The organism is Pseudomonas sp. AC247 (assembly GCF_979258015.1).
In genome coordinates this window covers 4,556,849-4,671,633 of the sequence record NZ_OZ409829.1, presented here as the reverse complement: position 1 = coordinate 4,671,633, position 114,785 = coordinate 4,556,849, and the positions used below count along the sequence as shown (strand labels likewise).

Sequence of the window (114,785 nt, the reverse complement as noted above, 5' to 3'; positions counted from 1 at the left end):
CGGCGGTGACCGTGAACGGTTGGAGTTTTGGTCTGGTCGACTGGTTCGCCGTGCTGATGCTCAGCGCATTGACCCTGGTGTTGCTGCTGCCTTATCGCCCGCGTCTGGCGTTGGCGCTGGCCGGGCTGAGTCTGTTGGCCAGCCCGGTGGCGGCATGGGCGCAGTGCTGACGTGCTGATCGGTGTCCCTCCGGAATCGCGCGACGACGAACCGCGCGGCGCACGTGCGCATTTTCTCCAGGTGTTCCTGTCCCAGCGTTCGCAAATGGAGGCGCTGGTGAACCGGCGTGTCGGCTGCCGGGCGACAGCGGCGGATCTGGTGCAGGATCTGTTTCTGCGTTTCTGGCGGCGGCCGTTGGTGCAGGTTGAAGAACTCAGCACCTATCTTTTGCGCTGCGCCGGCAACATCGCCATCGACCATTTGCGCAGCGAAGGCACGCGTACGCGGGTCAACGAAGGCTGGCAACCGGATGAGCCGGACTGCCACGGCAGCGAACCGCAAGCCGCGCTTGAAGCGGGCAATGATCTGCGCCATGTCGAAGCCGCGTTGCGCGCGTTGCCCGAGCGCACTCGGCAGATCTTCTTGCTCAATCGCATCCACGGTCGCAAGTACGCAGACATCGCCAAGGCCATGGGCCTGTCCCAAAGTGCCGTGGAAAAACATATGATGCGCGCCCTCGAGGCCTGCAAGGCCAGCCTGCGCGAACCCGCGCCACGCACGCCAGGGAAAGCACCGTGAAGCCAACCGATTACGTCACCCCGACACCGGCTCAGGAGCAGGCTGCATTCGCTTGGCTGAGCCTGTTGCATGATCGGCCAAGCGCGGGCGATCAACTCACCTTCAGCCAATGGCTGCGCGCCGATCCGGCGCACGCCGAGGCGTACGCGCAGGCGCAAGTGGTCTGGGAGTTGAGCGAAGGCCCGGCGCGAACGTTGGCCGATGAAGACGCTTTGGCGCTTCAGGGTTTTCTCGATGCGATGGATCGGCCGCGTCGTCCGCAGCTGTTGCGGTGGTCGGGCGCGCTGGCGATGGCCGCGTGTCTGTTGTTGATGATCAGCCTCGGCACCGGGTGGCAGCCGCAGCGCTGGATCGATGATCTGGGGGCGGATTACGTTTCCGCACCGGGTGAAATTCGCACGGTGACGTTGGCCGATCAATCGCAAGTCACCCTCGATGCTGACAGTGCGATTGCCGTGGATTTCAGCCGTGGCGAGCGCCATGTGCAGTTGCGCCGTGGCGGCGGTTTTTTCAGCGTGACGCACACCGGCGATCCGTTTGTGGTGGCGGCTGATCAAGGTGAAGCGCGGGTGCTCGGGACGCAATTCGAAGTGCGTCTGCAGCCGCATGGCGCGCAGGTCACGGTATTGTCAGGACGCGTTGGCGTGAAGGCGGATCATCTGGGCGAACAGCAGATTCTCACAGCGGGGCAGCAAGTTGCTTATGCCGACGGTACAGCGCGAAAAGTCCATGCGGTGGACAGCGAGGCGCAACTGGCCTGGCGTCAGGGCTGGCTGACTTACTACAAGTCGACGCTAGCGGAGGTGGTGGCGGATTTGCGCCGGTATTACCCGGGGCGGATTGTGCTGCTCAATGATGAGCTGGCGGCGCGCAAGGTCAGTGGCAGTTTTCCGAGCAAGGATCCGCAGGCTGTTCTGAATTCTCTGCAAGGGGTGTTGGGGTTTGAGCAGCATCAGGTGTTGGGGCATTTGATTATTTTGCGTTGAGGCGACGTCAAAAGATCGCAGCCTGCGGCAGCTCCTACATTGAAATGCGATCCCCTGTAGGAGCTGCCGAAGGCTGCGATCTTTTGATCTCGAATAAATATTTTCAAATAGTGATGAGGTAAACCCGAACGCCATCCGTGTAGTGACTGAAACTGCGAGTCATTCGCATCCGTTGCGGTTCTACACAGGTCATTGAGCAATGAAGTCCAGGGCAAAATCGGGTTCGGTCAAACAGTGGTTAAGCGTGTCGGCATTGAGTTTTTCGGCTTTGGCGTTGTTGCCGATGAGCATCGCCCTGGCCGCTGAAACCGTCAGCAGCCCGACGCAGAAGCAGTTCAATTTCGCCTTGGCCGCCAAACCGCTGCCGCAAGCCCTCAGCGACTTCAGCCGCGTCACCGGGCAAAGCGTGGTCTATACCGATGAAGCGCCGTACGGTCTCACCGCGCCGGCGGTCAGCGGCCAGATGAGTGCGGAACAGGCGCTGCAGAAGTTGCTCACAGGTTCCGGTCTGAACTTTCGCCGCACCGACAGCCACACCCTGGCGCTGGAACCCAAACCGACCGAAGGCGCACTGAACCTCGGCGCCACCACCATCACCTCGCTGCGCGACGAATCGACCAGCTACCAACCGCCGCCAACCAGCTCGGTAATGCGCTCGTCGGCCTCGCTGCAGGAAGTCCCGCAGACCGTCAACGTCATCCCGGCGCAGGTCATCCGCGATCAGGCACCGCGCAATCTCGACGACGCACTGGCCAACGTCAGCGGCATCACTCAGGGCAACACCTTGGGCAGCACGCAGGACTCGGTGATGACCCGCGGTTTCGGCGACAACCGTAACGGCTCGATCATGCGCGACGGCATGCCCATCGTGCAGGGCCGTGGCATGAACGCCACGGTGGATCGCGTCGAAGTGCTCAAGGGCCCGGCCTCGTTGCTCTACGGGATTCAAGACCCCGGCGGCGTGGTCAACATGGTCAGCAAGAAGCCGGAACTGACGCCGTACAACGCGCTGACCCTGCGCGGCTCGACCTACGGCGACGGCAAGAATGGCAGCGGCGGCACCTTCGACAGCACCGGTGCGCTGGGCGATTCCGGGCTGGCCTATCGCATGGTGCTCGATCACGAAGACGAAGATTACTGGCGCAATTTCGGCACCCACCGCGAAACTCTGATTGCTCCGTCGCTGGCCTGGTTCGGTGAAAGCACCAAGCTGTTGTTCGCCTACGAGCATCGCGAATTTCTCACGCCGTTCGACCGTGGCACCTTGATCGATCCGCGCACCAATCATCCGCTGGACATCTCGCGCAACGAGCGTCTCGACGAGCCGTTCAACAACATGGAAGGGCGGTCTGATCTCTATCATTTCGAAGCCGACCACGAACTCAACGACGACTGGAAAGCCCATTTCGGCTACAGCTGGAACCGCGAGACCTACGACGCCAGTCAGGTGCGCGTAACCGCCATCGACACCAAAAAAGGCACGCTGACCCGCAGCATGGACGGCACGCAAAACGCGATCAGCACTGACCGTTTCACCACCGCCAGTCTCGAGGGCAAAGTCAATGTGCTGGGCATGCAGCATGACCTGGTGTTCGGCGTCGATGACGAGTACCGCAAGATCTACCGCGCTGACCTGATTCGCCAGAAAAGCCTGAGCACCTTCAGCTACGTCAATCCGGTGTATGGCCGTGAAGTCGAAGGCACCACGGTCAGTGCCGCCGACAGCGCGCAGACCGATGAACTGCGCAGCGATTCGGTGTTCATGCAGGACTCGATTCACCTCACCGATCAATGGATTCTGGTCGCCGGCGGGCGCTTCCAGGAGTACGACCAGTACGCCGGCAAAGGCGTGCCGTTCAAGGCCAACACCGACAGCAACGGGCAGAAGTGGGTGCCGCGCGCCGGCCTGGTGTATCGCTACACCGACGCCTTGTCGTTCTACGGCAGCTACACCGAATCGTTCAAACCCAACTCGACCATCGCCCCGCTGAGCGGCAGCAGCACCGTGCTCGACGGCAGCATCGCGCCGGAAGAAGCCAAGTCGTGGGAGCTGGGTGCGCGTCTGGATATGCCGGGCCGCATCACCGGTAACATCGCCTTGTTCGACATCAAGAAACGCAACGTGCTGGTGGCCAACGCCGAGGGCCCGACGACGATTTACAGTGCGGCCGGCGAGGTGCGCTCGCGCGGTCTGGAACTGGACTTGACCGGGCAACTGAGCGAGCACTGGAGCATGATCGGCAGCTACGCCTACACCGACGCCGAAGTTACCGAGGACCCGGACTACAAAGGCAAACGCCTGCAAAACGTGGCGAAGAACACCGGCTCGTTGTCGGCGGTGTATGACTTCGGCAGCGTGATCGGCGGCGATCAATTGCGCGTCGGCGCCGGGGCGCGGTATGTCGGTGAGCGGGCGGGTAACGCGGTGAATGATTTCGATCTGCCGAGCTACACCGTGGCTGATGCGTTTGCTACCTACGACACCAAGATTGAAGGGCAGAAGATCAAGTTTCAGCTCAACGTGAAGAACCTGTTTGATCGCACTTACTACACCTCGGCGGCGAGCCGGTTCTTTGTGTCGATGGGCGATTCGCGGCAGATCTCGCTGTCCAGCACCCTGGAGTTCTGATTCGCAACCGCGTCATCGTTCATCGCTGGCAAGCCAGCTCCCACAGGTTATTGGTCGAACACAAACTTTGTGAACGACTGAAGAATTTGTGGGAGCTGGCTTGCCAGCGATGAGGCCCTGACAGGCAACAAGAATTCCGCTCTACCGCAAAAACGCCTGCCGATACTCGCCTGGCGTCCCACCCAACACCTGCTTGAAGCGGTTGGTGAAATGGCTCGCACTGGCAAACCCACAGGCCAGCGCAATCTCTCCCAACGGTAGCGAAGTGTTGCGCAACAATTCCCGCGCCCGACTCAAACGTCGCGCCAGCAGGTACTGGTGCGGCGGCAGGCCGAAGCTCACGCGGAACATCCGCGCAAAGTGGTATTCCGACAAGGCACACAATCCCGCCAATTGCCCGAGGCTGATCGGCTCGGCCAGCTGACTGTCGATGAACTCCACCAACTGCCGGCGTTGATGCGCGGCCAGCCCACCCTTCAGACGCAGACCCTGACGCGCGCCGACCTGGCTGAGCAAGGTGTGGCTGATCAGTTCATGCGCCAGGCTGCTGGTCAGCAAGCGTTCGGCGGGCTCTTCCCAGTTAAGGGTCAGCAAATGCCGAAAGCGCTGCGCCTGCTGCGGGTCTTCGAGAAAGGTCTGTTCGCGCAACTGCATTTCCCGTGGCTCGCGATCAAGCAAGGTGACGCAACCAAGGGCAAATTGTTCAGGGCTGAAATACAGGTGCGCCAGACGGATATCGCCATTGATGACCCAACCGGACTGGTGATCAGCCGGCAGGATGCACAGTTTGTCCGGCCCGCCCTTGTTGCCTGGCTGGCCGCGACGAAACGTGCCCGTACCGCCATCGATGTAGCACGAGAGGGTGTGATGGCTCGGCGCTTCGTATTCCTGGGCGTCGTGGTGGTTGGTCCACAAGGCTGCAGACAAGCCGTCACCGAGCTCGGCGCTGTGCACCAGGCGTGCATTCGGCGAACGGTTAAGCGCTTGAAAGACTTGCAGGGTATCGATGGCGGCCATGATCGGTTCTCTTCAACGCCTTGCATCCTACTCCGTAGACGCCGCGCTGCCAGCCTGCCGCCAGACAAAAGCGCAAGAATCTGCAAGCGCGCCGACGCTGGGTGCATCACGCTCAATCCCTATCCAACGCAAAACCTGTAGCGAGGGAGATTGCTCCCGCCTGAGTGCGCAGCGCTCACAACAATGTGCAGGCAGCCAGATTCTTGGGGCCGCTTCGCAGCCCGGCGCGAGCAAGCTCGCTCGCCACAGAAAAGCGTTCGGCGTTATCTCCAGGAGCTTGCACCATGAATCTGTCGTTGTATTTGCTGACCGTGCTGATCTGGGGCACCACCTGGATTGCCTTGAAATGGCAACTGGGCGTGGTCGCCATTCCGGTGTCGATTGTCTATCGCTTTGGTCTCGCCGCGCTGGTGCTGTTCGTCTTGCTGTTGCTCAGCCGTCGCCTGCAGCCGATGAACCGGCGCGGGCATCTGATTTGCGTGGCGCAGGGGTTGTGCCTGTTTTGTGTGAACTTCATGTGCTTTTTGACCGCCAGCCAATGGATCCCCAGCGGTCTGGTCGCGGTGGTGTTTTCAACCGCAACGCTGTGGAACGCGTTGAATGCACGGGTGTTCTTTGGCCAGCGCATTGCGCGCAATGTGCTGATGGGCGGTGCGCTGGGGCTGTTTGGCCTGGGCATGCTGTTCTGGCCTGAGTTGGCCGGGCATCAGGCCAGTCCACAAACCCTTCTGGGGCTGGGTTTGGCACTGTGTGGCACCTTGTGTTTCTCGGCGGGCAACATGCTTTCGAGCCTGCAACAGAAGGCCGGGCTCAAACCACTGACCACCAATGCCTGGGGCATGGCGTACGGCGCGGCGATGTTGTCGGTGTGGTGTCTGGTCAAAGGCATCCCGTTCGACATGGACTGGTCACCGCGTTACGTCGGTGCGCTGCTGTATCTGGTGATTCCGGGTTCGGTCATCGGCTTCACTGCTTATCTGACGCTGGTCGGGCGTATGGGCCCGGAGCGGGCGGCTTACTGCACAGTGTTGTTCCCGGTGGTGGCGCTGAACGTCTCGGCGTTTGCCGAAGGTTATCAATGGACAGCGCCGGCGCTGGTGGGACTGGTGTTAGTGATGCTGGGTAATGTACTGGTGTTTCGTAAGCCGAAAAGAGTGGTGGTGCCAGTTCAGGGAAAGTTGGCTTGAAATAAACGAGTGCTGAACTTCAGTGCTCGACTTTTAAACTGATGTAAATCATCACCGGGAACATGAAATCGACAATATGCCGTGCCCAGTCTTTGGCATTCCATGATTGCGAAGTGTCCATGTCAAACCACTCCACTCCCACGGTTTGCAAGCAGACGTAATAAATGAAGATTGCCGCAAGTATGCCCATGACCGAGAACTTTTTTGCCTCGTGGAATACCTCGGCGGGTGCGTTGATATGGCGCAGCAACTGGTAAGTGCCAATCAGGCAAAGCACGGTGTAGGTGACTTCCAGGGTAATGATGAACCAGTAGATCCGGTGATGAATCATCGGCGTCTCAATGGCTCGATACTTGATGCTTTCACTGGCCGTGGTGGTGTCCATGCTCAGGATGTGAGCCACGTAGGTGTAGTTTGCATTGTAGTCGGTGAAGTTGTGGATGATCACCAGCAGGCCAAAGAAACTGATGTAAGCCATCAGTATCACTTTGCTGTAGCGGATAAGTTTGTCGGTGTTCAAGATGTTCACAGCTTTAGCTCTCCATAGCGCTTGTCGATCATTCGGCAGCCGGGCAGAGCTTATAATGCTGTTGTTTGATTTTGTCTCTTGTTCGATTTCAAGTTATGTATAGCGATAACGAACGGGCAAGTACGATGTCGCACTTGCCCGTGCTCTTTTATCCGCGCCAGACTTGCGGGTTCACCAAGTCTTGCGGGCGCTCACCGAGCAGGGCGCTGCGCAGGTTGGCGAGGGCGCGGTTGGCCATGGCTTCGCGGGTTTCGTTGGTTGCGGAGCCGATGTGCGGCAGGGTCACGGCGTTTTTCAGTTGGAACAGTGGCGATTCGGCCAGCGGTTCTTTTTCGTAGACGTCCAGACCGGCGCCGCGAATGCGGTTGTTTTGCAGGGCTTCGATCAGGGCGGGTTCGTCGACGACCGGGCCGCGGGAGATGTTGACGAGGATTGCACTTGGTTTCATCAGGGCCAGTTCGCGGTGGCTGATGAGGTGGCGGGTTTTGTCGCTGAGTGGCACCACCAGGCAGACGAAATCGGCTTCGGCGAGCAGTTGGTCGAGGCTGCGAAATTGGGCGCCGAGTTGTTGCTCGAGTTCGGTCTTGCGGCTGTTGCCGCTGTAGATGATCGGCATGTTGAAGCCGAGGTGGCCACGGCGGGCGATGGCGGCGCCGATGTTGCCCATGCCGACGATGCCGAGGGTTTTGCCGTGAACGTCAGAGCCGAACAGCGGGGCGCCGACGCTGGCTTGCCATTGGCCGGCCTTGGTCCAGGCGTCGAGTTCGGCGACGCGGCGGGCGCTGCTCATGATCAGGGCGAAGGCGAGGTCCGCAGTGCTTTCGGTGAGGACGTCGGGGGTGTTGGTGAGCATGATGCCGCGTTGGTTGAAGTAGTCGAGGTCGTAGTTGTCGTAGCCGACGGAGACGCTGGAGACGACTTCGAGTTTGCTCGCGGTTTCGAGTTGGGCCTGGCCGAGTTTGCGGCCGACGCCGATGAGGCCGTGGGCGTGGGGCAGGGCTTCGTTGAATTGGGCGTTGATGTCGCCGGTTTTTGGGTTGGGGACGATGACGTCGAACTCTTGTTGCAGGCGTTCGATCATTGGCGGGGTGATGCGGCTGAAGGCCAGGACAGTCTTTTTCATTGCTGAGGGCTCGACGGGCTTGATTGCAAGCAAGCTAACATTTTCTCGCTTTGATTGTCTCGGGGGGCTTGGCGGCCTTTGGGCCGACCATGTTCTTGGGGGTTTGGGTGTATATCCGTTTTTTTTGTGATGGCGGATTGAGGTTTCGCCCTTACGGCGAGTCACCTTTTCCAAACGCCGAAAAGGTAACCGAAAAGGCTTTGCTCCTGCGTTCGGCCCGCTCGCTGGGGCTCGGGGTTCCTTCGCTGCGGGATTGATCCGGGGCGCAGCGCCTACGGTTTGCTTCGCTGCACCTCCTCTCGCTGTGTTTGGCTGCGCCAAACGGTCGCTGCGCTCCCACCCCCGGATCAATCCCTCCACTCAGCCTTCCGACGTCGCTCGTGGATCAAGATCAAAAGCTTTGTCGAGCTTGCGCTCATCCTGTGTAGGAGCTGCCGCAGGCTGCGATCCTTTGATCTTGCTTGTGCTTTTGTAAGAGCAGAGCCTGCTCGCGATAGCGGCCTGACAGCAGACCCATTTCTTTCAGACTGCACACAATCCAACTGTAGGAGTGAGCCTGCTCGCGATGACGTCCTGCCGGCCTACCAATATCTTTCAATTGTACTCAACCCCTGTGGGAGCCTGGCTTGCCAGCGATGGGGGCCTGACAGCCGACCATCTTTCAGTTGAATGCATTCAATCCAACTGTGGGAGCGAGCCTGCTCGCGAAGGCGGTATAACAGCCGATCATTTTCTGTGAGGTTGCAAGAGGCCTGAGTCGGTTTTCCAATTTTTTATCGCAACTCGAACTTAAAAACTGTCATTTATATCAGGTGTTAATTGCCCGAAGAGAAGGAAAACTTCTGTTAATGGTAGGGCCACTTAAATTTCCTGGAAGGGTTAAAACATGGAGCATGACGAGTTTTTTACAAAGGATCATCCCCGGTCGGCGGTACAAGGTACCGGAAATGCGCTAATAGGTGACTTTGCACCGTTTTCCGGGAAGGTCGTAAAATTCATAGTAGGTAGGGTCAATAAACTGGTGGTGCTGAGTGCAAAACAGGAACTTAGTCCGACTAAGTGGCTGGATCTTAGTCTCTACTTCAGCTTGGATATTGACAATGGAAGGCATCCATTTGTAAAAGGTGGAAAGGTTTCTCACATGATCTATTCAATCAATGAAAAAGTAGGCGCTGGGCATACCTTTAAGCCTTATTCAGCACTCTATGATACTGGATACGTTGACGTGAACTTTGATATTGCCAAGGGGACGTTTGACGGTGGTTTTGAACTATTGTTCGAAGGCAGTACGTCAACTACACGCAAAGATCATGGCGGGTTCAGAGGTGTTTCAGGCTTGGAATACGAGACTAACCCTGGTGTTGATCAATTGTAGGATTGAGCCTGCTCGCGATAGCGGAGTGTCAGACACCGTAAATGTTGAATGTGCTGCCGTCTTCGCGAGCAGGCTCGCTCCCACAGGGGAATCAGTTGTGGGCTGGGGTTTGGGATATTTTGTGGTTATCCAGCGCCCGATTCACGGCCAGTTCGGCGCGCGGGTTTGAGGTAGAGGTAGAGGTCGAGGGCGCGTTCGGCGGCGCCGTGGAATTTTTGAGTAGTGACGAGCATGCGCGGGGAGGGGTAGTAGTTCGGCTTATAACTGGAGAGCTGTTCGATTGCATACTTTAATTGCGAATTGGTCTCTGAAGCTGTCAGTTCTGACAGGTGTGCAGGAGATTTAATTTTGGCATTTTTAATTCGTATTTTGCGATAGCTGATTTTTGATGAAGAGGCTTCTTATGAAAAACGAATTTATTTTATTTTCAAAACAACAAAAGGCCGTTAGCGGTACAGCTAATGTACTGGTTGATAGCCTTGCACCATTCAATGGAGTGGTTGAAAACTTCATAACAGATGGTAGGCGTGTGCAGGTCAATGCGAGTCAGCAATTTGACACCAGGCGATCTGGAAAGCTGCAATTTTCATGTGACGCTAATATCCGTAATGGGGTGCATGAATATAATAAGGATTCGGGACTATCAATTATGTATCTTCTGATCGAAAGTTCAGGGGGGTGGACAAAAATCAGAGTCTATTCAGGTGTTTATGGTAGTGGCGCTGTGGAGGTGGCTTTCGACAAAGATAAAGGTACGTTGGCGGTTGGTTTTAACTTGGAGTTTAGTAATTCTCCATCGTTGAAGGCTATTGGCGCATTCAGGGATGTTTCAGGTCTTGAGCATGTGGAAAATGAAAAGTCTCTATTTGTATGACGTTTTTTTAATTAATCGCTGTCCAGTGGGATTCGTGCTGCTTCTATGGATTTGCAGTGCGAGGCTGGCTGTGTCACTTGCACATTATCCAGGGCGAGGTTAAGCGCCAGTTAGACGGTGGCGGCCTTTGGGCCGACCATGTTCTTGGGGTTTGGGTGTATATCCGTTTTTTTTGTGATGGCGGATTGAGGTTTCGCCCTTACGGCGAGTCACCTTTTCCAAACGCCGAAAAGGTAACCGAAAAGGCTTTGCTCCTGCGTTCGGCCCGCTCGCTGGGGCTCGGGGTTCCTTCGCTGCGGGATTGATCCGGGCGCAGCGCCTCCGGTTTGCTTCGCTGCACCTCCTCTCGCTGTGTTTGGCTGCGCCAAACGGTCGCTGCGCTCCCACCCCCGGATCAATCCCTCCACTCAGCCTTCCGACGTCGCTCGTGGATCAAGATCAAAAGCAGGCGAGCTGACACTCGGCCTATTGAGTGGTCAAGAGCTTGGTGTGCTTGGCTTTGGATTTGTGGTGTTCTTGCCCCTCACCCCAGCCCTCTCCCGAGGGAGAGGGGGCCGGTTTTTGGGCTTTTCAGAATGTGAGTTCGGCTCGGTATTGCACGTCGGCGTGTCTATCCCAAACACCTCGGTCAGTCCCCTCTCCCTCCGGGAGAGGGTTGGGGTGAGGGGCTATTGATTCAGGCTTTGAAGCTCAAGTTCGGCTCGGTATTTCAAGTCGGCGTCATTCGTCCAAACACCTCGGTCAGTCCCCTCTCCCTCCGGGAGAGGGTTAGGGTGAGGGGCTTTTCAGTTGTGTGTTGGGGTTTGGGCTATTTCGTGGTTATCCAGCGCCCGGTTCACGGCCAGTTCGGCGAGCATGATGATTTGCTGGATCGCCAGAATCGTTCTTCGCTGCGGGAGTTCGATGTAGGCGGCGATGTCGCTGGTCATGAGGCTGGCTTGGGCCAGGGATTCGCAGGCGTGGACCAGCAGGCTTTCGTTGTCCTGATTGGGGGCGACCTGGAACATGGTGCTGGGTTTGTGGAAGCGCAGGGTGAGTGCGTTGGGTTTCAGGTAGTGGTCGAGGGCGCGTTCGGCGGCTTCGTGGAATCTTTTTGAGCCGGGGAATTCGTAGGGGGTGGTGTCGTCGAGCTCGGGGGGATTCGGTGTTGGTTTGATCATGGTGAAGCTCCATTCGGGAAGTGGAGTTCGCCAAGCACTGCGACCAAGCAATAGGGTGGCGAACCGTACGCGGGTTGGTCGACCAGGGAATGGAAACCCGGCAGAGCCGAAGCTCTCCCACGCACGGCTCGCCATTAAGCAAGCTTGAAAAGTGCGCCATTCTAAACCCGAGCGACCAAGCCCGGTCGCTGATTCGTCAGCGACACCCAAATCCTATCCACCTCACTTCCGACGGACAACCGACGCGACCTGTCGGAAACATCCGCGAAATCCTCAATCTGTAGGAGCTGCCGTAGGCTGCGATCTTTTGATTTTTAAACGGCAAGATCAATAGATCGCAGCCTGCGGCAGCTCCTACAGGGGCGTGGGGTGTTTAAACGTCAGTTGGCGACTCGGGCGCCGGCGAGGGTGCCGCTGAGTTCGTAGGCGGCCAGTTCGGCTTGGTGCGCGGCGAGGATTTCTGGCAACGACCCGCGCAGGTATTCGACCCACGTTTTGATCTTCGCATCCAGATATTGCCGCGACGGGTAGATCGCATACAGGTTCAATTCCTGCGAGCGGTAGTTCGGCATCACCCGCACCAGCGTGCCGTTGCGCAAGCCTTCAATCGCCGCATACACCGGCAGCACACCCAGGCCCATGCCGCTGATGATCGCGGTTTTCATCGCGTCGGCGGAGTTCACCAGAAACGGTGAGCTGTTGATGGTGACCACTTCCTGGCCTTCCGGGCCGTCGAACGCCCATTTTTCCAAAGGGATCACCGGGCTCACCAGACGCAGGCAGGCGTGATTGAGCAGGTCGCTGGGTTTTTGCGCGGCACCGTTGGCTTTCACGTAGGCCGGGGAGGCGCAGACGATGCTGTAGGTGATGCCCAGTCGCTGCGAAACAAAACCGGAATCGGGCAGTTCGCTGGCGAGCACGATCGATACGTCGTAGCCCTCATCGAGCAAGTCCGGCACGCGGTTGGCCAGGGTCAGGTCGAAGGTCACGTCCGGGTGGGTTTTGCGGTAGCGGGCGATCGCGTCGATGACGAAGTGCTGGCCGATGCCGGTCATGGTGTGCACTTTCAACTGCCCGGCCGGGCGCGCGTGGGCGTCGCTGGCTTCGGCTTCGGCCTCTTCGACGTAGGCGAGGATCTGTTCGCAGCGCAGCAGGTAGCGCTTGCCCGCTTCGGTCAGGGCGATGCGTCGGGTGGTGCGGTTGAGCAAGCGGGTTTGCAGGTGGGCTTCCAGGTTGGAGACCGCGCGCGAGACGTTGGCGGTGGTGGTGTCGAGTTGCACGGCGGCGGCGGTGAAGCTGCCGGCTTCGGCGACGCAACTGAAGGCGCGCATGTTTTGCAAAGTGTCCATGGGGTGCTCTCAAGGGAGATGGCAAATTGTGACACGAAGTTTCAGGGGCGAGACCCCCGACCAAGGGATTATCTCGTTAACCGTAACAAAGATTCACAGAAATCCCAGCTTATCGCCATTGAGGGCGCCCCCTAGAATTGCGCCGATCCCTGTAGGAGCTGCCGCAGGCTGCGATCTTTTGATTTTGTTTTAAGGGAATCAAGATCAAAAGATCGCAGCCTTCGGCAGCTCCTACATGTCCCCTCTTCTCAGGAATTCGCAGCTGTGCCGCGTCGCATCAACAGAGCGCTTTTGCCGCTCAGTGTTCTGGCTTTTACCCTGGGTCTCAGCGGCTGCATCTCAACTGACGGAATTGCCCCGCAGGGCAAGGCGTTGGAGGCCAATTCACTGGCCACCGACGACGCCATCGCCCACGCTGCCCGTGACGCCAACTGGCCCACCGCGCAATGGTGGCAAGCCTACGGCGACCCGCAACTCAATCGCTGGATCGACCTCGCCGTGCAAGGCAGCCCGAGCATGGCCATGGCCGCTGCGCGAGTGCGCCAGGCGAAAACCATGGCCGGTGTCGCCGAGGCGGCCGAGTCGTTGCAGATCAATGGCGAGTCGACGCTCAAACGCCACAACTGGCCGACCGATCAGTTCTACGGCCCCGGCGATCTGGCCAACACCACGACCTGGGATAACAACGCCGCGCTGGGTTTCAACTATGCCCTCGACCTCTGGGGCCGCGAAAGCAACAGCAGCGAGCGCGCGGTGGATCTGGCGCACATGAGCGCGGCCGAAGCGCGACTGGCGCAGCTGGAATTGCAGAACAACATCGTCCGCGCCTACATCGAACTGTCGCTGCATTACGCCCAGCGCGACATCGTCGCGGCGACGCTCAAGCAGCAGCAACAGATTCTCGATCTGGCGCAGAAGCGTTTGAACGGCGGGATCGGCACGCATTTCGAAGTCAGTCAGGCCGAAACACCGTTGCCGGAAACCCATCGGCAAATTGATGCGCTGGATGAAGAGATCGCCCTCAGTCGTAATCAACTTGCCGCGCTGGCGGGTAAAGGGCCGGGGGAGGGCGCGCAGTTGCAGCGTCCGACCTTGTCCCTAGGCGCCGCACTGAAATTGCCGTCGGCATTGCCCGCCGAATTGCTCGGTCAGCGGCCGGATGTGGTCGCCAGTCGCTGGCAAGTGGCGGCGCAGGCGCGCGGGATCGAGGTGGCGCATGCCGGGTTTTATCCCAACGTCGATTTGGTCGGCAGCCTCGGTTACATGGCCACGGGTGGCGGCGCGCTGGAGTTTTTGACCGGCAAGAAACTCAACTACAACGTCGGCCCGGCGATCTCGCTGCCGATCTTTGACGGTGGGCGTTTGCGTGCCGAACTCGGTGAAGCGTCGGCCGGTTACGACATCGCCGTGGCGCATTACAACCAGACGTTGGTGAATGCGTTGAAGAACATTTCCGACCAGTTGATCCGCCGCGAATCGATGGACAAGCAGCAAGGCTTTGCCGCCGAGTCGGTGGCGACCGCGCAGAAGACTTACGACATCGCGATGATTGCTTATCAGCGTGGGCTTACCGATTACCTCAACGTGCTCAATGCGCAGACGTTGCTGTTCAAGCAGCAGCAAGTGCAGCAGCAGGTGCAGGCGGCGCGTCTGAGTGCGCATGCCGAATTGGTGACTGCGTTGGGTGGTGGTCTTGGCGCCGGCAACGACGTACCGACGGCCGAGAAAACTCAGGCCCCGAAAACCCCGGCACTGCTGCGGTGACCCCAAAATATCTGCTGGAAATTTCCTCCTTTGGAGTTGACCCCAAACCCTGTGGCGAGGGGATTTATCCCCGTTCGGCGGCGCAGCCGCCGCAAAGCCAGTGCACGCGGTGTGACTGTGGGAATCGGGTCGTAGGTTTTGGGGCCGCTTCGCAGCCCAACGGGGATAAATCCCCTCGCCACAGGGGTTGTGTACGCCGTAGCAAATTCTTCAATTCTCGATCATTGAGCAGAATTTAATGACTCCCTTGCCCGCACCGTTGCGCTGGCTCTACTCCCTGGAATGGCGCCGTGGATTTTTCGACTGGGCGCGCAGCGATGGCGTGACCTGGGTCTACATCTTCAAGGTGTTGCTCGCCGCATTCCTGACGCTGTGGCTGGCCATGCGCCTGGAACTGCCGCAACCGCGCACCGCAATGATCACCGTGTTCATCGTCATGCAGCCGCAGAGCGGCCAGGTGTTTGCCAAGAGTTTCTATCGCTTCCTCGGCACTCTCGCGGGGTCGGCAATGATGGTCACGCTGATCGCCTTGTTCGCGCAAAACACTGAACTGTTTCTCGGCTCATTGGCGATCTGGGTCGGTATCTGCTCGGCCGGCGCCGCGCGTTGCCGTAACTTCCGCGCCTACGGTTTTGTCCTTGCCGGTTACACCGCCGCGATGGTCGGTTTGCCCGCGCTGGCCCACCCGGACGGCGCATTCATGGCCGCCGTATGGCGAGTGCTGGAAATCTCGCTGGGCATCCTTTGCGCGACCGTGATCAGCGCCGCGATCCTGCCGCAAACCGCCAGCGCCGCCATGCGCAACGCCTTGTATCAGCGCTTCGGCGTGTTCGCATTGTTTGTCACCGATGGCCTGCGCGGGCGTAGCAAAGCCGAGTCTTTCGAAGCGAGCAACGTGCGCTTTATCGCCGAAGCGGTGGGTCTCGAAGGCTTGCGCAGCGTGACGGTATTCGAAGACCCGCACATGCGTCGGCGCAACGGTCGCCTGAGCCGTTTGAACAGCGAATTCATGGGCATCACCACACGCTTCAACGCCTTGCATCAATTGCTCGAACGCCTGCGCGTCAATGGCGAAGAACACGTGGTCGCGGCGATCAGACCGGGCCTGCAGGATCTCGCCGAAGTGCTCGACGGCTTCAGCGGCCGCGCCCTCACCAGTCCCGATGCCGCTCGTTTGGCAACTGCGCTGGCGACCTACAAAGAAGGGTTGCCGGTACGTGTGCGAACCCTGCGCGGGGTCTTTCAGGACACAGATCCGAGCGAAGCCGAACAACTGGATTTCCACACCGCGTACGAGCTGCTTTATCGCTTCGTCGACGACCTGCACAGTTATGCACAGACCCACGCTTCCTTGGCCGATCACCGCCACGAACGCGAGCGCTGGGACGAGCCGTTCACCCCGCAAACCAACTGGTGGGCGGCAGCGGCTTCGGGCATTCGCGCCTCGTTCATTCTGGTGGTGCTCGGCAGCTACTGGGTCGCCACCGCGTGGCCAAGCGGCGCGACGATGACCCTGATCGCCGCCGCCACCGTGGGCCTTTCAGCTGCCACACCTAACCCGAAACGCATGGCGTTCCAGATGGCCTGCGGCACCTTCCTCGGTGCCCTGATCGGCTTCGTCGAGATGTTTTTCATCTTCCCGTGGATCGACGGTTTTCCATTGCTGTGCGTGATGCTCGCGCCAGTGATCGTGCTCGGCTCGTTCCTCACGTCGCGCCCGCAATACGCCGGTGTCGGCCTTGGTTTGCTGATCTTCTTCAGCACCGGTTCGGTGCCGGACAACCTGACGATCTACAACCCCTACACCTTCATCAACGACTACATCGCCATGGTCATGGGCATGCTGGTCTGTGCCGCTGCCGGGGCGATTATTCTGCCGCCGAACAGTCGCTGGCTGTGGAAACGTCTGGAGCAGGATCTGCGCGGACAAGTGGTTTACGCAATCAGCGGCAAACTCAAAGGTCTGGCCTCGAGCTTCGAGAGTCGTACCCGCGATTTGCTGCATCAGGCCTACGGTCTCGCCGCTGGTGAGCCGAAGGTGCAAAAGAATCTGCTGCGCTGGATGTTCGTGGTGCTCGAAGTCGGCCACGCGATCATCGAGTTACGCAAGGAACAGGCGATTTTGCCGGTGCACCCGGCCTATGCCGAATCGCAGCCGTGGCGGCAGGCGATCCGCGTGATGGGCCGCGCGCTGGTGCGACTGTTTCTGCAACCGAACACCAGCAATCTTGAACGCGCACTGGTCGCGGTCGACCATGCAATCAGCCGTGTCGCAGCCACCGATGAGCCGTTCGCGCCGCATTTCGACACCTCCGCGTTACGCCGGGTGAAGAGCTATCTGCACTTCATCCGCACCTCGCTGCTCGACCCGCAATCACCGCTCGCTGCCTACGCCATCGCCAAGCCCGAAGGACTTGCCCATGCCTCGTGAAATCGCCTTCCACGGCGTGTACATGCCGACCATGACCCTGATGTTTTTCATCGCTGCGGCATTGGCCTGGGCGGTGGATCGGTTCCTGTCCGGGTTCGACCTGTACCGTTTTTTCTGGCACCCGGCGCTGCTGCGTCTGAGTCTGTTTACCTGTCTGTTCGGCGCCATGGCGCTGACTGTCTACCGTTGAGAACGTCCCGATGAAAAAGTTTTTCAGCCTGCTCGCGACCCTGCTGGTGCTGGCCCTGGCGCTGTGGATCGGCCGCACGTTGTGGGAGCACTACATGAACACGCCGTGGACCCGCGACGGCCGCGTGCGTGCCGACATCATCAACGTCGCCGCCGACGTCACCGGCGAAGTGATCGACGTGCCGGTGCGTGACAACCAACTGGTGAAGAAGGGCGATTTGCTCATGCAGATCGACCCCGAGCATTACCGCATCGCGGTCAAACAAGCACAATCGCTGGTCGCTTCGCGCAAGTCGACGTGGGAGATGCGCAAGGTCAACGCCCACCGCCGCGCCGACCTCGACAACCTGGTGATCTCCAAGGAAAACCGCGACGACGCCAGCAACATCGCTGACGCTGCACTCGCCGATTACCAACACGCGCAGGCGCAACTGGAAGCTGCCGAACTCAACCTCAAACGCACCGAAGTGCGCGCGGCGGTCGACGGTTACGTGACCAACCTCAACGTGCATCGCGGTGACTACGCGCGCATCGGCGAAGCGAAAATGGCCGTGGTCGACATGAACTCGTTCTGGGTTTACGGCTTCTTCGAAGAGACCAAACTGCCCCACGTGAAAGTCGGCGACAAGGCCGATATGCAGTTGATGAGCGGCGAAGTACTCAAGGGTCACGTGGAAAGTATTTCACGCGGCATCTACGACCGCGACAACCCGGAAAGCCGTGAGTTGATCGCCGATGTGAACCCGACGTTCAACTGGGTACGCCTGGCCCAGCGCGTGCCAGTGCGGATTCATATTGATGAAGTGCCGGAGGGCGTGCTCTTGGCGGCGGGGATCACGTGTACGGTGGTGGTAAGTCAGGGAGTGGAGTAATCCTCTGAGTTCCCCCACCTTTAATAGGCGGGGGGGCAACGGTGCGACGGGTTCAGATGAGGAAACATTTCATGACGCCGATGCCCTCAGGATTAACCCCGGTGATGTTGGCGCTGACAATGATTCGCCCGTCCTGACGGGAGACCAGTTGAACCGGCGCGCTTTTTATTGTGAAGTCCGCAGGGGTGTAGCCGGTGCTGTTGAAGGTGGTGTCCAGGCTCCCGTCCACATTGAAGCGGGCAAGCAATGGCCACCAAAAAGCAGCAGCAACCACAATTTTGTTATCGGGTTGTACCAGTGCACAGCTCCAATGATTTTCACGCTCGGCATCGAACTGGGTCAGCAGCGGTTTGCCCTGGTTGAACATGAGATGGGGGCTGCCATTGGGCGTCAGCGCAACCAGCAGGCCCAACTGGTGAGGAGCACCTCGGGTAAAGGCTTCGCCCGCAGCGATCAAGCTATGGTCGGCTCTTTCGATTACGGTATTGAACACTGAGCCATGATCGGGCAGATCCACGAAGTGAAAACCTGACGAATCGGCAAAATCCCTGTCAACCTCACCGTTGTGCTTTAGCCGTACCAGCGTCGCGACGTTGTGCGCAGGCTGGGCACGGACATGGCCAGCAATGACCACATTGCCACCCTGAGAAAGGCAGCCATTGATGGCCGTCGCGGCATGGGGATCAGGTATTTTCAGTTCCCAGCGACCATTGCCATTGAACCCCGTGTCAGGTTCTCCATTTGATAGAAGACGAAAAACCACGCCCGTTGTCAGCTGCAACTCATTGTGGCGCAGTAAGTAGTTGGCGGTGACCAACAGCTTGCCATCTGGCTGAATCTGCAAGGTACAGGAGTTTGTCAGCAGTTCCTCGTACACGGGCGTTGCGATGACAACGCTGCCGTTGTTGCCAAAGGAGGGGTTGGGTTGACCGTGCTTATCGACGCACGTAATCGCCAGATCAGCCCAGCCTGAAGGGCCTTCCGTCCAGCCCTGCATGTAGATAAGTCCAGGTTCGCTTTGCTGCACCACCAACTTGCCGCCGGAACACGCCGCCCCGGAATTGAAGCTTCCCAATAAAATGCCATTGTTGGCGAACGTCCGATCGAGAGTGCCGTCGCTGTCGGTGCGTCCAATGACATATTTGTACTGTTCTTCGTGATGCACGTAGGCACTGAAGATCGTCTTGCCTTGTAGATCACTACTGAGTCCCATGAACAGGGCTAGCACTTGGAATGCTGGATCGTCATCCAGTAATTTACTCAGGTAGGCAATGCTGTCTTCGTCGCCGAATGCTGGATCTGGCGTGCCGGGTGACCGGTTCGCCTTGGGATGTGAAAGCGTCATCAGTTGTCCGCCGTTGTCGATTGATGTGGTGTTTTGAACGTGGGGTACAAGGCATTCACGACACCATTCATTCGATACTGCGCAGGAAACTGTGGGTGCTTGTTCTGAAAGACTACGGCTGATGTTTTCGATACGTCTACTGTCAGAAGTAACAGGTAGCGACCGACGGCTTCAGCCCTGGCAGAGCGTCTCCTGCAAGTGTCGCCAGATCACTCGCCCGGATGGGTGTTTTTCAAAAACCACCGTCGAGCGCCGATCTGTATACGACCCGCTTGCATCGGTTTGCTGCTCTCGGTAACTCACCGTCGCCCCGCGTTCGTGCAGCGCAATCGCGCGCAGTTCACTGAGCTCAATCCTGAACCCGGGTTTCTTACCTCCAGCCATCCGAAACAGAGCGCTCAACGCCTCGAAATTCAGCATCCGGCCCAGCGGCGAAATCATGGAGAACTCAGGCGAAAACCGCGCTAGCAGTCGCTCCAGTTCAGCGTCGTCTCCCTCCACGGCAAACCATCGTTCGATGGCCTCATGTGCCTGAATCACTTCTTCAAAGTATTCGCTGTAGTCGGTCATATGGATTTTTCCTTCAGGGGATTAGGCGCCAGCAGGGCGAGCACGGTGGTTGAGTCGAAGCGCAGCACGCTGACCATCGGCAGCAACGTGAGCAGCGCGGCGGCCAGGAAGCAGTAGCGAAAACCCTCACCACCCAAAGCCCCCAACAAGGAGCTGAGCAACGCCGCGCCGAGGCAAAAACCAAGCTGACGATTGATATTCCACAGCGCACTGGAGTGGCCCATTTTTTCTGGCACGATGCCGACGAATGCCAAGGTCTGCGCAGTGACGCTGCACAGGCTGCCGCCCAGGCCCATCAGGGCGTAGGCGATGATCAGCGGCGTGCTGGCGGGTTGTTCGATGCGCATCAGCAAGACGATACCGAGGCATTGCAAAAGCATGCCGGCACTCAGCAACGGCTTGGGGCCGAGGCGGTTGAAGACGCGTTTGCCGAGCATGATCGCCACGCCCGAACCCACTGCCCATGGCAGCATCAACGCCCCGATTTGCGCCGCACCTAAGCCAAGGTTGTGCAGGTACAACACGGCGATCATGTGGGTGCCGGTGAAGACACCGGGCACGCACAGGTAGATCAGCATCGCCAGGCGCAAAGACGGATTCTTGATCAGTTGCAGATCGAGAATGGCGTTGGGTTTACGCCAGCCGTCACGCAGATAAATGCACAGGGTCAGGACGCTGAGCACGAAGACAAAGAGACCGAGGATGCGGGTGTCTGTTTCGCTCAGCATGCTGACGGCGATCAACAACAAACTCAGCGCAGTCGTCGCCAATAGCAAGCCGCGCGCATCCAGCGTCGGGCGTTCACTCGAAGGCTGATCGGCTTTCAGCCAGAACAGACCCAGGCCAAACGCGAGCAGCGTCACCGGTAAATTCAGGTAGAAAATCCACCGCCACGACAACGCCTGGACGATCAATCCACCCGCCGCTGGCGATAATGCAGGCACCATCAGCGCCACCAGCAACACCACACCGGTGAAATGCGCGCGCTGCGTCGGCGGAAACTCTCGATAGGCCAGCGCTTGACCCACTGGCAGCAACAGCCCACCCCCAATCCCTTGCAACAGCCGCCAGCCGATCAGGCTCTCGATCGATCCCGCCTGCGCCACCAGCGCCGAGCCAATCGCGAATAACAGCAGCGAGGCAAGAATCAGCCGTCGTTCACCAACCCGCGCCGCCAGCCACACGCTCAGGGGAATGATCAGCGTCAGGCCCAGCATGTAGGCGTTGGTGATCCACGCCAGTTCGGTCACCGAGGCGTGCAGTTGTTGGGCGATGTCGGGGTAGGCAATGCTGGCGACAAACATGTTCAGCAAGTCGAGGGCGAACCCCAACAAATACACCAGCGCGACTTTTGAGCGATAAGCCATGGCAGCTTCCCTGTGATGAGGCGTGCAGGGTAGGGCGCTTCAGGCCATAGGAAAACGCTGGTTTGCCTGCTAGTTTGTCAAAATTATTTTGACAAGGAGTGCCGTGAACATGGTCAGTCTCGACCGTTTCGACACATTCAAAGCGGTGGTTGAGGCCGGTTCGTTGACCGCTGCCGCCGACACTTTGGGCCAGACGCGGGCGGTGGTGAGCTTCAACCTCAAGCGGCTGGAGGAAGAATTGGGCGTTACCTTGCTCACCCGTAATACCCGGCAACTGGCGCTGACCGACGCCGGCGAGCGTTTTTATCGACGCTGTCTGCGTACGTTGGACGAAGCACGATTGGCGATCGAGGAAGCCCGTTCGGAGCATTCACAGCTCAAGGGTACGTTGCGCATCACCACCACGGTGGAGTTTGCATTGGCCCAGGTGGTGCCGGCGCTGGAGGTGTTTCGTCAGCAGCAACCGCAGTTGAATATTCACCTGTCGACGTCCTCGACCCATGCCGATCTGATCTCCGAACGGTTCGACATGGCGATTCGTCTGGGGCGCATGCACGACTCCAATTTGCGTGCGGTGCAGTTGTCGACATTCGAGGTATTCGCGGTGGCCGCGCCGAGTCTGGTTGAGCGTTTTGCACCGGTTGCCACGCTGGCCGTATTGGAATCAATGCCGACATTGGGCCATGGGCGGGTGCCGGAAATGACCGTGGCCGATCCCTTTGGCACCGAGCATTTTTACCAGCCAAAACCGGGCACCACGGCCATCGTCGCGGACAACTCGGCGACGTTGCGGGCGTTTGCGTTAACCGGGCAAGGCGTGGCGATTTTGCCGCAATGGTTGATTCAGGATGATCTGGACGCCGGACGCTTGCAGCGCTTGTTGGCGGATTACCGGTTTGCTCAGCAAGGGGTGTATGCGTTGTATCCGGACACACGGCATTTGCCGCTGAAGGTGCGCGCGTTCATTGATTTCATGAAGGGCTGGGGGTGAAGGTTTGTGGTGAGGGGCTGGCCTCTTCGCGGGCAAGCCTTGCTCCTACAGGGTTCGGTGTTATTCGAGGTATCAGGGAATAACGCAAAACCTGTAGGAGCAAGGCTTGCCCGCGAAGGCAGCACATGGCCTGTGGGGCCACGCACGCTTTACTTGTAGTACTTGTTCACGACCACCAGCGCTTGCTCGATGGTTTCATTGACCGATAACTCGTCATCTTCCATGAGGGCGACGATGCGCTTGTCATTGGCGATATTGGCGTCCGGTTTTTTCAGCTGAGCGGCGCGATTCACCACGATGTAACTCAGTACATGGCCACGGCTTTTGGTGAACGGCAGGTCAATGGCTTTGTACATGGACTGTTTCACGTAGTCATAACGCTCAGTCGACGACAAGCCTTTGAAGGTGTCCGGGTAGTCTTTATAGATCTCGGCGGAGTAGCGGCCGACGTCTTCTTCACGGGCTTCGGCAAACATGGCTTTCTTGCTCGTAACCTGAGTGCCTAGCTCGTTGAACAGCTTGTCGCCCTCGGCGATTTGCGCAGCGCTCATCTTGGCTTTCAGCGCATCGGTCGCGGTGGTGTCATCAGCCTTGGCGAGGATTTTCGTCCAGGCATAAGCGGCGGCCAGGTTGCCTTGGGCTTCGTACTGGCTGATCAGTTCCTTTTGCGCTTCAGGGTAGCCGTGCAGCGATGAACGCTCCAGCCAACGGCTGGCCAGTGCAGGATCCGCCTTCACGCCATCGCCGCCGTATTGGTAGACCTGGTACAGACCGTATTCAGCGCACCAGTCGTTCTGTGTTGCCGAGTAGGCCATGTAGTTGAAGGCGTCGGTGCTGCGTTGCTCCGCGGATTTGCTTTCGTCCTGGCCGGCAATGATCGACAGATAGCAGAAAGCGCGAGGGTGTTTCGGCGCGGCCAGTTCCAGGCAGCTTTTGGCCGAATCCCATTCCTGATCTTCGTACAGTTGAAAACCAAGACCAAAGAGGATGTCGCTGTCCATTTGTGCATTGCAGTGTTCATTGCTGGTTGGCGTCGGCAGCACACTTTGCAAGGTCAGCTTGGGCAGCGTGTCGTTGAGCGATGACTGTTTCGGCGAGGACTGGTCGGACGTAGCGCTGCAACCTGCCAGCAAAGCAACCAATGCCAGTGGCAGCACGTTGAAAACTTTCAATGGATATTCCCTGATCTGCGATTGAGTAAAAGTCGCATGGAACGGGCAAGGGAGGGCAGGAGGGTCAAGCAATCCGTGCTTCAGTGTTACGCCAGCGATTCCATGCTGCATGAGCCGGGCACAAACGCCGCGAAGGTCTCAAGTGCGCGCATTTTACTGAATGCGCCTGGCTGCACAACCGTCATGGCGCGGATCGGGTTGTTGGCACAGGGCAGGATCGTTATATTGCCGGCCCTTTCCAGCCTGCAAGGAGCAAGCGGATGAAGTACATCGCGGGATTTATCTTCGCATTGATGGCGCTGCTCAGTACCGTCGGCGCTGTTTATCAGGGCTACGATTTTTTTGATCTGAGAATCAGGGGCCTCAAGGCTCCGGCGCAAGTCTTGAGCACCTCAAGCTCAAGGATGACGAATGTCGGCAGCGGCCATAGTTACACCACTACCCGAACGGTTGCCTTTGTCACGGCGGACGGCACACCGGTCATTCATGAATTCAGAGATGAGTTCTCCGGTGCCAAAGCGGGAGACACGGTAAGTGTGTTCTATAACCCTGCCAACCCCCGCGAAATCATCGCTGGTACGTTCTTTGGACTTGGATTGTTTCTGTCATTGATCATCTTTGCACTGTTGAGTGTTTTGGGGATCAAGTTCGCCTGGGAGGATTGAGGGTTTTCCCAGGCTCAGATCTGACGATTCAAGCCGAAGCGCTTCATCAGTGTCTTCTCCAGCAACCCCTTGGGCAGCAACGCCGCGAGCAGCGGCAACGCCCGGCTGCCGTTGCCGATGCGAATCAGTCGAGGCGGTTGGTTTTGCTGTACGGCTTTCAACAATACCGCGGCAAACTCGCTGGCCGGCGTCGGATTGTCCTGCGAGGCCTTGGCCCGTGCGCGGATGCCCTCACGCAGGGGAAACCACGGCGATTGCTCGTTGATCAATTGTTCAGCTTCGTGCCCGGCATTTTTGGCGAAGCTTGACTGAATGGCACCCGGTTGCACCTCCATCAGCCGAACGCCGAACGGTGCCAACTCCATGCGCAGGGCGTCGCTCAAGGCATGCACCGCCGCTTTCGAGGCGCAATACGCACCGGCAAACGGAGTGACCAGAATGCCCGAGACACTGCCGATGTTCACCACCAGACCTTTGGCCCGGCGCAGCACCGGGAACAGCGCACGCGTCACGCCGACAATCGAAAACACATTGGTTTCGAACTGCCGCTGTATGGCCGGCACACCGCCGTCGAGCAACGGCCCCATGGCTCCATAACCGGCGTTGTTGATCAGCACATCGAGGCCGCCGTGTTGCTGATTGATTTGCTCGGCGAGCTGTTGCAGAGCGGCTTGGTCATTGACGTCCAGCTGCACCGCAGTGAAACCGGCAGCGCTGAGCGCAGCCACGTCCTCGGTCTTGCGCGCACTGGCCCAGACTTCGAAACCGGCGGCTTTGAACGCATCGGCGAGGGCGCGACCGATGCCGCTGGAACAACCGGTAATCAACGCGACGGGCATGGCGCATTCCTTATGCAAAATTATGGGGAAGGAGATCAGTCGGAAAAACTGCCCTGCAAGCGCTCGGCGCGGAATTCCAGGGTTTGCGGACGATAACCGGGTCGCAGCGGCGGCAGTGGCAAACAGTCTTCCCAGCTGCCGCCGGCCTGCAGTTCGCCGGGGCCGCGATAGCGTGGTGCGGTGTATTGGTTGTCGGCGAGGTTGACGCTGTCACCGGGGGCATAGGCTGCAATGCGCCAGCGCAGTTCGGTCAGCGGCACGCTATTGCCGTTGTTCATCTTCAACTGCAACGGGCGATCCGCCGGACATTGCTCGGGCGCGTAGGCGATGCGCAGCTCAAGGCGCGCCAGTTGCTTGATCTCGCGGTTGTCCAGCCACACCACCCACATCGCTACCAGACCGAGGCCGATAGCGGCTGCCACTGACACCGGCAAGGCTTTGGCCGGATAGCGCAGCAACAGGATCAGCCAGGTGATGACCAGCAAGATGCCGATGAACATGTGTACAACCTCTAGGAGAGAGAGGGTCATCCTACCTAAGCGTAGGTGAGGTTGGCGATGGGAAGGACAAAGTCAAAAGATCGCAGCCTGCGGCAGCTCCTACAGTTGGAACGCGTTTGCCCTGTAGGAGCTGCCGCAGGCTGCGATCTTTCGCTTCTAAAAAAAAGCCCCCGCCCAACCCGCTGCGGATAGGGAACGCAACGGGCTGGACGAGGGCTTCTTGTTTTGCCGATCAGTTACTGCGCGATGGTTTTCACCGACACGCCACGCTCGATCGGGGTGGAGCGGCCGTAGATATCTTCGAAGCGTTCGATATCGTCTTCACCCAGGTACGAGCCCGACTGAACTTCGATGATTTCCAGCGGGATCTTGCCCGGGTTGCGCAGGCGGTGCACCGAGGCGATCGGGATGTAGGTCGACTGGTTTTCGCAGAGCAGGAACACGTTTTCATCGCAGGTCACTTCAGCGGTGCCGCTGACCACGATCCAGTGTTCGGCGCGGTGGTGGTGCATCTGCAGCGACAGGCACGCGCCCGGTTTTACCGAGATGTGCTTGACCTGGAAACGCCCGCCCATGTCCACCGAGTCGTACGAACCCCACGGACGATAAACCTCGCAGTGGTTCTGGGTTTCGCTGCGGCCCTGCTCGTTGAGCGTGTTGACCATTTGCTTGACGCCCTGAACCTTGTCTTTGTGGGCAATCATCATGGCGTCTTTGGTTTCGACCACGACGATGTTTTCCAGACCGATCACCGACACCAGTTTGCCGTTGCCATGGATCATGCAGTTCTTGCTGTCCTGGATGACCACGTCGCCTTTGGTGACGTTGCCGTTGGCGTCTTTCTCGTTGACTTCCCACAGCGACGACCAGCAACCGACATCGCTCCAGCCAGCGGTCAGCGGCACCACGCAGGCGCGCTGGGTTTTCTCCATGACGGAGTAGTCGATGGAGTTGTCCGGGCAGCAGGCGAACGTGGCTTCGTCGAAGGTCACGGTGTCGTTGTCCTGCTCGCTGCGCTCAAGGGTCAGCAGGCAGGTGTCGTAGATGTCCGGGTCGTGCTTTTTCAGTTCTTCGAGGAAGCGGCTGGCGCGGAACAGGAACATGCCGCTGTTCCAGTAGTAACCGCCGGACGCAACGTACTCGGTGGCGCGTTTGACGTCTGGTTTCTCGACGAAGTGCGAGACGCGGCTGACGCCTTCGGGCAGCAGCGAATCACCGGTGGACTTGATGTAGCCGTAACCGGTTTCCGGTTTGGTCGCCGGCACGCCGAACAACACCATTTCGCCGTTTTCCGCAGCGACGGTGGCCAAGGCGAGGGCGCGTTGCAGGGCTTTCTGGTCTTCCAGCACGTGGTCGGCCGGCAGCACCAGCATCAGTTCGTCGCGACCTTCATTGACCAGCATCATCGCAGTCAGCGCCACGGCCGGCGCGGTGTTGCGGCCGAACGGTTCCATCAGGATGCGCTGGCATTCCAGCTTACGATTGGCCAACTGCTCGTTGACGATGAAGCGGTGATCCTTGTTGCAGACCACGATCGGGGTGTCCATGCCTTCGAACACCAGGCGCTCGAGGGTCTGCTGGAACAGGGTGTGTTCGCCGGTCAGGGCGAGGAATTGCTTAGGGAACTGCTTACGCGAAAGCGGCCAAAGACGTGAACCGCTACCACCTGACAAGATCACCGGAATCATATTGTTTACTCCATAAAATCGATTGGTTAGAGGCACGAACGCTGTGTCGTTTCACTCTTGTTTTTGTTTCGTACCGAGAGGCGGTCACATGTAGGAGCTGCCGAAGGCTGCGATCTGTTGATCTTGATCCTGAGAAAAATCAAAAGATCGCAGCCTCGTTTCACTCGACAGCTCCTACACGGATCAGCGTCTCCTCGGGAAATGGGTTAGCGAGTCGATACCGGGCGTTTTACCCAGACTGGCGACAGGCTGCTGCCGCTGCCGGTGACGTACAGCACCGCCGCTTCGCCGCGCTCAAGGGCGACCGGTTTTACGTCGCCGACTTTCTTGTCACCTTCGTACAGCGCCAGGCTGACTTTCACCGGGTTGATTTCCCGTTCGCCACGGCCCTTGGCGGCCACGTTCGGCACCACGTCGGTCTTGCCGTCGGCGGTCTTCAGGGTCAGCGGCTTGTCGCTGAGGTTCTGCACGCGCACCAGGGATTTCTGCTTGTTCTTGAACGGTGGCTCTTCGATCAGTTGCGGCGCGCCGGAAGCGTTGTTGACCAGGGTGTAGTAGTGGTCACCGGCGAGTTTCACCGGCAGGGTCTGGCTGCCGACCTTGGCACTGTAATCACCGCCCGGCATGAAGCTGAAGTCGCTGCTGGCCAGTGGCGCAACGTCGCTCAGGTTGGTGCTGCCGACGGTGGCGCTGACTTCAGCGTTGCTGGCGTTGTAGACACGCACAAAGGTCGAACCTTTCGGTGCAGTCGGGCCATAAAGTGCGGCGTCACCACCGGCGAAAGCTTGAGCCGACAGCACGCTCAAACCTGCAACCAGTGCAATGCGTTTTGCGAGACGACGAGGAGTAGTAGTGAAAGTCATGGTGTACCTCTCTTTCAGTTTTGCGCCCGATCGGGCGTCTCGGATTTAGTGTTGATTGCTACGTTTTGTTGGCGCGCGCCGGCTTGTTTAAGCTCTGCGACCCACTGCGGGTCGGCGTCGCCGATTTCGTTGTTCACAGGCAGATATCGTTCAGGAAACTCCCAGATCAGCACCTGTGGCGGGCTGTTCTTGAAGTCATCGCTTTTCAGGTAGCTGAGCATTGGCAGGATCGGGCCGTGGCCGTCTTCGGCGTAGCTCACCACGTCGCTGTGCAGCGCTTGTTTCAGGGCACCGACGAAGTTCCAGTTAGGGTTGGCGCTGTAGCTGGTGCCGACCAGTGCCACCGGCACTTCATTGCTGGCGAACAGCGCGTCGTCACCGGCAGGCTGATCGCCAGCCGCGACGGTGTTGCGCTTTTGCAGCGGCTCTTGTGCCGGCATCAGGTTTTCAAACAGCGGATCGAGCGGCAGGAACAGACGCAGATCGCCCTTGTGAGTGACCTTCTCCGCCGGCGTGGTGACGAAGCGTTGCGGCTCGCCGCTCAGCGGGAACTTGTCGGCGATGGTTTTCGCCAGGGTGTTGGCGGCAATCTCGGCGCCTTCCGGCGTCCAGTGCGTGTCGGTGCGCAGGAACACTTGCTGACCACTTTGCTTGGCCTGCTGGAACGGCTTGAGCAGGTCAGGGGCGAGGATCTTGTCGGCGGCTACACGAGCATGGAAATCCTGATAGAGATTTTCGTGGATGCTCGCCGGTTTTACTTCACCCAGATGCTCCGGGTACAGACGAACTTTGGCCGGCACGATTGCCATCACCAGTTTCACGCCTTTCGCTTTCAGGGTCTGGCGCACGCCTTCAACCAGCGCGTAGTTGCCTTGCAGGTTCAGCTCTTCGTTGACGATCGGGTTGAATTCCTCATCGCTGTACAACCACTGATCGCGACCGAGCACCACGCCCGGACGACCTTCGTTGAACAGTTTGAAATCCAGCGCGGCCCAGAGGTTGGTGCCCAGACGCTTGATCGGGAATTCATCGTCGTAGTGCGTTTCCACAGCCTTGGTCCAGCGACCGTTGAGCACCGTCGCCTCGGCATTGGTGCTGAAGCCGAAGAAGCTGCGAACCGACCACACACCGAGGACCAACAGGGTCACCAGGAACAGGGCGATGTAGAAGATGCGTAATGAGCGGGTCATGTCAGATCCCTCAGAACTGGAAGTAAAGGAACGGCGAGAAGCTTTGCGCCGAGAGTTTGAGAATCGAGGCGATGAACAGCAGCAGGATCAGACCGCGCATCACGTAGCGCGACCAGTCCGCGCTCCAGTAGGCCGGTTGCACCTGGGCTTCGACGCCGACGGTGTAGCCAGGTTCGTGGATGCTCGCCGGGTTTTCGCCAGGCGCGGCTTTGATCATTCCCGGAGTCGCAGTGGCAGGGCCGTTGGCCTCGACGTTGACTTCAGGTTTGGTTTTGGCTGGCGGTTGATTGGTGTACAGATCGCGCAGGCCGAAGAACGCCAGCGTCACGTACGCCACAACCAGAGTTGCCACTTGCAGACCGGTGAGGCTGGCCTGATTGAGTTCCGACAACGACCATTCACCGAAGCTGAACATCGCGCCGTACATGCGACCGGCAACGTGCAGGTTCTCGGCGCGGAAGATCACCCAGCCCATCACCACGAGCAGGAAGGTCAGCGCCCAGCGGATCGGATTGAGGCTGCGTGGCGAGGTGTTCAGGCCCAGCGCTTTTTCAATCGCCAGCCACATGCCGTGCCAGGCGCCCCAGACGATGTAAGTGATGTTCGCGCCGTGCCACAGACCACCGAGGAGCATGGTCAGGAACAGGTTGCGATAGGTCATCAGCGTGCCTTTACGGTTACCGCCGAGGGTGATGTACAGGTAGTCACGCAGCCAGGTCGACAGGCTGATGTGCCAGCGGCGCCAGAACTCGGTGATCGACTGGCTGATGTACGGCTGTTTGAAGTTTTCCATGAAGCGGAAACCCATCATCAAGCCCAGACCAATGGCCATGTCGCTGTAACCGGAGAAGTCGAAATACAGCTGCGCGGTGTAGGCCAGTGCGCCAAGCCACGCGTCACCGGTGGTCGGGTTTTGCAGGGCGAAGCAATGGTCAGCGACCACCGCTAGGGTGTCTGCGATGAAGACTTTTTTGATGAAACCCTGCATGAACCGCGTGCAGCCCTCGGAGAACTTATCGAGGGTGTGCGTGCGGTTGTTGAACTGGTCGGCGAGGTCGCGGAAACGCAACACCGGGCCGGCAATCAAGTGCGGAAAAATCGCTACGAACGCTGCGAAGTCGATCAGGTTGCGCGTGGCCGGGGTGTCGCCGCGATACACGTCGATGATGTAGCTGATCGACTCGAAGATGTAGAACGAGATACCGATCGGCAGCAGTACGTGGGTGAGGATGAACGGCGACAGACCGACCGAGGTCATCATCGCGTTGATGCTGTCGACGCCGAAGTTGGCGTACTTGAAGTAGCCGAGGATGCACAAATCGACTGCGACACCGAGCAACAGCCAGCGCTGCGCCGGTTTGGTTCGCACGCCAGCGGCACCGACTTTGAGGCCGATCCAGTAGTTCCACAGCGTGACGGCGGCGAACAGCGCGAGGAAGTCCACACGCCACCAGGCGTAGAACACGTAGCTGGCAATCAGCAGCAGCAGGTTGCGATAGCGTTGCCCGCTCAAGTAGTACAAGCCGAGAAAGATCGGCAAGAACAGAAACAGGAACACGTTGGATGAAAATACCATCCCGATCTCTCCATGTTTGAACCAACAGTCAAGGGCCAAAGCCCCCCCAAACCCCCCACGAAAAACCGGCGGGCCAACTCAAATTCGATGCCCCCTGTAGGAGCTGCCGAAGGCTGCGATCTTTTGATCTTGATCTTCAAAGGCCAGATCAAAAGATCGCAGCGTTCGGCAGCTCCTACAGGGTTGTGGTCTTACGAGCCTTTGTTGCCCTTTTCATGGGACGGGTCGTAGACCTTGGTCAGGTCGCCGCCGAGCCGGAAGGTCTTGAACGGCTGCATGCCGCGCTTCTTCTCGATGACATCCGGCGCACAGGTGTAGAGCGTGCAGAACGGTTCGAGCCAGGCGAATTTCATGTCCTCTTTCAAGTCGGTCATGTCCTGCTCTTTGCCGTTCTTCTTCTCGAATTCATCCGGGTCTTTCACCCCCGACAACACCCGATCACCCAGACGCTTCAGCGCACCGTTGTTTTCCTGACGCAAATCAACCCCGTTGACCTGGGCGAAACTGGCGATCATCGCCAGCGGCGGCAGCGCGTAGTTGTGGTAGGCGAGGGCGCGTTGCTGGCGCTTGAGTTCGTTCGGCAGGTAACCGTCGGCATCGACCTGATTGGCGCCGACCTTGTATTCCTTCACCGCCCAGTCAAACAGGTCGCGGCGGTTGGTCGCGACCGAGGTTGCCATCACCGACCATGCGGCCCAGTAGGAATGGTTGTTGGTTTTTTCCAGCGGCAGGTTGTCCCAATCGCTGACCACCTGATCGGCCATTTTGCTGAACCATGCTTCGATCACCTGCGCTTCCTGCTGATGCTGCGCCAGCGGATGCGAGTCGGAGAATTTCAGGCGAATGTACGAAGAGGCCATGCTGCCCAACGCCCATTTGCGCATCGACTTGCCGGTGTGGTTGAAGTCTTTCGACATCAACGCATCGGCCTTGGCCCACGCGGTCAGCCAGTTCAGCGTGCAATCGAGTTGCTCCGGACGACCGTCGCGCATGAACTGCATCACCCGTTTGGCGGTGCCGCGTTCCAGCGTGGTGATGTCTTTGGTGGTGTCGCGGAAGGCTTTTTCCGACTGCACGTTCAGCGTCGAACGCGCCTTGTCCGAGCCTTCGTATTTGCTGCGAAATTGCAGCGGCCCGGTGTACGGCGCCGGCATCGCATCGCAGCCTTCGCTGTTATCGCCAGTCTTGAATTTATCCACAGGCGCGAAATAGCCCTGGGGTGGACGCAGTGGCGCGGCGGCCTGAGTCGCCCCGGCGAACATCGCCAGGCTCAACAGCGTCGGTGCCAACAGATTTTTGAGTTTCGGAGTTCGCATAGCAGACCTCATTGCCCGACCTGAGCGGTTTGTGGCCCAGCGCCCGGGAATACGTTGCGTTTGCAGATTTTCGCTTCGACTTTTTGTGGCGCGGTGCCCGCTTCCGGGCCTTGGACTTCGACCGCCAGCAGGTTCTGCGTGGCCCAGTCTTCGTCCGTGCGCAACTCAAAGGCGAAACGACCGTCGGTGTCGGAGGTTTCCGGTTTCTCGATCTTGATGTCCTCGTGGCGACCGTTCATGTACCAGAGGGTGGCTTGCAGGGTTTTCACCGAAGGGTCGGCGAAGCGGATGTCGACCTGATGGCTGCTGTTCTGCAGGTTCAGGTTCTTGCTGTTGACCAGCAGTTCTTGTTTGCCGCCCGGCTTGAGCGTGGTGCTCGCGGACATTTGCGCGTCTTTGCCTTCGCAGCCGTTGTCGAGAAGAGACATCATCTGGCGATAGATGGTTTCCTGGTCGAGGCGGTACAGCGGCGAGAATTCCCAGATGAGAATTTTCGGCGGGGTCTTCTGGAATTCGTCGCTGCCCAGGTACTGCAACATCGAACCTTCCAGACCGCCGCCAGGGAAGGCGACGTTGAGAATGTCGGCGCCGATGGCTTCTTCGAGGAAGCCGGCGAAGTTGTAGTTCTTGCCGCTGTGCGAAGTACCGACGAGGGTGATTTGCGGATTGCCGGAATCACCGAACAGGTCGCCATCACCGGCCTCGCCCTTAGGCTCGGTGGTGAACTGATCCATGTACTGGATCGCGTAACTGGTGCCGCAGAGTTGCCCGGCCATGTTGTGCAGGGTGCCGGTCTTGCCCATGCGCCCGGAGCGTTTGGTTTCGAATTCACGCTTGGGCACGTCGGCGAAGGCCGGGATCTGCTTGACCTTCTCGGCGACGATTTTCGCCGTGCGCTGTGCACCGTATGGCGTCCAGTGTTGGTCGCCACGGAAGTAGAAATCGTGGGCGGGCAGGGTGTCCGGCAGCGATTCGTTGGTCAGCGGTGACAGGTCCGGTACGACGTAACCCATCTTGGCGAAACGGCCGAGCATGGTCTTGTAGTTGCCCAGCGCTTTCTCGTAATCGAATGCGGCTTTTTCCTGCGGGTTGAGCTTGTTGCGGTTCACCAGGCCACGGGTTGGCTGGTAAACAATCACCAGCTCGACGCCTTTGGCCTTGAACGCATCGTGCAGCTGTTGCAGGCGTTTGTAGCCGGCCGGGGTGGTGTTGAACTCGGTGCGCAAATCTTCCTGAGTTCGGAACAGCCAGTCGCCTTGTGCCTGCACCAGCGTGGTGAAGTTCTGCTGATAACGCGTGGTGTAGTTCTTCGCGTCATGCGCCGCCGGGCACAGGTTGCAGCACGGTTCGGCGCTGAACTTTGGCGGCGTGGCGGCAGCGCCTTCATCGGCACGGGCGCCGTTGCTGGCCGCGAGAATGCCCACGGTCAGGGCCGACAGGCTGAGTAATTTGATCAAGTGTGGGTGCATAAAATTATCCTCAGTCCTGCATTTCGGTCTGGCGTTCGACAGGGTCGATCAGCACGGCTTTCTGCTGGCGCACCAGCAGGTCGAGAATTTCATCCTGGCGCTCGCCGAGGATGCCGTTGAAGCTGATGCCGCTGGATTTGGTCGGCGCCAGCATCGACACGCGATACAGCTCGACACTCAAAGGCGAATCGATCGACAGCGGGCCGCTGCCATTGGCCGCCAGCTCACCGCCAACCACGATCAGCGACACCTGCGCATCGAACGGATCGAGCTTGATGTCACGGTCGGTGTCGCTCAGATCCTTGATGTGGCCGTAAACGCCGGTCAGGCCGTTGGCCATGGCGACGTTTTCGTAGAGGCGGATGTTCACGCTGTTACGAATACGGATGCCGTGGCGTTTGTTGCTGATGACCTTGTTGCCCCACAGCAAATTGTCGGCGGACTCGTAGAGCGTGATGCCGTCGGTGTGGTTCTTGTAGATCTCGTTGTAAGCAATGATGTTGTTGACGCTGTTCCGGTCGATCACCAGGCCCGAGAGGTGGTTGTCGAAGCTCTTGTTGTTGAAGATGAAGCTGTCGTTGACCTCACGGGAAATAATGATCCCGTGCTTCTTCTTCGTGCGGTGCACAGTGTTCTCGGCAATGATCAGGCCGTGGGAACGGTCGTGCGGGTCGATGCCGTAAACGATGTTGTCTTTGTAGGTGTTGCCCTTGACCACGAAGTCGCGGGTCTCGTAGCAGTAGAAGCCGTACCACATGTCGGAGAACTCGGAGCCGACGATCCAGCCGGTCGGCTCAGGGCGCTTGAGCACCTTGGCCATGTTCGGCGTGTACTGGGAAATACTCACGCCGTACGACTTACTGTTGGCGTAGCCGAAACTGGCCATTTTGCTGTTGACGATGTAGGTCTCGGTGCCGCCCCAGGCGAGCAGGAACGGACGGAATTCCTTCGGCGAACGGAAGGTCGCCGGGCCGTTTTCCTTCTCGCGCCAGCCAGTGATTTTGGTGTCACGCACGAAGAGCTGACCGTCGTTGACCAGGAACGAACCGGCCTCTTGCGACAGGCGCAATTCCTGGGTCTGGCCATCGATTTCGAGGATGCCTTTACGGCCAACCACGATCGGCAGCTTCGACAGGTACACGCCCGGCGAGGTTTCGCTGAAATACTGCTTGGGCAGTTTCTGCGCCAGATCCTTGAGGTTGATGTAGCCGTCGTCGACGAAGATCGCCTGCGGGATGCCGTGCTGACGCACCACCCATTCGGCCATCTTGTTGTCGCCGCCGATGAAGTCCTTCAGCGCGTCTTCCTGCATCATCCGGCGCACGCTGATCTTGCCCGGTTTGCTGCGGACGATCTTCGCCGCAGCGGCTTCGGCGGTGAAGCCGGAAATGTCCGGCAGTTTCGGCGCGGCCAGATTCAGAGCGTCGGTTGGCGCGCTGCTGACGGTGTAGGTCTTGGCCTGTTGCAGTTCTTTGGCCACGGTGGCCGGCTTGGCCGGTTGCGGCGCCGTCGGCTCTGCATTGGCGAAGGCGCCGGCGCTGGCCAGCAGCATCGCGCCGGCCAGCAGGCTGAGTGAGCCTATCCTAGTGCTGATCATGTCGGGCACTCCCTTGGCGGTTTGCATCAGAAGCGCCAGATCACGTCGATGAACGCGCGGTGCATGTACGAATCAACCTGCTTGCCGTAGGCATCGCCCGGTTTGAACACACCGCCACGGAAGCGCACGAGGGCCGAAGGCTCGTCGATCGACTGGCTCAACGCCGCCGGCAACAGGCCTTGCTTGAAGTACTTGGTGACGACCAGATCCATCTCCTGACCCAGATCTTTGTTGCCGTCTTCAAGCGGCAGCGAGGTGCTGGAAAGGATCGCGCCGGTGGCGTCGTCGGTGTTGTTTTCCACGGCGTTGATGCCGTTGCTGCCGACCGGCTTGTTGCCGTCGACACGCCAGAACTTGTGGTAAATCAGGCTGGCGTCGTACTCGTCGTTGACCATCCACGAACCGAACAGCGTGGCGGTCTGCATGTTGTTCATTTCGCCACGGAACGCTTCGCCGAAACGGTGAACCCGCGAGCGCGTACCGGTGTAGTTGGAGCGGTTGCTCTCCAGACCATTCTGTTCGTAATCGGCGCTGGCGCGGGCATAGGCACCGCCGACTTGCCATTGCGGATCAAGGCGCAGGCGTACACCGATGTCGGTGGCCCAGCCGTTGACGTCATCGCTGCGCTTGGCTTGTGCCGGGCGCGAACCATCGGCGTTCAGCGCGTTGACCGTGTCGCGGTCGCCGCTCATGCCGGTGATGCTGCCCCAGTAGTTGACGGTGTTGGTGTTGCGCCAGTTGTAGGCGTCGCTGTCGGCGGTCAGGCCGAGCCAGCTGATGTCGCCGTTCTCGGTTTTATCCAGCGAATCACGCGGGACACCCGGCTCGGCGTAATCGAGTTTGCCGTCGTCGTGGGTATGGTGACCACGAATGCCGACCCACTGGCCCGGCGTCCACTGGTAAGCGGCGTCGGCGTAGGCGTGCAGGCGATCCTTGTCTTTCGGCGCCAGCTCTTTCAAGTCGGTGCGGTATTCGCTGAAGCGTTCGGCGACACCAGCGTTGGCACGCAACAGGGTGGTGTCGAAGGTCCAGTTCAGCGCTTCGATGTTGGTGTCGCGCCATTGGCCGTCGTCATTGCGCAGGCGCTGGCGACCGAACTTGAGCATCTCGCCCGGGTATGGCGTGAGGCCGCTGTAGCCGACCCAGAACTCGCGCATCGCCAGGTAGTTTTTCTTGGTTTTGCGATCGCCGTTGTCGGTGGCTTGTTCACCGTCGGATTGTTGCAGGGTGTCGGTTTCGATGATGTCGGTCGAGGTCACGGCCTGGCCCATGGCGTAGGCGCTCCACGCGCCGCTTTCGCCGTAGATCCACGGACGCAGGTCGAGGCCGACGCCGTTGACATCGCCGCCGCTGGCGGTGCCGAGGTCGCGGTCGTCTTCGGACTGGCCGGTGACTTTCACTTCGAGGCCGAAGTTCTTGGTTTCAGTCATCGCGGCCAGTGTCGGGCAAGACCAGATCAGCGCGAAAGTGAGGCCAATGCCGGCCTTCACGAATGGATTCAACTTCATAATTTTTCCTCGCCGTCTTCTTCTTGCAGGGCGTGCAGTTGCAGCGTGTTCTGGTTCAGAGCGCCACGGCTGGCTTGCTCCTGTTGCAGCAGGCGTTGGGCTTCGGCCAGACGCTCGGGCGGCAATTGCGCGGCGAGAGTGGTCGCCAGCTCATCGGCTTGCGGGGTGTTTTGCACCTTGGCCAATTGGCTGAAGACATAGGCGTTGACCGGGTCGGGCTGGGTGCCCTTGCCTTGGGAGAACAGTTGGGCGATGGCGAAATCGGCGCTGTTCTGGCCGTTGCGCGCAGCGGTCAGCAAGTGGTCGAGAGCCTTCTGCGGATAGACCTTGCCGAGGTAGCCACGGCGATAGATCTGGCCGAGGTAGTAGTCGGCGGCGACTTCACGGCCAACGGCTTTCTGGAAATGTTCTTCAGCGACTTTGGCGTCAGCCGGGACCATTTTCCCCTCGTAGTAGAGCTTGCCCAGCAACAGTTCTGCGCGCGGCTGGTCAGCGGCGCGGCCGTTGTCGAGGTACTTCATCATCTGGTCGACGTCGCCCAGTTCCGGATAGTCGTAAAGCAATTGCGCGAGGGTCACCCACGACGCCGGGTAGCCTGGAGCGATCGGCTCAAGCAATGACTGCGCGGTTTTTTCGTCGGGCTTGCCCAAGGTCGAATCGGCCAACACACGGGCCACCGAATCGACGCGCTGCGCGGTGACGGTGCCACGGCTGTAACCGGCCTGCATCTGCTTGATCAACTCGGCTTGCTGTTCTGGCTGGGCACGTTTCTGATAGACCGTGGCTAGTTCGACGTAGCAAATATCGGTGGTGTTGAGCGCGGTTTTGCAGATTTTTTCCACGTCATCCAGGTGCTGGTCGTAGGTGCCTTGGGTGCGATACAGCAGCACCTGCGCCAGACCCGCTTCCGGGTAACCAGATTTGCGCCACTGATCGATCTGCTGCTGAGCGTTGATGTTGGGGAAGCTGTGCGGGTATTGCAGGTACAGCATCGCCAGCGGGATCAACGTGTTGCCTTCGCCATTGGCGGCGGCTTTTTTCAGCAGGCTTTCGGCTTCCTGATGCTCGGCTTCGGTGGAACCCGGTTTGGCCACCAGTAGGCGACCAAGACGCGCCTGAGCACGCGGCGAAACACTGGCAGCGGCGCGGTAAGTCGCTTCGGCCTGTTTCATTTGCTCAGGGTCGCGGCTGTCGACCTGGATATCGGCGAGGCCGACTTGCGCTTCGCTGTAACCCAGATCGGCCAGTTGCTGATAATTCTGCGCAGCGGTGGCGGTGTCGCCGCGCTTGAGCGCTTCGTTGGCCAGACGCTGATCGGGCAGGCCGGCGCAACCGGCCAGACTCACTGCCAGCGCCAAGGCACACACCGTCCCCATGTAGGAGTGAGCCTGCTCGCGATTCAGGCAACTCGGTACATCAGACAAACCGCGGCGCTCCCATCGCGAGCAGGCTCGCTCCCACAGGGTCAGCGGTGTGTTGAAGATATGAGTAGTCACAGGCATGTCCTCGACTTAAAGACCGGCAGCCATGGCTTTGTCGATCAGCCAGTTCAGGTTCGGGCCACGGTCGCTGTTCACTTCCACCGGGCGGCCGGCGAGGCTGCTGTCGAGCGGCTCGTCAGGCTTGATCTGCACGCGGATGTCGGAGGACAGGTCTTCGCTTTTCAGGCTGGTGCTGCTGACGATCTTGCCGGTGCGGGTCTTGTCCTCGCCGGCGATCTGGAAGCTCACCGGCGTACCCGGACGCACGTCGCCGAACTGGCGATAGGAGAAGCGCGCATCAACGTTGGCCAAGGTGTTGCGCGGCACCAGTTGGAAAATCACGTCGCCCTTGCTCGCGTATTGACCGTCAGCCACCAGTTGCTGGGCCACGGTGCAATCGCACGGCGAGGTCAGGGTGCCGGTCATTTGCTTGCCGAACAGCTCTTCAACCTTGGCCGGGGACAGCTGATCTTCTTCCAGATGGCCCTTGAGCACGTCGAGCATGCTGGTGCTGAAGGTTGCCAGTGGCGCGCCTTTCGCTGCCACGCCGTCGGACTTGACCAGGCTCTGCACGGTGCCGTCGCGCGGCATGGTGATGTTCATCCCCGGCACGCTGACGAGGCCAGCCTGCGCGTGGCTGACGAAGTACATGCCGTACACCGATTTGAAAATGAAGCCCGCCGCGACCAGACCGACCGCGAAGATACCGGCGCTGAAGGTCACGGCCTTCAAACGACCGAACGGGGTCATGCCGGAGCCGCCGTCCTTGACCTTGCGCGCCTTGGTGAAGTTGTCGCGCTGCAGGGTCGCCAGCACTTCGCCGATGCTGACGATGTCGCCGGCCAGGTGCGAAGTGATCAAGTGGCGCAGGGTGGAAATGTCCTGTTGTTCCAGGTTCTGGAACTGGCAGCCGACGCGGCCGGTCGCGCGGTCGTAGGAACGCACTTGCAGTTCAACGTCCATCGCCAGGCCGAGGTTGTCGATGACGAATTGCAGACGCGCCTTGTACACCTCGCCGATGGTCAGCGGCATTTGCCCGGCGTTGAACGCCAGACCACCGGCGGACAGGTCGAGCACCCGCGCTTCTACCGGTGTCCGGTCGGGACCGAAGAAGCGCAGCTTGGCCGGGATTTTCACACGGGCGTGTTGGCGCTGGGCTTCGGATTCATGCACTACGTTGGCGTTGACGGCGGTATTCATAGGGGCGATTTCCTTGTTAATTCAATAGGGGCGGGTCAGACCATCATCAGCAGCACGGCGACAAAAATGCTGCCGGCGGAGAAGGTCATGGTCCGAGACGACCAGGTGTTGAACCAACGTTGAAAGCTGGCGAGATCACGGGTCAGGGATGTGGGTTGGCGCGTCCAGGATTGTTGGTCGAGGCGGAAGAACACGTAGATCTTCACCAGCGCGCCGACGATCTGGTTGTAATAAAGAATCGCTGGGTAAGCCGGGCCGATCCGGTGACCGGAGCACGACAGCAGCAGGGTCAGGATCAGGCGGGTGATGCCGATCCACAGCAGGTAAACGAGGATGAACGCGGTGCCGTATTTGAAGCTGGCGATGATCGCCACGGTCAGGCCGAGCAGCGACGTCCACATCGATACGCGTTGATCGAACAGCACCACCGAGGTGAAGGCGCCGAGGCGTTTTACACCCAGGCCCAAAGCTCGCGAGTTCTGGCGCAGGTTGTTGCCGTACCAGCGGAACATCAGTTTGCGGCTGGCCTTGATGAAGCTCTTTTCCGGCGGGTGTTCAACGGTGTTGATCGCTGCGTCAGGCACGTAGAAGGTGTCGTAGCCGAGGCGCATCAGGCTGAACCAGCTCGACTTGTCGTCGCCGGTCAAAAACTTGAAACGGCCCAGACGCCAGTGTTGCAGCGAGTCGCTCTCAACGTCGGCGATGAATTCCGGGTTGGTGACCACAGACGCTTTGAATACCGACATACGCCCGGTCATGGTCAGTACGCGCTTGGACAGGGCCATCGAGCACATGTTGATGTGGCGCTGGGCGAAACGCAGCTTGTGCCATTCGCTCATGATGTAGCCGCCGCGCACTTCGCAGAATTCGTTGGTGGTCAGGCCGCCGACGTTGCCGAACAGCTGGAACCACGGCACGGTCTTGCGCACGGTGCCTTCGCCGAGCACGGTGTCGCCATCGATCACGGCGACGACTGCACGGTCGTCAGGCAGGTGACGGGAGATCGCGCGGAAACCATAGGCCAGGCCATCACGTTTGCCGGTGCCGGGAATGCGCACGAAGTCGAGCTTGACGCGCTCTGGCGGATTCATCCGTGCCCACAGCGCCTTGACCAGCAGCTCATCGGACATTTCCACGATCGAGCAGACCACAGTGGTCGGCAGTTCGCAGTCGATGGCTTCGCGGATCACCGAGCTGTAGACCTGCGCGGTGGTCAGCGCGTCGATACGAAAACTGGTGACCATCAGGAACACATGCGACGGGTCCGCCGCTTTACCCAGCTTGCGCACTTTGCGGCGCAGGTGCGGGTAAACGATGTAGAGGAAAATCATGCCGCGCACAAAGTGCGTTGCACCCATCGAATAGCGCCAGATACCCACGGCGCCAATCAGGAAAATGAAGTCCTTCGACTCGGAGTCGAATGTGGACGTGGGCAGCATCAAGGCCATGCCCATCAACAAACTTAGGTAAAACAGCCAACCGGCGGCCTGAAGTAGGCCGTGTTTTAGCCTGTGCATAATCTGCATCCGTCTCTATCTCGGGGCGGGCCCGATGGGGTTAAGGCAGGCTTACAAAAACTTGCAAGGACATGTAGGAGCTGCCGAAGGCTGCGATCTTTTGATCTTTTCCGGTTCACTCGGAACTCAAATGTTGCCGGTAAAGATCGCAGCCTCGTTTCACTCGACAGCTCCTACATTTGGGTTCTGTCGCACGGCGTCGCGAGGGCGGCGCCGTGCAACGTCTGCCTTACCAGCAGATACCTTCGGTACGAGTACCGGCGTCGGTGGCCTTGGCCATGAAGCCGACCAGGTCGATGACCTGTTTGCCATGCGGCGCTTGTTGCGCCAGCGCACGGAATTTCTCGTCACGGTTGCCGAGGATGATCACGTCGGAGTTGTCGATCACCGAATCGAAGTCCGCGTTGAGCAGGGACGATACGTGCGGGATTTTCGACTCGATGTAGTCTTTGTTCGCGCCATGAACACGGGCGTACTCGACGTTGCTGTCGTAGATGCTCAGGTCGTAACCCTTGCCGATCAGCATCTCGGCCAGCTCGACCAGCGGGCTTTCGCGCAGGTCGTCGGTGCCGGCCTTGAAGCTCAAGCCGAGCAGGGCGACTTTGCGTTTGTCGTGGCTTTCAACGATGTCGAAGGCGTTCTGCACTTGCGATTCGTTACTGCGCATCAGCGAGTTGAGCAGCGGCGCTTCGACGTCCAGGGAACCGGCGCGGTAGGTCAGGGCGCGCACGTCTTTCGGCAGGCACGAACCGCCGAAGGCGAAGCCCGGGCGCATGTAGTACTGGGACAGGTTGAGGGTCTTGTCCTGGCAGACCACTTCCATCACTTCACGGCCATCGACGCCGACCGCTTTGGCGATGTTGCCGATCTCGTTGGCGAAGGTCACTTTGGTCGCGTGCCAGACGTTGCAGGTGTACTTGATCATCTCGGCGACAGCGATGTCCTTGCGGATGATCGGTGCGTCGAGTTCTTCGTACAGCGATTGCAGAACGTCGCCCGAAGCCTTGTCGAATTCGCCGATGACGGTCATCGGTGGCAGGTCGTAGTCGGCGATGGCGGTGGATTCACGCAGGAACTCAGGGTTGACCGCAACGCCGAAGTCGACGCCAGCCTTTTTGCCGGAGCAGTCTTCGAGAATCGGGATCACCACGTTGGCAACAGTGCCCGGCAATACGGTGCTGCGTACAACGATGGTGTGGCGGGTGGTTTTTTCACGCAGAACAAAACCGATCTCGCGGCACACCGCTTCGATGTAGTTCAGTTCGAGGTCGCCGTTCTTTTTGCTCGGCGTACCGACGCAGATCATCGACAGGTCAGTGTCACGAATCGCTTCGGCGAAGTTGGTCGTGCCACGCAGACGACCGGTCTGGATACCCTGTTGCAGAAGTTCGCCCAGGCCCGGTTCAACAATGGGGGATTTGCCAGCGTTGATCATGTCGATCTTGTCTTTGGCAACATCGACGCCAACCACGTCATGGCCCCGTGCAGACAGGCAACCGGCACATACTGCGCCAACGTAACCCAAACCAAATATGCTGATGCGCATCGCAATTACCTCTGTATATATCAGGCCTTAGAAGGCCGGAGTTAATGGTGTTCAGCGTTCACTAGTGCACTCGAAAGTGCGGCTTACAGGCGCCACAATGCCGTGTGCAGGCATACAAAGTTCCGAGTGTCTAAATAAGTGCACTCAAGATGTGCGCAACCAGGCCTTATAGTTATGACTTGCCCTGTTATGCAGCGGATCTTCTTTCTGGAAGACTCTGGTGCATTCGTCTTGCGCGCTCGATGTCAGGCGAGAAGCCCGTAGATCAAGCGGTCTGGTGCTCAGGCGAGCACGTTTATAGGGGCGCGGCCATGGCCTTGCAGGGGATATTAATGCTGCGTATCTCCTGTCCTTCGTTTGTTTTGAGACTAGTTAGTCATCTAGGCAAGTTGCTGTGACAACTTGGTTACATGGCTATCTGCTCCGCGTAAGTTATCTCGTACAAACTCGGCGAGAATCGTTACCGGTGGTATGAACTACGCATTTGGACATAGTTCCAGTCCGCTCATCGCGCCATCTGAAATTTTTTGAAATATTGGCAAAGATGGCACTGGTCTCAATTTGATAGCACTTTCCGTTTCGCCCTTTATTGATAGGGGCATAATCGCGCTAGATAGTTTTGTGCCACTACTGTGAAAAAAGTTAGGTGCCACTACTGAAAAAAATGATCAGTGTCGAGTGAAACTAAAATTAGAAAAGGCAGGGATTATTTTTTGGCGCCATAAAAATGGCGAAACAAGGCGGGGAATTTTTGACAGCGTGCAGGCTGCACGACTCTTGATAGAAAGAGTCGTGCAATAGGCATGCTTTATTCGGGGGCGTGGTCGCGCAGAAAGACCAGATTGTCGGGTTTCGATTGTTCGGCGCTGTAGCGATAACCCTGCACATCGAACTGCTTGAGCTGGGCCGGATCGTTGATCTTTTCCTGAATCACAAAGCGGCTCATCAGGCCACGCGCTTTCTTCGCGTAGAAACTGATGATCTTGTACTGGCCGTTCTTCTGATCCTTGAACTCGGTATTGATGATCCGCGCGTTCAGGGCGGTGCGTTTGACGGCCGAGAAGTATTCGTTGGACGCCAGGTTGAGCAGCACGTCGTCGCCCTGATCGGCCAGCGCTTCATTCAGCCATTCGCTGATGCGCGTGCCCCAGAAGGCGTACAGGTCTTTGCCACGGGCGTTGGCCAGTTTGGTGCCCATTTCCAGGCGATACGGTTGCATCAGGTCGAGCGGGCGCAGCAGGCCATAAAGGCCGGAGAGCATGCGCAGGTGTTTTTGCGCGTAGTCGAAATCGGCTTCGCTGAAGGATTGCGCATCGAGGCCGGTGTAGACGTCGCCCTTGAAGGCGAGCAGCGCTTGCTTGGCGTTTTCCGGAGTGAACGCGGGCGTCCAGCTGCCGAAACGCGCGGCGTTGAGGCCGCCGATCTTGTCGGACACGTGCATCAGCTCACTGATCTGCGCCGGGGTCAGGTCGCGCAATTGCTGGATCAGTTCCTGGGAATGGTCAAGGTATTGCGGCTGGGTGAAGCGCTGGGTCGCCGGCGGTGTTTCGTAATCGAGGGTCTTGGCGGGGGAAATCACCATCAGCATGAAGTCGTCTCCTTTAATCGTGGGGGCGATTCTAGGGGGTTGTCCGAGTTGACTCCAGCTATGAGCGTGATAGGTGATCGACGGCTTGGCGCATTCCCTGTAGGAGTGAGCCTGCTCGCGATAGCAATAGATCAGTCACCACCCTGTTGAATGTCAGACCGCTATCGCGAGCAGGCTCACTCCTACAGGGATCAGCGTCGTGTCTTATCAGCTATAGTGCCGCGCGGGTTTTGTTATGGAGACATCCCTTTGCGCATTGTTCTTTTATTCACCGCGTGGCTGTTGAGCTTCGGTGCCGTCGCGGCGCCAGGCGATATTGCGACGCTGGATCGCAGCACCTGGCCGGAGCAACTGACCAGCCCGACCCTGTTCGACGTCGCCTCGCGGGCGGAAATCCTCATGTTCGCCCGTGGCCTGCTCGGTACCGAATCGATGGACGAGGCCGCCCTGGCGAAGCGTCTGGGGTTGCGCACGGTCAATATCGATGCGGTCAACAGTCTGCGCCAACGCCTCTGGCAGCGCCTGTTGGCTAACTATAACTACGCCCAGCAAAGCTGCGATCAGGATGCCTCGTTCTGCTTCCTCGTCGAAGACCTGCCGACCCTGCGTGAGCAGGCCGCCAAGTTCGTGGTCAGCGATGACAGCTATTACACCAAGTGGGCCGAACCTAGCCGGATCTTTCATCTGCAGTATCTGGATGAGTTGATGCGCAAGGCTGCACTGTCGCCGCAGACCAGCAATGAATTCGATCATTTCGGCGACTACGAACGTAATGGTGACGAGATGCACGATCGGCTGTTTCTGCTGACGTTCGACAGCGCCGCCAATGCGCAACCGGATAATACCGGCTGGCTGGCCGAGTACCTGCGCAAGTCGAACCTGAGCGCTACGTTTTTCGGCTTGGGCAAGGATATTCAGGCGCGGTTGGCCGAGCGTTCGGTGAGCAGCCTGCAAGCAGCATTCTCGCAAATGTGCGTCGGCGTGCAGGGTTGGGAGTTCCGGTCCCACAGCCACTGGCAGGACTGGCAGGATTCGGTGCGGCGTAGCGCTGATCTGGTCAGGAACAAGTTGCCGGAAAACTACGTGCCGCTGTTCCGTCCGCCGGATGGCCAGCGCCGCAGTGACGCGCAAGACTTCTTCAACAGCCAGGGCCTGCAAGTGGCGCTGTGGGACATCGATGCCCAGGACGGCGCCGGCAAGCTCAAGGGCGCAGCGAGCGCGCAACGGGTGCTGACCTTGATGTTGTTGTGGCGCCACGGGGTGATCAATTTCAACGTCAAGCAGGACGCGGTGAAGACCTCGATGCCGTGGCTGCTGACGCAAACGGCGCAAAGCGGTATCGGTTGGGAGGACTGTCAGGACGCGTTTCGCTGAGAAACGGCAGAAGCCCGGAAACATTGGGCTTGGGGCGAATTTTTCAGAGGATTCGATGCAGGCGGACTTCCGACTCTAACGGTGTCGACGGAGTCCGCCAAGGGCTTTTCGTCACTTTGCAAAATAAACTTAAAAAAACCGTCAAAGTACTTTTTTATGTCATCGGTTTTGGAGTATTACGAAGACAGACCGCCGAAACCTGCAACACAGGTGGCGTCTTCCAAGACCCGTTTGTTTGCAGTCACTTGAATCTCCGCAGGTGAGATTTCGGCAGTCACTTCGAGGCGCAGCACCGCCCAGGTATTGCGTCTACTGGCTCTGACAAAGGTGACCGAGTATGGATGATCACGGACGTAGCCCTTCCTCCAACCAGCCAATCCTTTATGTACTCGATACCAACGTATTGATTCACGATCCAAACGCCCTGCTGAATTTTGAAGAACACCACGTCGCGATCCCGATGACCGTGCTTGAAGAGCTGGACAAGCTCAAGAGCGGGCATCACAGCGTGGCCGCTGAATGCCGTCAGGCCATCCGGCTGATCGACAAGACCCTGGGCGATGCGTCCCCGGAAGATGTCGAACTGGGTGTGCCGATCCAGCGCGGCAAGGGTGGGCCGAAGGGCTTGCTGTCAATTCTGATGAGCAAGCAGGCCGAATCGAACCTGATTCTGCCCGAGCACCTGAACGACAACAAAATCATCAACCAACTGATCGACCTGCACACCCGCGAGCCGAAAAAACCGGTGGTGCTGGTTACCAAAGACATCAACATGCGCCTGAAGGCGCGCGCCTGCGGTATCGCCTCCGAGGACTACAGCACCGACCAACTTGTCGACGACGTGTCGCTGCTGCCCAACGGCTACCACAACATGACCGGCTCCTTCTGGGACCGCGTGAGCAAGGTCGAAACCCGCCAGGATCACGGCCGCACCTGGCACCAGGTGCAACTGATCGACAACTTGCCGGCGGTGCACATCAACGAGTTCATCATTGATGAACAGGGCTTCGTCGGCTGGATCAAGGAGATTGAAGAAGACCGTTTGCTGATTCTCGACCTGCATCAGGAACCGTTGCTGCATCAGGAAGCGTGGGGGCTGAAACCGCGCGACATTTATCAAAGTCTGGCGCTGTACGCGCTGCTCGATCCGGACATTCATCTGGTCAACCTGTCGGGTGCGGCAGGTTCCGGTAAAACCATTCTGGCGCTGGCCGCTGCGATCGAGCAGACCATGGTCAGCAAACGTTATCGCCGCATCATTGCCACCCGCAGCGTGCAGGGTCTGGATCAGGAGATCGGTTTCCTGCCCGGCACCGAAGCGGAAAAAATGGAGCCGTGGCTGGGCGCCATCACCGACAACCTCGAAGCCTTGCACATGGATGACGAAAACACCCATGGCAGCGTCGACTACATCCTCAGCAAAGTGCCGTTGCAGTTCAAATCACTCAACTACATTCGCGGCCGCAGCTTCCAGCAAAGCCTGATTCTGATCGACGAATGCCAGAACCTCACGCCGCACCAGATGAAAACCATCATCACCCGTGCCGGCGCCGGTTCGAAAGTGGTGTGCCTGGGCAACCTCGCACAGATCGACACCCCTTACCTGTCCGCGACCAGCTCCGGGCTGACCTACCTGACCGAACGCTTCAAGGATTTCCCCAACGGTGTGCACATCACCCTGCAAGGGGTGCCTCGCTCGATCCTGGCTGAATACGCCGAAACCCATTTGTAACCGCATCGCCAACAAAACCGGGCGGCCCCAAAGCCGCCCGGTTTTTTATGCCTGAACACAAAACCAAATGTAGGAGCTGCCGAAGGCTGCGATCTTTTGATCTTGCTCTATAAAAGCCAGATCAAAAGATCGCAGCCTTCGGCAGCTCCTACATAAGGTGAGTGATATTCGTGGGTGCGGAAATTTGACCCGCAGGTTTACAATCCCCGCTCCTGATCAGGAGTAATCCCGTGCTGACTCATCTCGATTCCCAAGGTCGCGCCAACATGGTCGACGTCACCGAAAAAGCCGTGACGTTCCGTGAAGCGACGGCCCAAGCGCTGGTGCGCATGCTCCCCGAAACGTTGCAGATGATCGTCAGCGGCGGCCATCCCAAGGGCGACGTGTTCGCCGTGGCGCGCATCGCCGGCATTCAAGCGGCGAAGAAAACCAGTGATCTGATTCCCCTGTGCCACCCGCTGATGCTCACCGGCGTCAAAGTCGAACTCAGTGCCGAAGGCGAAGACACCGTGCGCATCGTCGCCCGCTGCAAACTCTCCGGGCAGACCGGCGTCGAGATGGAAGCGCTGACCGCCGCCAGCGTCGCCGCCCTGACCATCTACGACATGTGCAAAGCCGTCGATCGCGGCATGACCATCGAAAGCGTGCGTCTGCTGGAGAAGGTCGGTGGCAAGAGCGGGCACTTTCAAGCGGAGCAGCCATGAACCTGACCGTGAAGTTTTTTGCCCGTTACCGTGAAGCGCTGGGCGTGGATTCGCTGAAGGTTGAAGGTGATTTCGCCACCGTCGATGACGTGCGTGCATTGCTGGCGCAACGGGATGGCGCTGAAGTATTGAGCGAACAGAACCTGATGTGCGCACGTAACGAAGACCTCTGTCAGCTCGACGAGCCGGTGGTCGATGGCGACGAAGTGGCGTTTTTCCCCACCGTGACCGGAGGCTGAGCCATGGCGATTCGTGTGCAGGCCACGCCGTTCGATCCGGGCGCTGAAGTCAACGCGATGCACGCGGCCAATGTCGGCGTCGGCGCGGTGGTGAGTTTTGTCGGCTACGTGCGCGACTTCAACGATGGGCTGGATGTCGCGGGAATGTTCCTCGAACACTATCCGGGCATGACCGAAAAAGCCCTCGGTAAAATCGCCATCGAAGCCGAGCAGCGCTGGCCGCTGTTGAGGCTGGAAGTGCTGCACCGCATCGGCGCACTGGAGCCGGGCGAGCCGATCGTGTTCGTCGGCGCCGCCAGCGCCCATCGCCAAGCCGCATTCGATGCCTGCGCCTTCGTCATGGACTACCTGAAAACCCGTGCACCGTTCTGGAAGAAAGAAAACACCAGCGACGGGCCGCGTTGGGTTGAGGGGCGCGACAGTGATCATGCCGCGGCGGATCGCTGGAAGTAGTAAGTCCTGTAGCGCCTTCAAATCCGCCATCGCGAGCAGGCTCACTCCTACAGTTGGAATGCGTTCCCCTGTAGGAGTGAGCCTGCTCGCGATGACGTCATCTGCATCACCAAATCCTTCATCTTAGCCCGATTGACGCATTGTACATATGAGTCCAATATGGATTTCCAAGTACAAAAAAGCTTCAATCTTGCCGCTCGAAGCTCCCCCGCTCGCAGCTGCTCTTCTTCATCTTGCCAAACCAACAACAACTTCCGCGAGAGAACGAACATGAAGAAACTCCCCCTCATCACCGGTCTGGCCCTCAGCCTGTTGTCCTGCGCCAGCGCGTTCGCCGCCGAGCAAACCCTGCGCATCGGCATCGAAGCCGCTTACCCACCGTTCGCCTCAAAAACCGACAAAGGCGAAATCGTCGGTTTCGACTACGACATTGGCAACGCCCTGTGCGCGCAGATGAAGGTCAAGTGCGTGTGGGTGGAAGGTGAGTTCGACGGTCTGATTCCTTCGTTGAAAGTGAAGAAGATCGACATGGCGCTGTCGTCGATGACCATCAACGAAGACCGCAAGAAGTCGGTGGATTTCACCCACAAGTACTACTTCACTTCGTCGCGCCTGGTGATGAAGGAAGGCGCCAGCGTTGATGATCAGTACGCCAGCCTCAAGGGCAAGAACGTCGGCGTGCAGCGCGCGACCACCACCGATCGTTACGCCACCGAGGTGTTCGAGCCGAAGGGCATCAACGTCAAGCGCTACAGCAACAACGAAGAGATCTACATGGACCTGGCGGCGGGGCGGCTCGATGCGATCTTTGCCGACACCATTCCGCTGAATGACTTTTTGTCGATGCCGCGTGGCAAGGGCTATGCGTTTGTCGGGCCTGAGTTGAAGGATCCGAAGTACGTCGGCGAGGGCGCGGGGATTGCGGTGCGCAAGGGCAATACTGAATTGGTCAGCCAGTTGAATGGCGCGATTGATGGTATTCGTGCGAGTGGCGAGTACCAGAAGATTTCTGAGAAGTATTTCAAGTCCGACATTTACGGCGACTGATAGTCCGTCATCGCTGGCAAGCCAGCTCCCACAGTGATTGAGTCGTACACAGATGTTGTGTGCAACAAAAAAACTGTGGGAGCTGGCTTGCCAGCGATGGGGCCGGTTCAATCACCGCAAATCTCTAGCCCTTCATTTCCTTCAGGTGTTTGTACACCGTCGCCCGCCCCATGTTCAGCACATTGGCCACATAGTTCGAGGCACTCTTGCCCTTGAACGCGCCCTCGGCGTGCAGTGCCAGCACCAGTTCACGTTTGTGATCGCGGGTCAGCACATTCAAGCTCAACTGCCGCTCGCGCAGCCAGGCGTGGAGAAAGGTGTTGATGCGTTCCTGCCAGTCATCGCGAAACAGTGAATCCGGTTGCGGGATCAGCTTGCTCGGCGAGAGGAACAGGTCCAGCGCCGCCTTGGCATTCTCGAACAGCGAAATATTCAGATTGATGCACAGCACCGCCAGCGGCAGACCTTCGCTGTCGCGCAGGACGCTGCTCAGGCTGCGAATCTTCTGACCGTCCCAATTGAGCTTTTCGTACGGGCCAATGTTCCTGTCGCTGACATCCTCGCTGAGCATGTCTTCCAGTGACGAGTCGTCGCCGATCTCGCGTTTCGACAGGTTGTTGGCGATGTAGTCGACCTTCTGCGTGCGCAGGTCGTGCAGCACCACTTCGGCGTGGGGAAAAAACAGCGTGGCGATGGCGTCGGCGATGGCGCGGAAGTTATCCAGCGCTGGATCGAATTCGGGGGCGGTCATGACAGTGGAGCTCCAGGCAGCGTCAGCGCCCCCGTGATCAGGGGGCGCTGGGAGTGTGCCGCAATCCGTTGGGCGCGTCATCCGGGGGGACGATCAGGCGAGGCGGGCAGGGGAGAGCATGGCGCTGCTCAGGCCGAAGTTGCGCAAGTGCTCGGGCAAAGGCTCGCCGCGCACCAGTGCAGCGCTGGCCTGGCCCATCGCCGGCGATGTCTGAATGCCGTAGCCGCCCTGCGCCGCGACCCAGAACAGTCCGGGCACCTTCTGATCGAAACCGCTGAGCAAATCACCGTCGGCAACGAAACTGCGCAGCCCGGCCCACGTGCGGGTCGGACGGCGGATGGTCAGCGTGGTGGCTTCTTCGATCTGGTAAATGCCCATGGCGATGTCGAGTTCTTCCGGTTGCACATCGTGAGGCTCGACCGGATCGGCGTTGGCCGGCGAACCGAGGAACATGCCGGCGTCGGGCTTCATATAGAAGGACTCGTCGAGACTGACCAGCATCGGCCAGTGATGAATGTCGACGCCTTCGGGGCCGGCGAAGATGAACGCGGCACGGCGTTTCGGTTGCAGGCCCAGCGATTTGGCGCCGGCCAGTGCGCCGATCTTGTCGGCCCAGGCGCCGGCGGCGTTGATAATGACTGGCGCGCTGAAGGTCTTGCCGTTTGTTTGTACGTGCCAGAGGCCGTCGGCGTCGCGGCTCAGGCCAAGCACTTCGCAATCGGTATGGACTTCGCCGTTGTTGCGTCGGATGCCGCGCAGGTAGCCCTGATGCAGGGCGTCGGTGTCGATGTCGCTGGCGCTCGGATCGTAGATCGCGCCGTGGACTTTTTCCCGGCGCAGGATCGGCAGGCGCGCGCAGGCTTCGTCGGCAGTGAGCAACTGCATCTCAGGGACTGTGGCTTTGGCGCTGAGGTATTGGTTGTTGAGTTCGGCGGGGTCACCGGTGAAGTCGACGGTCATTTCGCCGCGTGGGGTCAGCAGCGGATGTTCGCAGAAACCGGCCGGTGGATGATCGAAAAACTCACGGCTGGCCTGGGTCAGTGCGCGCACTTGCGGTGTGCCGTAGGCGGCGGTAAACAGCGCAGCAGAACGCCCGGTGGAGTGATAGGCCGGGTGCGATTCACGTTCGAGCACGATGACTTTGCCGTGCGGCGACAGCCAGAAACCGGTGGAAGCGCCGGCAATCCCGCCGCCGATGATGATGAAATCTGCCTGGCTCATGAAAAACTCCAACGCTATCAAGGTTCTCCGGGAATCCGCCTGCGGCAGCTCCCAATTGAAATACATTCCCTGTAGGAGCTGCCGAAGGCTGCGATCTTTTGATCTTGATCTTAAAAAAACAGATCAAAAGATCGCAGCCTTCGGCAGCTCCTACAGTGGTCAGTTGTTGAGGTGGTAAACCGCATTGGCGAGGGCGATGTCTTCCAGGCCCAGGCCGATTGAGCGGAAAAACACGTGACGATCGTAATCCGGGCGCTGCACTTTCTCGCTGAGCAGGTCGGCGAGGTCACCGACGATCAAATCCTTGCTCCAGCCATGCTGTTCTGCGGCAATCAGCATTTCACCCGCCGAACCCGGCGTGGTCAGACGATAGTCGCAGAACACTTGCATCTCGTTGAGGCGCTGCGGCGGTACTTCGTGGGCGCGCGGGGCGTTGGTGCTGATCGAGGTAATCAGCGCCGGTTTGCTCAGCTCAGCCGGATCAATCACCGGCCCGGCTGACGAGGTGCAGAGCATGATCACGTCAGCCTCGGCGAGGGCGGCTTCCCGGCTGTCGGCGATCTTCAGATTGGGCGTGATGGCTTTCAACAGGGCCTGGGTCTGCGCGTCGGCGGACAGGCTTGGCGAATACAGGCTGATGCTCTGCCAGTCGCGCAACGACTTCACGTAATGCAGATGCGCCTGCGCAACCTTGCCGCTGCCGATGATCGCCAGTCGCGTGGCATTCAGCGGCGCGAGGGCGTCAACTGCCACGGCAGTGGTCGCGGCGGTGCGTGCGGTGGTCAATTCACCGGCATCGCAGAGCAGCAGCGGTTGACCGGTTTTCATCGACATCAACAGCGTCCACGCCGTCACCAATGGGCCTTGCTCGCGAACGATGTAGGGCGAAGTCTTCATGCCGTACACACCGTCTTCAGCCAGTACACCCAGATAGTTGATGAAGTCACCAGCACCCTGCGGGAATTCCACCAGTTGCTGCGCCGGTTGCACGGCGCTACCCGCAGCAAGGTCGCGAAACAGCTTGCGCAGGATCTGCGGCACATCGAGACGCGCCAACAACTCGCGGGCCTGATGCTGGTCGATCACGTAGGGCGTACTGGACATGTAGGGCTCCGGAATCTGAATATAAACTTATTAGTCTATTATGGACTTTTAGTATTCTCTCGCAAGCGTCCGATCAAATCCCGGGCGAAAAAAAAGCGCAGTCCGTTGCCGGCTGCGCTTTTCTATTAAACGTCGCTTACTGCGGACGCTTGCGCTCGACCGCACGCAACAGATGCGTCGGTGGCGTTTCACAACTGATCTTGCGACCGAGCTTCTCTTCGATGGACGGCAACTGATAAGAGTCGTCTTCTCCGGCGAAGCTGATCGACACGCCATCAGCGCCCGCGCGACCGGTACGGCCGATGCGGTGCACGTAGTCGTCCGGCACTTCCGGCAGGGTGAAGTTGATCACGTGGCTGATGCCGTCGATGTGGATGCCGCGACCGGCGACATCGGTGGCGACCAGTACGCGAATCTTGCCTTCGCGGAAACCTTCCAGGGTCTTGATGCGTTTGTGTTGCGGCACATCGCCCGACAACTGCGCAGCGTTCACACCGTCGCGCACCAGGCGCTCTTCGATGCGGCGAACTTCGTCCTTGCGGTTGGCGAAGACCATCACCCGCTCCCAGCCATTATCGTTGACCAGGTTGTAGAGCAGTTTGTACTTGTCGGCACCGGCCACGGCGTAGATGTGTTGCTCGACGTTTTCGCTGGCGACGTTGGTGACTTCGATTTCGACGATCGACGGATCGGTCGTCCATTGCTTGGCGAGGTTCATCACGTCTTCGGTGAAGGTCGCGGAGAACAGCAAGGTCTGACGCTCGGACTTCGGCGGGGTCTGGCGAATGATCTGGCGTACCTGCGGGATGAAGCCCATGTCGAGCATGCGGTCGGCTTCGTCCAGCACCATCACTTCGACCATGTCCAGGTGCACATCGCCGCGCTGGTTGAAGTCGAGCAGACGGCCCGGAGTGGCGACGAGAATGTCGCAGTGGCGCGCTTCGAGGTGCTTGAGTTGCTTGTCGAAGTCCATGCCACCGACAAACGTCATGACGTTGAGGCCGGTGTACTTGGTCAGGTCGGCAGCATCTTTGGCGATCTGCACCACCAGCTCACGGGTTGGCGCGATGATCAGCGCACGGGGTTCGCCCATGTAGCGCTCTTTCGGCGGCGGCGTCTGCAGCAGCTGGGTAATGATCGAGATCAGGAACGCGGCGGTTTTGCCGGTACCGGTCTGCGCGCGGCCAATGGCGTCTTTGCCGGCGAGGGTGAAACCCAGCACCTGGGCCTGAATCGGCGTGCAATAAGGAAAGCCCAGATCCTGGATGGCGTGCATCAGCTCTGGAGACAGCTTGAAATCGTGGAAGCGGGTTTTGCCTTCCTGTGGTTCGACAACGAAATCTTCGAGTTTCCACGGAATGACCGGCGCCTTGGGCTTCGGTTCGCGGCGTGGCTTGGCCGGTTTCGGCGCTTCGCTGCTGGCGGGTTCGGCGGCGATGGGCGCGGCCGGTGCAGGTTGCGGGTCTGGCTTCGGTGCCGCTATGGGAGCGGGGCGGTCGGCCTGTGGGGCATCGGTGCGATGACCGGGGGCGTGCGACGGCGCACTGGGAACTGGCGCGAGCTGCTCAGCCTCGCTTTTACCGAACATTTTCTTGAGTGCTTCGAGCACGGTCATCTCATCAATTGGTTAAGGAATGTACGCCGGCCAGTGTAATGCAAGAATCGGGCGCGGCGTAGTGGGATGATCAAAGGGCAGGAATTGACCGGAAAATCAGCGCAGACGCTCGCTCAACCAGACGCCGATATCGCGAATTTCCTCGGGTAACACTTCGTGCTCCATTGGGTATTCCTGCCATGTCACGGTGACACCATGGTGCTTTAAATACTCGTAAGCGCTGCGGCCCATCGAGTTCTGCACCACGTTATCGAACTGCCCGTGCAGACAAAGCACCGGAATTCGTTGCTGACTGGCGGACAATTCCAGTTCATCACTAAATGTCGGCGCATAAGTCGACAACGCCAAAACACCCCCCAACGGCCCCTGCCATTTCAGAAAAGCGCTGTGCAAGACCACTGCGCCGCCCTGGGAAAAACCGGCGAGGAAAATTCGCGAGGCGTCTATTCCGCTGGCGCGCTGCTCTTCGATCAATTCGATGATGCGATCGGCGGACGCTTCCAGCTCATCGCGGTCGATGGCGCGGGCCGGGCTCATGGCCTTGATGTCGTACCAGCTCGGCATGGCGTAGCCGCCGTTAATTGTCACTGGGCGTGTCGGCGCCTGCGGCAGCACAAAACGGGTGCTCAGCAGACTTTCCTGCAGCGCTTCGGCGACCGGCAGGAAGTCATAGCGGTCGGCGCCGAGGCCGTGCAGCCAGATCACGCAGGCGTCTGCGGGCTTAACAGGCTGAAGAATCAAGGGCTCGGTCATGGCTGCTCCAAATATGTGCGGGCGCTCTCATTAAGTGCGTGATTCGAGTGCGCGTCCGGTTGATCCGTTAAGAAGATGTCGCAAGGTTACAAGTTTTGCTATTGACCTGTCGCTCAAACGCTTCAGCGATCGGTGTGGTACGGGCTTTGCTATGGCTTCCAGCGTGCAACCGATCCCGCGCCTGGCGGTAACACTATCAGTGTACCCCTCGGGACGGGATGCAAAGAATCCGGTGATGGATGTTCGCCAATGGCCGCAACGGGCTTAGCGAACGTGAAAGGGCTACCGCCCGTTCGGCCGATTGGTGAGAAGTGAGTTGTCCATGATGTGGATTGTCTCCTACTAGACTCATAGCGAAAGTCTTACGTCGGTTGACCCCAAAAAAAGCCAACACGGGTCAACAACGCCTCAAAAGGGTGCGACTGGACTCAAGCTCCGACACAACAAGAGCAAAACTGGAGGTTTGAATGAAGATGTTGAAATCCACCCTGGCCATCGTGACTGCAGCAACAGTACTCGGTGTCAGCGGGTTCGCTCAGGCGGGTGCAACCCTGGATGCAGTGCAGAAGAAAGGTTTCGTGCAGTGTGGCGTCAGCGACGGTCTGCCGGGCTTCTCGGTACCGGACGCGACCGGCAAGATCCTCGGGATCGACGCTGACGTTTGCCGTGCTGTGGCCGCTGCCGTATTCGGCGACGCGACCAAGGTCAAGTTCAGCCAGTTGAACGCCAAGGAGCGCTTCACCGCGCTGCAATCGGGCGAGATCGACATCCTGTCGCGCAACACCACCATGACCAGTTCGCGTGACGCCGGCATGGGCCTGAAATTCCCGGGCTTCATTACCTACTACGACGGCATCGGCTTCCTGGTGAACAACAAGCTCGGCGTGAAAAGTGCCAAAGAGCTGGACGGTGCAACCATCTGCATCCAGGCCGGTACTACTACCGAGCTGAACGTTTCCGACTACTTCCGTGGCAACGGTCTGAAATACACCCCGATCACTTTCGACACCTCCGATGAAAGCGCCAAGTCGCTGGAATCCGGTCGTTGCGACGTGCTGACCTCGGACAAGTCCCAGTTGTTCGCCCAGCGTAGCAAGCTGGCCTCGCCAAAAGACTACGTGGTACTGCCGGAAACCATTTCCAAAGAACCACTGGGCCCGGTCGTACGTAATGGCGACGACGAGTGGCTGGCGATCGTGCGTTGGGTTGGCTACGCGCTGCTCAACACCGAAGAAGCCGGCATCACGTCGAAAAACGTCGAAGCCGAAGCCAAGTCGACCAAGAACCCGGACGTCGCCCGTATGCTCGGCGCTGACGGCGAATACGGCAAAGACCTGAAACTGCCGAAAGACTGGGTTGTGCAGATCGTCAAACAAGTCGGCAACTACGGCGAAATCTTCGAGAAAAACCTCGGCAAGAGCACTCCTCTGGAAATCGACCGTGGCTTGAACGCCCTGTGGAACAACGGCGGCATTCAGTACGCACCACCAGTGCGCTAATGGTTCTATCGCCCGGCGGGCCAACCGCCGGGTGATGTTCTGTTCCATTTCTTGCGGGGCACTTCATGCAAAATTCAATCGGCGCACCAAAGCAGAGGCTTAGCCTCAGCGATCCACGAGTGCGTGCGTGGTTATTCCAGATCATCACCATTGTGGCGGTGGTCTCGCTGGGCTGGTTTCTGTTCGACAACACGCAAACCAACCTGCAGCACCGGGGCATTACCTCCGGTTTCGACTTTCTGGAGCGCAGTGCCGGGTTCGGCATCGCTCAACACCTGATCGATTACACCGAAGCGGACAGTTATGCCCGCGTCTTCGTTATCGGTTTGCTCAACACCTTGTTGGTGACAGTGATCGGCGTGATTCTGGCGACGATTCTCGGCTTCATCATCGGTGTGGCGCGGCTGTCGCAGAACTGGATCATCAGCAAACTGGCGACGGTGTATGTGGAAGTTTTCCGCAACATTCCGCCGCTGCTGCAAATCCTGTTCTGGTACTTCGCGGTATTCCTGACCATGCCGGGGCCGCGCAACAGCCATAACTTCGGCGACACCTTCTTCGTCAGCAGCCGGGGCCTGAACATGCCGGCCGCCCTGGCTGCCGACGGTTTCTGGGCGTTCGTGGTCAGCATCGTGGTGGCGATCATCGGCATCGTGCTGATGTGCCGCTGGGCCAACAAGCGCTTCGAAGCGACCGGCGTGCCGTTCCACAAGTTCTGGGTAGGGCTGGCGATTCTGCTGGTGATCCCGACCTTGTGCGCACTGATCTTCGGCGCACCGCTGCACTGGGAAATGCCCGAGCTCAAAGGTTTCAACTTCGTCGGTGGCTGGGTGCTGATCCCGGAACTGCTCGCGTTGACCCTGGCCCTGACCGTGTACACCGCAGCGTTCATCGCTGAGATCGTGCGTTCGGGGATCAAGTCGGTCAGCCATGGCCAGACCGAAGCGGCGCGTTCGCTCGGCCTGCGCAACGGCCCGACCCTGCGTAAGGTGATCATCCCGCAAGCCCTGCGCGTGATCATTCCGCCGCTGACCAGCCAATACCTCAACCTGGCGAAAAACTCTTCGCTGGCGGCCGGTATCGGTTATCCGGAAATGGTTTCGCTGTTCGCCGGCACCGTGCTCAACCAGACCGGTCAGGCGATCGAGGTGATTGCCATCACCATGAGCGTGTACCTGGCGATCAGTATCAGCATTTCCCTGCTGATGAACTGGTACAACAAGCGCATTGCGCTGATCGAGCGGTAAGGAAAAGCGCATGAGTACTCATACTTTCAAACCCGACATGCCCCCACCGAACAGCAGCATCGGCGTGGTCGCATGGATGCGCGCGAACATGTTCTCCAGCTGGCTCAACACCCTGCTGACGCTGTTTGCGTTCTACCTGATCTACCTCGTCGTGCCACCGATTCTCAGTTGGGCAATCATTGATGCCAACTGGGTCGGCACCACCCGCGCCGACTGCACCAAGGACGGCGCCTGCTGGGTGTTCATTCAGCAGCGTTTCGGCCAGTTCATGTACGGCTATTACCCGGCTGAATGGCGCTGGCGCGTCGACCTGACCGTGTGGCTGGCGGTGATCGGCGTGGCGCCACTGTTCATCTCGCGTTTCCCGCGTAAAGCGGTGTACGGGCTGAGCTTCCTGGTGATCTACCCGATTGTTGCCTGGTGCCTTCTGCACGGCGGCGTGTTCGGCCTGCCACAGGTGGCGACCAGCCAATGGGGCGGCCTGATGCTGACCCTGGTGATCGCCACTGTCGGTATCGCTGGCGCCTTGCCGCTGGGGATTGTGCTGGCGCTGGGTCGACGCTCGAACATGCCGGCGATTCGGGTGGTCTGCGTGACCTTCATCGAATTCTGGCGCGGCGTGCCGTTGATCACCGTGCTGTTCATGTCCTCGGTGATGCTGCCGCTGTTCCTGCCTGAAGGCATGAACTTCGACAAGCTGCTGCGGGCGCTGATCGGCGTGATCCTGTTCCAGTCGGCCTATGTCGCTGAAGTGGTGCGCGGCGGTCTGCAAGCGATTCCCAAAGGTCAGTATGAAGCGGCTGCAGCGATGGGCCTCGGTTACTGGCGTTCGATGGGCCTGGTGATTCTGCCGCAAGCCCTGAAGCTGGTGATCCCCGGCATCGTCAACACCTTCATTGCGCTGTTCAAGGACACCAGTCTGGTGATCATCATCGGCCTGTTTGACCTGCTCAACAGCGTCAAGCAAGCCGCTGCCGATCCGAAATGGCTGGGCATGGCCACCGAAGGCTACGTGTTCGCCGCCCTGGTGTTCTGGATTTTCTGTTTTGGTATGTCGCGCTATTCCATGCATCTGGAACGCAAGCTCGACACTGGCCACAAGCGTTAGGAGTTCTCTGTAAATGAGCGAAGCAATCAAAAAGCCAGTGGGCCCTGAAGGCATTATTCAGATGCAGGGCGTCAACAAGTGGTACGGCCAGTTCCACGTGCTGAAAGACATCAACCTCAACGTCAAACAAGGCGAGCGTATCGTCCTGTGCGGCCCGTCGGGTTCCGGTAAATCGACGACGATTCGTTGCCTCAATCGTCTGGAAGAACACCAGCAGGGCCGCATCGTCGTCGACGGCGTGGAACTGACCAACGACCTCAAGCAGATCGAAGCGATCCGCCGCGAAGTCGGCATGGTGTTCCAGCACTTCAACCTGTTCCCGCACCTGACCATTTTGCAGAACTGTACCTTGGCGCCGATGTGGGTACGCAAGATGCCCAAGCGCAAGGCCGAGGAAATCGCCATGCATTACCTGGAGCGCGTACGCATTCCGGAGCAGGCGCACAAATTCCCGGGGCAATTGTCCGGCGGTCAGCAGCAGCGTGTGGCGATTGCCCGCGCCCTGTGCATGAAACCGAAAATCATGCTGTTCGATGAACCGACTTCAGCGCTCGATCCGGAGATGGTGAAAGAGGTGCTCGACACTATGATCGGCCTGGCTGAAGACGGCATGACCATGCTCTGCGTGACTCACGAAATGGGCTTCGCCCGGACCGTGGCGAACCGCGTGATCTTCATGGACAAGGGCGAAATCGTTGAGCAAGCTGCGCCGAATGACTTCTTCGATAATCCGCAGAATGAGCGGACGAAGTTGTTCTTGAGTCAGATTTTGCATTGATGGTTTGTGTGTAGATCAAACCCGGCCTTGTGCCGGGTTTGTTTTTTGGGGTCAGGAGACGGTGAGGGTTTCGTGTTCTTTGTGAACGGTGTGCTTGAAACCGCGCAGGTCTGCGCCTTCAGCCAAGGTCTGGATATCGACGAGCATGTAGGGATGTCGATCCAGCAAACGCATCAGCAGCACCAATGCTTTGGGTGGAAGTAACTCACCGCGCTCGTAACGAGAGAACGCGTTATGCCCGCCACCAGAGAGCAATTGCACCGTCTCTTTTTGCGTCAGGTGCAATTTGCGTCGAATGCGTTTCATCTCGGCGCCGATCATTTGTCTGGCAGCGAGAACCAGCTCGTCACCGGCGTCGCAGTACCGCTGTGCACTATCGCTGTCGAAATCCCATTCCACTTCACCGCACTTCTGGCACTCCCAACCGGACAGATCGTCTACTCGGCGCTCCATGCCTTTGACACTCAGGGTTTCTCCGCGACCCTGAAAATGTCTCATTCCCTCACGTGCACCGCAGCTGACACATTGCTGGGTTTTCATGGGTTTTTCTCCTTGAAAGAGATTACCGGTGGGCTGCCGCCGGGGCGGTAGGTCACCTTGATGTAAATCTCCTGATCTCGTGAATTGATGTGATACACGTCTTGCCAGATTCGATGATCGTCATAAGTAGTCATCGATTTGTACAGCATCCTGGTTTGCAGCTCGAAGACGATCTCTAGCATTTCGCTGAGGTTGAAGCCGATCTTCTCAGCTGATTTGACCGAAGTTTTGGTGAAAGCTTTTTGACCTAACCGCCTGACCTCAGCCTTGATCACCGCCAGCTCATAATGGGGCGTGTTCTTTTCCATAAGAAACCAAAACCCTGTCCCTGAAATTACCCTTAAAGGGTAATTTTCACCAATCGAAAATACCGCTTCATGTGTCTCCGATTGACCCTAGGTGGTTGCCGTCCTACACGGGTCTGACTAACATGTCAGAAAATTCATCCTATGATTGGATGAAAGGGCGAATCCTATGTCAGACATTTTTCCACTCATCAAGCGATCCTTGGTCGATCAGGCCCTGGATCAGCTCCGTCAGCGCATCAACAGCGGTGCCTGGGAGGTTGGCGAGCGTTTACCAACCGAACCCGAGCTGTGCGCCGAGCTCGGCATCAGCCGCAACACGGTGCGTGAAGCCATGCGCGTGCTGGCGTTTTCCGGATTGATCGAGATTCGCCAGGGCGATGGCAGTTACCTGCGCGCGTTGGTCGACCCGCTCGATACGCTGAAAGCGTTGTCGCGCTGCTCGCTGGAGCAGGCACGGGAAACCCGGCACATCCTTGAAGTCGAGGCCATTGGCCTGGCGGCGTTGCGGCGTACCGACGAAGACCTTGTCGCATTGCGCGAAGCATTGGGCACCAGCGGCAGTCACTACCACGGCGACCTCGACACCTTCATCGCTTGCGATCTGGTGTTCCACCGCCGCTTGGTCGACGCCGCGCACAACCCGGCCCTCAGCGAGCTGTACGGCTATTTCTCCAGCATCGTCGGCGCGCAGTTGCGCCAGACCCTGAACATCGTCCCGCGCCGTCAGGAAGTGTTCGACCTGCACATCGAGTTGCTCGATGCGGTCGAACAACGCGACCCGGAGCGGGCCAAAGCCTTGTCGAGGCAGTTGATCAATGAACCTTGAAACCGAGAAATCCATGTCCCGCAGTGAGATATCCACAACCCCGAAACGCACGGCTGAGCTTGAAGAGCTGCTGATCGACGCCGAGGCCGATGACGAGCAAGTGCAACAAAGCCATCCGCTGGTCCGCCGCCCGTGGCTGTTGTTGCTGGGTCTGATTCTGGTCGCGCTGAATTTGCGCCCGGCGCTGTCGAGCATGGCGCCGCTGCTCAGCGAAGTGTCGAAAAGCCTCGGCTTGTCGGCGGCGCAAGCCGGTTTGCTGACCACGCTGCCGGTGCTGTGCCTGGGTTTGTTCGCGCCGCTGGCGCCGATTCTGGCAAGACGTTTTGGCGCCGAACGCGTGGTGCTGGGAATCCTGCTGACACTGGCTTGCGGCATCATTTTGCGCAGCAGCTTTGGTGAAATCGGTTTGTTCGCCGGCAGCGTACTGGGCGGTGCCAGTATCGGCATCGTCGGCGTATTGCTGCCGGGCATCGTCAAACGCGACTTCGCCAAGCACGCCGGCACCATGACCGGCGTCTACACCATGGCCCTGTGCCTGGGCGCGGCAATGGCGGCGGGTACGAGTGTGCCGTTGAGTGAACATTTTGGCGGCGACTGGACAATTGGCCTGGGCTTCTGGGTCATCCCGGCGCTGGTGGCGGCGTTGTTCTGGCTGCCGCAGGTCGGCCAGAAACACGGCGCACACAATGTCGCCTATCGCGTGCGCGGTCTGCTGCGTGATCCGCTGGCCTGGCAGGTGACCTTGTACATGGGCCTGCAATCGTCGCTGGCCTACATCGTGTTCGGCTGGTTGCCGTCGATCCTCATCGGTCGCGGCCTGACGCCAACTCAAGCGGGTCTGGTGCTGTCCGGCTCGGTGATCATCCAGCTCGCCAGTTCGCTCGCTGCACCGTGGCTGGCGACACGCGGCAAGGATCAGCGTCTGGCGATCGTCGTGGTGATGGCGCTGACCCTTGGCGGTCTGTTCGGCTGTCTCTATGCACCGATCGAAGGCTTGTGGGGCTGGGCGATACTGCTGGGTCTGGGGCAGGGCGGGACGTTCAGTCTGGCGTTGACCTTGATCGTGCTGCGTTCGCGTGACTCACATGTCGCGGCGAACCTGTCGAGCATGTCTCAGGGTTTCGGTTACACGCTGGCGTCGATGGGGCCGTTCGCGGTCGGCGTGGTGCATGACTGGACCGGCGGCTGGAATGCGGTGGGCTGGATCTTTGGCATCATTGGCACAGGCGCGATCATCGCCGGGCTTGGCGCCGGGCGTGCGCTGTACGTGCAAGTGCAAAGCGAGCGAATCTGACCCCTGTAGGAGCTGCGGCACGCTGCGATCTTTTGATTTTTATCCTTGGTAAATCAACATTAAAAGATCGCAGCGTGCCGCAGCTCCTACGGGGTTTTGTGGGTTGCCGTATTCGGTTTACGAATGCCGATAGTGTTTCTTCGCTTTGCAGATTATCGTGCTGGCAATCTGTACCTCTTTTGGAGATTGCCCATGAGTGAAGTCCACGCCGCGTTGATCACCCGGTTCTACGAAGCCTTCCAGCGTCTGGATGCCGAAGGCATGGCCGCGTGCTACACCGATGACGTGGTGTTCAGCGACCCGGCCTTCGGCGAACTGCGCGGGCGCGATGCCGGCGACATGTGGCGCATGCTCACCACCCGCGCCAAGGACTTCTCGCTGACCTTCGACAACGTCCGCGCCGATGAGCGCAGCGGCGGCGCGCATTGGGTCGCGACCTACCTGTTCAGTCAGACCGGCAACATTGTCATCAACGATATCCAGGCCCGTTTCGTCTTCCGTGACGGCAAGATCTGCGAGCACCACGATCACTTCGATCTGTGGCGCTGGTCGCGTCAGGCCCTGGGTTTCAAAGGCCTGCTGCTCGGCTGGACGCCGCTGGTGCGCAACGCCGTGCGGGCGCAGGCACTGAAGGGACTGAAGGCATTTCAGGCCGGTCGCTGATAAGATCGCGACCTGTTTCCTACACGTCTTGATCCCGAAGTGACCAGCCTTAGCGAAAAATCTGTCGATGTTGCCGAACCGGTGAGCAAGTCCTGGTTCGTCTACCTCGTTCGTGCGGCCAACGGCTCGTTGTACTGCGGGATCAGCGACGATCCCGTGCGTCGTTTCGCCAAGCACCAGAGCGGCAAGGGCGCGCGCTTCTTCCTTTCCAGCCCGGCCATGGCATTGGTGTATACCGAACTTTGTCGCGACAAGAGCGACGCCTTGCGCCAGGAACGGTTGATCAAGAAGCTGCGCAAGAGCGCCAAGGAATGCCTGGTTGCGTCTTATCAATCTGACTGATCGGTTCCCATCAGCCAGATCTGTAGGCTGCTAACAAAATGCGCGCTAAGCTGCCGACTCACTATCTGAGCGGCGGAGCCGAGCATGTCCGAGTTGATTCTCCATCATTACCCGACCTCTCCATTTGCCGAGAAGGCCCGCCTGCTGTTGGGGTTCAAGGGCTTGTCCTGGCGCTCGGTGCATATCTCGCCGGTGATGCCAAAACCTGATCTGACTGCCCTGACCGGCGGCTATCGCAAGACCCCGGTGCTGCAGATCGGCGCTGATATCTATTGCGACACTTCCTTGATCGCGCGTCGACTGGAGCAGGAAAAGGCGTTGCCGGCGTTCTTCCCCGAAGGTCAGGAGTTCACCAGCGCAAGTTTTGCCACTTGGGCTGATTCGGTGGTGTTTCAGCATGCCGTGAGTCTGGTGTTCCAGCCGGAATCGGTTGCCGTGCGTTTCGCCAAGCTGCCACCGGAAGCGATCAAGGCGTTTATCGCCGACCGTGCAGGCCTGTTCTCAGGTGGCAGTGCCACGCGTTTGTCCGCCGAACAGGCCAAGCACCAATGGCCGACGATCATGGCGCGTCTGGAGCAGCAGTTGCAGCGCGAACAGGGCGACTACCTGTTCGGCGAGCCGTCGATAGCCGACTTCGCGCTGGCGCATCCGATGTGGTTCCTCAAGGCCACGCACGTCACGGCGCCGCTGGTGGATGAGTATCCGGCGGTTTCTGCGTGGTTGAATCGAGTGCTGGGCTTTGGTCATGGCGCGGCGAGTGCGATGACCTCGGAAGAGGCGCTGGAGGTGGCGCGTAACGCGACCCCGGCGGCATTGCCGGATGAGCAGTTCGTTGACCCAAACGGGTTCAAGGCTGGCCAGCAGGTGGCAATTGCCGCGACCGATTACGGGGTTGATCCGGTGGTGGGTGAGCTGCTGTTTGCCGGTCGCGAAGAGCTGATCATTCGTCGTGAAGACGAGCGTGGCGGCGTGGTGCACGTGCACTTCCCGCGCTTCGGCTTCCGCATCGAGGCTCGCTAAAAGCAAAAGATCGCAGCCTGCGGCAGCTCCTACATATGTCTCATGTAGGAGCTGCCGCAGGCTGCGATCTTTTGATCTTGCTGTTATTTCAGAGCGGCGAGAATCTCGTCCGGGTCGAACCCACGAATCAACGTGCCGTTGACGTCGATCAACGGGATCCCCCGTCCACCCAATGCCTCATACGCCTTGCGCGCCTCGGCATCCTTCTCGATGTCGAACTCCTTGAACGCAATCCCCTTGCTGTCGAGAAAACGCTTGGTCTGTTTGCAGTAGCCGCACCAGTCGGTGGCGTAGAGCACGACGTTGGCCTGCGCCCGCGTCTGCTCGGCAACCATTTGTGACGGATTGAACACCCGCTCGATCTTGCCCCAGTTCTGATAAACCACGACCACCAGCAGAACCAGCGCGACCTTCTTCAGCACATTGCCGAGCATCAGTTGCGCCGCTTCAGCTGATCGGTGAGCGACGTCGGCAAACCTTTGATCACCAGGGTGCCAGCCTCTTCGTCGTACTCGATCTTCGAGCCCAGCAGGTGCGCTTCAAAGCTGATCGACAGGCCCTCGGCGCGGCCGGTAAAGCGGCGGAATTGATTGAGGGTGCGTTTGTCCGCCGGAATCTCTGGCGACAGGCCGTAGTCCTTGTTGCGGATGTGATCGTAGAAAGCTTTCGGGCGCTCTTCGTCGATCAACTCGGAGAGTTCTTCCAGGCCCATCGGCTCGCCAAGTTTGGCCTGGCTGCTGGCGTAATCGACCAGGGTCTTGGTTTTCTCGCGGGCCGACTCTTCCGGCAGGTCTTCGCTTTCGACGAAATCGCTGAAGGCCTTGAGCAACGTGCGTGTCTCGCCCGGGCCGTCGACGCCTTCCTGGCAACCGATGAAGTCGCGGAAGTACTCCGAAACCTTTTTGCCGTTCTTGCCCTTGATGAACGAGATGTACTGCTTGGACTGCTTGTTGTTCTGCCACTCGGAGACGTTGATGCGCGCCGCCAGGTGCAACTGGCCGAGGTCGAGGTGGCGCGACGGGGTCACGTCCAGCTCGTCGGTCACCGCCACGCCTTCGCTGTGGTGCAGCAGGGCGATAGCGAGGTAATCGGTCATGCCTTGCTGATAGTGGGCGAACAGTACGTGACCGCCGACCGACAGGTTCGACTCTTCCATCAGCTTTTGCAGGTGCTCGACCGCAACTTTGCTGAACGCGGTGAAGTCCTGGCCGCCTTCCATGTATTCCTTCAGCCAGCCGCTGAACGGGAACGCGCCGGATTCCGGATGGAACAGACCCCAGGCTTTGCCCTGTTTGGCGTTATAGCTTTCGTTGAGGTCGGCGAGCATGTTCTCGATGGCTGCAGACTCGGCCAGTTCGGTGTCACGGGCGTGCAGAACTGCGGGCGTGCCGTCGGGTTTTTTGTCGATCAGGTGGACGATGCAATGTCGGATCGGCATGGGCTTCTCGGCTGTTGGAAGGGAGGAGGGCAGGCTCCCCCGAAAAAGCGCTCAGTGTACCCGATTCTCAGCACAGGCCTCCTGTAGGAGCTGCCGCAGGCTGCGATCTTTTGATCTTGTTTTTTTCAAAAGCCAAATCAAAAGATCGCCGCCTGCGGCAGCTCCTACATAACCGGGGAAACTGCGTTGGCGGCAGCGTAAACGGGGGGTTGTAGGGCAAAACCGGGGCGTGCGAACGGGCTTATGCAGTTTTTTACCGATTTAGAGCAATAAAGCTGACCAAATGGGTAGCTAGAGGCGGATATTTCCCCGTCTCTGTGCTAGTTTTGCCCGGTCTTACGCGAAGTCACTGCGTTAAGCGTGCAATCAGCATTTGTCAGGTCGAACCAAACCCTGATTTCGGCATCTATAACCCGACTCGTCGTGGTTATCGCCGAGGGTGCCAGATCCAGAAGATCGGGCTCGATGGCTGACACTGCACTCTGCAATCCATATGAATTTGATAGGGAAGGAACACTACATGGCTCTTACTAAAGACCAACTGATCGCCGACATCGCTGAAGCTATCGACGCGCCGAAAACCACCGCGCGTAACGCTCTGGACCAACTGGGCCAAATCGTTGCCGATCAGCTGGAAAACGGCGGCGAAATCACCTTGCCTGGTATCGGCAAGCTGAAAGTGACCGAGCGTCCTGCCCGCACTGGCCGTAACCCTTCGACTGGCGCTGCCATCGAAATCCCTGCGAAGAAAGTGATCAAGCTGGTTGTGGCCAAAGGCCTGACCGACGCTGTGAACAAGTAAGACGCAGCAATAAAAAACCGTGCACCGGAGTGATCCGGGCACGGTTTTTTTGTGCCTGCGATTTGACGCATTACCCCTGTAGGAGCTGCGGCACGCTGCGATCTTTTGATTTTGTGTTTAAAAATCAATCAAGATCAAAAGATCGCAGCGTGCCGCAGCTCCTACAGGGGGCCGAGCAGGGTTAGCGAACCCAGCGCTCGCGGCGCCAGATCTGCTGCTCGGACTTGGTCTGGAACGTCCACGCCACAAAGCGGCTCTGCTTCTGGCCCTGCGACATCTCCACGACCTGGCTTTCCAGCACGCCGGCCTTTTTCAGTGCAATTTCAATGGCTGGCAGGTTCGACGCCTTCGACACCAGTGTGCTGAACCACAGCACCTTGTGCTGGAAATTCGCGCTCTCGGCGATCAGTTGCGTCACGAATCGCGCTTCGCCGCCTTCACACCACAGCTCGGCCGACTGGCCACCGAAGTTCAGCACCGGCAGTTTACGTTTCGGATCGGCCTTGCCCAGCGCACGCCATTTGCGCTCGCTGCCCTTGGTCGCTTCGTCCATCGAGGCGTGGAACGGCGGGTTGCACATGGTCAGGTCAAAGCGCTCGCCCGGCTCCAGCAGGCCAATCAGGATGTGCTTGCGGTTTTCCTGTTGGCGCAGCTGGATGACCTTGCTCAGGTCGTTGGACTGAACGATGGCCTTGGCAGCAGCCACCGCCGTCGGGTCGATCTCCGAGCCAAGGAAGTGCCAGCGGTATTCGCTGTTACCGATCAGCGGATACACGCAGTTGGCGCCCATGCCGATGTCCAGCACGTTGACGATTGCGCCGCGCGGCACCTTGCCGTCGTTCATGCTCGCCAACAAATCCGCGAGGAAGTGCACGTAATCGGCCCGGCCCGGCACCGGCGGGCACAGGTAGTCTGCCGGGATGTCCCAATGCTGGATGCCATAAAACGACTTGAGCAGCGCCCGGTTGAACACGCGCACCGCATCGGGGCTGGCGAAGTCGATGCTTTCCTTGCCGTACGGGTTGGTGATCACGAACTTCGCCAGTTCCGGCGTGGTCTTGATCAGCGCCGGGAAGTCGTAACGACCCTGATGGCGATTGCGCGGGTGCAGGCTGGCCTTTTCGCGCGGCTCGACGGCCTTGGCCGGGGTCGCGGAGTCAGGCTTCTTGCGCGCAGGTTTGGGGGTGCGGGGGGCGTTCATGGGCGTGGTCGATTCGGGTATGGCTGAAAGTGGCGGGTATTGTCCCACATTGACGAGCTATGCGCCGATCCCATGTAGGAGCTGCCGCCGGCTCGGGCCGCGATCGGACGATCTTTTGATCTTGGTTTTTAAAAGCCAGATCAAAAGATCGCAGCCTTCGGCAGCTCCTACAGGGGAAATGTGCGGGAATGAAAAAGGGAGGCCACTTGGGCCTCCCTTTTTCAGTGCGATTCGCCGTTACAGGCTGGCAATCCGCGCGTGCTGCTCGGCCAGTTTGGCCAGGGCCTGTTCAGCCTCGGCCAGTTTGGCGCGTTCCTTCTCGATGACTTCGGCCGGAGCCTTGTCAACGAAACCGGCGTTGGACAGTTTGCCGCCCACACGCTGGACTTCGCCCTGCAGACGCAGGATTTCCTTGTCCAGACGCGCCAGCTCGGCGCCCTTGTCGATCAGACCGGCCATCGGCACCAGCACTTCCATCTCGCCAACCAGTGCGGTGGCGGACAACGGTGCTTCTTCGCCAGCCGCCAGAACGGTGATCGATTCCAGACGCGCCAGCTTCTTCAGCAGCGCTTCGTTCTCGGTCAGGCGGCGCTGGTCTTCAGCGCTGACGTTCTTCAGGTAGATCGGCAGTGGCTTGCCCGGGCCGATGTTCATTTCGCCACGGATGTTGCGCGTGCCGAGCATCAGTTCCTTGAGCCATTCGATGTCGTTCTCGGCGGCCGGATCAATGCGTTCTTCATTGGCCACTGGCCAAGACTGCAGCATGATCGTCTTGCCCTGAATGCCGGCCAGCGGCGCGATGCGCTGCCAGATTTCTTCAGTGATGAACGGCATGAACGGATGCGCCAGACGCAGCGCCACTTCGAGCACGCGAACCAGCGTACGGCGAGTGCCGCGCTGACGCTCAACCGGCGCGTTCTCGTCCCACAGCACTGGCTTGGACAGTTCCAGGTACCAGTCGCAATACTGGTTCCAGATGAACTCGTACAGCGCTTGCGCGGCGAGGTCGAAACGGAACTGATCGAGTTGACGGGTCACTTCGGCTTCGGTGCGTTGCAGCTGCGAGATGATCCAGCGATCCGCCAGCGACAGCTCGTAGGCTTCGCCGTTCTGGCCGCAATCTTCGCCCTTGTCCAGAACGTAACGCGCGGCGTTCCAGATCTTGTTGCAGAAGTTGCGATAGCCTTCAACGCGGCCCATGTCGAACTTGATGTCGCGACCGGTCGAAGCCAGCGAGCAGAAGGTGAAGCGCAGGGCGTCGGTGCCGTAGCTGGCGATGCCGTCGGCGAACTCGTCGCGGGTCTGCTTCTCGATCTTCTTCGCCAGTTTCGGCTGCATCAGGCCAGAGGTGCGCTTCTGCACCAGGTCTTCCAGCTCGATACCGTCGATGATGTCCAGCGGGTCAAGGACGTTGCCCTTGGACTTGGACATCTTCTGGCCCTGGCCATCACGCACCAGACCATGCACATAGACGGTCTTGAACGGCACCTGCGGCGTGCCGTCCTCGTTCTTGATCAGGTGCATGGTCAGCATGATCATCCGGGCAACCCAGAAGAAAATGATGTCGAAGCCCGTCACCAGCACGTCGGTGGAGTGGAATTTCTTCAGGAATTCGGTCTTTTCCGGCCAGCCCAGAGTGGAGAACGTCCACAAGCCGGAACTGAACCAGGTGTCGAGTACGTCATTGTCCTGTTGCAGCGCCACGTCCGGGCCAAGGTTGTGCTTGGCACGCACTTCGGCTTCGTCGCGACCGACATAGACTTTGCCCGACTCGTCGTACCAGGCCGGAATCCGGTGGCCCCACCACAGCTGACGGCTGATGCACCAATCCTGAATGTCGCGCATCCACGAGAAGTACATGTTTTCGTACTGCTTCGGCACGAACTGAATGCGACCGTCTTCAACGGCAGCAATCGCAGGCTCGGCCAAAGGCTTGGTCGACACGTACCACTGGTCGGTCAGCCACGGCTCGATCACGGTGCCCGAACGGTCGCCTTTCGGCACTTTCAGGTTGTGATCGTCAACGCTGACCAGCAGGCCGGCGGCGTCGAACGCAGCGACGATCTGCTTGCGCGCTTCGAAACGCTCAAGACCGGCGTACTCGGCCGGAATTGCGCCGTCGATGCTTTCGTTCAGCGTACCGTCGAGATTGAACACCTGGGCTGCGGGCAGCACGTTGGCGTTCTTGTCGAAGATGTTCATCAGCGGCAGGTTGTGGCGCTTGCCGACTTCGTAGTCGTTGAAATCGTGGGCCGGGGTGATTTTCACGCAGCCGGTGCCGAACTCAGGGTCGCAGTAATCGTCGGCGATGATCGGGATGCGGCGGCCAACCAGTGGCAGCTCGACAAACTTGCCGATCAGGGCTTTGTAGCGCTCGTCGTTCGGGTTCACCGCGACGGCGGAGTCGCCGAGCATGGTTTCCGGACGGGTGGTCGCGACGATCAGGAAATCGTTGCCTTCAGCTGTTTTCGCGCCGTCGGCCAGCGGGTACTTCAGGTTCCACAGGAAACCTTTTTCGTCGTGGTTTTCCACTTCGAGGTCGGAAATCGCCGTGTGCAGTTTGGTGTCCCAGTTGACCAGACGCTTGCCGCGGTAGATCAGACCGTCTTCGTGCAGGCGCACGAACGCTTCTTTAACCGCTTCCGAGAGGCCGTCGTCCATGGTGAAGCGCTCGCGGCTCCAGTCCACGGACGAGCCGAGGCGGCGGATCTGACGGCTGATGTTGCCGCCGGACTGATCCTTCCATTCCCAGACTTTCTCGAGGAATTTTTCGCGACCCAGATCGTGGCGATTCTGGCCCTGGGCTTCGAGTTGACGCTCCACCAGCATCTGCGTGGCGATACCGGCGTGGTCGGTGCCCGGCTGCCACAGGGTGTTGCGACCCTGCATGCGGCGGAAACGGATCAGGGCGTCCATGATCGCGTTGTTGAAACCGTGACCCATGTGCAGGCTGCCGGTGACGTTCGGCGGCGGGATCATGATGGTGTAGGAGTCGCCCGCGCCTTGCGGGGCGAAGTAGTTCTCGGACTCCCAGGTGTTGTACCAGGAAGTTTCAATGGCGTGCGGCTGGTAGGTCTTATCCATGCGCGGCGGGACCCTATTGGCATTAATTCAGGAAAAGCCGACGAGTATAGCGGGGCATGGGGCCGAGGGCGAGCGGGGCAGGCCGGATGGAGATCTAAATGTAGGAGCTGCCGAAGGCTGCGATCTTTTGATCTTGTTTTTTAAAATCATAATCAAAAGATCGCAGCCAGCGGCAGCTCCTACAGGAGCGTTTATTCGTATTGGCTGAGGAGGCGTTCCATGCGCGCATCGAGGCGGCGTTTGATTTCGGTTTCGATGTGCGGGGCGAAGTCGTCGATCACGTCTTGCATGATCAATTGCGCGGCGGCGCGCAGTTCGCTGTCGAGGTGGAGCAGGGCGTCCGGGCCTTTATTTGCAGGAGCCGCAGGCGGTGCGGCGGGTGTCGGGACCGGCGCGGGAGGTGGTTCGACAGCAGCCGGCTCAGCGCCGACAGAGTCAAACAACATCGGAATCTGTTCCTGTTCGCCATCCTCGACCGTGTCGGTCAGCAGTGGCGGTTGCAGGTTGTCGTCGCCGAGCAGCTGACGGATCGATTCGAGATCGTCGAGCAGGTGTGTCGGCTTTTGCTGCGGTTTCGGAGTGTCCATTGGAATGCTCAGAGTCGCTGTAAACGGTGATCTTGCAGAGGATAGCCCTGTTCGCGGTAGAAGCGAAAACTCTCCCGCGCCGCGGCACGAATCGTCGGGTCTTCGACCACCACTTCCGCCACTCGGGCGAACTTGTTGGCGAAGGCCGGGACTTTCAGGTCGAGATTGACCAGCAAATCCTGATGCTGACCGCAGTCATCGCCCACACCCAGCACGATCAAGCCGTCCGGCTCGCTGTCGGCGGGGCCGTGCGGCACGAAGCTTTCGCCCTTGAACGCCCACAGGCGCGCATCGAGATCGTCACGCTGGGCGGCATCGCGGCAATGCAGATAGATGCGGTGGCCCATGCGCCAGGCTTTTTCGGTGAGCTTGCAGGCAAAGTCCAGGCGAGCCGAAGGGTCGGCGCTGGGCAGAATATAGAAGTCGACTTTGGTCATTGCGGTTCCAGAGCGGCAAGCGGCGTCACCCGAGAGTGACGCCGCCGCCCATCAGCGGTGTCAGGCTTTGGCGCGATCGAGCAGGTATTGGGTCAGCAATGGCACCGGACGGCCAGTGGCGCCTTTGTCCTTGCCGCCGCTGGTCCATGCGGTGCCCGCGATGTCCAGGTGCGCCCAGTTGAGGTTCTTGGTGAAGCGCGACAGGAAGCACGCCGCCGTGATGGTGCCGGCTTTCGGGCCACCGATGTTGGCGATGTCGGCGAACGGGCTGTCCAGCTGTTCTTGATACTCGTCGAACAACGGCAGTTGCCAGGCGCGGTCGTCGGCTGCCTTGCCGGCGCTGAGCAGTTGGTCGATCAGTTCGTCGTTGTTGCCCAGCAAGCCCGAGGTGTGCGCGCCCAGAGCAACGACGCATGCGCCGGTCAGGGTGGCGATGTCGATTACCGCTTGTGGCTTGAAGCGCTCGGAGTAGGTCAGCGCATCGCACAGCACCAGACGGCCTTCGGCGTCGGTGTTGAGGATTTCCACGGTCTGGCCGCTCATGGTGGTGACGATGTCGCCCGGACGCGTCGCATTGCCGCTCGGCATGTTTTCCGCGCAAGCGAGGATGCACACCAGGTTGATCGGCAGTTTCAGCTCAAGCACGGCGCGCAAGGTACCGAACACCGAGGCAGCGCCGCCCATGTCGTACTTCATTTCATCCATGCCGGCGCCCGGTTTCAGGCTGATGCCGCCGGTGTCGAAGGTGATGCCTTTACCGACGAGCGCGTACGGCTTCTCGGATTTCTTGCCGCCGTTGTATTGCATGACGATCAGGCGCGGTGGCTGCTCGCTGCCTTGGCCGACGGCGTAGAACGAGCCCATGCCGAGGGATTTGATCTTCTTCTCGTCGAGGACTTCGACTTTCAGATCCTTGAATTCTTTGCCCAGGTTCTTCGCTTGTTCGCCAAGGAAGGTCGGGTGGCAGATGTTTGGCGGCAGGTTGCCCAGATCGCGGGTGAAGGCCATGCCGTTGGCGATAGCGGTCGCGTGGTTCACGGCGCGCTGCACTTCGGCCTGGGCGGCCTTGATGGTCAGCAGGGTGATTTTCTTCAGCGCGCGCGGTTCGGCTTTCTGGCTCTTGAATTGGTCGAAGGTATATTCGCCATCTACCAGGGTTTCCGCCAGCAGACGGGTTTTGCCGTAGCTGTCGCGGTTTTTGACAATAACTTCATCCAGCGCCAGCACGGCGTCGCTGCCGTTCAGACCTTTCAGCGTATTGAGGATGCCAGCAACGATTTTACGGAACGGACGATCGCCCAGCTCTTCATCCTTGCCAACGCCGACCAGCAGCACGCGCTCGGCTTTGAGGTTTGGCAGGCTGTGCAGCAGCAGGCTTTGTCCGACTTTGCCGGCCAGATCGCCACGCTTGAGGACGGCGCTGATCGCGCCACCGCTCAGTTCGTCGACCTGCTTGGCGGCGGCGCCGAGTTTGCGGCCTTCACCGACGGCAACCACCAGGGTGGCGGTTTTCAACGTTTCCGGGCTAACGCTTTTTACAACCAGTTCCATGTGCGGATCCCTGAATGAATGGTCAACACGCAGGCGTTCGACGGTGGCCGCAGTCGCCTGCTTATAGAGAGAAGAGGCGCAGGCCAAAGCCTGCGACAAGGGCCGCAGTTTGAACCTCGCTCCCCGCGCCTGACAACCCTCGGTTGTACGATCTGCAAAGGATTACAGACATGGATGAGTGTGCGCAGTGACAGGCGCCCTCAATCACAGGATAATGCCGCATCTTTTTTCGACGGCTCTGCGTTGCGGGCCGGTCGATGTGTTTGCTTGTTTGGCCGCCTTAGCCTGACAACCCTGGAGTGTCTGGTTTGATCGTCTTCCGTTATCTGTCCCGCGAAGTCCTGTTGACCCTCAGTGCCGTGAGTGCCGTGCTGCTGGTCATCATCATGAGCGGTCGTTTCATCAAATACCTCGCTCAGGCCGCTGCCGGCCAGCTCGATCCGGGTTCTTTGTTCCTGATCATGGGCTTTCGTCTGCCGGGGTTCCTGCAACTGATTCTGCCGCTGGGCCTGTTTCTCGGGATCTTGCTGGCTTACGGGCGCCTGTACCTCGAAAGCGAAATGACCGTGCTCTCGGCCACCGGCATGAGCCAGCAGAAGCTGTTTCGCATGACCCTGTTTCCGGCGACCCTGGTGGCGTTGGTGGTGGCATGGCTGAGCCTTGGCCTGGCCCCGCAAGGTGCCAACCAGTTTCAGTTGCTGCTGAACAAGCAGGATGCCCTGACCGAATTCGACACCCTTGAGCCTGGCCGTTTTCAGGCGCTGCGTGACGGCACTCGGGTGACCTACACCGAAACCCTGAGCGACGATCGCGTCAATCTGGGCAGCGTGTTCATCTCGCAGAAAAACCTCGGTGCCGATCAGAAGGATCGCGGGATTTCCGTGCTGGTGGCCGAGAAGGGCCGGCAGGAAGTGCGTCCCGACGGTAACCGTTACCTGATTCTCGACAATGGCTACCGCTATGACGGCAGTCCGGGTCAGGCCGACTACCGAGCGATTCATTACGAGACCTATGGCGTGCAACTGCCCAAGCCAGACGTCAGCGAAGAGGTCACCGACCGCGACGCCATGCCGACATCGGCCCTGTTGGGCAGCGACGATATTCGCTCGCGCACCGAGCTGCAGTGGCGTCTGTCCCTGCCACTGCTGGTATTTATCGTGACCCTGATGGCGGTGCCGCTGTCGCGCGTGAACCCGCGCCAGGGGCGTTTCCTCAAGCTGCTGCCGGCGATTCTTCTTTATATGGCTTACCTGACCATCCTGATTGCCGCTCGCGGCGCCCTTGAAAAAGGCAAGATCCCGCCGGCCCTCGGTCTGTGGTGGGTGCACGCGATCTTCCTGGTCATCGGTCTCGGCCTGCTCTATTGGGAGCCGTTGCGTCTGAAGATGGCCAGCCGACGCTCTGCTGCGCTGGAGGTGGCTCGTGGTTAAACTCGACCGCTATATCGGCAGCAGCGTGTTCATGGCGATCATCGCCGTGTTGGCGATCATCCTCGGTCTGGCGACGCTGTTTGCCTTTATCGATGAAATGGGCGACGTCAGCGACACCTACACCCTGCTTGACGTGCTGAGCTTCGTCTTGCTGACCGCGCCACGCCGTCTCTACGAAATGCTGCCGATGGCGGCGCTGATCGGCTGTCTGATCGGCCTCGGCAGTCTGGCCAGCAGCAGTGAGCTGACGGTCATGCGTGCAGCGGGCGTGTCGATCGGCCGTATTGTCTGGGCGGTGATGAAGCCAATGCTGGTGCTGATGCTGGCCGGTGTGCTGATCGGCGAATACGTCGCGCCAGCCACGGAAAGCATGGCTCAGGCCAATCGCTCGCTGGCCCAGGGCAGCGGCGATGCGCAAAGTGCCAAGCACGGTATGTGGCACCGTCAGGGTGACGAGTTCATCCACATCAACGCGGTGCAACCGAACGGCCTGCTGTATGGCGTGACCCGCTACCACTTCGACAAGGAACGCCATCTGCTCAGTTCGAGCTTCGCCAAGAAGGCCGAGTTCGACGGTAATCATTGGCAGCTCACCGACGTCGCGACCACGGTTTTTCATGAGCGCAACACTGAGGTGGTGAACACTCCGACCGAGCGTTGGGACGTGTCGCTGAGCCCGCAATTGCTCAGCACCGTGGTCATGGCGCCGGAATCGCTGTCGATCAGTGGCTTGTGGGGTTACATCCACTATCTGTCCGAACAGGGACTGAGCAACGGTCGCTACTGGCTGGCATTTTGGGTCAAGGTGTTGCAACCGCTGGTCACTGCCGCCCTAGTGCTGATGGCGATTTCCTTCATCTTCGGCCCGTTGCGTTCGGTGACCCTCGGTCAGCGTGTGTTCACCGGCGTACTGGTGGGCTTCACCTTCCGTATCGTCCAGGATTTGCTCGGCCCTTCGAGTCTGGTGTTCGGTTTCTCGCCGTTGTTCGCGGTGCTGGTGCCGGCGGGTGTCTGTGCGCTGGCGGGTGTCTGGCTGCTGCGAAGAGCCGGTTGATGACGGGCGAAATACCCGTGCTTTAAACCTCGAAAACGCCTCGGTCGACAGATCGGGGCGTTTTTGCATGCAATCCGGGTGACAGGTGAACGTGACGCTTGCGCCGTGTATCAGGTACAATTCCCGGCTATTTTTCGGCGGGCTATGCCTGCAGCCTTTTTGAGTGTTGATCCGTGAGTGATTTGAGTCATATCCGCAATTTCTCCATCATCGCCCACATTGACCATGGCAAGTCGACGCTGGCCGATCGCTTCATCCAGATGTGCGGCGGCCTGGCCGAGCGTGAAATGGAAGCCCAGGTACTGGATTCCATGGATCTGGAACGTGAACGCGGGATCACCATCAAGGCCCACAGCGTCACCCTGTATTACACCGCCAAAGACGGCATCAAGTATCAGCTGAACTTCATTGACACCCCGGGTCACGTCGACTTCACCTACGAAGTCAGCCGTTCCCTGGCCGCGTGTGAAGGTGCACTGCTGGTGGTCGATGCCGGTCAAGGCGTTGAAGCCCAGTCCGTGGCCAACTGCTACACCGCCATCGAGCAGGGCCTTGAGGTCATGCCGGTACTGAACAAGATCGACCTGCCACAGGCCGATCCTGATCGCGTCAAGGACGAAATCGAGAAGATCATCGGCATCGATGCCACCGACGCCGTCACCTGCAGCGCCAAAACCGGCCTGGGTGTCGACGAAGTGCTCGAGCGTCTGGTGCACACCATTCCTGCGCCGACCGGCAACATCGAAGATCCGCTGCAAGCGTTGATCATCGACTCCTGGTTCGACAACTACCTGGGCGTTGTTTCCCTGGTGCGTGTGCGTCATGGTCGCGTGAAGAAGGGCGACAAGATCCTCGTCAAGTCCACCGGCAAGATCCACCTGGTAGACAGCGTGGGCGTGTTCAACCCGAAACACACCGCCACCACGGATCTGAAAGCCGGCGAAGTAGGCTTCATCATCGCCAGCATCAAGGACATTCACGGTGCACCGGTTGGTGACACTCTGACCCTGGCCTCGACCCCGGACGTTGAAGTGCTGCCCGGCTTCAAACGCATCCAGCCACAGGTTTACGCCGGTCTTTTCCCGGTCAGCTCCGACGACTTCGAAGATTTCCGCGAAGCGCTGCAGAAGCTGACCCTCAACGACTCGTCGCTGCAATACACCCCGGAAAGCTCCGATGCCCTGGGCTTCGGCTTCCGTTGCGGCTTCCTCGGCATGCTGCACATGGAAATCATCCAGGAGCGCCTCGAGCGCGAGTACGACCTGGACCTGATCACCACGGCGCCGACGGTGATTTTTGAACTGGTGCTGAAAACCGGTGAAACGATTTACGTCGACAACCCATCCAAGCTGCCGGATGTGTCGTCGATCGAAGACATGCGCGAGCCGATCGTGCGCGCCAATATCCTCGTGCCGCAAGAGCACTTGGGTAACGTCATCACTCTGTGCATCGAGAAGCGTGGCGTTCAAGTCGACATGCTGTTCCTCGGCAATCAGGTGCAGGTCACTTACGACTTGCCGATGAACGAAGTGGTGCTGGACTTCTTCGACCGTCTCAAATCCACCAGCCGCGGCTATGCTTCGCTGGACTACCACTTCGATCGTTACCAATCGGCTAATCTGGTGAAACTGGACGTGCTGATCAACGGCGACAAGGTCGATGCCCTCGCATTGATCGTGCACCGTGACAACTCGCACTACAAAGGTCGCCAGTTGACCGAGAAGATGAAAGAACTGATTCCGCGTCAGATGTTCGACGTAGCGATTCAGGCTGCCATTGGTGGTCAGATCGTTGCCCGGACAACCGTCAAGGCACTCAGAAAGAACGTATTGGCCAAATGCTACGGTGGTGACGTCAGCCGTAAGAAGAAACTGCTCGAGAAGCAAAAGGCCGGTAAGAAACGCATGAAGCAGGTCGGCAACGTGGAAATTCCACAAGAAGCCTTCCTTGCAGTGCTCAGGTTGGATAGTTAGGTCCTATGTCACTAAATTTCCCGCTGTTGCTGGTCATCGCCGTGTTCGTCTGCGGCCTGTTGGCGTTGCTCGATCTGTTGATCCTTGCACCGCGTCGGCGTGCTGCCATTGCCTCTTATCAGGGCAGTGTCGGTCAGCCAGATGTCGTGGTGGTCGAGAAACTCAACAAAGAGCCGCTGCTGGTTGAATACGGCAAGTCGTTCTTCCCGGTGTTGTTCATCGTGCTGGTGCTGCGTTCGTTCCTGGTGGAGCCGTTCCAGATTCCGTCCGGTTCGATGAAACCGACCCTGGACGTCGGCGACTTCATTTTGGTGAGCAAGTTTTCTTACGGGATCCGCCTGCCGGTGATCGACAAGAAAATCATCGAAGTCGGTGATCCACAGCGTGGCGATGTGATGGTGTTTCGCTACCCGAGCGACCCGAACGTCAACTACATCAAACGTGTAGTCGGTCTGCCGGGCGACACGGTGCGCTACACCGCTGACAAGCGTCTGTTCGTCAATGGCGAGTCGATTGCCGAACAGTTGGTGGGCTCTGAACCGGGCACGCTGGGCAGCGCCGAACTGTACAAAGAAAAACTCGGCGCCGCAGAGCATCTGATCCGCAAGGAAATGAGCCGCTACCGTGCCACCCCGGACCACAGCTGGACCGTGCCGGCCGGGCACTACTTCATGATGGGCGACAACCGCGACAACTCGAACGACAGTCGCTACTGGGATGATCCGAACATTCCCAAGGATCTGCTGGGCATGGTTCCCGACCAGAATATCGTCGGCAAGGCCTTCGCGGTCTGGATGAGCTGGCCGGAACCGAAACTCAGTCACCTGCCGAATTTCTCGCGGGTTGGCCTGATCAAGTAATCACACACGGCGCTGTTGACCACAGCGCCGAATGCATTTCTGGAGCCGGCACAATCGGCTTCGCTATCGCCAGGATTTAATTTTTGAACACAGCGTTAATTGTCCCAGGCCTGCGCCGTATCCCGGCGATGGCAGTGGAATCCAGCCACGAACTCAGCGTGGGTAAACCGTGAGCGTTTCTCTAAGCCGTCTCGAGCGCCAGCTCGGTTACACCTTCAAGGATCAGGAGCTGATGCTTCTGGCCCTCACGCACCGCAGTTTTGCCGGGCGCAACAACGAACGCCTGGAATTCCTCGGTGATGCCATCCTCAACTTCGTTGCTGGCGAGGCGCTGTTCGATCGCTTCCCGCTGGCCCGCGAAGGCCAGTTATCGCGTTTGCGCGCACGCCTGGTGAAAGGTGAGACGCTGGCCGTGCTGGCGCGTGGTTTCGACCTTGGCGATTACCTGCGCTTGGGTTCCGGGGAATTGAAGAGCGGCGGTTTCCGTCGCGAATCGATTCTGGCCGACGCCCTCGAAGCCTTGATCGGTGCAATCTATCTCGACGCCGGCATGGACATGGCGCGCGAACGCGTCCTGGCCTGGCTGGCCGGCGAGTTCGAAGGCCTGACGCTGGTCGATACCAACAAAGACCCGAAAACCCGCCTGCAGGAACACCTGCAATCGCGCGGTTGCGATCTGCCACGCTACGAAGTGGTGGATATCCAGGGCGAGCCGCACTGCCGAACCTTCTTCGTCGAATGCGAAGTTGTCTTACTGAATGAAAAAAGCCGAGGTCAGGGTGTGAGCCGTCGTATTGCCGAACAGGTAGCGGCCGCCGCAGCACTGATTGCCCTGGGCGTGGAGAATGGCAATGACTGATACAAACGCAACTCGCTGTGGCTATGTTGCCATCGTCGGCCGTCCCAACGTCGGCAAGTCGACGTTGTTGAACCACATCCTCGGCCAGAAGCTCGCGATCACCTCGCGCAAGCCGCAGACCACCCGCCACAACATGCTCGGGATCAAGACCGAGGGTGACGTGCAAGCGATCTACGTCGACACCCCGGGCATGCACAAGGGTGGCGAAAAGGCCCTGAACCGTTACATGAACAAGACCGCTTCGGCAGCGTTGAAAGACGTCGACGTGGTGATCTTCGTGGTCGATCGCACCAAGTGGACCGACGAAGACCAGATGGTCCTGGAGCGCGTGCAGTACGTGACCGGCCCGCTGATCGTCGCGCTGAACAAGACCGACCGCATTGAAGACAAAGCCGAGCTGATGCCGCACCTGAGCTGGCTGCAGGAACAACTGCCGAACGCGCAGATCATTCCGATTTCCGCGCAGCACGGGCACAACCTCGAAGCGCTGGAAAAAGTGATTGCGGATCACCTGCCGGAGAACGATCACTTCTTCCCGGAAGACCAGATCACTGACCGCAGCAGCCGTTTCCTCGCCGCCGAACTGGTACGCGAGAAAATCATGCGCCAGATGGGCGCCGAGCTGCCGTACCAGATCACCGTCGAAATCGAAGAGTTCAAGCAGCAGGGCAAGACCCTGCACATCCACGCCTTGATCCTCGTTGAGCGTGACGGCCAGAAGAAGATCATCATTGGCGACAAGGGCGAGCGCATCAAACGCATCGGCACCGAAGCGCGCAAGGACATGGAGCTGTTGTTCGACTCCAAGATCATGCTCAATCTGTGGGTGAAGGTGAAGGGCGGCTGGTCCGACGACGAGCGCGCGCTGCGTTCGCTGGGTTACGGCGACCTGTAAGCGATTCGAAGATCAAAAGATCGCAGCCTTCGGCAGCTCCTACATGACGTACACCTGTAGGAGCTGCCGAAGGCTGCGATCTTTTTTGCAATCCCTGATCGGGAAACAACGTTCATGTCGCAAACCCCACCTCCCGCCCAACCCGCCTACGTCCTGCACAGTCGCGCTTACCGCGAAACCAGCGCGTTGGTCGATTTCCTCACGCCACAAGGTCGGCTGCGGGCGGTGTTGCGCAGTGCGCGGGGCAAGGCCGGGACCTTGGCGCGGCCGTTCGTGTCGCTGGAAGTCGAGTTCCGTGGCAAGGGTGAGCTGAAGAATGTCGGGCGCATGGAAAGTTCGGGCACCTCAGCCTGGCTCAATGGCGAGGCGCTGTTCAGCGGGCTCTATCTCAATGAACTGCTGATCCGTTTGCTCCCCGCCGAAGACCCGCACCCGGGCGTATTCGATCACTACGCCGCGACCTTGCTGGCGTTGGCCGAAGGCCGTCCGCTGGAGCCGCTGCTGCGTTCCTTCGAATGGCGTTTGCTGGATGATCTCGGTTATGGCTTCTCGCTGAACACCGATATCCACGGCGAACCGATAGCCGAAGACGGCCTCTATCGCCTGCAAGTGGATGCCGGCCTGGAGCGCGTTTTTCTGCTGCAACCCGGCCTGTTCAACGGCGTCGAATTGCTCGCCATGGCCGAAGCCGACTGGACTGCACCGGGCGCACTCTCCGCAGCCAAGCGCCTGATGCGCCAGGCACTCGCCGTTCACTTGGGTGGCCGTCCTCTCGTTAGTCGCGAGCTGTTTCGCAAGCCCTAAGGGTCTGTTTACGTCTGGACGCGGCGCAACGGGCGCTGGCTGCGCGCAGGGCTGCGTTGCTCGGAACTCATTTGGCGCAACCAAACTTCGTTCCTCGCGCCTTGCCCTGCACTCAGCCAGCATCCCGTTGCCGCCGCGCCCAGACGTAAACAGACCCTTCACCGTGTATGCTGTGCGCCGAATCTTTTTCTTCAGGAGCGCGCACCCGTGACCACCAGCAATCGCATTCTTCTTGGCGTGAACATCGACCACGTCGCCACCCTGCGTCAGGCCCGTGGTACGCGTTATCCGGACCCGGTCAAGGCGGCGCTGGACGCGGAAGAGGCGGGCGCTGATGGCATCACTGTTCACCTGCGTGAAGACCGCCGGCACATTCAGGAGCGCGATGTGCTCTTGCTTAAAGACGTGCTGCAGACCCGCATGAACTTCGAAATGGGCGTCACCGAAGAAATGATGGCGTTCGCCGAGCGTATCCGTCCGGCGCACATCTGCCTGGTGCCGGAAACCCGTCAGGAACTGACGACCGAGGGTGGTCTGGATGTAGCGGGGCAGGAAGAGCGGATCAAGGCTGCGGTTGAGCGTCTGTCGAAGATTGGCAGCGAAGTGTCGCTGTTCATCGATGCTGATGAGCGGCAGATTGCAGCGTCGAAGCGCGTTGGCGCACCGGCGATCGAACTGCACACCGGGCGTTATGCCGATGCTGAAACGCCGACGGAAGTGGCTGAAGAACTGCAGCGCGTTGCGGATGGCGTGGCGTTTGGTCTGGCGCAGGGGCTGATCGTCAATGCCGGTCATGGCCTGCACTATCACAACGTTGAGGCGGTGGCGGCGATCAAGGGGATCAACGAGCTGAACATCGGCCATGCGCTGGTGGCGCATGCATTGTTCGTTGGCTTCAAGTCCGCAGTGTCCGAGATGAAAGCGCTGATTCTGGCTGCAGCTCTGAAGGGTTAAGATCAAGAGATCGCAGCCTTCGGCAGCTCCTGCATTGGAATGTGTATCCCTGTAGGAGCTGCCGAAGGCTGCGATCTTTTGCTTTAAAGCGGGGCAGGTTCTTGAGCAGGTTTTGACTTGTCGATGGCCGGCACATGCAAATTGCCTTCAGCCACTTGGTCGCCCTCAAGCTGCGGCTGCGTCACCCAGGTCAGAATGTCGTAATAACGACGAATGTTCGCCACAAAATGCACCGGTTCGCCGCCCCGGGCATAGCCGTAACGGGTTTTGCTGTACCACTGCTTCTGCGACAGGCGCGGCAAAATCTTCTTCACGTCCAGCCACTTGTCCGGGTTCAACCCTTCCTTGGCCGTCAGTTTGCGCGCGTCATCGAGGTGACCGCTGCCGACGTTGTACGCCGCCAGGGCGAACCAGGTGCGATCCGGTTCCTTGATCGAATCGTCGAGCTGATCCTTCATATAAGCCAGGTATTTCGCCCCGCCCATGATGCTCTGCTTCGGATCGAGGCGGTTGGACACGCCCATCGCCTGCGCAGTGTTCTGGGTCAGCATCATCAGCCCGCGCACGCCGGTCTTCGAGGTGACGGTCGGTTGCCAGAGCGATTCCTGATAACCAATGGCCGCGAGCAAGCGCCAGTCGACTTTCTCTTTCTTTGCGTAATTCTTGAAGTGCTGTTCGTACTTCGGCAGGCGCTGCTGCAAGTGCTGGGCGAAGGTCGTGGCGCCCATGTAGCCAAGCACGTCGACGTGGCCGTAATAGCGGTCTTTCAGGCGTTGCAGGGTGCCGTTCTTCTGCACCTTGTCCAGATACGCGTTGATTTCGTTGAGCAGGCTGTTGTCTTCGCCCGGGCCTACCGCCCAGCTTTGGCTACGCGCATCGCCGAGGTCGAAGGCGACGCGGATGTTGGTGAAATACACCTGGTTCATCGCCACTTCGTTGGAGTCGACCAGGGTCAGGTCAATCTGACCTTCATCGACCATGCGCAGCAGGTCGACCACTTCAACCGCGTCGGACTCTTCGTATTCGATGCCGGGAAATTTCTTTTTCAGCTCCGCCAGTTGTTCGGCGTGGGTGCTGCCCTTGAGCACCATGATCTTCTTGCCGACCAGATCACCCGGGTCGGTTGGCCGCGACTGACCATTGCGATAAATGATCTGCGGGGTGACTTCAAGGTAGGAATGCGAGAACCGCACCTGCTGCTTGCGCTGCTCGCTGCTGACCAGGCCGGCGGCGGCCAGCACCGGGCCGTTGGGTTTGCCGATCTGATTGAAAAGGTCGTCGAGGTTGTCGGCGGTCTCGATTTTCAGTTCGACACCCAAATCGTCGGCGAAACGCTTCACCAGCTCGTATTCGAAGCCGGTTTCACCGCTGCGATCCTGAAAGTAGGTGGCGGGGCTGTTGCGTGTAATCACGCGCAGCACACCATCCTCCTTTATGCGCTCCAGCGTGTTGGGTTTATCAACACAGCCACTGAGCATCAGGAAGAGTCCGGTTGCGATCAGCCATTTGGCGTACCGCGGACGCAAAGCCGTTGGGAAAAACATCTGCGCAGTATACGCAAACGGCTGCGGGCGCCATATCTCGACAGCGCAGGGCCAGTCTGCTAGCGATCACAAAACCGCACGAAACCCCTTGGAAACGGGGCTTCGCGGCTTTTTGTTACAGTAAAAATAAGCGGCCTCTGTATAGCCGATTTACCTGACTCTGGAGTCGGAAACACAGATTGATACCCGAGTGCAACCGTGCGTAGCGTTTCGGGTGATGTTGAGGGCGGTTTAGGCTAGAATGCACGGCCTCAAAGCACACCCCTTCCCGAGGCTGTCCCGAAGATGTTGATCCTGCGCGGCGCTCCTGCCCTTTCTGCCTTTCGCCACAGCAAACTCCTTGAGCAACTGAGCCAGAAGGTTCCAGCTGTCAGTGGCCTGTATGCTGAATTCGCTCACTTCGCCGAAGTCACCGGCGACCTGACCGGCGACGAACAGCAGGTGCTAGCGCGCCTTCTGAAGTACGGTCCAAGTGTTCCGGTTCAAGAGCCGACCGGCCGTCTGTTTCTGGTGTTGCCGCGTTTCGGCACCATCTCGCCATGGTCGAGCAAGGCCAGCGACATCGCCCGCAACTGCGGCCTGAGCAAGATCCAGCGTCTGGAGCGCGGTATTGCCTTCTACGTTGCCGGTCAGTTCAGCGAAGCCGAAGCCCAGCAGATTGCCGACGTGCTGCATGACCGCATGACCCAGATCGTGCTGGCCAACCTCGAACAGGCCGCCGGTCTGTTCAGCCACGCCGAGCCGAAGCCACTGACCGCGATCGACATCCTCGGTGGCGGTCGCGCCGCGCTGGAAAAAGCCAACACCGAGCTGGGCCTCGCCCTGGCTGAAGACGAAATCGACTATCTGGTCGACGCCTTCAATGGCTTGAAGCGCAACCCGCACGACATCGAACTGATGATGTTCGCCCAGGCCAACTCCGAGCACTGCCGCCACAAGATCTTCAACGCCAGTTGGGATATTGATGGTGAGAACCAGGAAAAAAGCCTGTTCGGCATGATCAAGAACACCTACGTGATGCACAGCGAAGGCGTTCTGTCGGCTTATAAGGACAACGCCTCGGTGATCGTCGGCAACGTTGCCGGCCGTTTCTTCCCGAACCCTGAGACCCGCCAGTACGGCGCGGTGCAGGAGCCGGTGCACATCCTGATGAAGGTTGAAACCCACAACCACCCGACCGCGATTGCTCCGTTCCCGGGCGCATCGACCGGTTCCGGCGGCGAGATCCGTGACGAAGGTGCAACCGGCCGTGGCGCCAAGCCAAAGGCTGGCCTGACCGGTTTCACCGTATCGAACCTGCAGATCCCGGGCTTCGAACAGCCGTGGGAAGTGCCGTACGGCAAGCCTGAGCGCATCGTTACCGCCCTGGACATCATGATCGAAGGCCCGCTCGGTGGCGCTGCGTTCAACAACGAATTCGGTCGTCCGGCCCTGACTGGCTACTTCCGTACCTTCGAACAGTCGATCACCACCCCGCACGGTGACGAAGTTCGTGGTTACCACAAGCCGATCATGTTGGCCGGCGGCATGGGCAACATCCGCGAAGAGCACGTCAAGAAAGGCGAGATCGTCGTAGGCTCCAAGCTGATCGTCCTCGGCGGCCCGGCGATGTTGATCGGTCTGGGTGGCGGCGCGGCTTCCTCGATGGCCACCGGCACCAGCTCGGCGGATCTCGACTTCGCTTCCGTACAGCGTGAAAACCCTGAGATGGAGCGTCGCTGCCAGGAAGTCATCGACCGTTGCTGGCAACTGGGTGACAAAAACCCGATCAGCTTCATCCACGACGTCGGCGCGGGCGGTCTGTCCAACGCTTTCCCGGAACTGGTCAACGACGGCGACCGCGGTGGCCGTTTCGAACTGCGCAACATTCCAAACGACGAGCCGGGCATGGCCCCGCACGAAATCTGGTCCAACGAATCCCAGGAACGTTACGTTCTGGCGGTAGGCCCGGAAGACTTCGCGCTCTTCCAGGCGATCTGCGAACGCGAGCGCTGCCCGTTTGCCGTAGTGGGCGAGGCGACTGCCGAGCCGCAACTGACCGTGACCGACAGCCACTTCGGCAATAACCCGGTGGACATGCCACTGGAAGTATTGCTGGGCAAAGCCCCGCGCATGCACCGTTCGGTGGTTCGTGAAGCCGAGCTGGGCGATGACTTCGATCCGTCGAACCTCGACATCAGCGAGTCCATCGAACGCGTTCTGCATCACCCGGCCGTGGCGAGCAAGAGCTTCCTGATCACCATCGGCGACCGCACCATCACCGGCCTCGTGGCCCGTGATCAAATGGTCGGCCCATGGCAGGTTCCGGTGGCTGACGTTGCCGTCACCGCGACCAGTTTCGACGTTTACACCGGTGAAGCGATGGCGATGGGCGAGCGCACTCCGCTGGCTCTGCTGGACGCTCCGGCGTCGGGCCGCATGGCCATCGGCGAAACCCTGACCAACATTGCCGCGTCGCGCATCAACAAGATCTCCGACATCAAACTGTCGGCGAACTGGATGTCCGCTGCCGGCCACCCGGGCGAAGACGCGCGTCTGTACGACACCGTGAAAGCGGTCGGTATGGAACTGTGCCCTGAGCTGGGCATCACCATTCCGGTGGGCAAGGACTCGATGTCCATGGCTACCCGTTGGAACGACAACGGCGAAGAAAAAACCGTGACCTCGCCGATGTCGCTGATCGTGACCGGTTTCGCGCCAGTGGCTGACATCCGTCAGACTCTGACCCCGGAACTGCGTATGGACAAGGGCACCACCGACCTGATCCTGATCGACCTCGGTCGCGGTCAGAACCGTATGGGTGCTTCGATCCTTGCACAGACCCACGGCAAGCTCGGCAAACACGCACCGGACGTCGATGACGCCGAAGACCTGAAAGCCTTCTTCGCGGTGATCCAGGGCCTCAACGCCGACGGTCACCTGCTGGCGTACCACGACCGTTCCGACGGTGGTCTGCTGACCTCCGTGGTGGAAATGGCCTTCGCCGGCCACTGCGGTCTGAGCCTGAACCTCGACGGTCTGGCAGAAACCACCGCCGACATCGCCGCGATCCTGTTCAACGAAGAACTGGGCGCAGTGATCCAGGTTCGTCAGGACGCCACGCCAGACATCCTCGCGCAATTCAGCGCGGCCGGTCTGGGCGACTGCGTGTCGGTGATCGGTCAGCCGATCAACAATGGCCAGATCAACATCACCTTCAACGGTGACACCGTTTTCGAAGGCCAGCGTCGTCTGCTGCAACGTACCTGGGCTGAAACCAGCTACCAGATCCAGCGTCTGCGCGACAACGCCGACTGCGCCGAACAAGAGTTCGACGTGCTGCTGGAAGAAGACAACCCGGGCCTGAGCGTCAAACTCAGCTACGACGTCAACCAGGACATCGCCGCGCCTTACATCAAGAAAGGCATTCGCCCACAGGTTGCCGTACTGCGTGAGCAGGGCGTCAACGGTCAGGTGGAAATGGCCGCTGCGTTCGACCGCGCCGGTTTCAACGCGATCGACGTGCACATGAGCGACATTCTCGCTGGCCGCGTTGATCTGAATGAGTTCAAAGGTCTGGTGGCGTGCGGTGGTTTCTCCTACGGCGACGTGCTCGGCGCCGGTGAAGGCTGGGCCAAGTCGGCACTGTTCAACAGCCGTGCCCGCGATGCGTTCCAGGGCTTCTTCGAGCGTAACGACAGCTTCACCCTTGGCGTGTGCAACGGTTGCCAGATGATGTCCAACCTGCACGAGCTGATCCCGGGCAGCGAGTTCTGGCCGCACTTCGTGCGTAACCGCTCCGAGCAGTTCGAAGCGCGTGTGGCGATGGTGCAGATCCAGGAATCGAACTCGATCTTCCTGCAGGGCATGGCCGGTTCGCGTATGCCGATCGCCATTGCTCACGGTGAAGGTCACGCCGAGTTCTCCAGCGAAGAGGCACTGCTGGAAGCCGATCTGTCGGGTTGCGTGGCGATGCGTTTCGTCGATAACCATGGCAAGGTCACCGAGAAGTATCCGGCTAACCCGAACGGTTCGCCGCGCGGGATTACCGGTCTCACCAGCCGTGATGGCCGTGTGACGATCATGATGCCGCACCCGGAGCGTGTGTTCCGTGCCGTGCAGAACTCGTGGCGTTCGGAGGACTGGAACGAGGACGCACCTTGGATGCGTATGTTCCGTAATGCACGCGTTTGGGTTAACTGATCGTCGTGTATAAGCTGGCGTTTTTTGTTCCTGACAGTCATGTCGAGGTGGTCAAAGGGGCTGTGTTCGCTGCCGGTGGTGGGCGGATCGGTGACTATGACCACTGTGCCTGGCAGGTGCTTGGGTCTGGCCAGTTTCGACCTTTGGACGGCAGTCAGCCGTTTATTGGTGAGGCGGGGCAGATTGAGCGGGTTGAGGAATGGAAGGTTGAGCTGGTGGTGGCGGATGAGTTGATTGTTGCTGTTGTGGCGGCTTTGAAGCTTAGTCATCCCTACGAGACGCCGGCTTATGAGGTGTGGCGGCTGGAAGATTTCTGATCTTCCTGGCGGCTGAAACGGGAAACCCGCAGATGAGTGATTGTCTGCGGGTTTTTTGTTGCCCCCGATTTGCTTTTCTGTAGGAGTGAGCCTGCTCGCGATGGCGCCCTGACAGGCGACCATGCTCTGTCTGGCTGAGTGAATATCCGATTCTTCGGGCGCTGCGGCTGACGGTTCCGCCCTTACGGCGGGTCACTTTTGACAAACGCCTCAAAAGTAACCAAAAAGGCTTGCCCCAACGTTCGGCCCGCTCGCTAAAGCTCGGGGTTCCTTCGCTCCGGGATCCATCCGGGCGCATCGCCTCCGGTTTGCTCCGCTGCACCTCCTCTCGATGCATTTGGCTGCGCCAAACGGTCGCTGCGCTCCCACCCCCGGATAAATCCCTCCACTCAGCCTGCCGACGGGGCCTGTGGATCAAGATCAAAAGCTGCAGCCGAGCTTGCGCTCATCCTGTTGAGTGGTGAGGAGCGCGGCGCGTTCGGCTTCTGCCCTTGTAGGAGCTGCCGCAGGCTGCGATCTTTTGATCTTGCTGTCGTAGGAGCTGAGCTTGCTCGCGAAGGCGTACTGCCAGCCGACCTGTTTCTTGCAGGTGTACCCAATCCAACTGTAGGAGTGAGCCTGCTCGCGATAACAACCTCACAGCAACCAATCACCCGCACCTGTACTCAATCCCTGTGGGAGCCTGGCTTGCCAGCGATGGCGGCCTGACACCCAACCAATTTCTGTCTGAATACATCAGGTCAAAACTGTGGGAGCCAGCCTGCTGGCGATGGGGTCAGTCCAATCACCAAAGAATCTGAGTCTGTTTAGGTTTGTGTAGAAATAGCAGAACCTTCCCACAAGGTTTTCAGGTTGTACGTCGGACGCCCGCTCTCTAGTCTTTGCCTGTCGCTGCCAATTCAGCGACCGGGCGTGAGATCCCCGGAAAGCTTGCAACTAGCGCCAACACTACGATAATTGGCGCCAGCTCAATCTGCTGCCTGTGTTATGGCGGCTGTGTGCGGGCAGACTTCGGTCTGGCCGGTTGCCTGCTCCGGTGGATCTCACCCTGCACATAGCTGCCACCTCTTCGCCGCGTGAGATCCGGCGAACGATGGCATCCTCACTTGCAGTAGCAGGAGTTGAATTTTGGACAAGCTAATCCCAGATCCACCCCCCGAAACCATTACCCCACTCGAAGCCGCCATCCACGCCGAAGACCTCGCCAAAAACCGCGAAGCCATCAAACGCGCCCTCGATTTTTACCTCAGCCCCGAACCCGCCAAACCCCGACAACCGAGCACCATGTTCCTCGTCCACCCCAGCGTCGACACCGAAAGCCTGCTCGCCCACGCCTGTGAATCGTTGGCCTCAGCAAATGCCATGGCCAGCAACTTCGCAACCGAGCTAGGCGGCTTGCAACGCAGCACCGCACTGGCCATCCAGCAAATCATCATGCTCGCCGAACTCGCAGTAAACCGGGCACTGGATCGAGTCGATCCACAAACCTGACGACCGCGTCATCATTCATCGCCAGCAGGCTGGCTCCCACAAGGTCGTGCACAATTTTGAGAACAGTGAAGAACCTGTGGGAGCCTGGCTTGCCAGCGATGACGGCCTGATTCTTCGGATAGATAGCTTCCCTGTAGGAGCTGTCGAGTGAAACGAGGCTGCGATCTTTTGCTCTTGCTTATGATTGTAAAAAAGCAAAATCAAAAGATCGCAGCCTGCGGCAGCTCCTACAGGGGTAATGTGTAGGGTCAGACCTTGGCGCTGACCTCACTTCGGTTGACCAGGCTTTCAAGCGCCCCGCTCAAACTCGCCGCCTTATCCCCCACCAGCAAATGCCAGACCCCGCCATCCAACTGGCTGACACCGTGACAACCCAGATCCTTCAACTGCGCCTCGGACAACGCCTTGCCATCCGCCAATTGCAGGCGAATCCGTGTCATCGCAATGCAATCCAGTTGCAGCACATTGTCGCCGCCGCCCAACGCGTTCAGCCATTGCTGCGCCTCGGAACCGGCAACGGCCACAACTTTCGGCTCATCAACAACAGCGGTTTCAACCAAAACAGCACGCCCCAATGCAGGCATCGCCAGACGAATCTCATCCGCAATGCTGTCCGCCATCGGCCCGACCACCACCTGCAAACTGCCGCCCTTGCCGGGGCGCACAACCGCCATCGCACCCAGCGCTTTCAGATCAGCATCCGAAGCCTTGTTGCGATCAACCATCTCCAGCCGCAACCGCGTGGTGCAGGCGCCAACCGTCAGCAGATTTTCAGCGCCGCCCAATGCCTTGATGTAAGCACTGGCCCGTTCGTTCTCAGTCAGTACGGCTTTTTCGCTAACAGTCACATCCTCACGCCCCGGCGTTTTCAGATTGAAACGACGAATGCAGAAATCAAAAACGAAGTAGTAGATCACCGCGTAAGCCAACCCAACCGGGAACACCAGCCAACCATTGGTGGACTTGCCCCAGCCGAGAATCATGTCGATAAAACCGCCGGAAAACGTGAATCCCAAGTGAATGTTCAGCGCGTTGGTAATCGCCATCGACAACCCGGTCAGCAGCGCATGCAGCAGATACAGCAGCGGTGCGAGGAACATAAAGGCGAATTCAATCGGTTCAGTCACCCCGGTCAAAAACGAAGTCAGCGCCATCGACAGGAAAATCCCGCCCATGACTTTGCGGCGTTCCGGCAGCGCATTGCGGTACATCGCCAGACACGCCGCCGGCAGGCCGAAGATCATCATCGGGAACATGCCGGTCATGAACTGGCCACCCTTCGGATCGCCGGCGAAGTAGCGCGACAAGTCGCCAGTCACCAGTGCACCAGTGGTTGGGTCGGTGAAGTTGCCGAACACAAACCACGCCATGTTGTTAAGGATGTGGTGCAGGCCGGTGACGATCAGCAGGCGGTTGAACACGCCAAACACGAACGCGCCGATGCTGCCGCTTTCCATCATCAAGGCGCCGAAGGCGTTGATGCCGTGCTGGATCGGCGGCCAGATGTAGCCGAACACCACGCCCAGACCGACCGCTGCGAACCCGGTGACAATCGGCACAAACCGCCGGCCACCGAAGAACGCCAGATACTCCGGCAACTTGATGTCCTTGAAGCGGTTGTACAGCGCGCCAGCCATCAGGCCGGCGACGATGCCGGCGAGCATGCCCATGTTGATGGTCGAGTCGAGCACCTTCAGCGTTGAGATCATCACCAGGTAACCGATTACCCCGGCAAGGCCGGCGGTGCCGTTGTTGTCCTTGGCGAAACCGACGGCGATGCCGATGGCGAAGATCATTGCCAGGTTGGCGAAGATCACTTGGCCGGCATCGTGGATGATCGCGATGTTCAGCAGGTCAGTGTCACCCAGACGCAGGAGCAGGCCGGCAATCGGCAGGATCGCGATCGGCAGCATCAGCGCGCGGCCGAGGCGTTGCAGGCCTTCGATAAAGAGTTGATACATGGCGTTTGTCCTTGTTGTTTTTGTTAGCGCAGTGGCCAATGTTGATGACAGGCGTGGCGCACGGCGGCGGCGCTGCTCAGCTTGAGCAGGTCGCGGCTGAGGCGCTGGCATTCGGCTTCGTGCACCTGGCGCACGCGATCCTTGATTTCACCGATTTGCACCGGGCTGACCGACAGTTCGGTGACGCCCAGACCGATCAACACTGGCGTGGCCAGCGGATCAGAGGCGAGGGCGCCGCAGACGCCGACCCAACGCTTGTGCACCGCCGCGCCTTCGCAGGTCATGGCGACCAGGCGCAGCAGCGCCGGGTGCAGGGCGTCGACGCGGGCGGCCAGACCGGCGTGATCGCGATCCATGGCCAGGGTGTATTGCGACAAATCGTTGGTGCCGATGGAGAGGAAGTCAGCGTGTTCGGCGAGTTGTTCGGCCTGTAATGCGGCGGCGGGGACTTCGATCATTACGCCGATTTCTGGACGCTGAGCGATGTTCATCTCCAGGCACAGCGCTTCTACGCGCTGGCGAATGTGCAGCAGTTCGTCGACTTCGGTAACCATTGGCAACAGGATTCGGCAGCGACGCAGCGGGCTGACTTGCAGCAGCGCACGCAGTTGCTGATCGAGGATTTCCGGGCGGGCCTGAGCCAGACGAATGCCGCGCAGGCCGAGCACCGGGTTGGCTTCGATCGGCAGCGGCAGGTAGTCGAGTTGCTTGTCGCCGCCGACGTCGATGGTGCGGATGATGACTGACTTATCGCCCATCGCATCGATCACAGCTTGGTAGGCGCTGCGTTGCTCTTCCACGTCCGGCGCGGTCTGCCGATCGACGAACAGAAACTCGGTGCGTAGCAGACCGACGCCATCGGCGCCGTTGGCAAAGGCATCTGCCGCTTCAGCGCTGGAGGCGACATTGGCGACGACTTCGATGTGCACGCCATTTCGCGTTTCTGCTGGCAAGTGAGCATTGGCCTGCTGCGCGTCGCGAAGTTGCTGGCGATCGATTTGCGCCTGTTGAACTTCAGCCAAACGATCGGCATTTGGTGTCAGTTCGAGACGTCCACCGTCAGCGTCGAGCACTACTGATTGGCCTTGCGGCTGATCAAGCAACGCCGAACCCAGTGCAACCATGCACGGCAGACCTTTACCGCGAGCGAGTATCGCCACGTGTGAAGTCGCGCCACCCTCGGCCATGCACAAACCGGCGACGCCTTGCGTGCTGAGTTGCAGCAGATCCGAGGGGGTCAGTTCATGCGCCGCGACAATGGCGCCTGCAGGCACATCGTAATTCCACGCTTCACCGAGCAACGCACGCAGCACGCGTTGTTTGAGATCGCGAAGATCGTTGGCGCGCTCAGCCAGCAGCGCGCTGCCGGTGTGTTGCAAGACTTCGCACTGCACGTCGATCGACTGGCTCCAGGCGTGAGTCGCCGCAGTGCCTTGTTCGATGGATTGCTGTGCCGCGTCGAGCAGCGCCGGGTCTTCCAGCAACGCCAAATGCGCGGCGAAGATTGCTTCTTCATCGGCATTCTTGTGCTTCTTCGCTTGGGCGAGGGTGCCTTCGATTTCGTCGCGCACTTGCGTCAGCGCGGATTCAAAAATCTGCTGCTGTTGCAGCGGGTCATGATTGCCCGTATCCGCCGGCAAACTGATCGCATTCAAACGGAATAGCGGTCCACCGACCAGTCCCGGCGCGGCGCAGACACCGTGCAACACACCTGCCTCGGCCGGGCGCTTAAGAGGGGCAATACTGACCGGTGCCGCGGCGTGATGATCATCCGGCAGGGCAGTCGCCAGCGCCGTGAGCAACGCTTGCAGCGCCGCTTCAGCATCCGGCCCCTGACAGCTGACCTGCACTTCATCCTGTTCGCCAACCGCCAATCCCATCAAACCGATCAGGCTGTTGCACGGCGCCGATTTGCCGGCGAAGTGCAGTTGCGACTGGCTCTTGAAACCTTGCGCGGTCTGCCGAATCAGCGCTGCCGGGCGCGCATGCAAACCACCGCGATGAGCCACCAACACATGACCCTGAACCTCTGGCCCACCGACGACTTCGGCGCTCGCTGCCGAGCCATTGCGCGCCACAATGTGCAGCAACGGTTCGCCGACTTTCACCGCCTTCAGCGTAATCGGACGTACCTGAAAATCCTGGCTGTTGGTCAGAATCAACAGGCTGACAAGGCTTTTGCATTGCTGGCCGACCTTGTCCAGATCATAGCGCAACAACGGCTGGCCCTGAGTCACGCGACCACCTTCCTTGACCAGCATCGAGAAACCTTCGCCGTTCAGTTCAACGGTGTCGAGGCCCAGATGCAGGAGAATTTCCGCGCCGTTGTCGGCACGCACGGTGAGTGCGTGGCCGGTGCGGGCGACGTGGATGATCACCCCGGCGCACGGCGAGTACAGCGTGTCGTTGATTGGGTCGATGGCGATGCCGTCACCCATTGCGCCGCTGGCGAACACCGCGTCCGGGACTTTGGCGAGCGTGAGCACCGGGCCGCTGAGCGGGGCGCTGAGGGTCAGCTCTTTATTGTTGTTGTGCATGGCTCGGTCTCATCGGTTAAATCTCGGTTCGATATCCCCTGTAGGAGCTGCCGCAGGCTGCGATCTTTTGATCTTGTTTTTTGTGAATCAAAATCAAAAGATCGCAGCCTTCGGCAGCTCCTACAGGGGTTGTGCATCAATCGACGGTTTTCGCGTCCGCCGATAGGGTTATGCATCGATCAACGGGTGTCAGTGCGTGCGGGTTACTTTGCTCAGGTGGCGCGGTTGGTCCGGGTCCATGCCACGGGCCACGGCCAAACCTGCCGCCATCACGTAGAAGCTCTGGATCGCCAGAATCGGATCGAGCGCCGGGTGTTCGGCGCGGGTCAGGGTCAAGTCGCGTTCGCTCACGTCGTCCGGTGCGGCCAGCAACACGCGGGCGCCGCGTTGGCGCATTTCTGCTGCCAGGCTCAACAGGCCAGCCTGTTCAGCACCGCGCGGTGCGAAAACCAGCAACGGATAGTGTTCGTCGATCAGCGCCATCGGGCCATGACGCACTTCGGCGCTGCTGAACGCTTCGGCCTGAATTGCCGAGGTTTCCTTGAATTTCAGCGCTGCTTCCTGAGCGATGGCGAAACCGGCACCACGGCCGATCACCATCAAACGCTCGCAATCGCGCAACGCTTCGATGGCCACGCTCCAGTCCTGTTTGGCCGCTTCGCGCAGGCCTTCAGGCAGGGCGTTACCGGCCTCGAGCAATTCGCTGTCCTCTTTCCAGTGCGCGATTAACCGGGCGCTGGCGCTGAGGGTGGCGATAAAACTCTTGGTCGCGGCGACACTGCTTTCAGTCCCGGCGAGCAGCGGCACGCTGAATTCACACGCCGCTTCCAGTGGCGAATCGGCGGCGTTGACCATCGACACGCTCAGCGCGCCACGTTTGCGCAGCAGACGCAGGCTGTTGACCAGATCCGGGCTCTGCCCTGATTGCGAAAACGCGAACGCCACCTGACCGCTGACCTTCAACGGCGCCTGCTGCATGGTCACCACCGACATCGGCAACGACGCTACCGGCACGCCCAGTTGCTGCATGGTCAGGTAGGCGAAATAGCTCGCCGCGTGGTCGGAGCTGCCGCGCGCAACGGTCATCGCCACTTGCGGCGGCTGACGGCGCAGGCGCCCGGCGATCTCGATCATTTGCGGGTCGAGTTGTTGCAGTTGGGCTTGCACGGCCTCGAAGGAGGACAGCGCCTCCTCAAGCATTTTTGAAGTCAATGTCTTCTCCTTCGACCATGACGGCGGTCAGTGTGAGTGAGCGATCGAGTCGCACGCAGTCGGCCCAGGCACCTGGTGCAAGGCGCCCGCGTTCGGTGATGCCGAGGTAGTCGGCGGGGAATTGCGACAGACGTTGCGAGGCTTCGGCGATCGGCAAACCGATCTTCACCAGATTGCGCAGGGCCTGATCCATGGTCAGCGTGCTGCCGGCCAACGTGCCATCGGGCAGGCGCACGCCGCCCAGGCATTTGGTCACGGTGTGGCTGCCGAGCTTGTACTCACCGTCGGGCATGCCGGCGGCGGCGGTCGAATCGGTGACGCAATACAGGCACGGGATCGAGCGCAGAGCCACGCGAATGGCGCCGGGATGCACGTGGAGCAAATCCGGAATCAGTTCGGCGAATTTGGCGTGGGCGAGTGCCGCGCCAACGATGCCCGGCTCGCGGTGATGCAACGGGCTCATGGCGTTGTAGAGGTGGGTGAAACTGGTCGCGCCAGCCTCCATTGCGGCAACGCCTTCCTCGTAACTGCCGAGGGTGTGGCCGATCTGCATGCGCACGCCACGGCTGCTGAGTTCGCGGATCAAACCGTCGTGACCGGCGATTTCCGGGGCGATGGTGATCACGCGGATCGGTGCCAGTGCCAGATACTCTTCGACTTCGGCCATCAACGCGGTGTGGGCGAAGTTCGGTTGCGCACCGAGTTTGCCGGGATTGATGTACGGACCTTCGAGGTGGACGCCGAGAACGCGGGCGGCACCTTTCGGACGCTGTTCGCAGAACTCTCCTACTTCCTTCAACACGCTGGAGATCTCAGCGCTCGGCGCAGTCATGGTGGTGGCCAGCAGCGAGGTGGTGCCGAAACGAACGTGGGTTTTGGTGATGGTCTCGAAAGCGCTGGCGCCTTCCATGATGTCTTTGCCGCCGCCGCCATGCACGTGCAGGTCGATGAAGCCCGGCAGCAGATACGGCAGGTCATTGGTTGCCGGATCGCAAGGTACGCCTTCGATCGACACGACTTTGCCGTGTTCGTGGATCAGCCGGCCGCGAATCCAGCCGCTGGCGGTGAGGATGTTGTCTTCGGACATTTTGGTTCTCGCTTGTGGCTGCGCTTAACGGCGAAGCTCTGCAACAAAGTCGTAGTAGTCGTTGCGGCAATAGGTGTCGGTGACTTCGATCGGCGTGTTGTCTTCGAGGTAGCCGACCCGGGTCATCAGCAGCATGGCGGTGCCGGGGGCGATGCCGACCAGCGCGGCGAATTCATCCGAGGCGTTGATCGCCTGAATGTGCTGCAAGGCGCGGACGATCGGTTTGCCGATGCCGTCGAGGTATTCGTAGAGCGAATCGCCGACCAGTTGTGGCTTGGGCATGATCGAGGCGGGCAGGGTGCTCATCTCGATGGCCATCACCGTGTCATCGGCTTTGCGCAGACGTTTCATGCGCGCGACCTTGTCGTTCGGCGACAGGCTGAGGCGGATCAATTCTTCGTGGGTCGGCAGGGTGATTTCGCGTTCCAGCCATTGCGAGCTAGGCACGAAACCTTTCAAACGCAGCATCTCGCTGAAACCGGACAGGCGCGACAGCGGTTGTTCCAGACGCGGCGTGATAAAGGTGCCGGAACCTTGCAGGCGACGGATCAGGCCTTGATCGAGGAGGACTTCCAGGGCCTTGCGTGCGGTAACCCGAGAGATACCGAGCATTTCACTGAGATTGCGCTCGGACGGCATCGCTTGCTCGGACTTCCACTGCCCGGCATGGATCGCCGCTTCCAGATTGCGCGCCAGTTGCAGGTACAGCGGCGTCGGCTGGGAGTCGTCTGGACGTAGGGCGTGGAGGTCGTTCATGTAGGTCATTTCCGGCGCGAGTATAGGATTGTTGTGGCTCGCTTGTGAGGCGGAAATTAATACCACTTGAATACCATGTCAACGCGGGTAATCGGCCTTTAGCCCAATGAAATGGCGGCTTGTAGCACGTATGGTTTGAAGTGGTATTAAAGGTGGGCCGTAAAAAGCAAAAGATCGCAGCCTGCGGCAGCTCCTACAGTGGAAAGTGGTATCACCTCTGTAGAAGCTGCCGCAGGCTGCGATCTTTTGATTTATTTTTTTGCGGGTGACCAGCGGTACTGCTGAATGAGCACTCTGTGGCGAGGGGATTTATCCCCGATCGACTGCGCAGCAGTCGCAAAACCTGCCAACTCGGTTTGGCTGAGAGAACGCGGGGGCGGCTTCGCCACTCAACGGGGCGGTGCGGCGTTTCGCTGAATCCCTCGCCACAGGTTAAGGGCGGATTTCAACCATCGTGCCATCCGGCACCAGGCTCCACACTTCGCGCATATCAACGTTGCGCATGGCGACGCAGCCGTCCGTCCAGTCGAGGGTGTGGAACAGGTCTTCCGGGGTTTCTTCGGAATCCGGCGTGCCGTGGATCATGATCATCCCGCCAGGCTCGACGCCTTCGCGCCGGGCGCGGGCCGAGTCGGTGATGTTCGGGTAGGAAATGTGCATCGACAGGTTGAATTTGTCGCTGGTCTTGCGCCAGTCGATCCAATAAAAACCTTCCGGCGTGCGCTTGTCGCCTTCAATCAGTTTCGGGCCTTTTTTCGCGCCCTTGCCCAAGGAGATGCGATAGGTCTTCAGCGGCTTGCCGTCGGCAATCAACTGCAGTTGATGCGCCGATTTGAGCACCAGAACTTTCTCGATAAGCGGGGTATTCGCCGGCGTCACGGTGGTCACGAAGGACGCTTGGGAGACGCTGACGAACGACAGGCAGAACAGGGCAAGCAACCAGCGCATTGAAACGATTCCCCAGGGAGTGAAGCAAACAGGATTTATGTAGGAGCTGCCGCAGGCTGCGATCTTTTGATCTTCTAACCAACAATGACCGGCTGCACCAACGGCGGAATCGATTCCGAACGCACCGGATACACCTCAACCCGCCGATCAGCAAAGAAGCATTCTAAGGTACGCCCCACCGTCCTGAAAGCCAGCTCATCCCATGGAATGTCGGCTTCGTCGAATAGTTGCACTTCAAGGCTCTCGGGGCCGGCGGCAAAGTCCAGATCAACCAGCTCTGCGCGGAAGAACACATGCACCTGACTGATGTGTGGCACATCGATCAGCGTATAGATGCTCAGATTACGCACGCGGGCGCAGGCTTCCTCGGCGGTTTCGCGGATCGCGGCCTGTTCGATGGTCTCGCCGTTCTCCATGAAACCGGCGGGCAGCGTCCAATAACCGAGGCGCGGTTCGATGGCGCGACGGCAGAGCAACACTTTCGTGCCCCAGGTCGGCACGCAACCGGCGACAATATTGGGGTTCTGATAGTGAATGGTCTGACAGCTGTCACAGACAAATCGCAGCCGCGAATCGCCTTCGGGAATGCGCTGGGTGACCGGGTTACCGCAGTGGCTGCAAAATTTCATGCTGGGCTTCCTGAATGCTGCGCCTATCTTGGCGTGCAGCGGTGTCGGTCGGCAAGTTGTCGTTTCGCGACATGGCGAGATTCGGGGGCTTGGGCGGCTGCAATGATTGGTGCATGATGCAGGGTAAGGCACTGATCGAGAACACTCATGCTGGACGAGCTACTGCATCGGGTAAGCAACCACACACCGCGCACGCTGGAGACCGACAAACGTTTCCCCGAGGCCGCCGTTCTGGTGCCGATCACCCGCAGTGACCAACCGGAACTGGTCCTGACCCTGCGCGCCAGCGGGCTCTCGACCCATGGCGGCGAAGTGGCTTTCCCCGGTGGACGCCGCGATCCCGAAGACCCGGATCTGATTTTCACCGCCCTGCGCGAAGCAGAGGAAGAGATCGGTCTGCCGCCGGGACTGGTCGAAGTGATCGGCCCGCTCAGCCCGCTGATCTCCCTGCACGGCATCAAGGTCACGCCTTATGTCGGCGTAATCCCCGATTTCGTCGAGTATCAGCCCAACGATGCCGAGATCGCCGCGGTGTTCAGCGTACCGCTGGAATTCTTCCGCAAAGACCCCCGCGAACACACCCATCGCATCGACTATCAAGGTCGCAGCTGGTACGTGCCGAGCTACCGCTATGGCGACTTCAAGATCTGGGGCCTGACGGCGATCATGATCGTCGAGTTGATCAATCTGCTTTATGACGCCAAGATCAGTCTGCACCAACCGCCGAAAAGCTTTATTGGCACGTAAGCCATCGTTCGAATGGCCATCACCGTGAGCCCTGAGGAAAACAAGATGAAATACCGCTTGGGCGACGCCCGTGTCGAGACCCACCCGCAGAGCTGGGTCGCCCCCAACGCCGTGCTGGTGGGCAAGGTCAAACTGGAAGAGGGCGCCAACGTCTGGTTCAACGCCGTGCTGCGTGGCGACAACGAACTGATCCTGATCGGCAAGAACAGTAATGTGCAGGACGGCACCGTGATGCACACCGACATGGGCTATCCGCTGACCATCGGTACCGGCGTGACCATCGGCCACAACGCCATGCTGCATGGCTGCACCGTGGGCGATTACAGTCTGATCGGCATCAACGCGGTGATTCTCAACGGCGCGAAGATCGGCAAGAACTGCATCATCGGCGCCAACTCACTGATTGGTGAGGGCAAGGAAATTCCCGATGGTTCGCTGGTGATGGGCTCGCCGGGCAAGGTTGTGCGTGAACTGACCGAGCCGCAGAAGAAGATGCTTGAAGCCAGCGCCGCGCACTATGTGCATAACTCACAGCGTTATGCGCGTGATCTGGTTGAGCAGGAAGAATGAACACGCCCGAAAGACTGGTCGCCTCGCCGTGCGTGAATATTTGTGCGCTGGATGAGGAGGATATTTGTACCGGCTGCCAGCGTACGGTTGAGGAAATCACCCGCTGGGGCCGCATGAGCAATGACGAGCGCCGCGTGGTGCTGGGGTTGTGTCATGAGCGGGCGAAGGCGAGTGGTTTGGTGTGGATGATTGGGTCGACCCCGAACAAGTAGCAAAGAGCAAAAGATCGCAGCCTTCGGCAGCTCCTACATTTTGAAATGCGTTCCCTTGTAGGAGCTGCCGAAGGCTGCGATCTTTTGATTCTCCTTTGGCTGAAGTAATCTGTGCGCCAATCTGCCAGGTCGCCTCCATGATTTTCCTCATCGCCTACATCAGCAGCGTCGTGCTGATCAATTTCGCCTTCTCTACCGCTCCGCACCTGGACATCATCTGGTCGGCCTGGGGCGGCTTGGTGTTCGTGCTGCGCGACATGGTGCAAATCCGTTTCGGTCACGGTGCGATCGCGGCGATGCTGGCAGCGTTGGTACTGTCTTACGTCACCTCCGATCCCTCCATCGCGCTGGCCAGCGCCACGGCGTTCGCGGTTTCCGAGTGCATCGACTGGCTGGTGTTCAGCATCACCAAACGGCCATTGCGCGACCGCTTGTGGATCAGTTCGGCACTGAGCATCCCCCTCGACACCTTCATCTTTTTCGGCATGATCGACTTGCTGACACCGCCGGTGATCATCACCGCGCTGCTGTCGAAATTCGCTGGCGTCACCGCCGTCTGGCTGATCATGGCCTGGCGCGATCGCAAACAGGCCGTCGCCGGCTGAAGCCAAAGCCTCGGGTTCATGTAAAATGCCGCGCTTTCTCCCCATGGAAAGCGCGGCTGGCGTCGCTTTCCTCGATGATCCGCTGCTTTGAGGACCTGAGATGACCCGTATCGGAACTCCGTTGTCGCCAACCGCGACCCGCGTATTGCTGTGTGGCTGTGGTGAGTTGGGCAAGGAAGTGGTGATCGAGCTGCAACGCCTGGGCGTTGAAGTGATCGCCGTCGACCGTTACGCCAACGCGCCGGCCATGCAAGTTGCCCATCGCAGCCACGTGATCAACATGCTCGACGGCGCCGCTCTGCGTGCGGTGATCGAAGCCGAGAAGCCGCACTTCATCGTGCCGGAAATCGAAGCCATCGCCACCGCCACCCTGGTTGAACTGGAAGCCGAAGGCTTCACCGTGATCCCGACCGCGCGCGCTGCGCAACTGACCATGAACCGCGAAGGCATCCGTCGTCTGGCCGCTGAAGAGCTGGACCTGCCGACCTCGCCTTACCACTTTGCCGACACCTTCGAGGGCTACAGCAAAGCTGTTGAAGACCTGGGTTTCCCTTGTGTCGTCAAACCGGTGATGAGCTCGTCGGGCAAAGGCCAGAGCCTGCTGCGCAGCACCGATGACGTGCAGAAAGCCTGGGATTACGCGCAAGAGGGCGGTCGCGCCGGCAAAGGTCGGGTGATCATCGAAGGCTTTATCGATTTCGACTACGAAATCACCCTGCTGACCGTGCGCCATATCGGCGGCACCACGTTCTGTGCGCCGGTCGGTCACCGTCAGGAGAAGGGCGACTACCAGGAATCGTGGCAGCCACAAGCCATGAGCCCGATTGCTCTGGCTGAATCCGAACGCGTCGCCAAAGCGGTGACTGAAGCGCTGGGCGGCCGTGGTCTGTTCGGTGTTGAGCTGTTCATCAAAGGTGATCAGGTGTGGTTCAGCGAAGTCTCGCCGCGTCCGCATGACACCGGTCTGGTCACGTTGATTTCCCAGGATCTGTCGCAGTTTGCCTTGCACGCTCGCGCGATTCTGGGTCTGCCAGTGCCGCTGATCCGTCAGTTCGGGCCATCGGCTTCGGCAGTGATTCTGGTGGAAGGGCAGTCGACGCAGACCGCATTCGCCAATCTCGGCGTTGCGTTGAGCGAGCCGGATACGGCATTGCGCCTGTTTGGCAAGCCGGAAGTGAATGGTCAGCGCCGCATGGGCGTGGCGTTGGCGCGGGATGAGTCGATCGAGGCAGCGCGTGCCAAGGCGACCCGTGCTGCTCAGGCTGTTGTCGTAGAACTCTAAACCGAGTCGCGTCCATCGCGGGCAAGCCCGCTCCCACAGGTTTTTTGTCGTACACAAAAATTGTGATCAACAGAAATCCCTGTGGGAGCGGGCTTGCCCGCGATAGCGATCTGTCAGGCAACCTGATTCAGATCGTTATCCCGCGTCTCTTTCAGACACAGCACCGCAATCAAACTCAGCACCGCCGCCCCCGACACATACCCGCCGACATAACTCAAACCACCCATCGCCACCAGTTTCTGCGCAAAGAACGGCGCCGCCGAGGCCCCGACAATCCCGCCCAGGTTATACGCCGCTGAAGCACCGGTATAACGCACGTGGGTCGGAAATAGCTCCGGCAACAGTGCGCCCATCGGTGCAAACGTCACGCCCATCAAAAACAGCTCGATGCACAGAAACAGCGCCACGCCCCAGGTCGAACCCTGAGTCAGCAACGGCTCCATCAGAAATCCAGACAAAATCGCCAGCACGCCACCGATGATCAGCACCGGTTTACGCCCATAGCGATCGCTGGCCCAAGCCGACAGCGGCGTCGCGGCCGCCATGAACAGCACGGCAAAGCACAGCAATCCCAAGAATGTCTCGCGGCTGTAACCCAGCGTGGAAACCCCATAGCTCAGGGAGAACACCGTCGAGATATAGAACAGCGCATAGCACACCACCATCGCCGCTGCGCCCAACAAGGTCGGTGCCCAATACTGGCTGAACAGCTCGACCAGCGGCACTTTTACCCGCTCCTGACGCGCGATGGCATTGGCGAATACCGGCGTTTCATGCAGTTTCAAGCGCACGTACAAGCCGACCATCACCAGCACCGCGCTGAGCAGAAACGGAATCCGCCAGCCCCAGCTGCGAAATTGCTCATCATCGAGGGTCATGGCCAGAGTCAGAAACAAACCGTTGGCCGCGAGAAAGCCAATCGAAGGGCCGAGCTGCGGAAACATGCCGAACCACGCGCGCTTGCCCTTCGGTGCGTTTTCCGTGGCGAGCAGGGCGGCACCGCCCCATTCGCCGCCCAATCCCAGGCCCTGACCAAAACGCAGCACGCACAATAGAATCGGTGCCCACGCGCCGATGGTGGCGTAACCCGGCAGCACGCCAATCAGCGTTGTACATACGCCCATCAACAGCAAGGATGCGACCAGCGTCGACTTGCGCCCGATACGGTCACCGAAGTGGCCGAACAGCGCCGAGCCCAGCGGTCGGGCAAGGAAGGCGATACCGAAAGTAAGAAACGCCGAGAGCATCTGCGCGGTGCCGGACGTCTGCGGAAAGAACACCGGCCCGATCACCAGCGCGGCCGCCGTGGCGTAAACATAGAAGTCGTAGAACTCGATCGCGGTGCCGATAAAACTCGCCGTCGCCACGCGGGTGGCGGAGTTGGTTGGTTGGGCAGGCGCGGTGTCGCTGTAAGCGGTACTGGTCGTCATGCGGTGATCCCTGACAGTCATGAGCTCCGTTGGAGCGAATTATTATGGTCGAACACCCAGGGATGTGGGATGAGGCGCGGTCGCTGTTTCAGGTAGGAACAGTCGCCGGAGTGCAGCGGAAATGGCCGAAACCTGTTGTGTGCGGGGTAAGCACGAGGGCCGGCGTAGCTTGGGTAAGCTGATCCGATTATAGGAAGGGGGCTAACGATCAAACAAGAGCAAAGATCGCAGCCTGCGGCAGCTCCTACATGGGAACGCATTTCAAATGTAGGAGCTGCCGAAGGCTGCGATCTTTTATCGGGCAGGCAGCAAAGCAGGCACAGAAGAGGTATGCCAGATCAACACCTTGCTCACCCGGTTCTCTTCAGTCTCAAGAATCTCCAGCCGATAGCGCCCGATCTTCAAGCACACCGCGCTCTCAGGAATCGTTTCCAACGCCTCGGTCACCAAGCCATTCAGCGTTTTCGGCCCATCGCTCGGCAAGTGCCAGCCCAGGCACTTGTTCAATTCACGAATCGACGCGGTGCCATCGATCACCATCCGCCCATCCGCCTGCGGATGAATATGCGGGTTATCGAGGCTGTGCTCGCTTTCGAACTCGCCGACGATTTCTTCGAGAATATCTTCCAGGGTAACGATGCCCAGCACTTCGCCGTACTCGTCGACCACCATGCCCAGCCGCCGCTGCTGCTTATGAAAGTTCAGCAGTTGCAGTTGCAGTGGCGTACTTTCCGGAACGAAATACGGCTCATAACTGGCCGCCAGCAGCGCCTCGATAGTCAGATCGCCATTGTTCAACAGGTGACGGATCTGCCGGGTGTTGAGCACCGCTTCGACCTGATTGATGTCGCTGTGGAACACCGGCAGGCGCGTGCGCTTGTTGTGGCGCAGTTGCTCGATGATCTCTTCAATCGAGTCGTCGAGGTTGATGCCGTCGACATCGCTGCGCGGTACCAGAATGTCGTTAACGGTGATGTTGTCCAGCGCATGTATCCCCGAAACCGGGTGCGCGTGAACAGGATGCTCGGGATCATCACGACGATCGCTGGGCGCGTCATCGTCGCTCTGCTGCACCACTTGCGGTTTACGCGCGAACGGGCGGATCAGCAGGCTGCTGGCACGGCTGAACAGCCAGGCCAGTGGATAAACAATCTTCAGCGGCACCGCCAGCAAGGTATTGCCGAACGTCAGCACCGCATCGGGATAACGCTGAGCGACCGTGCGCGGGAAATAATCGGCGAACACCAGCAGAATTGCCCCGGCACCGAGGCAAGCGGCCCACGGGCCATTTTCCTCGCAGAGGAAAATCGCCAGCAGCGTCGCGATGATCACGGCGAGGGCTCGGCACAAGGTGTTGCAGAGGATCAGGCTGTCGAGCGGGAAGCTCAGCTTCGCCAGCGGTTTATCGCTGGCGCGCGAGGCGGTGCGTTGTGCGAGCAGGTGCTGCTGCGCGATTTCGACGGCGGTAAACAGCCCTGACCATAAAATCAGCAGGACAAATACCGCGAGCATCGGCCCTATGGGCAAACCGTCCATTTATGCCGCCCGTCAGATGTGCAGAATGTATTCACGAACCAGTTTGCTGCCGAAATACGCCAACATCAGCAGGCAGAAACCGGCGAGGGTCCAGCGAATCGCCTTGTGACCGCGCCAGCCGAGACGGTTGCGGCCCCACAGCAACACGCTGAAGACGATCCAGGCCAGGCACGCCAATAGAGTTTTGTGCACCAGATGCTGGGCGAACAGGTTCTCGACGAACAGCCAGCCGGAAATCAGCGACAGCGACAGCAGCGTCCAGCCGGCCCAGAGGAAACCGAACAACAGGCTTTCCATGGTTTGCAGCGGCGGGAAGTTCTTGATCAGCCCGGACGGGTGCTTGTGCTTGAGCTGGTGGTCTTGCACCAGCAGCAGCAAGGCCTGGAACACCGCAATGGTGAACATGCCGTAGGCGAGGATCGACAATAGAATGTGTGCGAGGATGCCCGGCTCTTCATCGATGATCTGCACCGTGCCGGTCGGCGCGAACTGCGCCAGCAGCACGGTGATCGCGCCCAGCGGGAACAGCAGCACCAGCAGGTTTTCCACCGGAATGCGCGAGCAGGCGATCAGCGTCAGGGCGATCACCGCCGCGGCGATCAGGCTGGACGCGCTGAAGAAATCCAGACCCAGACCAATCGGCGTCAGCAAATGCGTGAGCAGGCTGGCAGCGTGGGCCACCACGGCGAAAACGCCGAGGCCAACCAGCAGGCGCTTGTTCGCCTTGGCGCCAGTGGCCAAGCGGGTGCTCTGATAAAGGGTCGCAGCGGCATATAGAAGGGCGGCGGCGAGGGTGGTCAGCAAACTGGGTGACAAGGGGAGCATAAATCCTGTTAGGCAAGCCCGAAAGGGGCTGAGTTTGGCATAGAACCGCCACGACACGAAAGACTCAGGAAGCTGACAGCGAGGTGTCCGCCAGCCGCAGTCTTCGCTATAATCCGCGACCTGCCCACGCCGCAGGCTCGCCGAGCACATGTTGATTCCGGTCTGGGCCGCCATTATCCCGGTCTACACAGGGCCTGAAAGGATCGCGCAATGTTTGAAAACTTAACCGACCGTCTCTCGCAGACGCTGCGCCATGTCACCGGCAAGGCGAAGCTGACCGAGGACAATATCAAAGACACCCTGCGTGAAGTGCGCATGGCGTTGCTCGAAGCCGACGTCGCCCTGCCGGTGGTCAAGGACTTCGTCAATTCGGTCAAGGAGCGCGCTGTCGGCACCGAGGTGTCGCGCAGTCTGACGCCGGGCCAGGCATTCGTGAAGATCGTCCAGGCTGAGCTCGAAAGCCTGATGGGCGCGGCCAACGAAGATTTGAACCTGAGCGCCGTACCGCCAGCCGTCATTCTGATGGCCGGTCTGCAGGGCGCGGGTAAAACCACTACCGCCGGTAAACTTGCGCGCTTCCTTAAGGAGCGCAAGAAGAAGTCGGTCATGGTCGTGTCGGCGGACGTTTATCGCCCGGCCGCTATTAAACAGCTGGAAACCCTGGCCAACGACATCGGCGTGACGTTCTTCCCGTCCGACTTGAGCCAGAAGCCGGTCGACATCGCCACCGCAGCTATTAAAGAAGCCAAACTGAAATTCATCGACGTGGTCATCGTCGATACCGCCGGTCGTCTGCACATCGACGAAGAGATGATGGGCGAGATCAAGGCACTGCACGCCGCGATCAACCCGATCGAGACCCTGTTCGTGGTCGACGCCATGACCGGTCAGGATGCGGCCAACACGGCCAAGGCCTTCGGTGATGCGCTGCCGCTGACCGGTGTGATCCTGACCAAGGTCGACGGCGACGCCCGTGGCGGTGCCGCACTGTCGGTGCGCGCGATCACCGGCAAGCCGATCAAGTTCATCGGTATGGGCGAGAAGAGCGAAGCGCTCGATCCGTTCCACCCTGAACGTATTGCCTCGCGGATTCTCGGCATGGGCGACGTGCTCAGCCTGATCGAACAGGCCGAAGCGACCCTCGATAAAGACAAGGCCGACAAACTGGCCAAGAAGCTGAAGAAGGGCAAGGGCTTCGACCTCGAAGACTTCCGCGATCAGCTGCAACAGATGAAGAACATGGGCGGCCTCGGCGGCCTCATGGACAAACTGCCGAGCATCGGCGGCGTCAACCTGTCGCAAATGGGCAATGCCCAAAACGCCGCAGAGAAGCAATTCAAACAGATGGAAGCCATCATCAATTCCATGACCCCGGCCGAGCGCCGCGACCCTGAGCTGATCAGCGGTTCGCGCAAACGCCGGATCGCCATGGGTTCCGGCACTCAGGTGCAGGACATCGGTCGCTTGATCAAGCAGCACAAGCAGATGCAGAAGATGATGAAGAAATTCACCGCCAAAGGCGGAATGGCGAAAATGATGCGCGGCATGGGCGGAATGTTGCCCGGCGGCGGCATGCCGAAAATGTAAAGAATCCGCGCCGGTCGTCGCACCGGCGCAGACCCTGCAAGGACGCAGGATCAACAGCAAACCCGCACTTGGCGGGAGCTGACCGGCCGTTTTCATCGACGGCTCTATATGCAGATCTGCACGGCATGCCATAGGCGCCGGAAAAAGTCATTTGCAAAAGTCCGGATATTCCTTAGAATATGCGGCCTTTCGGGCACCCATGCCCGCTGTGCATTTAGATTTGCAGCACCGACTACAGGAACGATGTTCACATGCTAACAATCCGTCTTGCCCTTGGCGGCTCCAAAAAGCGCCCGTTTTACCACCTGACCGTAACCGACTCGCGTAACCCGCGTGACGGCTCCCACAAAGAACAGGTTGGTTTCTTCAACCCTGTTGCCCGTGGTCAGGAAATCCGTCTGTCCGTGAACCAAGAGCGCGTAGCCTACTGGCTGAGCGTTGGTGCACAGCCTTCTGAGCGTGTTGCTCAGTTGCTGAAGGAATCTGCAAAGGCTGCGGCCTGAGCAATATGAACGCGACGCCTGCTGTTGCCGATGATTTGATCGTTATTGGCAAAATTTATTCTGTTCATGGCGTTCGCGGCGAAGTGAAGGTTTATTCCTTTACTGATCCGACTGAAAACCTGTTGCAGTACAAAACCTGGACGCTCAAGCGCGAAGGCAATGTCAAACAGGTCGAGCTGGTCAGTGGACGCGGGAGCGACAAGTTCCTGGTCGCAAAGCTCAAGGGTCTTGATGATCGTGAAGAAGCTCGTCTTCTGGCCGGTTATGAGATCTGCGTGCCGCGCAACCTGTTCCCTGAATTGACCGACGGCGAGTACTACTGGTACCAGCTGGAAGGTCTGAAGGTCATCGATCAACTGGGGCAATTGCTCGGGAAAGTCGATCATCTTCTGGAAACCGGCGCCAATGATGTAATGGTCGTCAAGCCTTGCGCTGGCAGCCTGGACGATCGCGAACGCTTGTTGCCCTATACGGCGCAATGTGTGTTGGCAGTCGATCTGGCCGCGGGCGAGATGAAGGTGGATTGGGACGCGGACTTCTAAGCGTGGCTAACTTGCGCGTAGAAGTGATCAGTTTGTTTCCCGAGATGTTTTCCGCCATCGGCGACTACGGCATCACCAGTCGAGCGGTCAAACAGGGGCTCTTGCAGCTGACCTGTTGGAACCCGCGGGATTACACGACGGATCGGCATCACACTGTGGACGATCGCCCGTTTGGCGGTGGTCCGGGCATGGTGATGAAGATCAAGCCCCTGGAAGATGCTCTGGTTCAGGCCAAGGCAGCAGCCGGGGAGGCGGCGAAGGTGATTTACCTGTCCCCCCAAGGCCGTCAACTGACTCAGTCGGCGGTACGCGAGTTGGCACAATCGGATGCATTGATCCTGATTGCCGGCCGCTATGAAGGCATTGACGAGCGTTTTATTGAAGCTCATGTCGATGAAGAGTGGTCGATTGGCGACTATGTACTGTCTGGCGGCGAGCTGCCGGCCATGGTCCTGATCGATGCGGTTACACGACTGCTGCCTGGAGCTTTAGGGCATGCGGACTCCGCCGAGGAAGATTCCTTTACGGATGGTCTGCTGGATTGCCCGCACTACACCCGACCTGAGGTGTATGCGGATCAGCGTGTACCCGACGTGTTGCTGAGTGGCAACCACGCGCATATCCGGCGTTGGCGTTTACAGCAGTCCCTTGGTAGGACCTTTGAACGACGCGCCGATCTTCTGGAAAGCCGCTCGCTTTCTGGAGAAGAGAAGAAGCTGCTCGAGGAATACATCCGCGAGCGGGACGATAGTTAACAACGTATCGATGGTAGATCGAACGATTTACCTTAGGAGCACAGCATGACCAACAAAATCATCCTTGCACTCGAAGCAGAGCAGATGACCAAAGAAATCCCTACCTTCGCCCCAGGCGACACTATTGTCGTTCAGGTGAAAGTGAAGGAAGGCGATCGTTCCCGTCTGCAAGCGTTCGAAGGCGTTGTAATCGCCAAGCGTAACCGCGGCGTGAACAGTGCGTTCACCGTTCGTAAAATCTCCAACGGTGTTGGCGTAGAACGTACTTTCCAGACCTACTCCCCGCAGATCGACAGCATGGCTGTTAAACGTCGCGGTGACGTACGTAAAGCCAAGCTGTACTACCTGCGCGACCTGTCGGGTAAAGCAGCTCGCATCAAGGAAAAACTGGCTTAAGTCCAGCTTCCGATGCAGAAAAAAGCAGCCTACGGGCTGCTTTTTTGTTGCCCGCAATAAACTGCCCCCATCCTGTAGGAGCTGCCGAAGGCTGCGATCTTTTGATCCTGTTTTCGATTTGCAGTCTACGTTTTACGAGTCATCTCACATGTCTACCCGCGAACAGGAAATCCAACGCCGCACCGAACTCTCGGTGACACGCGTCACCAAAGCCGTCTTCCCGCCGACCACCAACCACCACAACACCCTGTTCGGCGGCACCGCGCTGGCGTGGATGGACGAAGTTTCCTTCATCACCGCGACACGCTTCTGCCGTCTGCCATTGGTGACCGTGTCCACCGATCGCATCGACTTCAATCACGCGATCCCGGCCGGGTCCATCGTCGAGCTGGTGGGGAAGGTGATCAAGGTCGGCAACACCAGCCTCAAGGTCGAGGTGGAAGTCTTTGTCGAGAGCATGAGCTGTGATGGCCGCGAGAAGGCCATTCATGGGCAGTTCAGCTTTGTTGCGATCGATGACGACAAGCGGCCGGTGCCGGTGCTGCCGGGTTTTGCAGCTTGAATCTTTAAAAGATCGCAGCCTTCGGCAGCTCCTACATGTCATGCGTTTTCTCTGTAGGAGCTGCCGAAGGCTGCGATCTTTTGCTTTTAAGCCTGTTGCGCCTCAGGCTGAATCAACGCCAGCAACGTCCACCCCGCCCCAGGCTTCACCGCCGTCTCCGGCGTCACCACATGCACCCAACCGCTGTCATCGCGCATGAACAGCAACGTCGCACGATTGCCATGCAGCGCCCGGTAATCTTCCCAGCCAAAACCATCGGTCAACGTCGTGCTATACAGTTCAGACCCTTGGCCCATCTGGCTGGCCAGTTTCGCGTAGGTAAACGCCTCGCTGCCCAATTGATTACCCCGGTGTTCCAGGCTCGCCCGATGTTTATCGCTGCGCCGACTCTCGTGCCCACTGGCCAACCCGAACAAACGCTGATGCCCGAAGTCATGCCGAAAGCGCATCGCCGCCAGAGTATTGAGTTCACCCGAAGGCGACAGCGCCAGCAAATGCCCCAACCCGACCAGATCCAGATGCGCATCGGCGTGCTGCGAGGCCGGGTTGCCGAAGTACGTGGGCAAACCTTCCATGCGCGCCGCGCGAATGTTTTCCCAGCTCGAATCGGTCAGCAGCACGCGGCTACCCAGTTGCTGCAGCGACTTGCCCAGCTCCCGCGCCGGACCGTTCGCACCAACGATCAGGAAACCGCTCGGCGCCGGCTCGGCAACCTTCAATAGCCGTGCAAGTGGTCGTGCGGTCGCGCTTTGCAGCACCACCGTGCCGATGATCACCGCAAACGTCAGCGGCACCAGCAGCAGCGCACCTTCATGCCCGGCCTCGTGCAGACGAATCGCGAAAATCGCCGACACCGCCGCCGCGACAATCCCGCGTGGCGCGATCCAGCACAGCAACGCACGCTCGCGCCAACTCAGGCTGGAACCGGCCGTGCTGAGCAATACGTTCAACGGCCGGGCGATCAACTGAATCACCAGCAACAGAATCAGCACCAGCGGCCCCAGCCCGATCAACGCATACAGATCCAGGCGCGCCGCGAGCAAAATGAACAGGCCGGAAATCAGCAGCACGCTGAGGTTTTCCTTGAAGTGCAGGATGTGCCGCACATCCACGCCCTTCATGTTCGCCAGCCACATGCCCATCAGCGTCACCGCCAACAGTCCCGACTCGTGCATCACGGTGTTCGAAGCAATGAAAATCCCCAACACCGCCGCCAACGACGCGAGGTTATGCAGATATTCCGGCAGCCACTGCCGGCGGATCACCGTGCCGAGCAGCCAGCCGCCAACAATCCCGAACACCGCGCCACAGACGATCACGCCGCCAAAGGTGAACAGGCTTTGTTTCAGACCATGGCCTTCAGCGCTGGCAATGATGAAGCTGTAAACCACCACGGCGAGGAGGGCGCCGATCGGGTCGATGACGATGCCTTCCCAGCGCAGAATATTGGCGATCGAGGCTTTCGGTCGCACCACGCGCAGCATCGGCACGATCACGGTCGGGCCGGTGACCAGCGTCAGGCTGCCGAAAAGGATGGCCAGCATCCAGTCGAAGCCGAGCAGAAAATGTGTGGCGACCGCGATGACGATCCAGGTCGAGATCGCGCCAATGGTCACCAGTCGATGGACGACGCTGCCGATCTCTTTCCATTCCGACAGGTGCAGCGTCAGGCTGCCCTCGAACAGAATCAGCGCCACCGCCAGTGACACCAGCGGCATCAGCAATGGGCCAAACATTTCCTGTGGATCGAGCCAGCCCAGCACCGGGCCGACCAGAATGCCGGTCAGCAACAGAAACAGAATTGCCGGCAACTTCAGGCGCCAGGCCAGCCATTGGCACCCCAGCGCTGCCGCACCAATCCCGCCAAATGCCAATAGAATTTGCTGCTCGTTCATTGATGCTCCCTGTTCCTTGAAGTAGCGGGCTATGAAAGACTAGCGCCCATTCCTACAGTTCACTCTACATTTGCGCACAGCCCTTGAGGCTGTGTGTCTTGAGCGCCCATGCCTGCCATCGACCATCCACTGATTGACCAATTCCTCGACGCTCTGTGGCTTGAGAAGGGCCTGTCCGACAACACGCGCGGCGCTTACCGCAGCGATCTCGCCCTGTTCAATGGCTGGTTGCAGGAGAAAAACCTCGAGCTGATCAACGCCGGGCGTGAGCTGATCCTTGATCATTTGGCCTGGCGCCTTGAGCAAAACTACAAACCGCGTTCCACGGCGAGATTTCTCTCCGGTGTGCGTGGCTTTTATCGCTATCTGTTGCGGGAAAAAATGATCAGCGTCGACCCGACGTTACGTGTCGACATGCCGCAACTGGGTAGGCCATTACCCAAATCGCTGTCAGAAGCTGACGTGGAGGCGCTGTTGCAGGCGCCAGACTTGAGCGAAGCGATTGGTCAGCGTGACCGCGCCATGCTTGAAGTGCTGTATGCATGCGGTTTGCGCGTGACCGAACTGGTCAGCCTGACGCTGGAGCAAGTCAACTTGCGTCAGGGCGTGTTGCGGGTGATGGGCAAGGGCAGCAAGGAGCGGCTGGTGCCGATGGGCGAGGAGGCGATTGTCTGGATCGAGCGCTACATGCGCGATGGGCGCGGCGAACTGCTCGGCGGGCGGCCCAGTGATGTACTGTTTCCCAGTCAACGCGGCGAGCAGATGACCCGGCAGACGTTCTGGCACCGGATCAAGCATCAGGCCAAGGTCGCGGGGATTGGCAAGTCGTTGTCGCCGCACACCTTGCGTCATGCGTTCGCCACGCACCTGCTCAACCATGGCGCCGACCTGCGCGTGGTGCAGATGCTGCTCGGCCACAGCGACCTCTCCACCACGCAAATCTATACCCACGTCGCCCGCGCCCGCCTGCAAGAGCTGCACGCCAAACACCACCCGCGCGGCTGACACATCCCCTTTGTTTGAAATACTTACCTGTGGTGAGGGGATTCATCCCCGACGGGCTGCGCAGCGGCCCCCATCTTGGGCTGCTCGGTTTGACTGATAGATTGGGGGGATGGTTTTGGGGCTGCTTCGCAACCCAGCGGGGATAAATCCCCTCGCCACAATAATGTGTGTCAGTCACATAGGGGTGTAGCAGTTGCAGAGGCAGTGCGTTGCGCGTGGTGCAGATGCTGCTGGGCCACAGCGACCTCTCCACCACGCAAATCTACACCCACGTCGCCCGCGCCCGCCTGCAAGACCTGCACGCCAAACACCACCCGCGCGGCTGACACATCCCTAATGTTGGAACACTAACCTGTGGTGAGGGGATTTATCCCCGTTCGGCTGCGCAGCAGTCGCAAACCCGGCTGGCTCGGTTTTGCGTGAAAGATCGCGATGGATGGTTTTAGGGCTGCTTCGCAACCCAGCGGGGATAAATCCCCTCGCCACAATAATGTGTGTCAGCCATATATGGTTGTGGGTCAGTTGTACAAGCATGCAGCTGTGTCAGTTACACATGAATGTATGGCGACAGGCGCATTCGGCCACCGTGGCCTTATGTGTTAGGCTTTGCCGGTTTGCACGATGGACGGTTATGACCCGGTGTTCCGGCACGGGCGTTCTGATCGTTTCATTTGTCCGCCTTCAGGAGTTCTCATGCGTCTGACCCAGATTTTCGCCGCCGCAGCCATTGCGTTGGTCAGCACCTTTGCCGTCGCCGATGACGCGGCCGACAAAGCCATTCGTAAAAGCCTGGAAAACCTCCAGCTCGAAGTCCCGGTAGAGACCATCACCGCCAGTCCTCTGCCAGGCATGTACGAAGTCAAACTCAAAGGCAGCCGCGTGCTCTATGCCAGTGCTGATGGCCAGTACAT

103 protein-coding genes and 1 pseudogene (2 of these 104 running past the window's edge) are annotated in these 114,785 nt (G+C 59.4%); 54 read left to right on the top strand and 50 right to left on the bottom strand.

The annotated features are described in order from the left end of the window. The 4 genes from ACZZ0B_RS21295 to ACZZ0B_RS21280 form a co-directional block, all read left to right on the top strand. Positions 1-170, top strand: the 3' portion of a protein-coding gene (locus ACZZ0B_RS21295; RefSeq protein WP_463546172.1) for a DUF3325 domain-containing protein. The gene continues 157 nt to the left of window position 1, outside the view; 170 of the gene's 327 nt are visible here — the last part of the coding sequence; the start codon falls outside the window, past its left edge; it ends in the stop codon at positions 168-170. Between the two features lies 1 nt (position 171). Beyond that, on the top strand, positions 172-738 hold the full coding sequence (locus ACZZ0B_RS21290) for an RNA polymerase sigma factor (protein WP_008087792.1): 567 nt from the start codon (positions 172-174) through the stop codon (positions 736-738). Beyond that, the gene (locus tag ACZZ0B_RS21285; protein ID WP_463546171.1) at positions 735-1,724 is read left to right on the top strand and encodes a FecR family protein; all 990 of its coding nucleotides are present in this window, start codon (positions 735-737) and stop codon (positions 1,722-1,724) included. Before ACZZ0B_RS21290 ends, ACZZ0B_RS21285 begins: the two co-directional genes overlap by 4 nt. 199 nt (positions 1,725-1,923) lie before the next feature. Then, on the top strand, positions 1,924-4,353 hold the full coding sequence (locus ACZZ0B_RS21280; protein WP_463546170.1) for a TonB-dependent siderophore receptor: 2,430 nt from the start codon (positions 1,924-1,926) through the stop codon (positions 4,351-4,353). Positions 4,354-4,494: 141 nt separating this feature from the next. On the opposite strand, the gene ACZZ0B_RS21275 is transcribed toward ACZZ0B_RS21280, so the two are convergent. Beyond that, a complete protein-coding gene (locus ACZZ0B_RS21275) occupies positions 4,495-5,370 on the bottom strand; it encodes a helix-turn-helix domain-containing protein (protein ID WP_440093312.1) in 876 nt (291 codons plus the stop codon). A gap of 284 nt (positions 5,371-5,654) precedes the next feature. Here ACZZ0B_RS21275 and ACZZ0B_RS21270 point away from each other — a divergent pair, with 284 nt between their 5' ends. Then, entirely contained in the window at positions 5,655-6,557 is a 903-nt protein-coding gene (locus ACZZ0B_RS21270; protein WP_158829544.1) for a DMT family transporter, read from the top strand. A gap of 19 nt (positions 6,558-6,576) precedes the next feature. On the opposite strand, the gene ACZZ0B_RS21265 is transcribed toward ACZZ0B_RS21270, so the two are convergent. Further along, on the bottom strand, positions 6,577-7,086 hold the full coding sequence (locus tag ACZZ0B_RS21265; protein ID WP_463546169.1) for a DUF2165 family protein: 510 nt from the start codon (positions 7,084-7,086) through the stop codon (positions 6,577-6,579). A 148-nt stretch (positions 7,087-7,234) separates the two neighbouring features. Next, a complete protein-coding gene (locus ACZZ0B_RS21260) occupies positions 7,235-8,209 on the bottom strand; it encodes a 2-hydroxyacid dehydrogenase (protein WP_440093314.1) in 975 nt (324 codons plus the stop codon). Between the two features lie 886 nt (positions 8,210-9,095). Between ACZZ0B_RS21260 and ACZZ0B_RS21255 the strand changes: the two genes are divergently transcribed. Both ACZZ0B_RS21255 and ACZZ0B_RS21250 read left to right on the top strand, forming a co-directional pair. Beyond that, on the top strand, positions 9,096-9,584 hold the full coding sequence (locus ACZZ0B_RS21255) for a hypothetical protein (protein ID WP_463546168.1): 489 nt from the start codon (positions 9,096-9,098) through the stop codon (positions 9,582-9,584). Between the two features lie 403 nt (positions 9,585-9,987). Then, positions 9,988-10,458 carry a hypothetical protein gene (locus ACZZ0B_RS21250; protein WP_463546167.1) on the top strand — a complete coding sequence of 157 codons (471 nt, stop codon included), beginning with the start codon at positions 9,988-9,990 and terminating at the stop codon, positions 10,456-10,458. A gap of 785 nt (positions 10,459-11,243) precedes the next feature. On the opposite strand, the gene ACZZ0B_RS21245 is transcribed toward ACZZ0B_RS21250, so the two are convergent. After that, positions 11,244-11,618, bottom strand: a complete 375-nt coding sequence (locus tag ACZZ0B_RS21245; protein ID WP_158829045.1) for a DUF6124 family protein — start codon at positions 11,616-11,618, stop codon at positions 11,244-11,246. A 380-nt stretch (positions 11,619-11,998) separates the two neighbouring features. Then, positions 11,999-12,967: a LysR family transcriptional regulator gene (locus tag ACZZ0B_RS21240; RefSeq protein ID WP_008088899.1), complete on the bottom strand. Its 969-nt coding sequence runs from the start codon at positions 12,965-12,967 to the stop codon at positions 11,999-12,001. A gap of 264 nt (positions 12,968-13,231) precedes the next feature. Between ACZZ0B_RS21240 and ACZZ0B_RS21235 the strand changes: the two genes are divergently transcribed. From ACZZ0B_RS21235 to ACZZ0B_RS21220, 4 genes are all read left to right on the top strand, one after another. After that, positions 13,232-14,731: an efflux transporter outer membrane subunit gene (locus ACZZ0B_RS21235; protein WP_463546166.1), complete on the top strand. Its 1,500-nt coding sequence runs from the start codon at positions 13,232-13,234 to the stop codon at positions 14,729-14,731. 238 nt (positions 14,732-14,969) lie between these two features. Next, on the top strand, positions 14,970-17,162 hold the full coding sequence (locus ACZZ0B_RS21230; protein ID WP_400647931.1) for an FUSC family protein: 2,193 nt from the start codon (positions 14,970-14,972) through the stop codon (positions 17,160-17,162). Then, positions 17,152-17,352, top strand: a complete 201-nt coding sequence (locus ACZZ0B_RS21225; protein WP_007914106.1) for a DUF1656 domain-containing protein — start codon at positions 17,152-17,154, stop codon at positions 17,350-17,352. The genes ACZZ0B_RS21230 and ACZZ0B_RS21225 overlap by 11 nt, the downstream gene beginning before the upstream one ends. Before the next feature lie 10 nt (positions 17,353-17,362). Then, positions 17,363-18,223 (top strand): efflux RND transporter periplasmic adaptor subunit, encoded by an 861-nt coding sequence (locus ACZZ0B_RS21220; RefSeq protein WP_008085252.1) that lies wholly within the window; start codon positions 17,363-17,365, stop codon positions 18,221-18,223. Positions 18,224-18,275: 52 nt separating this feature from the next. Here the strand turns inward: ACZZ0B_RS21220 and ACZZ0B_RS21215 are convergent, their stop codons facing one another. The 3 genes from ACZZ0B_RS21215 to ACZZ0B_RS21205 all read right to left on the bottom strand — a co-directional run bounded on the left by ACZZ0B_RS21215 (position 18,276) and on the right by ACZZ0B_RS21205 (position 21,505). Then, positions 18,276-19,568 carry a hypothetical protein gene (locus ACZZ0B_RS21215; protein ID WP_440093325.1) on the bottom strand — a complete coding sequence of 431 codons (1,293 nt, stop codon included), beginning with the start codon at positions 19,566-19,568 and terminating at the stop codon, positions 18,276-18,278. 171 nt (positions 19,569-19,739) lie between these two features. Continuing rightward, positions 19,740-20,138: a DUF4440 domain-containing protein gene (locus ACZZ0B_RS21210; protein WP_008085247.1), complete on the bottom strand. Its 399-nt coding sequence runs from the start codon at positions 20,136-20,138 to the stop codon at positions 19,740-19,742. Next, positions 20,135-21,505: an MFS transporter gene (locus ACZZ0B_RS21205; RefSeq protein WP_463546165.1), complete on the bottom strand. Its 1,371-nt coding sequence runs from the start codon at positions 21,503-21,505 to the stop codon at positions 20,135-20,137. The genes ACZZ0B_RS21210 and ACZZ0B_RS21205 overlap by 4 nt, the downstream gene beginning before the upstream one ends. Positions 21,506-21,614: 109 nt before the next feature. Here ACZZ0B_RS21205 and ACZZ0B_RS21200 point away from each other — a divergent pair, with 109 nt between their 5' ends. Further along, complete coding sequence (locus ACZZ0B_RS21200; RefSeq protein WP_008085243.1) at positions 21,615-22,496, top strand: LysR family transcriptional regulator; 882 nt, start codon at positions 21,615-21,617, stop codon at positions 22,494-22,496. A gap of 149 nt (positions 22,497-22,645) precedes the next feature. Here the strand turns inward: ACZZ0B_RS21200 and ACZZ0B_RS21195 are convergent, their stop codons facing one another. Further along, the gene (locus ACZZ0B_RS21195) at positions 22,646-23,668 is read right to left on the bottom strand and encodes an SEL1-like repeat protein (RefSeq protein WP_463546164.1); all 1,023 of its coding nucleotides are present in this window, start codon (positions 23,666-23,668) and stop codon (positions 22,646-22,648) included. Between the two features lie 260 nt (positions 23,669-23,928). Here ACZZ0B_RS21195 and ACZZ0B_RS21190 point away from each other — a divergent pair, with 260 nt between their 5' ends. Continuing rightward, the gene (locus ACZZ0B_RS21190; RefSeq protein WP_008085239.1) at positions 23,929-24,333 is read left to right on the top strand and encodes a DUF3592 domain-containing protein; all 405 of its coding nucleotides are present in this window, start codon (positions 23,929-23,931) and stop codon (positions 24,331-24,333) included. A 14-nt stretch (positions 24,334-24,347) separates the two neighbouring features. Here the strand turns inward: ACZZ0B_RS21190 and ACZZ0B_RS21185 are convergent, their stop codons facing one another. The 15 genes from ACZZ0B_RS21185 to yaaA all read right to left on the bottom strand — a co-directional run bounded on the left by ACZZ0B_RS21185 (position 24,348) and on the right by yaaA (position 44,211). Then, a complete protein-coding gene (locus ACZZ0B_RS21185) occupies positions 24,348-25,172 on the bottom strand; it encodes an SDR family oxidoreductase (protein ID WP_463546163.1) in 825 nt (274 codons plus the stop codon). A 35-nt stretch (positions 25,173-25,207) separates the two neighbouring features. Next, on the bottom strand, positions 25,208-25,672 hold the full coding sequence (locus ACZZ0B_RS21180) for a multidrug transporter (protein WP_463546162.1): 465 nt from the start codon (positions 25,670-25,672) through the stop codon (positions 25,208-25,210). A gap of 236 nt (positions 25,673-25,908) precedes the next feature. Beyond that, complete coding sequence (locus ACZZ0B_RS21175) at positions 25,909-27,360, bottom strand: mannose-1-phosphate guanylyltransferase/mannose-6-phosphate isomerase (protein WP_008085232.1); 1,452 nt, start codon at positions 27,358-27,360, stop codon at positions 25,909-25,911. A 206-nt stretch (positions 27,361-27,566) separates the two neighbouring features. Next, on the bottom strand, positions 27,567-28,223 hold the full coding sequence (locus ACZZ0B_RS21170) for an alginate O-acetyltransferase AlgF (protein ID WP_463546161.1): 657 nt from the start codon (positions 28,221-28,223) through the stop codon (positions 27,567-27,569). 14 nt (positions 28,224-28,237) lie between these two features. Next, entirely contained in the window at positions 28,238-29,413 is a 1,176-nt protein-coding gene (locus tag ACZZ0B_RS21165) for an alginate O-acetyltransferase (protein ID WP_064118393.1), read from the bottom strand. Between the two features lie 10 nt (positions 29,414-29,423). Continuing rightward, the gene (locus ACZZ0B_RS21160; protein WP_008077262.1) at positions 29,424-30,989 is read right to left on the bottom strand and encodes an MBOAT family O-acyltransferase; all 1,566 of its coding nucleotides are present in this window, start codon (positions 30,987-30,989) and stop codon (positions 29,424-29,426) included. Positions 30,990-31,180: 191 nt separating this feature from the next. Then, positions 31,181-32,305: a mannuronate-specific alginate lyase gene (locus tag ACZZ0B_RS21155; RefSeq protein WP_158830091.1), complete on the bottom strand. Its 1,125-nt coding sequence runs from the start codon at positions 32,303-32,305 to the stop codon at positions 31,181-31,183. A gap of 8 nt (positions 32,306-32,313) precedes the next feature. After that, complete coding sequence (locus ACZZ0B_RS21150; protein WP_463546160.1) at positions 32,314-33,774, bottom strand: alginate O-acetyltransferase; 1,461 nt, start codon at positions 33,772-33,774, stop codon at positions 32,314-32,316. A gap of 10 nt (positions 33,775-33,784) precedes the next feature. Continuing rightward, positions 33,785-35,371, bottom strand: a complete 1,587-nt coding sequence (algG, locus tag ACZZ0B_RS21145; RefSeq protein ID WP_463546159.1) for a mannuronan 5-epimerase AlgG — start codon at positions 35,369-35,371, stop codon at positions 33,785-33,787. A gap of 26 nt (positions 35,372-35,397) precedes the next feature. After that, a complete protein-coding gene (locus tag ACZZ0B_RS21140) occupies positions 35,398-36,879 on the bottom strand; it encodes an alginate export family protein (RefSeq protein WP_008077270.1) in 1,482 nt (493 codons plus the stop codon). Beyond that, entirely contained in the window at positions 36,876-38,381 is a 1,506-nt protein-coding gene (gene algK / locus ACZZ0B_RS21135) for an alginate biosynthesis TPR repeat lipoprotein AlgK (RefSeq protein ID WP_463546158.1), read from the bottom strand. The genes ACZZ0B_RS21140 and algK overlap by 4 nt, the downstream gene beginning before the upstream one ends. 9 nt (positions 38,382-38,390) lie before the next feature. Then, on the bottom strand, positions 38,391-39,560 hold the full coding sequence (locus tag ACZZ0B_RS21130) for an alginate biosynthesis protein Alg44 (RefSeq protein WP_008077275.1): 1,170 nt from the start codon (positions 39,558-39,560) through the stop codon (positions 38,391-38,393). 35 nt (positions 39,561-39,595) lie between these two features. Next, a complete protein-coding gene (alg8, locus tag ACZZ0B_RS21125; protein WP_371924513.1) occupies positions 39,596-41,077 on the bottom strand; it encodes a mannuronan synthase in 1,482 nt (493 codons plus the stop codon). 229 nt (positions 41,078-41,306) lie between these two features. Continuing rightward, entirely contained in the window at positions 41,307-42,623 is a 1,317-nt protein-coding gene (locus tag ACZZ0B_RS21120; RefSeq protein ID WP_008087506.1) for a nucleotide sugar dehydrogenase, read from the bottom strand. Positions 42,624-43,431: 808 nt separating this feature from the next. Next, complete coding sequence (gene yaaA / locus ACZZ0B_RS21115) at positions 43,432-44,211, bottom strand: peroxide stress protein YaaA (RefSeq protein WP_034154566.1); 780 nt, start codon at positions 44,209-44,211, stop codon at positions 43,432-43,434. A 249-nt stretch (positions 44,212-44,460) separates the two neighbouring features. Between yaaA and ACZZ0B_RS21110 the strand changes: the two genes are divergently transcribed. From ACZZ0B_RS21110 to ACZZ0B_RS21085, 6 genes are all read left to right on the top strand, one after another. Continuing rightward, positions 44,461-45,585, top strand: coding sequence for a polysaccharide deacetylase family protein (locus tag ACZZ0B_RS21110; protein ID WP_463546157.1), 1,125 nt, complete (start codon positions 44,461-44,463; stop codon positions 45,583-45,585). A gap of 337 nt (positions 45,586-45,922) precedes the next feature. Continuing rightward, positions 45,923-47,317 carry a PhoH family protein gene (locus ACZZ0B_RS21105; protein ID WP_008080207.1) on the top strand — a complete coding sequence of 465 codons (1,395 nt, stop codon included), beginning with the start codon at positions 45,923-45,925 and terminating at the stop codon, positions 47,315-47,317. A gap of 230 nt (positions 47,318-47,547) precedes the next feature. Then, positions 47,548-48,021, top strand: a complete 474-nt coding sequence (gene moaC, locus ACZZ0B_RS21100; RefSeq protein WP_158830085.1) for a cyclic pyranopterin monophosphate synthase MoaC — start codon at positions 47,548-47,550, stop codon at positions 48,019-48,021. Then, positions 48,018-48,260: a molybdopterin converting factor subunit 1 gene (gene moaD / locus ACZZ0B_RS21095; protein WP_134174740.1), complete on the top strand. Its 243-nt coding sequence runs from the start codon at positions 48,018-48,020 to the stop codon at positions 48,258-48,260. The genes moaC and moaD overlap by 4 nt, the downstream gene beginning before the upstream one ends. 3 nt (positions 48,261-48,263) lie before the next feature. Further along, a complete protein-coding gene (gene moaE / locus ACZZ0B_RS21090; RefSeq protein ID WP_463546156.1) occupies positions 48,264-48,713 on the top strand; it encodes a molybdopterin synthase catalytic subunit MoaE in 450 nt (149 codons plus the stop codon). 270 nt (positions 48,714-48,983) lie between these two features. Continuing rightward, entirely contained in the window at positions 48,984-49,760 is a 777-nt protein-coding gene (locus ACZZ0B_RS21085) for an ABC transporter substrate-binding protein (RefSeq protein ID WP_463546155.1), read from the top strand. Positions 49,761-49,884: 124 nt separating this feature from the next. Here the strand turns inward: ACZZ0B_RS21085 and ACZZ0B_RS21080 are convergent, their stop codons facing one another. The 5 genes from ACZZ0B_RS21080 to ACZZ0B_RS21060 form a co-directional block, all read right to left on the bottom strand. Next, positions 49,885-50,511 carry a helix-turn-helix transcriptional regulator gene (locus ACZZ0B_RS21080; RefSeq protein WP_064393297.1) on the bottom strand — a complete coding sequence of 209 codons (627 nt, stop codon included), beginning with the start codon at positions 50,509-50,511 and terminating at the stop codon, positions 49,885-49,887. Between the two features lie 93 nt (positions 50,512-50,604). Further along, positions 50,605-51,732, bottom strand: coding sequence for an NAD(P)/FAD-dependent oxidoreductase (locus ACZZ0B_RS21075; RefSeq protein WP_440093351.1), 1,128 nt, complete (start codon positions 51,730-51,732; stop codon positions 50,605-50,607). Positions 51,733-51,891: 159 nt separating this feature from the next. Then, entirely contained in the window at positions 51,892-52,836 is a 945-nt protein-coding gene (locus ACZZ0B_RS21070; RefSeq protein WP_463546154.1) for an ornithine cyclodeaminase family protein, read from the bottom strand. Between the two features lie 136 nt (positions 52,837-52,972). Next, complete coding sequence (gene rhlB / locus ACZZ0B_RS21065) at positions 52,973-54,451, bottom strand: ATP-dependent RNA helicase RhlB (RefSeq protein ID WP_008080196.1); 1,479 nt, start codon at positions 54,449-54,451, stop codon at positions 52,973-52,975. 96 nt (positions 54,452-54,547) lie between these two features. Further along, positions 54,548-55,204: an alpha/beta hydrolase gene (locus ACZZ0B_RS21060; RefSeq protein WP_008080194.1), complete on the bottom strand. Its 657-nt coding sequence runs from the start codon at positions 55,202-55,204 to the stop codon at positions 54,548-54,550. Between the two features lie 467 nt (positions 55,205-55,671). On the opposite strand from ACZZ0B_RS21060, the gene ACZZ0B_RS21055 reads away from it, so the two are divergent. From ACZZ0B_RS21055 to ACZZ0B_RS21040, 4 genes are all read left to right on the top strand, one after another. After that, the gene (locus tag ACZZ0B_RS21055; protein ID WP_007914328.1) at positions 55,672-56,703 is read left to right on the top strand and encodes an amino acid ABC transporter substrate-binding protein; all 1,032 of its coding nucleotides are present in this window, start codon (positions 55,672-55,674) and stop codon (positions 56,701-56,703) included. Between the two features lie 65 nt (positions 56,704-56,768). Further along, positions 56,769-57,950: an amino acid ABC transporter permease gene (locus ACZZ0B_RS21050; RefSeq protein ID WP_440093355.1), complete on the top strand. Its 1,182-nt coding sequence runs from the start codon at positions 56,769-56,771 to the stop codon at positions 57,948-57,950. 10 nt (positions 57,951-57,960) lie between these two features. Beyond that, positions 57,961-59,058, top strand: a complete 1,098-nt coding sequence (locus ACZZ0B_RS21045; protein WP_008080192.1) for an amino acid ABC transporter permease — start codon at positions 57,961-57,963, stop codon at positions 59,056-59,058. Between the two features lie 13 nt (positions 59,059-59,071). After that, complete coding sequence (locus ACZZ0B_RS21040; RefSeq protein WP_008080191.1) at positions 59,072-59,836, top strand: amino acid ABC transporter ATP-binding protein; 765 nt, start codon at positions 59,072-59,074, stop codon at positions 59,834-59,836. Positions 59,837-59,887: 51 nt separating this feature from the next. On the opposite strand, the gene ACZZ0B_RS21035 is transcribed toward ACZZ0B_RS21040, so the two are convergent. Both ACZZ0B_RS21035 and ACZZ0B_RS21030 read right to left on the bottom strand, forming a co-directional pair. Further along, positions 59,888-60,376, bottom strand: a complete 489-nt coding sequence (locus tag ACZZ0B_RS21035; RefSeq protein ID WP_212549659.1) for a type II toxin-antitoxin system MqsA family antitoxin — start codon at positions 60,374-60,376, stop codon at positions 59,888-59,890. Next, positions 60,373-60,684: a type II toxin-antitoxin system MqsR family toxin gene (locus tag ACZZ0B_RS21030; protein ID WP_463546153.1), complete on the bottom strand. Its 312-nt coding sequence runs from the start codon at positions 60,682-60,684 to the stop codon at positions 60,373-60,375. Before ACZZ0B_RS21030 ends, ACZZ0B_RS21035 begins: the two co-directional genes overlap by 4 nt. A gap of 166 nt (positions 60,685-60,850) precedes the next feature. Between ACZZ0B_RS21030 and ACZZ0B_RS21025 the strand changes: the two genes are divergently transcribed. The 5 genes from ACZZ0B_RS21025 to ACZZ0B_RS21005 all read left to right on the top strand — a co-directional run bounded on the left by ACZZ0B_RS21025 (position 60,851) and on the right by ACZZ0B_RS21005 (position 64,829). Continuing rightward, positions 60,851-61,510, top strand: a complete 660-nt coding sequence (locus ACZZ0B_RS21025; protein WP_463546152.1) for a FadR/GntR family transcriptional regulator — start codon at positions 60,851-60,853, stop codon at positions 61,508-61,510. Next, complete coding sequence (locus tag ACZZ0B_RS21020; protein ID WP_440093359.1) at positions 61,500-62,804, top strand: CynX/NimT family MFS transporter; 1,305 nt, start codon at positions 61,500-61,502, stop codon at positions 62,802-62,804. Before ACZZ0B_RS21025 ends, ACZZ0B_RS21020 begins: the two co-directional genes overlap by 11 nt. 192 nt (positions 62,805-62,996) lie before the next feature. Then, the gene (locus tag ACZZ0B_RS21015) at positions 62,997-63,467 is read left to right on the top strand and encodes a nuclear transport factor 2 family protein (RefSeq protein ID WP_440093360.1); all 471 of its coding nucleotides are present in this window, start codon (positions 62,997-62,999) and stop codon (positions 63,465-63,467) included. Between the two features lie 39 nt (positions 63,468-63,506). After that, positions 63,507-63,809, top strand: coding sequence for a GIY-YIG nuclease family protein (locus ACZZ0B_RS21010; RefSeq protein ID WP_008083651.1), 303 nt, complete (start codon positions 63,507-63,509; stop codon positions 63,807-63,809). Positions 63,810-63,893: 84 nt separating this feature from the next. Then, on the top strand, positions 63,894-64,829 hold the full coding sequence (locus ACZZ0B_RS21005; RefSeq protein WP_008083650.1) for a glutathione S-transferase family protein: 936 nt from the start codon (positions 63,894-63,896) through the stop codon (positions 64,827-64,829). An 83-nt stretch (positions 64,830-64,912) separates the two neighbouring features. On the opposite strand, the gene ACZZ0B_RS21000 is transcribed toward ACZZ0B_RS21005, so the two are convergent. Both ACZZ0B_RS21000 and yejK read right to left on the bottom strand, forming a co-directional pair. Further along, a complete protein-coding gene (locus ACZZ0B_RS21000; protein WP_008083649.1) occupies positions 64,913-65,263 on the bottom strand; it encodes a glutaredoxin family protein in 351 nt (116 codons plus the stop codon). Continuing rightward, positions 65,263-66,267, bottom strand: a complete 1,005-nt coding sequence (gene yejK, locus ACZZ0B_RS20995) for a nucleoid-associated protein YejK (RefSeq protein ID WP_440093362.1) — start codon at positions 66,265-66,267, stop codon at positions 65,263-65,265. The genes ACZZ0B_RS21000 and yejK overlap by 1 nt, the downstream gene beginning before the upstream one ends. Positions 66,268-66,787: 520 nt before the next feature. Here yejK and ACZZ0B_RS20990 point away from each other — a divergent pair. Beyond that, on the top strand, positions 66,788-67,069 hold the full coding sequence (locus ACZZ0B_RS20990; protein ID WP_003221909.1) for an HU family DNA-binding protein: 282 nt from the start codon (positions 66,788-66,790) through the stop codon (positions 67,067-67,069). A 181-nt stretch (positions 67,070-67,250) separates the two neighbouring features. On the opposite strand, the gene rlmF is transcribed toward ACZZ0B_RS20990, so the two are convergent. The 5 genes from rlmF to ACZZ0B_RS20965 form a co-directional block, all read right to left on the bottom strand. After that, positions 67,251-68,270 (bottom strand): 23S rRNA (adenine(1618)-N(6))-methyltransferase RlmF, encoded by a 1,020-nt coding sequence (gene rlmF / locus ACZZ0B_RS20985; RefSeq protein ID WP_440093364.1) that lies wholly within the window; start codon positions 68,268-68,270, stop codon positions 67,251-67,253. A gap of 237 nt (positions 68,271-68,507) precedes the next feature. Then, entirely contained in the window at positions 68,508-71,354 is a 2,847-nt protein-coding gene (locus tag ACZZ0B_RS20980) for a valine--tRNA ligase (RefSeq protein ID WP_440093366.1), read from the bottom strand. Between the two features lie 191 nt (positions 71,355-71,545). Next, positions 71,546-71,941, bottom strand: a complete 396-nt coding sequence (locus tag ACZZ0B_RS20975) for a DNA polymerase III subunit chi (RefSeq protein WP_440093368.1) — start codon at positions 71,939-71,941, stop codon at positions 71,546-71,548. Positions 71,942-71,949: 8 nt separating this feature from the next. Further along, complete coding sequence (locus ACZZ0B_RS20970; protein WP_008083644.1) at positions 71,950-72,378, bottom strand: DNA polymerase III subunit chi; 429 nt, start codon at positions 72,376-72,378, stop codon at positions 71,950-71,952. Positions 72,379-72,438: 60 nt separating this feature from the next. Continuing rightward, positions 72,439-73,929 carry a leucyl aminopeptidase gene (locus ACZZ0B_RS20965; RefSeq protein ID WP_440093372.1) on the bottom strand — a complete coding sequence of 497 codons (1,491 nt, stop codon included), beginning with the start codon at positions 73,927-73,929 and terminating at the stop codon, positions 72,439-72,441. 308 nt (positions 73,930-74,237) lie between these two features. Here ACZZ0B_RS20965 and lptF point away from each other — a divergent pair, with 308 nt between their 5' ends. The 8 genes from lptF to pdxJ all read left to right on the top strand — a co-directional run bounded on the left by lptF (position 74,238) and on the right by pdxJ (position 82,758). Next, complete coding sequence (lptF, locus tag ACZZ0B_RS20960; RefSeq protein WP_008083642.1) at positions 74,238-75,359, top strand: LPS export ABC transporter permease LptF; 1,122 nt, start codon at positions 74,238-74,240, stop codon at positions 75,357-75,359. Next, positions 75,352-76,413: an LPS export ABC transporter permease LptG gene (gene lptG / locus ACZZ0B_RS20955; RefSeq protein ID WP_008083641.1), complete on the top strand. Its 1,062-nt coding sequence runs from the start codon at positions 75,352-75,354 to the stop codon at positions 76,411-76,413. Before lptF ends, lptG begins: the two co-directional genes overlap by 8 nt. Positions 76,414-76,586: 173 nt before the next feature. After that, a complete protein-coding gene (gene lepA, locus ACZZ0B_RS20950; RefSeq protein WP_008083639.1) occupies positions 76,587-78,386 on the top strand; it encodes a translation elongation factor 4 in 1,800 nt (599 codons plus the stop codon). Positions 78,387-78,391: 5 nt separating this feature from the next. Next, entirely contained in the window at positions 78,392-79,246 is an 855-nt protein-coding gene (gene lepB, locus ACZZ0B_RS20945) for a signal peptidase I (protein WP_008083637.1), read from the top strand. Positions 79,247-79,415: 169 nt separating this feature from the next. Further along, the gene (gene rnc, locus ACZZ0B_RS20940; protein WP_016986099.1) at positions 79,416-80,105 is read left to right on the top strand and encodes a ribonuclease III; all 690 of its coding nucleotides are present in this window, start codon (positions 79,416-79,418) and stop codon (positions 80,103-80,105) included. Then, positions 80,098-81,000 carry a GTPase Era gene (era, locus tag ACZZ0B_RS20935; protein WP_016771562.1) on the top strand — a complete coding sequence of 301 codons (903 nt, stop codon included), beginning with the start codon at positions 80,098-80,100 and terminating at the stop codon, positions 80,998-81,000. The genes rnc and era overlap by 8 nt, the downstream gene beginning before the upstream one ends. Positions 81,001-81,114: 114 nt before the next feature. Beyond that, a complete protein-coding gene (gene recO / locus ACZZ0B_RS20930) occupies positions 81,115-81,804 on the top strand; it encodes a DNA repair protein RecO (protein WP_158831734.1) in 690 nt (229 codons plus the stop codon). A 207-nt stretch (positions 81,805-82,011) separates the two neighbouring features. Further along, positions 82,012-82,758, top strand: a complete 747-nt coding sequence (gene pdxJ, locus ACZZ0B_RS20925; protein WP_008083632.1) for a pyridoxine 5'-phosphate synthase — start codon at positions 82,012-82,014, stop codon at positions 82,756-82,758. A gap of 83 nt (positions 82,759-82,841) precedes the next feature. Here pdxJ and mltF read toward each other — a convergent pair whose 3' ends face one another. Further along, complete coding sequence (gene mltF / locus ACZZ0B_RS20920; RefSeq protein WP_081500510.1) at positions 82,842-84,302, bottom strand: membrane-bound lytic murein transglycosylase MltF; 1,461 nt, start codon at positions 84,300-84,302, stop codon at positions 82,842-82,844. Positions 84,303-84,587: 285 nt separating this feature from the next. Here mltF and purL point away from each other — a divergent pair, with 285 nt between their 5' ends. The 3 genes from purL to ACZZ0B_RS20905 all read left to right on the top strand — a co-directional run bounded on the left by purL (position 84,588) and on the right by ACZZ0B_RS20905 (position 90,292). After that, positions 84,588-88,484, top strand: a complete 3,897-nt coding sequence (purL, locus tag ACZZ0B_RS20915) for a phosphoribosylformylglycinamidine synthase (protein WP_463546151.1) — start codon at positions 84,588-84,590, stop codon at positions 88,482-88,484. A gap of 5 nt (positions 88,485-88,489) precedes the next feature. Beyond that, positions 88,490-88,801, top strand: a complete 312-nt coding sequence (locus ACZZ0B_RS20910) for an NGG1p interacting factor NIF3 (RefSeq protein ID WP_463546150.1) — start codon at positions 88,490-88,492, stop codon at positions 88,799-88,801. A gap of 1,128 nt (positions 88,802-89,929) precedes the next feature. Beyond that, positions 89,930-90,292 (top strand): DUF6124 family protein, encoded by a 363-nt coding sequence (locus ACZZ0B_RS20905; protein WP_129389562.1) that lies wholly within the window; start codon positions 89,930-89,932, stop codon positions 90,290-90,292. Between the two features lie 248 nt (positions 90,293-90,540). On the opposite strand, the gene nagE is transcribed toward ACZZ0B_RS20905, so the two are convergent. From nagE to ACZZ0B_RS20870, 7 genes are all read right to left on the bottom strand, one after another. Then, complete coding sequence (gene nagE, locus ACZZ0B_RS20900) at positions 90,541-92,253, bottom strand: N-acetylglucosamine-specific PTS transporter subunit IIBC (protein WP_463546149.1); 1,713 nt, start codon at positions 92,251-92,253, stop codon at positions 90,541-90,543. A 23-nt stretch (positions 92,254-92,276) separates the two neighbouring features. Then, the gene (ptsP, locus tag ACZZ0B_RS20895; RefSeq protein WP_463546148.1) at positions 92,277-94,790 is read right to left on the bottom strand and encodes a phosphoenolpyruvate--protein phosphotransferase; all 2,514 of its coding nucleotides are present in this window, start codon (positions 94,788-94,790) and stop codon (positions 92,277-92,279) included. A 189-nt stretch (positions 94,791-94,979) separates the two neighbouring features. Further along, the gene (locus ACZZ0B_RS20890) at positions 94,980-96,002 is read right to left on the bottom strand and encodes an SIS domain-containing protein (RefSeq protein ID WP_110721222.1); all 1,023 of its coding nucleotides are present in this window, start codon (positions 96,000-96,002) and stop codon (positions 94,980-94,982) included. Next, positions 95,983-97,089, bottom strand: a complete 1,107-nt coding sequence (nagA, locus tag ACZZ0B_RS20885) for an N-acetylglucosamine-6-phosphate deacetylase (RefSeq protein WP_212549647.1) — start codon at positions 97,087-97,089, stop codon at positions 95,983-95,985. Before nagA ends, ACZZ0B_RS20890 begins: the two co-directional genes overlap by 20 nt. 24 nt (positions 97,090-97,113) lie before the next feature. Then, complete coding sequence (locus ACZZ0B_RS20880; RefSeq protein ID WP_129389579.1) at positions 97,114-97,845, bottom strand: GntR family transcriptional regulator; 732 nt, start codon at positions 97,843-97,845, stop codon at positions 97,114-97,116. A 432-nt stretch (positions 97,846-98,277) separates the two neighbouring features. After that, positions 98,278-98,793 (bottom strand): L,D-transpeptidase family protein, encoded by a 516-nt coding sequence (locus ACZZ0B_RS20875; RefSeq protein ID WP_463546147.1) that lies wholly within the window; start codon positions 98,791-98,793, stop codon positions 98,278-98,280. A gap of 74 nt (positions 98,794-98,867) precedes the next feature. Then, the gene (locus ACZZ0B_RS20870) at positions 98,868-99,422 is read right to left on the bottom strand and encodes an NUDIX hydrolase (protein ID WP_008081648.1); all 555 of its coding nucleotides are present in this window, start codon (positions 99,420-99,422) and stop codon (positions 98,868-98,870) included. A gap of 147 nt (positions 99,423-99,569) precedes the next feature. On the opposite strand from ACZZ0B_RS20870, the gene ACZZ0B_RS20865 reads away from it, so the two are divergent. From ACZZ0B_RS20865 to purT, 5 genes are all read left to right on the top strand, one after another. After that, positions 99,570-100,169, top strand: a complete 600-nt coding sequence (locus ACZZ0B_RS20865; protein WP_400755683.1) for a CoA pyrophosphatase — start codon at positions 99,570-99,572, stop codon at positions 100,167-100,169. 45 nt (positions 100,170-100,214) lie between these two features. Further along, entirely contained in the window at positions 100,215-100,739 is a 525-nt protein-coding gene (locus ACZZ0B_RS20860) for a gamma carbonic anhydrase family protein (protein ID WP_007954617.1), read from the top strand. Beyond that, entirely contained in the window at positions 100,736-100,951 is a 216-nt protein-coding gene (locus ACZZ0B_RS20855) for a DUF1289 domain-containing protein (RefSeq protein WP_463546146.1), read from the top strand. The genes ACZZ0B_RS20860 and ACZZ0B_RS20855 overlap by 4 nt, the downstream gene beginning before the upstream one ends. Positions 100,952-101,088: 137 nt before the next feature. Further along, positions 101,089-101,556 (top strand): preQ0 transporter, encoded by a 468-nt coding sequence (locus ACZZ0B_RS20850; RefSeq protein ID WP_463546145.1) that lies wholly within the window; start codon positions 101,089-101,091, stop codon positions 101,554-101,556. A 100-nt stretch (positions 101,557-101,656) separates the two neighbouring features. Beyond that, positions 101,657-102,838 (top strand): formate-dependent phosphoribosylglycinamide formyltransferase, encoded by a 1,182-nt coding sequence (gene purT, locus ACZZ0B_RS20845; RefSeq protein WP_463546144.1) that lies wholly within the window; start codon positions 101,657-101,659, stop codon positions 102,836-102,838. A gap of 113 nt (positions 102,839-102,951) precedes the next feature. On the opposite strand, the gene ACZZ0B_RS20840 is transcribed toward purT, so the two are convergent. The 3 genes from ACZZ0B_RS20840 to ACZZ0B_RS20830 form a co-directional block, all read right to left on the bottom strand. After that, positions 102,952-104,268 carry an MFS transporter gene (locus tag ACZZ0B_RS20840; protein WP_008081636.1) on the bottom strand — a complete coding sequence of 439 codons (1,317 nt, stop codon included), beginning with the start codon at positions 104,266-104,268 and terminating at the stop codon, positions 102,952-102,954. A gap of 294 nt (positions 104,269-104,562) precedes the next feature. Continuing rightward, positions 104,563-105,804 (bottom strand): transporter associated domain-containing protein, encoded by a 1,242-nt coding sequence (locus ACZZ0B_RS20835; RefSeq protein WP_463546143.1) that lies wholly within the window; start codon positions 105,802-105,804, stop codon positions 104,563-104,565. 12 nt (positions 105,805-105,816) lie between these two features. Then, positions 105,817-106,629, bottom strand: coding sequence for a cytochrome C assembly family protein (locus tag ACZZ0B_RS20830; RefSeq protein ID WP_008081632.1), 813 nt, complete (start codon positions 106,627-106,629; stop codon positions 105,817-105,819). 210 nt (positions 106,630-106,839) lie between these two features. Between ACZZ0B_RS20830 and ffh the strand changes: the two genes are divergently transcribed. The 6 genes from ffh (at position 106,840) to ACZZ0B_RS20800 (ending at position 110,974) form a co-directional block, all read left to right on the top strand. Further along, positions 106,840-108,216 (top strand): signal recognition particle protein, encoded by a 1,377-nt coding sequence (gene ffh / locus ACZZ0B_RS20825; RefSeq protein WP_463546142.1) that lies wholly within the window; start codon positions 106,840-106,842, stop codon positions 108,214-108,216. A 251-nt stretch (positions 108,217-108,467) separates the two neighbouring features. Continuing rightward, entirely contained in the window at positions 108,468-108,719 is a 252-nt protein-coding gene (rpsP, locus tag ACZZ0B_RS20820) for a 30S ribosomal protein S16 (protein ID WP_003185073.1), read from the top strand. Positions 108,720-108,724: 5 nt separating this feature from the next. Beyond that, complete coding sequence (gene rimM, locus ACZZ0B_RS20815) at positions 108,725-109,261, top strand: ribosome maturation factor RimM (RefSeq protein WP_160056093.1); 537 nt, start codon at positions 108,725-108,727, stop codon at positions 109,259-109,261. 2 nt (positions 109,262-109,263) lie between these two features. Then, positions 109,264-110,016, top strand: a complete 753-nt coding sequence (gene trmD / locus ACZZ0B_RS20810) for a tRNA (guanosine(37)-N1)-methyltransferase TrmD (protein ID WP_008081628.1) — start codon at positions 109,264-109,266, stop codon at positions 110,014-110,016. 45 nt (positions 110,017-110,061) lie between these two features. Continuing rightward, positions 110,062-110,412, top strand: coding sequence for a 50S ribosomal protein L19 (gene rplS / locus ACZZ0B_RS20805; protein ID WP_003175895.1), 351 nt, complete (start codon positions 110,062-110,064; stop codon positions 110,410-110,412). A gap of 148 nt (positions 110,413-110,560) precedes the next feature. Next, positions 110,561-110,974 (top strand): acyl-CoA thioesterase, encoded by a 414-nt coding sequence (locus ACZZ0B_RS20800; protein WP_463546141.1) that lies wholly within the window; start codon positions 110,561-110,563, stop codon positions 110,972-110,974. Positions 110,975-111,060: 86 nt separating this feature from the next. On the opposite strand, the gene ACZZ0B_RS20795 is transcribed toward ACZZ0B_RS20800, so the two are convergent. Next, positions 111,061-112,869, bottom strand: coding sequence for a cation:proton antiporter (locus tag ACZZ0B_RS20795; RefSeq protein WP_463546140.1), 1,809 nt, complete (start codon positions 112,867-112,869; stop codon positions 111,061-111,063). Between the two features lie 108 nt (positions 112,870-112,977). On the opposite strand from ACZZ0B_RS20795, the gene xerD reads away from it, so the two are divergent. The 3 genes and pseudogenes from xerD to dsbC all read left to right on the top strand — a co-directional run. Next, a complete protein-coding gene (gene xerD / locus ACZZ0B_RS20790) occupies positions 112,978-113,874 on the top strand; it encodes a site-specific tyrosine recombinase XerD (protein WP_440093400.1) in 897 nt (298 codons plus the stop codon). Positions 113,875-114,074: 200 nt separating this feature from the next. Continuing rightward, positions 114,075-114,200 (top strand): annotated as a pseudogene (locus ACZZ0B_RS20785) (tyrosine-type recombinase/integrase); the annotation flags it as partial. Positions 114,201-114,567: 367 nt separating this feature from the next. Further along, a protein-coding gene (gene dsbC, locus ACZZ0B_RS20780) for a bifunctional protein-disulfide isomerase/oxidoreductase DsbC (protein ID WP_008081624.1) crosses the window boundary here: on the top strand, positions 114,568-114,785 show its beginning. The gene runs 514 nt beyond the window's last position; the window shows 218 of its 732 coding nt (coding positions 1-218); the start codon lies at positions 114,568-114,570; its stop codon lies beyond the right edge, outside the window.

Bases quoted from the DNA above. Each gene is read 5' to 3' on its own strand.
- ACZZ0B_RS21280 (WP_463546170.1), top strand. From the start codon at position 1,924: ATGAAGTCCAGGGCAAAATCGGGTTCGGTCAAACAGTGGTTAAGCGTG.
- ACZZ0B_RS21275 (WP_440093312.1), bottom strand. From the start codon at position 5,370: ATGGCCGCCATCGATACCCTGCAAGTCTTTCAAGCGCTTAACCGTTCG.
- ACZZ0B_RS21270 (WP_158829544.1), top strand. From the start codon at position 5,655: ATGAATCTGTCGTTGTATTTGCTGACCGTGCTGATCTGGGGCACCACC.
- ACZZ0B_RS21260 (WP_440093314.1), bottom strand. From the start codon at position 8,209: ATGAAAAAGACTGTCCTGGCCTTCAGCCGCATCACCCCGCCAATGATC.
- ACZZ0B_RS21255 (WP_463546168.1), top strand. From the start codon at position 9,096: ATGGAGCATGACGAGTTTTTTACAAAGGATCATCCCCGGTCGGCGGTA.
- ACZZ0B_RS21250 (WP_463546167.1), top strand. From the start codon at position 9,988: ATGAAAAACGAATTTATTTTATTTTCAAAACAACAAAAGGCCGTTAGC.
- ACZZ0B_RS21245 (WP_158829045.1), bottom strand. From the start codon at position 11,618: ATGATCAAACCAACACCGAATCCCCCCGAGCTCGACGACACCACCCCC.
- ACZZ0B_RS21240 (WP_008088899.1), bottom strand. From the start codon at position 12,967: ATGGACACTTTGCAAAACATGCGCGCCTTCAGTTGCGTCGCCGAAGCC.
- ACZZ0B_RS21230 (WP_400647931.1), top strand. From the start codon at position 14,970: ATGACTCCCTTGCCCGCACCGTTGCGCTGGCTCTACTCCCTGGAATGG.
- ACZZ0B_RS21225 (WP_007914106.1), top strand. From the start codon at position 17,152: ATGCCTCGTGAAATCGCCTTCCACGGCGTGTACATGCCGACCATGACC.
- ACZZ0B_RS21220 (WP_008085252.1), top strand. From the start codon at position 17,363: ATGAAAAAGTTTTTCAGCCTGCTCGCGACCCTGCTGGTGCTGGCCCTG.
- ACZZ0B_RS21215 (WP_440093325.1), bottom strand. From the start codon at position 19,568: ATGACGCTTTCACATCCCAAGGCGAACCGGTCACCCGGCACGCCAGAT.
- ACZZ0B_RS21210 (WP_008085247.1), bottom strand. From the start codon at position 20,138: ATGACCGACTACAGCGAATACTTTGAAGAAGTGATTCAGGCACATGAG.
- ACZZ0B_RS21205 (WP_463546165.1), bottom strand. From the start codon at position 21,505: ATGGCTTATCGCTCAAAAGTCGCGCTGGTGTATTTGTTGGGGTTCGCC.
- ACZZ0B_RS21200 (WP_008085243.1), top strand. From the start codon at position 21,615: ATGGTCAGTCTCGACCGTTTCGACACATTCAAAGCGGTGGTTGAGGCC.
- ACZZ0B_RS21190 (WP_008085239.1), top strand. From the start codon at position 23,929: ATGAAGTACATCGCGGGATTTATCTTCGCATTGATGGCGCTGCTCAGT.
- ACZZ0B_RS21185 (WP_463546163.1), bottom strand. From the start codon at position 25,172: ATGCCCGTCGCGTTGATTACCGGTTGTTCCAGCGGCATCGGTCGCGCC.
- ACZZ0B_RS21180 (WP_463546162.1), bottom strand. From the start codon at position 25,672: ATGTTCATCGGCATCTTGCTGGTCATCACCTGGCTGATCCTGTTGCTG.
- ACZZ0B_RS21175 (WP_008085232.1), bottom strand. From the start codon at position 27,360: ATGATTCCGGTGATCTTGTCAGGTGGTAGCGGTTCACGTCTTTGGCCG.
- ACZZ0B_RS21170 (WP_463546161.1), bottom strand. From the start codon at position 28,223: ATGACTTTCACTACTACTCCTCGTCGTCTCGCAAAACGCATTGCACTG.
- ACZZ0B_RS21165 (WP_064118393.1), bottom strand. From the start codon at position 29,413: ATGACCCGCTCATTACGCATCTTCTACATCGCCCTGTTCCTGGTGACC.
- ACZZ0B_RS21160 (WP_008077262.1), bottom strand. From the start codon at position 30,989: ATGGTATTTTCATCCAACGTGTTCCTGTTTCTGTTCTTGCCGATCTTT.
- ACZZ0B_RS21155 (WP_158830091.1), bottom strand. From the start codon at position 32,305: ATGCGAACTCCGAAACTCAAAAATCTGTTGGCACCGACGCTGTTGAGC.
- ACZZ0B_RS21150 (WP_463546160.1), bottom strand. From the start codon at position 33,774: ATGCACCCACACTTGATCAAATTACTCAGCCTGTCGGCCCTGACCGTG.
- algG (WP_463546159.1), bottom strand. From the start codon at position 35,371: ATGATCAGCACTAGGATAGGCTCACTCAGCCTGCTGGCCGGCGCGATG.
- ACZZ0B_RS21140 (WP_008077270.1), bottom strand. From the start codon at position 36,879: ATGAAGTTGAATCCATTCGTGAAGGCCGGCATTGGCCTCACTTTCGCG.
- algK (WP_463546158.1), bottom strand. From the start codon at position 38,381: ATGCCTGTGACTACTCATATCTTCAACACACCGCTGACCCTGTGGGAG.
- ACZZ0B_RS21130 (WP_008077275.1), bottom strand. From the start codon at position 39,560: ATGAATACCGCCGTCAACGCCAACGTAGTGCATGAATCCGAAGCCCAG.
- alg8 (WP_371924513.1), bottom strand. From the start codon at position 41,077: ATGCACAGGCTAAAACACGGCCTACTTCAGGCCGCCGGTTGGCTGTTT.
- ACZZ0B_RS21120 (WP_008087506.1), bottom strand. From the start codon at position 42,623: ATGCGCATCAGCATATTTGGTTTGGGTTACGTTGGCGCAGTATGTGCC.
- yaaA (WP_034154566.1), bottom strand. From the start codon at position 44,211: ATGCTGATGGTGATTTCCCCCGCCAAGACCCTCGATTACGAAACACCG.
- ACZZ0B_RS21105 (WP_008080207.1), top strand. From the start codon at position 45,923: ATGGATGATCACGGACGTAGCCCTTCCTCCAACCAGCCAATCCTTTAT.
- moaD (WP_134174740.1), top strand. From the start codon at position 48,018: ATGAACCTGACCGTGAAGTTTTTTGCCCGTTACCGTGAAGCGCTGGGC.
- moaE (WP_463546156.1), top strand. From the start codon at position 48,264: ATGGCGATTCGTGTGCAGGCCACGCCGTTCGATCCGGGCGCTGAAGTC.
- ACZZ0B_RS21085 (WP_463546155.1), top strand. From the start codon at position 48,984: ATGAAGAAACTCCCCCTCATCACCGGTCTGGCCCTCAGCCTGTTGTCC.
- ACZZ0B_RS21080 (WP_064393297.1), bottom strand. From the start codon at position 50,511: ATGACCGCCCCCGAATTCGATCCAGCGCTGGATAACTTCCGCGCCATC.
- ACZZ0B_RS21075 (WP_440093351.1), bottom strand. From the start codon at position 51,732: ATGAGCCAGGCAGATTTCATCATCATCGGCGGCGGGATTGCCGGCGCT.
- ACZZ0B_RS21070 (WP_463546154.1), bottom strand. From the start codon at position 52,836: ATGTCCAGTACGCCCTACGTGATCGACCAGCATCAGGCCCGCGAGTTG.
- rhlB (WP_008080196.1), bottom strand. From the start codon at position 54,451: ATGACCGTGCTCGAAGCACTCAAGAAAATGTTCGGTAAAAGCGAGGCT.
- ACZZ0B_RS21060 (WP_008080194.1), bottom strand. From the start codon at position 55,204: ATGACCGAGCCCTTGATTCTTCAGCCTGTTAAGCCCGCAGACGCCTGC.
- ACZZ0B_RS21055 (WP_007914328.1), top strand. From the start codon at position 55,672: ATGAAGATGTTGAAATCCACCCTGGCCATCGTGACTGCAGCAACAGTA.
- ACZZ0B_RS21050 (WP_440093355.1), top strand. From the start codon at position 56,769: ATGCAAAATTCAATCGGCGCACCAAAGCAGAGGCTTAGCCTCAGCGAT.
- ACZZ0B_RS21045 (WP_008080192.1), top strand. From the start codon at position 57,961: ATGAGTACTCATACTTTCAAACCCGACATGCCCCCACCGAACAGCAGC.
- ACZZ0B_RS21040 (WP_008080191.1), top strand. From the start codon at position 59,072: ATGAGCGAAGCAATCAAAAAGCCAGTGGGCCCTGAAGGCATTATTCAG.
- ACZZ0B_RS21035 (WP_212549659.1), bottom strand. From the start codon at position 60,376: ATGAAAACCCAGCAATGTGTCAGCTGCGGTGCACGTGAGGGAATGAGA.
- ACZZ0B_RS21030 (WP_463546153.1), bottom strand. From the start codon at position 60,684: ATGGAAAAGAACACGCCCCATTATGAGCTGGCGGTGATCAAGGCTGAG.
- ACZZ0B_RS21025 (WP_463546152.1), top strand. From the start codon at position 60,851: ATGTCAGACATTTTTCCACTCATCAAGCGATCCTTGGTCGATCAGGCC.
- ACZZ0B_RS21020 (WP_440093359.1), top strand. From the start codon at position 61,500: ATGAACCTTGAAACCGAGAAATCCATGTCCCGCAGTGAGATATCCACA.
- ACZZ0B_RS21015 (WP_440093360.1), top strand. From the start codon at position 62,997: ATGAGTGAAGTCCACGCCGCGTTGATCACCCGGTTCTACGAAGCCTTC.
- ACZZ0B_RS21005 (WP_008083650.1), top strand. From the start codon at position 63,894: ATGTCCGAGTTGATTCTCCATCATTACCCGACCTCTCCATTTGCCGAG.
- ACZZ0B_RS21000 (WP_008083649.1), bottom strand. From the start codon at position 65,263: ATGCTCGGCAATGTGCTGAAGAAGGTCGCGCTGGTTCTGCTGGTGGTC.
- yejK (WP_440093362.1), bottom strand. From the start codon at position 66,267: ATGCCGATCCGACATTGCATCGTCCACCTGATCGACAAAAAACCCGAC.
- ACZZ0B_RS20990 (WP_003221909.1), top strand. From the start codon at position 66,788: ATGGCTCTTACTAAAGACCAACTGATCGCCGACATCGCTGAAGCTATC.
- rlmF (WP_440093364.1), bottom strand. From the start codon at position 68,270: ATGAACGCCCCCCGCACCCCCAAACCTGCGCGCAAGAAGCCTGACTCC.
- ACZZ0B_RS20980 (WP_440093366.1), bottom strand. From the start codon at position 71,354: ATGGATAAGACCTACCAGCCGCACGCCATTGAAACTTCCTGGTACAAC.
- ACZZ0B_RS20975 (WP_440093368.1), bottom strand. From the start codon at position 71,941: ATGGACACTCCGAAACCGCAGCAAAAGCCGACACACCTGCTCGACGAT.
- ACZZ0B_RS20970 (WP_008083644.1), bottom strand. From the start codon at position 72,378: ATGACCAAAGTCGACTTCTATATTCTGCCCAGCGCCGACCCTTCGGCT.
- ACZZ0B_RS20965 (WP_440093372.1), bottom strand. From the start codon at position 73,929: ATGGAACTGGTTGTAAAAAGCGTTAGCCCGGAAACGTTGAAAACCGCC.
- lepB (WP_008083637.1), top strand. From the start codon at position 78,392: ATGTCACTAAATTTCCCGCTGTTGCTGGTCATCGCCGTGTTCGTCTGC.
- era (WP_016771562.1), top strand. From the start codon at position 80,098: ATGACTGATACAAACGCAACTCGCTGTGGCTATGTTGCCATCGTCGGC.
- recO (WP_158831734.1), top strand. From the start codon at position 81,115: ATGTCGCAAACCCCACCTCCCGCCCAACCCGCCTACGTCCTGCACAGT.
- mltF (WP_081500510.1), bottom strand. From the start codon at position 84,302: ATGTTTTTCCCAACGGCTTTGCGTCCGCGGTACGCCAAATGGCTGATC.
- purL (WP_463546151.1), top strand. From the start codon at position 84,588: ATGTTGATCCTGCGCGGCGCTCCTGCCCTTTCTGCCTTTCGCCACAGC.
- nagE (WP_463546149.1), bottom strand. From the start codon at position 92,253: ATGTATCAACTCTTTATCGAAGGCCTGCAACGCCTCGGCCGCGCGCTG.
- ptsP (WP_463546148.1), bottom strand. From the start codon at position 94,790: ATGCACAACAACAATAAAGAGCTGACCCTCAGCGCCCCGCTCAGCGGC.
- nagA (WP_212549647.1), bottom strand. From the start codon at position 97,089: ATGTCCGAAGACAACATCCTCACCGCCAGCGGCTGGATTCGCGGCCGG.
- ACZZ0B_RS20880 (WP_129389579.1), bottom strand. From the start codon at position 97,845: ATGAACGACCTCCACGCCCTACGTCCAGACGACTCCCAGCCGACGCCG.
- ACZZ0B_RS20875 (WP_463546147.1), bottom strand. From the start codon at position 98,793: ATGCGCTGGTTGCTTGCCCTGTTCTGCCTGTCGTTCGTCAGCGTCTCC.
- ACZZ0B_RS20870 (WP_008081648.1), bottom strand. From the start codon at position 99,422: ATGAAATTTTGCAGCCACTGCGGTAACCCGGTCACCCAGCGCATTCCC.
- ACZZ0B_RS20865 (WP_400755683.1), top strand. From the start codon at position 99,570: ATGCTGGACGAGCTACTGCATCGGGTAAGCAACCACACACCGCGCACG.
- ACZZ0B_RS20860 (WP_007954617.1), top strand. From the start codon at position 100,215: ATGAAATACCGCTTGGGCGACGCCCGTGTCGAGACCCACCCGCAGAGC.
- ACZZ0B_RS20855 (WP_463546146.1), top strand. From the start codon at position 100,736: ATGAACACGCCCGAAAGACTGGTCGCCTCGCCGTGCGTGAATATTTGT.
- ACZZ0B_RS20850 (WP_463546145.1), top strand. From the start codon at position 101,089: ATGATTTTCCTCATCGCCTACATCAGCAGCGTCGTGCTGATCAATTTC.
- purT (WP_463546144.1), top strand. From the start codon at position 101,657: ATGACCCGTATCGGAACTCCGTTGTCGCCAACCGCGACCCGCGTATTG.
- ACZZ0B_RS20840 (WP_008081636.1), bottom strand. From the start codon at position 104,268: ATGACGACCAGTACCGCTTACAGCGACACCGCGCCTGCCCAACCAACC.
- ACZZ0B_RS20835 (WP_463546143.1), bottom strand. From the start codon at position 105,804: ATGGACGGTTTGCCCATAGGGCCGATGCTCGCGGTATTTGTCCTGCTG.
- ACZZ0B_RS20830 (WP_008081632.1), bottom strand. From the start codon at position 106,629: ATGCTCCCCTTGTCACCCAGTTTGCTGACCACCCTCGCCGCCGCCCTT.
- ffh (WP_463546142.1), top strand. From the start codon at position 106,840: ATGTTTGAAAACTTAACCGACCGTCTCTCGCAGACGCTGCGCCATGTC.
- rpsP (WP_003185073.1), top strand. From the start codon at position 108,468: ATGCTAACAATCCGTCTTGCCCTTGGCGGCTCCAAAAAGCGCCCGTTT.
- rimM (WP_160056093.1), top strand. From the start codon at position 108,725: ATGAACGCGACGCCTGCTGTTGCCGATGATTTGATCGTTATTGGCAAA.
- rplS (WP_003175895.1), top strand. From the start codon at position 110,062: ATGACCAACAAAATCATCCTTGCACTCGAAGCAGAGCAGATGACCAAA.
- ACZZ0B_RS20800 (WP_463546141.1), top strand. From the start codon at position 110,561: ATGTCTACCCGCGAACAGGAAATCCAACGCCGCACCGAACTCTCGGTG.
- ACZZ0B_RS20795 (WP_463546140.1), bottom strand. From the start codon at position 112,869: ATGAACGAGCAGCAAATTCTATTGGCATTTGGCGGGATTGGTGCGGCA.
- xerD (WP_440093400.1), top strand. From the start codon at position 112,978: ATGCCTGCCATCGACCATCCACTGATTGACCAATTCCTCGACGCTCTG.